This window comes from Mycobacterium decipiens (genome assembly GCF_963853665.1).
Lineage (GTDB): Bacteria > Actinomycetota > Actinomycetes > Mycobacteriales > Mycobacteriaceae > Mycobacterium > Mycobacterium decipiens.
The window spans coordinates 1,668,695-1,782,444 of the sequence record NZ_OY970459.1; the positions used below are offsets into that span (position 1 = coordinate 1,668,695).

The following is a 113,750-nucleotide window of genomic DNA, read 5'->3' on the forward strand; positions in this document are numbered from 1 at the left end:
CAGCTCAAACCGCTGGGCCGGCAAGCCGAGGTGGCCCGACGTGCGGCGACCATTCAAGCCGATCTGCGCGATGCCCGGCTGCGGCTGGTCGCCGACGACTTGGTTAGCCGGCGAGCGGAACGGGAAGCGATTTTCGAGACAGAGGCTGCGATGCGTCGCGAGCATGACGAGGCCGCCGCCCGGCTGACGGTGGCAGCTGAGGAGCTGGCCGCGCATGAGTCGGCGCTCGCCGAGCTGTCAACCCGCGCAGAGTCGGTGCAACACACCTGGTTTGGGCTGTCCGCGCTGGCCGAGCGGGTGGGCGCAACGGTGCGGATCGCCAGCGAACGCGCCCATCATCTTGATGTCGAGCCGGTCGCGGTGAGCGACACCGACCCGGACGCGCTTGAGGCCGAGGCCCAGCAGGTGGCCGTTGCCGAGCAACAACTGCTGGCGGAGCTGGACACGACGCGCGGCCGGCTCGATGCCGCCCGCACCGACCTAGCCGACCGGGAGCGCCGCGCCGCCGAGGCCGACCGGGCCCACCTGGCGGCGGTCCGCGCGGAGGCGGACCGGCGTGAGGGACTGGCGCGGCTGGCCGGCCAGGTGGAGACCATGCGTGCGCGCGTCGAATCGATCGATGAGAACGTGGCTCGGTTGTCCGAGCGGATCGAGGAAGCCGCTACCCGCGCCCAGCAGACCCGAGCCGAGTTTGAAACCGTGCAGGGTCGCGTCGGTGAATTGGACCAGGGCGAGGTCGGCCTCGATGAGCACCACGAGCGCACGGTGGCCGCGTTGCGGTTGGCCGATGAACGCGTCGCCGAACTGCAGTCGGCAGAACGCGCCGCCGAACGCCAGGTGGCCTCGCTGCGGGCCCGCATCGATGCCCTCTCGGTCGGGCTTGAGCGCAAGGACGGCGCGGCTTGGCTCGCACGCAATCACAGTGGCGCAGGGCTTTTCGGGTCGATCGCCCAATTGGTCAAGGTCCGTTCGGGTTATGAGGCGGCATTGGCGGCGGTGCTCGGGCCGGCGGCGGACGCACTGGGGGCGAACAGCTTGGCTGCCGCGCGCAGTGCAGTTGGCGCGCTCAAACAGGCCGACGGCGGCCGCGCGGTCCTGGTGCTGAGCGACTGGCCGACCCCGCAGGAACCCACCCCGGCGGCGACGTTGCCCGGCGGCGCCCGGTGGGCCCTGGACCTCGTCGAGGCACCGCCGAAGTTGCGTGGCGCGATGATCGCCATGCTTTCCGGCGTCGCAGTGGTCAACGACCTGACCGAGGCAATGGGCCTGGTCGCGATTCGTCCGGAGTTGCGCGTGGTCACGGTTGACGGTGATCTGGTGGGCGCCGGCTGGGTCAGCGGCGGATCTGACCGCAAGCTGTCCACATTGGAGCTCACCTCGGAGATCGACAAGGCCAGCGGCGAGCTGGCCGCCGCGGAGGCGCTGACGGCGCAATTGAGCGCGGCCTTGTCCGGAGCACTGACCGAGCAGGCCGCCCGCCAGGACGCGGCCGAGCAGGCATTGGCCGCGCTCAACGAATCCGACACGGCCATCTCGGCGATGTACGAGCAGCTGGGCCGCCTCGGGCACGAGGCGCGCGCCGCCGAGGAAGAGTGGAACCGGTTGCTGGCGCAGCGGGTGGAACAAGAAGCCGGGCGCACGCAGACCGTCGAAGAGGTCGTACAACTCGAGACCCGGCTGCGCAACGCCGAGGCGACCCAACAGGTCGACGTGGCCCCACCGATGGACCGGCAGGCGATCAGTGCCGCCGCCGAGCAAGCCCGCAGCGTCGAAGTGGAAGCCCGGCTAGCGGTGCGCACCGCCGAGGAACGCGCCAACGCGGTTCGTGGGCGGGCAGATTCGCTGCGCCGCGCGGCAGCGGCGGAACGTGAGGCACGGGTGCGGGCCGAGCAAGCTCGCGCCGCGCGGCTGCATGCGGCCGCGGTGGCCGCGGCGGTCGCCGACTCCGGACGGCTACTGGCTTGGCGGTTGAACCGGGCGGTGGATGCGGCGTCGCAGCTCCGTGACGCGTCGGCCGCCGAACGCCACCAGCGGTCGGCGGCGATGGCGGCGGTTCGCGATGAGGTGAACACGCTGAGCGCCCGAGTCGCCGAATTCACCGATTCGCTGCACCGCGACGAGGTGGCTAACGCCCAGGCGGCGCTGCGTATCGAGCAGCTTGAGCAGATGGTGCTAGAGCAGTTCGGAATGGCGCCGGCCGACCTGATCGCCGAATACGGTCCGCAGGTTGCGCTGCCGCCGACCGAGCTCGAGATGGCTGAGTTCGAGCAAGCCCGCGAACGCGGCGAGCAGGTGATCGCGCCGGCCCCCATGCCGTTCGACCGGGGTACTCAGGAGCGCCGCGCAAAACGTGCCGAGCGTGAGCTTGCTGAGCTGGGTAGGGTCAATCCGCTGGCTTTGGAGGAGTTTGCTGCGTTGGAGGAGCGCTACAACTTCCTGGCCACCCAACTCGAGGATGTCAAGGCGGCCCGCAAGGATCTGCAGGACGTCGTCGCCGATGTAGACGCCCGCATCCTGCAGGTGTTCAGTGATGCGTTCATCGACGTGGAACGCGAATTCCGGGGCGTGTTCGCCGCGTTGTTCCCTGGCGGGGAAGGGCGGCTGCAGCTGACCGAGCCCGACGACATGCTCACCACCGGTATCGAGGTCCAGGCACGTCCGCCGGGCAAGAAAGTCACCCGACTGTCCTTGCTCTCCGGTGGCGAGAAGGCGCTGACCGCGGTGGCGATGCTGGTCGCGATCTTCCGTGCCCGTCCGTCGCCGTTCTACATCATGGACGAGGTGGAGGCCGCTCTCGACGACGCGAACCTGCGCCGCCTGATTGGCCTGTTCGAACAGCTGCGAGACCAGTCGCAGATCATCATCATCACCCACCAAAAGCCAACGATGGAAGTCGCGGACGCGCTTTACGGCGTGACCATGCAGAACGACGGCATCACCGCGGTTATCTCGCAGCGAATCCGAGGTCAGCAGGTGGATCGGCTGGTCGCTAGCTCCTCTTAGAACGTGTTTGGGAAGGGCTTATGTGGCTTGGATCGGCTGCGAGGGACGCCGTCCCGGTGCTGGCGCGAGGTGGCGTACAGTGTCGGTGCCCTGCACCGATTGAGCATCAACGATCCCGGCGCCGGCCATCGGGTCGCGCTCGGCGGCATCGCGCACCGCGGCCCGCAACGCGTGGTGGATGCGGTCGGTGACACCGTCATCGGTCCACGTGTTGAAGTACCGCTACACCGTCTCACACGGCGGAAACTCATGCGGCAGTTGACGCCACGAGCAACCGGTGTGGTGCAGATACATTATCGCGTCCACGATCCGGCGGCGTGGATGCATCGCCGGGCGCCCACCGAAGCGGGTCTCAGAGTGGAAATTTGGCGCCCGTGAGCTGCTCAGACAGTTCCCAGAGGGCGGTGGCCGTCGCGGCCCGTTTAGCCATGAAGCTGCGGGGGACCGGCTGGGTGCGACCGAAAACACAGAAGCGAGGGCCGACGAACGTGTCGCCCGGTAAATCCTGCGACGCTGCATACAACGTTTGGCGAGCACCGTAATCGGCGCTGGTGGCCAGCCGAGCGCTGGCCAGCATCGCTGCGTCTGTGATCTTGCGGTCGGAACGGCCTTGCATGTTGGTCCGCGAGTAGCCAGGATGGGCGGCCAGCGCGCGCAGACGCGAACCGGCCGCCTCGAGGCGCCGCTGCAGCTCGGTGGTGAACAGCAGGTTGGCGACCTTCGACTGGATGTAGGCCAGCCATGCCGAGTACGGCCGAGACTTCCAGTTCAGGTCTTTGACGCTGATGTAGCCATACCAGTGCGCCAATGAGGACACCGTCACCACACGGTCGGTGAGCTTGGGAAGCAACAGGTTGGTCAGCGCGAAATGGCCCAGATGATTGGTACCGATCTGGCTTTCGAAGCCATCAACGGTCCACCTGCGCGGGGTGGCCATGATGCCAGCGTTGTTGATCAGCACGTCGCTGTTGGCTATGCCATCTGCGAACTCCCTGACCGACGACAGGTCCTGCAGATCGAGTTGACGCACCTCGACATCGCCACTCATCTCCCGGGCCGCGGCCGCACCCTTACTCGTGTCTCGCACCGCCAGGATGACCTTGGCGCCGCTGCGGGCCAACTCACGAGCTGTCACCGCGCCCAGCCCGCAGTTGGCACCGGTGACGATCGCGGTGCGCCCGGCGAACGACGGAAGATCTGCGGCGGTCCAGTTAGGCATAGCCGCCCCACCCTACCTGGTGTGGCGTGCCGTTGCAGGACTGCGCAACTCGGCGGGCCAATGGTTCCTGATCGTTCCTGACCGACGAAGTACCGCTGGTGTCATCTACCCCCGGCGCGATGGCGCAATGCCGCGGGCGCGATGGCACAATGCCGCGGGCGCGATGGCACAATGTCTGCGTGGCCCCAAAAAGTACAGGTGTTGGACAAGTCGTCGTGCGGTCCTACATGCGCTTGACACGGTTCAAGTTGGTTGCAAGCGGGTACGGCGTGTTGACCCTCCTGTCCCGCTCCCGTAAGCGCAAGCCCGACGACCTCGTGTTCCTCAACTGGGGCTACGAGGATGACCCTCCGATGAATATTCCGCTTGACGCGTCGGACGAACCCGATCGATACGGCATCCAGCTGTACCACCGGACCGCAACCCAAGTAGATCTGACCGGCAAACAGGTTCTAGAGGTCGGTTGTGGTCATGGCGGCGGGGCTTCGTACCTCATGCGCACGTTGCACCCGGCCACCTATACCGGGCTGGATCTCAACGGGGCGGCAATAAAGTTATGCCTCGGGCGACACAACGTGCCGGGTTTGACGTTCATGAAAGGCGATGCGGAAAATTTGCCGTTCCCGGACGAATCTTTCGATGCGGTGATCAATGTCGAATCGTCGCACTGCTACCCGCACCTTTCGCGTTTCTTCGCAGAAGTCGCGCGTGTGCTCCGGCCCGGGGGGCATTTTCTGTACTCCGACATGCGCCAGGCACCTGATATACCCGACTGGCAGGCGGCTATAGCTGATGCCCCGATGCGGCTGCTGTCTGAAAGGGTCATAAATGCCGAGGTTCTGCGCGGGCTGGAGAAGAATTCGCCACAGCAAACCAAGATGGTCGAGCGCAATATCCCTCCCATCCCGATCGCCCGCTGGTGGGCCCGCTCAGTATTTGGTGTGGAAGGTGGGGCATTCTATCGAAGCCTTCAAGCGGGCAAGATCTCATATAAGATGTTTTGTTTCGTGAAGCCGTGACGTGCCGCCACCTGTCAACTGAATGAGGCACTGGCATCACGCTATTTGAAACATGTAGTGGTGCAGGCGTACTGACTCCCTGCCCGAGGAAGCGGTATGGGGTTCCCCATATTTCAGGCGGCAGTATCGACAGCGGTGACCTCATGTCAAACAATGAAGCGTTGCGCCCCACACCCGGTTGGGAGCACCGGCGCTCACCGTCGGCGGTGCGGTGGACGTTGCCGCGACGTGTGCGGGCCGCCGCTGCGGTACCCGCAGCCCTGGGGCGTCGTGGATCCTGCGGCGTTGTCGAGGCTGGTTCGTGCCGGTGGGTGGCTCGATGTTGCCCCCTGACGTGGCAGGCTAACCCCAGCACCCGGTGCAGGTGGCGAACAGCCGCGCGCCGGCGTTGCGGGCTTTAGGGGTCACCGGAACTCGGGCAGTGCGCGCCCTCGCTGTCGGCATCGCGTCTCACCCTAGGATGTTTGCGTGTCGGAAGGTTTGTGGATCGCCATCGCGGTCATCGCCGCCCTGGTCGTCATTGCCGCGCTGACCCTGGGGCTGGTGCTCTACCGCCGGCGGCGGATCAGCCTCTCCACCCGGCCTCAATCCGACGCACTGGACCGTTCGGGCGGTTATACCGCCACGTCCGGCATCACGTTCAGCCAAACGGTGCCGACCGTCGGGGAGATCGACACCAGCGGACTGCCTGCCGTGGGCGACGATGCGACAGTTCCTCGCGACGCGCCCAAGCGCACCATCGCCGACGTACATCTTCCCGAAGTTGAGCCCGAACCCAAGACCATCACACCGCCGGTTGCCGAATTGCCGCCGGAAACCCCCGAGGCCGCCCCAGCCGCCCCCGAGTTCCCCGACGTAGCTGCCATCGCGCCGCCCGAAGGTCGACTGGAGCGACTGCGCGGACGGCTCGCCAAATCGCAGCATGCCCTCGGTCGCAGCATGCTGGGTTTGATCGGTGGCGGGGACCTGGACGAGGACTCCTGGCAGGACGTCGAGGACACCCTGCTGGTCGCCGACCTGGGACCAGTGGCGACCGCGTCGGTGGTGTCGCAGCTGCGCAGCCAGCTGGCCACCAGCAACGTGCGTACCGAGGCCGACGCCCGAGCGGTGTTGCGTGAGGTCCTGACCAAAGAGCTGCAGCCGGGCATGGACCGCTCGATCCGCGCGCTACCACACGCCGACCATCCCTCGGTGCTGCTGGTCGTTGGCGTCAACGGCACCGGCAAGACCACCACAGTCGGCAAGTTGGCAAGGGTGTTGGTGGCCGACGGCCGACGGGTCGTGCTCGGTGCGGCCGACACCTTCCGTGCGGCCGCCGCCGATCAGCTGCAGACCTGGGCGGCGCGAGTTGGCGCAGAGGTGGTGCGCGGGCCCGAAGGCGCCGACCCGGCATCGGTGGCGTTTGACGCCGTCGATAAGGGCATCGCCTCCGGTGCAGACGTGGTGCTCATCGACACAGCCGGGCGGTTGCACACCAAGGTCGGGCTGATGGACGAGCTCGACAAGGTCAAGCGCGTCGTGACCCGACGAGCGGCCGTCGACGAGGTGTTGTTGGTGCTCGACGCCACCATCGGACAGAACGGGTTGGCACAGGCCAGGGTGTTCGCCGAAGTCGTCGACATCAGCGGCGCCGTGCTCACCAAGCTGGACGGAACGGCCAAGGGCGGCATCGTTTTCCGCGTCCAACAGGAACTCGGGGTGCCGGTGAAGCTGGTCGGGCTCGGCGAAGGCCCCGACGACCTGGCGCCTTTTGAGCCCGCCGCCTTCGTCGATGCCCTGCTCGGCTGATAGCTCTCACACAGCAAGTTTTACGTTAATCCTGATGAAACATGGCCGCACCATCGCCGCAACAACTACTGCGCAAGGTTCTGGATCAGGTCGTCAGTCGTAAGTCTGGGGTCCTGCCAACGCGCTTGACTGGAGGTGATAGCGAGTGGACCAATTCCCCATAATGGGCGTTCCCAATAGCGGCGACACCGCCTGGATGCTGGCGAGTTCCGCGCTCGTGCTGCTAATGACGCCCGGCCTGGCGTTTTTCTACGGCGGCATGGTGCGCGCCAAGAGCGTGCTGAACATGATCATGATGAGCGTCAGCGCGATGGGCGTCGTGACGGTGCTCTGGGCGCTGTACGGCTACTCGATTGCGTTCGGCGACGACGTCGGCAACATCGCCGGCAACCCGACCCAATACTGGGGTCTCAAAGGTCTCATCGGCGTCAATGCCGTCGCCGCGGATCCGAGCACGCAGACCGCCGCGGTGGACATCCCGCTGGCGGGTACCCTGCCGGCGACCGTTTTTGTGGCGTTCCAGTTGATGTTCGCGATCATCACGGTCGCACTGATCTCGGGGGCCGTGGCCGACCGGTTGAAGTTCGGCGCCTGGCTGTTGTTTGCCGGACTGTGGGCGACGTTCGTCTACTTCCCGGTCGCGCACTGGGTCTTCGCGTTTGACGGGTTCGCCGCCGAGCACGGCGGCTGGATCGCCAACAAGCTGCACGCGATCGACTTCGCCGGCGGCACCGCGGTCCACATCAACGCCGGTATTGCCGCCCTGGTGTTGGCGATCGTGCTGGGCAAGCGCCGCGGCTGGCCAGCAACATTGATGCGACCGCACAATCTGCCGTTCGTGATGCTGGGCGCCGCACTGCTGTGGTTCGGCTGGTACGGATTCAACGCGGGATCGGCGACCACCGCCAACGGCGTTGCCGGCTCAACGTTCATTACCACCACGATCGCGACCGCCGCGGCCATGCTTGGCTGGCTGCTCACCGAGCGCATCCGCGATGGCAAGGCTACGACGCTGGGCGCGGCGTCGGGTATCGTCGCCGGACTGGTCGCCATCACACCGTCTTGCTCATCGGTCAACGTCTTGGGCGCGTTGGTGGTTGGCGTGTCGGCCGGGGTGCTGTGCGCGCTGGCGGTCGGGCTGAAATTCCGGCTCGGCTTCGATGACTCGCTCGACGTGGTCGGGGTGCACCTGGTCGGTGGTCTGGTAGGCACGCTGCTGGTGGGACTGCTTGCCGCCCCTGAGACCCCGGCGATCAATGGCGTGGCTGGGGTGTCGAAGGGGTTGTTCTACGGCGGCGGCTTTGCCCAGCTGGAACGGCAAGCGCTCGGCGCCTTCAGTGTTCTCCTCTACTCTGGAATCGTCACCCTTGTCTTGGCATTGATCCTGAAATTCACCATCGGGCTCAGGCTTGACGCCGAGAAAGAAAGCTCGGGCATCGACGAGGCTGAGCACGCAGAGAGCGGTTACGATTTCGCCGTCGTCAGCGGTTCGGTTCTCCCCCCGCGGGGCAACGTGGAGGATAGCCGCAACGGCTTGGAGGAGCGAGTGGGCGAGAGAGTGGAGGCGAAGCCGAAATGAAGCTGATCACCGCGATCGTGAAGCCGTTCACGCTCGATGACGTCAAGACGAGCCTCGAGGATGCGGGAGTCTTGGGGATGACGGTCAGCGAAATCCAGGGGTACGGACGGCAGAAGGGCCACACCGAGGTCTACCGGGGTGCGGAATACTCGGTGGATTTCGTGCCGAAGGTTCGGATCGAAGTCGTTGTCGATGACTCCATCGTCGACAAGGTGGTGGACAGCATCGTGCGGGCAGCCCGCACCGGCAAGATCGGCGACGGCAAAGTGTGGGTCAGTCCGGTGGACACCATCGTGCGGGTACGTACCGGTGAACGCGGACACGATGCGTTATGAGAATAGTCGCACTTTGCTGATCAAACCCGGACGGGCCTGCCGGTTGTGAGATCGGGTATGAAGCCGCAACCGCCGGACCCGTCCGGGGCACGGCTACCGGTGGCCCAAGCAGTAGAAGGGGCAGGATGTGCCTCTCCGCCAAGCGATTTGGCTGCGGAGCGGCGCAAGCTGCTGTCCGACGACCACCGCGAACTGGAGCCGGCGGGGTTGCGGCAGGCGTGGCTGGATCTGCATGAGTCCTGGCTGATCGCTAAGGCCGACGAGATCGGGATCACCGAAGCGAGTGGGTTTGCGATCGTCGGAGTCGGCGGGCTCGGGCGTCGTGAGCTGCTGCCGTATTCGGACCTGGATCTGCTGCTGTTGCACGACGGCAAGCCCGCCGATGTGCTGGGGCCGGTCGCCGACAAGTTGTGGTACCCGTTGTGGGACGCCAACATTCGACTTGACCACAGCGTGCGGACCCTCAGCGAGGCATTGGGCACGGCCAATTCCGACATGGCGGCCGTGCTGGGCATGTTGGAAGCACGCCACATCGCCGGCGATGAGCAGCTTTCGACGGGACTGGTCGACGGCGTGCGACGGCAGTGGCGCAGCGGAATTCGCTCCCGCATGGGCGAGCTCGTCGAGACGACGCATGCCCGGTGGCGGCGCTGTGGCCGGATCGCGCAGCGCGCCGAGCCCGATCTCAAATCGGGTCGCGGCGGCCTACGCGATGTCCAGTTGCTGGACGCACTGGCGATCGCCCAGCTCATCGACCGCCACGGCATCGGAAATCCGGACCTGCCGGCGGGTTCGCTGGACAATGCCTATCTCACTTTGCTGGACGTGCGCACCCAGCTGCACCGGGTCTCGGGCCGTGGGCGTGACCAGTTGCTGGCCCAGTTCGCCGACGAGATCAGCGCCGCCTTGGGGGTCGGTGACAGATTTGACTTGGCACGCACCCTGTCGAACGCTGGCCGCACCATCAGTTACCACGCCGAAGCCGGCCTGCGGACCGCGGAGAACGCCTTGCCGCGGCGCGGCATCACAGCCATGATGCGGCGGCCCAAGCGGCGACCTCTTGACGAGGGCGTCGTCGAGTATGCGGGCGAAATCGTGCTCGCCCGCGACGCCGAACCCGAACGCGACCCCGGCCTGGTACTCCGCGTAGCTGCCGCATCGGCTGACACCGGGTTGCCCATCGGCGCCGCCACCCTGAGCCGGTTGGTTGCCAGCGTCCCCGACTTGCCGATCCCTTGGCCCCAGGAGGCGTTGGACGACCTCTTGGTTGTGCTTTCCGCCGGCCCTACCACGGTGGCCACCATCGAAGCGCTCGACCGGACCGGGCTCTGGGGCCGGCTGTTGCCGGAATGGGAGTCGATCCGTGACCTTCCCCCGCGCGACGTCGCCCACAAGTGGACGGTGGACCGTCATGTGGTCGAGACGGCGGTGCATGCGGCGCCGCTGGCCACCCGGGTGGCGCGTCCCGACCTGCTTGCGCTTGGCGCGCTGCTGCATGACATCGGCAAGGGGCGAGGCACCGATCACAGTGTGCTCGGGGCCGAATTGGCGGTCCCGATCGGCACCAGGCTGGGGCTCTCGCCGCCGGACGTTGAGCTGCTCTGCAAGCTGGTTCGACACCACCTGCTGCTGCCCATTACGGCCACCCGAAGCGACTTGAACAACCCCAAAACCATCGAGGCGGTGTCCGAGGCGCTGGGCGGGGATCCGCAATTGCTCGAAGTTTTGCATGCGCTGTCGGAGGCGGACTCGAAGGCCACTGGTCCCGGGGTATGGAGCGACTGGAAGGCCTCACTGGTCGAGGACCTGGTGTGTCGCTGCCGGATGGTGATGGCGGGGGAGTCGCTGCCTCAGGCTGAACCGACTGCGCCCCACTATCTTTCGCTGGCAGCCGACCGCGGGGTGCATGTGGAGATCAGCCCACGCGACAGTGAACGCATCGACGCCGTGATGGTCGCCCCGGACGAGCGGGGTATGGTGTCCAAAGCCGCCGCGGTGCTGGCGTTGAACTCCCTGCGCGTCCATTCGGCGTCGGTCAATGTCCACCAGGGCATCGCGATCACCGAGTTTGTCGTGTCACCACTGTTTGGTTCCCCGCCCGCGGCGGACCTGGTGCGTCAGCAATTCATCGGTGCCCTCAACGGCGACGTCGACGTGCTCGGCGCGCTGGCGAAACGCGATAGTGACGCCGCCGACTTGGCGTCTGCGCGGGCCGGGGACGTGCAGGCAGGGGTGCCCGTCACGCGGTCAACCGCCCCGCCGCGCATTCTGTGGCTCGACACCACCGCGCCGGGTCAGCTGCTCTTCGAAGTTCGGGCCATGGATCGGGCGGGTTTGCTCGCGTTACTGGCCCGGGCTTTGGAGCGCGCCGGAGCCGACATCGTGTGGGCGAAGGTGAATACGTTCGGATCCACCGCCGCCGACGTGTTCTGTGTGACCGTCCCGACGGACTCCGACGCAAGAGCCGCGGTCAAGCAACACCTGTTGGCAGTGTTGGGCGCCCGCGTCGACGTGATGGTAGACGGGCCCGTCGGCGATTAGGTCGCGTGCTCAGGGCTGCTCGGAGTTGAGCTGGCGCAAGGCATCGATGCGTGCTTTGAGCTGGTCGCGGGTCGCAGCGGCGATTGGGGGCCCACCACAGCGGCGGCGCAGTTCGTTGTGGATCCACCCGTGTGGTTTGCCGGTGCGGTGGTGCGCGATCGACACAAGCGTGTGGAGTTCGCGGCGCAGGTCGCGCAGTTGGCCATGCACCGATGGTGGCGGCGTCGAGGTGGCGTTCTGCGCGGCCCCGTTCTGAAGCTGGGCTCGTTTGCGCAGCTGCTCGTCTTGGCGGCGGTGCAGCAGGGCGCGCATTTGTTCGGCGTCCAGTAGCCCGGGGATGCCGAGGTAGTCGGCCTCTTCGTCGCTTCCGGCCGGTGTGGCGGTGCCGAACGAGGAGCCGTCGAAGATGACCTGATCGAGTTCCGCGTCGGCCCCCAACGAGGTGAATCCCCGCTCCGCGTCGCGCTCGGTTTGCGTCCTGGTGGCGGGATCACCGTCGAGGGGATCGCCGGCGGATTCACGGTCCGGTCTGCCCAGCACGTGGTTGCGCTGGGCCTCCAACTCACTGGCCAGCTGCAGCAGGCTGGGCACCGACGGCACGAAGATGCTCGCGGTTTCGCCCAGGCGGCGGGACCGCACGAACCGACCGATGGCCTGTGCGAAGAACAGCGGTGTAGAGGCGTTGGTGGCGTAGATCCCCACCGAAAGCCGCGGCACGTCGACTCCTTCGGAGACCATCCGCACCGCGACTAACCAACGGCTGGTGCCCTGGGCGAATTCGGTGATGCGCGCCGACGACCCGGGGTCGTCGGAGAGTACGACGGTGGGAGCTTCCGCGGTCATCGTGGTCAGCAGGCGGGCGTATGCGCGGGCCGCGGTTCGATCCGAGGCGATGATCATGCCGCCCGCGTCGGGAACGTGGGTACGCAGCTGTCGGAGCCGTTGATCGGCTGCCGCGATGACGGCGGGCATCCACTCGCCGGCCGGGTCGAGCGCGGTGCGCCACGCCCGTGCGGTCTGTTCGGCGGACAGCGGCTCGCCCAGCCGCGCCTCGTGCTCCTCGCCAGCGCTATCCCGCCAGCGTGCCTGCCCGGAGTAGGCGAGGAACACCACCGGCCGGACCACGCCGTCAGCGAGAGCTTCCGCATAGCCGTAGGTGTGGTCAGCTTGCGAACGCAGCACACCGTCGCGGCCTTGCTCGTAGCTGACGAACGGGATTGGGCTGTCATCGCTACGAAATGGTGTGCCGGTCAGCGCAAGACGGCGCGTGGCGTCACCGAATGCTTCCCGAATGGCGTCGCCCCAGGTTCTGGCGTCGCCGCCGTGGTGGATCTCGTCGAAGACGACCAACGTCTTGCGGGCTTCGGTGCGCACCCGGTGCAGCGTCGGGTGCGAAGCGACCTGGGCGTAGGTGACCATCACGCCGTGATACTCCGGCGAGGTCTGGGGGTTGGCGTTGGAGAATCTCGGGTCCAGGGAAATGCCGTGGGCTGTCGCGGCATGCGCCCACTGGACCTTGAGGTGCTCGGTGGGCACGACGACGGTGATTTGCTCGACGGCGCGATGGCGCAGCAGTTCGGCCGCGATCCGCAGCGCGAACGTCGTCTTGCCCGACCCGGGGGTAGCCACGGCCAGGAAATCGCGCGGCTCACTGGCCAGGTACTTCACCATCGCTCGACGCTGCCAGCCGCGCAACGCATGGCTACCTTCGGCGGCGCCTTCGACGTCGCGGCCAGCGTGGTGAACCAGCTGCATCAAAACCGCTCCCCCCGTGAATGCTCGGCCGCGCGTGGCGGTTGCCGCCGCGCTGACGCGGCGACAGTTGCGTTGCAGTACGACGCACGATCGAGGCGTCGTCGACACCACCGATGGGCCGACACGTGACGCCCTCGACACGGCCAGCACGGTGAGGTGGCGGCTGTGAAATCTAGCATGGCAACGCATTTCGGCGCAGCTGCGACATGAATCGCAGCGTCGCCACCGGGCGCATTCGCCGAAACTTGACTCACGGCGACGCGTGCCCCGGCGCGTCGTCGCCGTGGTGTAGGTGTCGCGTCGGCTGCGCCCCGCTACGCGGGGCTGGCGATCACCACGGGGGCTGGACGGTGGTGACCCGCTGCGCCCCGCTACGCGGGGCTGGCGATCACTACTAGGCTGGCGAGCGTGTTTGAATCGTTGTCCGACCGGCTGACCGGCGCCCTACAGGGGCTACGCGGCAAGGGCCGACTGACCGAGGCCGATATCGACGCCACTACCCGCGAAATCCGGCTGGCGCTGTTGGAAGCCGACGTGTCGCTGCCCGTGGTGCGGGCCTTCGTCCACCGAATCAAAGAACGCGCCAGGGGGGCCGAGGTATCGGGTGCCCTTAACCCGGCGCAACAGGTCGTCAAGATCGTCAACGAAGAACTGATCGGCATCCTCGGCGGCGAGACCCGTCAGCTCGCGTTCGCGAAGGCACCGCCGACCGTGCTGATGCTCGCCGGCCTGCAGGGTTCCGGTAAGACGACGCTGGCCGGCAAGCTGGCCGCCTGGCTGCGTGGGCAAGGACACACACCTCTGCTGGTGGCCTGTGACCTGCAACGACCGGCGGCGGTGAACCAGCTGCAAGTCGTCGGCGAGCGCGCCGGGGTGCCGGTGTTCGCGCCGCATCCCGGAGCCTCGCCGGAAGCCGGCCCCGGTGACCCGGTCGCCGTTGCCTCGGCGGGGCTTGCCGAGGCTCGGGCCAAACACTTCGACGTCGTGATTGTCGACACCGCTGGCCGGCTGGGTATCGACGACGAGCTGATGGCCCAGGCGGCGGCGATACGGGCTGCCGTCGATCCCGACGAGGTGCTGTTCGTCCTGGACGCGATGATCGGCCAGGATGCCGTCACCACAGCCCAGGCGTTCGGCGAGGGTGTCGGTTTCACCGGAGTGGTGTTAACCAAGCTGGACGGTGACGCTCGCGGTGGCGCCGCGTTGTCGGTACGCGAAGTGACCGGCGTCCCAATCCTTTTTGCCTCCACCGGCGAAAAGCTGGAGGACTTCGACGTCTTCCACCCGGACCGGATGGCCAGCCGGATCTTGGGCATGGGTGATGTGCTGAGCCTGATCGAACAGGCCGAGCAGGTCTTCGACGCTCAACAGGCCGAGGAGGCCGCGGCCAAGATCGGCGCCGGCGAGCTGACGCTGGAGGATTTCCTGGAGCAGATGCTCGCCGTCCGCAAGATGGGCCCGATCGGCAATCTGTTGGGCATGCTGCCCGGCGCGGGACAGATGAAAGACGCGCTGGCTGAGGTCGACGACAGGCAACTCGACCGGGTGCAGGCCATCATCCGCGGGATGACGCCGCAGGAGCGGGCCGACCCGAAGATCATCAACGCCTCGCGGCGGCTGCGTATCGCCAACGGCTCGGGTGTGACGGTGTCCGAGGTCAACCAGCTGGTCGACCGCTTCTTCGAAGCCCGCAAGATGATGTCCTCAATGCTAGGGGGCATGGGCATCCCCGGTCTGGGCCGCAAGTCCGCGACCCGAAAGAGCAAAGGGGCCAAAGCCAAAGCCGGCAAGAAGGGCAAGAAGGGGGCACGGGGTCCGACGCCGCCGAAGGTCAAGAGCCCATTCGGGGCGGGCATGCCGGGCATGCCGGCCGGATTCCCCGATCTGTCGCAGATGCCCCAAGGTCTCGACGAGCTGCCGCCCGGGCTGGCCGACTTCGATCTGTCCAAGCTGAATTTCCCGGGCAAGAAGTAACCGCGCTGTGCGCATGCACGTGCGAGGGTTGGGGCTGCCCGACGAGACGGCAATCGAGTTGTGGGTCGTCGACGGCCGCATCAGCACCGAGCCCGTGTCGGGGGCCGACACCGTCTTTGACGGCGGGTGGATCCTGCCCGGGCTGGTGGACGCCCATTGCCACGTCGGGCTCGGCGATCACGGCGCCATCGAACTTGGCGAGGCAATCGCCCAGGCCGAGACCGAACGCGACGTGGGCACCCTGCTGTTGCGTGACTGTGGCTCACCGACCGACACCCGCAGTCTCGACGACCACGAGGATCTACCCCGCATCATCCGCGCCGGGCGGCATCTGGCCAGACCCAAGCGCTACATCGCCGGTCTCGCAGACGAGATGGAAGACGAATCGCAGCTGCCGGCCGCGGTGGCCGAGCAGGCTAGGCGCGGTGATGGGTGGGTCAAACTTGTCGGTGACTGGATCGACCGCCAGATCGGCGACCTCGCCCCGTTGTGGTCCGACTACGTCCTGAAGGAAGCGATCGATACCGCGCACGCACACGGGGCGCGGGTTACCGCGCACGTCTTCAGTGAGGATGCGCTGCCGGGCCTGATCAACGCCGGCATCGACTGCATCGAACACGGCACCGGGCTCACCGACGACACCATCGCCCTAATGCTCGAACAGGGCACCGCCCTGGTTCCCACGCTGATCAACCTCGAAAACTTCCCGGGTATCGCTGACGCCGCGGTGCGCTACCCAACCTACGCGGCGCACATGCGCGACCTGTATGCCCGCGGCTACCAGCGGATTGCCGCGGCGCGGGAGGCGGGTGTGCCGGTATTCGCCGGCAGCGACGCGGGCGTCACGATCAGACATGGGCGGATCGCCGACGAGGTCGAAGCCCTCAAGAAGATCGGAATGAGTCCGACCGAGGCGTTGGGGGCGGCGTGCTGGAATGCCCGACGTTGGCTGGGCCGGACCGGCCTGGACAACGGGGCGTCGGCCGATTTGTTGTGTTACGCCGAGGATCCGCGGCAAGGTCCAGCCGTGCTGATGCGTCCGGATCTGGTGATTTTGCGCGGCAGGACTTTTGGGACCCGGTACTGACACGACTTCTCGTCGCGCGGGGTATCCCGAACGCGGCTACTATCGGCCAATGGCGTTGGCCAGCGGCGCGACCTTTGCCGGCTACACCGTCGTGCGGATGCTGGGTTCTTCAGGGACGGGCGAGGTCTACCTCGTCCAGCAGCCGGGATTCCCCGGCTGGCAGGCACTGAAGGTTCTATCGCCGGCGATAGCGGCGGACGGCGAATTCCGGCGCCGATTTCAGCAGGAGACCGAGGTCGCCGCGCGGCTGTATCACCCGCACATCCTGGAGGTCCATGACCGCGGCGAGTTCGACGGACAGCTGTGGATCGCGATGGACTACGTTCACGGCATCGATGCCATCCAGCTGATGGCCGACCGGTTTCCGGCGGTGTTGCCGGTCGGTGAGGTGCTCGCCATCGTCACGGCCGTAGCCGCAGCTCTCGACTACGGCCACCAGCGTGGACTGCTTCATCGCGACGTCAGCCCCGCCAACATCGTGCTGACTACTGCGGGTGCGGGCCAACAACGGATCCTGTTGGCCGACTTCGGAATCGCTAGCCAACCGGGTAGCTCCCACGGCGCGATTGCCACCTATCCGGCGCCGGAACTGTTGGCTGGGGATCACATTGACGGGCGCGCCGACCAGTACGCGTTGGCGGTTACCGCCATGCACCTGCTCGCCGGTGCGCCGCCGGTGGATCATCCTCACACCGGGCTGGCGCAGCCACCCAAACTTTCCGTCCTTCGCCCGGACCTGGTACGCCTGGACGGTGTCTTCTCCCGGGCGCTCGCCGCAGAGCCCGGCGAGCGGTTCGGAAGCTGCCGAGAGTTTGCCGAGGCGGTAAACGAACAGGCCGGCGTCCCGGTGGGTGAGCACAGTCCCGAGGTCATCGAAGCGGCCGGGATCACCGCCGCGGCCGGCGGTGAGGCGTATGTCGTCGACTACCCGGCCTACGGTTGGCCCGAGGACATCGCCGGCGCACAACCGTCTGTCCCGAAGCCGGCGCCCGCGGCCCCGACCTCCCAACGGCGCGGCTCGTTGCTGCAGTCGGCGGCCGGGGTGTTGGCGCGGCGCCTGGACGACTTCTCCAGCGCGACGAGGGATCCTGGGGCGCCGCGGCGGCGCCGGCCACGCCGGATCTTGGTTGGTGCGGCGGCGGTGCTCCTGCTTGTTGGTCTCTTCGCGGTCGGGATCGCGGTCGGGCGCAAGACACACCCGACGTCCACCGAAGTCGCCGGCCCGCCGACGAGCGCATCGGCCGCGCCCAGCGCCCCGCCGGCCAGCGCCCCGGTCACCGCGCCGGCCCCGCTCGACGGCACCTACCGCATCGAGATCGAACGTTCAAAGCAGACATACGACTACACCCCGACTCCGCAACCGCCGGACGTGAACACCTGGTGGGCGTTCCGGACTTCGTGCACGCCGGCGGAATGCCTCGCGGCGGCAACGATGCTCGACGACACCGACCACACCACGGCGAAGAGTCCACCCGTTAAACCGTTCCTCATGCAGTTCGGCGACGGCCAGTGGAAGTCGCGGGCGGAGACGGTGCAGTTCCCGTGCGTCGGGCCCAACGGCTCGGCGAGCACGCAGACCACGACGCAGGTCCTCTCGCTGCGACCGCAACCCGAGGGCGACCTCCGCGGCGAAATGGTTGTCACCGTGCAAAGCAACGAGTGCGGCCAACAAGGCGCGGTCATCCGGATTCCCGCGGTGGCCAGCCGTAGCGGCGATCTTCCATCGGCAGTCACAGTGCCGGACCCGGCGACGATTCCCGATGTCCCCGCTGCAACCTCCACCGCCCCGTCACCGCCGACCACAACGGCGTCGGGGCCCGGTCGCTGACACCGCTTGACCAGCGCTTGGCCGGCGGAAATACGCGGGCCCAAAAAAGATTGCGAGTGATCACTATCTAATGTTAGCCTGGTGGCAACTCGACGACGTGGAGGAAAGCAGTGACCTACGACGTGATCATTCGCGACGGATTGTGGTTCGACGGCACCGGCAACCCACCACTGATCCGGACCCTGGGTATTCGCGACGGTGTGGTGGCCACGGTGGCCGAGCCCGCCGACGCGCCGTTGGACTCGACCGGTTGCCCGGAGGTAATCGATGCGGCGGGGAAGTGGGTCGTGCCCGGCTTCATCGACGTGCACACCCACTACGACGCCGAGGTGCTGTTGGATCCCGGATTGCGCGAGTCGGTGCGCCACGGGGTCACCACGGTGCTGCTGGGCAACTGCTCGCTGTCGACGGTCTACGCCGACTCTGCCGATGCCGCCGACCTGTTCAGCCGGGTCGAAGCGGTGCCCCGCGAATTCGTCCTGGGTGCGTTGGAAGACACCAAGACGTGGTCGACGGCAGCGGAGTACATCAAGGCAATCGACGCCCTGCCGCTCGGGCCGAATGTGGGCTCACTGCTTGGTCATTCGGATCTGCGCACCGCGGTGCTGGGACTTGAGCGCGCCACCGACGACACCATCCGGCCCACCGCCGCCGAACTGGAGAAGATGGCCAAGCTGCTCGACGATGCGCTCCAGGCCGGGATGCTAGGCATGTCCGGGATGGACGCGGCCATCGACAAGCTCGACGGCGACCGCTTCCGCTCGCGGGCGTTGCCGTCCACCTTCGCGACGTGGCGGGAGCGGCGCAGGCTGATCTCCGTGCTGCGCAAGCGCCGTCGGATTCTGCAGAGTGCACCCGACGTCGACAACCCGGCGTCGGTGCTGATGTTCTTCCTGACCAGCAGCCGGATGCTCAACCGGCGCAAGGGAGTCCGGATGAGCATGCTGGTGTCTGCCGATGCCAAGGCGATGCCTTTTGCGGTGCACGTTTTCGGGCTCGGCACCCGCGTGCTCAACAAGCTCCTGGGCGCTCAGGTGCGATTCCAGCATCTGCCGGTCCCGTTCGAGCTGTACTCCGACGGGATCGACCTCCCGGTCTTCGAAGAGTTCGGCGCCGGAACGGCGGCCCTGCATCTGCGCGAACAAATCGAACGCAATGAGTTGCTGGCCGACACGTCCTACCGCCGGCGGTTCCGGCGTGAGTTCGACCGCATCAAGCTCGGACCTTCGTTGTGGCATCGGGACTTCCACGACGCCGTGATCGTCGAATGCCCCGATACGTCGTTGATCGGCAAGAGTTTTGGGGCGATCGCCAACGAGCGCGGACTGCACCCGCTCGATGCGTTCCTGGACGTGCTCGTGGAAAGCGGTGAGCGCAACGTCCGGTGGACAACCACCGTCGCCAACCACCGGCCCAAACAGCTCAACAAGCTTGCTGCCGAACCGAGTGTCCACATGGGCTTCTCCGACGCCGGCGCGCACCTGCGCAACATGGCCTTCTACAACTTCGGCCTGCGGCTGCTCAAGCGCACCCGCGATGCCGACCGGGCCGGACAGCCATTCCTAACCGTGCAACGTGCGGTTCATCGCCTGACCGGCGAGCTTGCGGACTGGTTCGGCATCAACGCCGGCACGTTGCGCCGGGGTGACCGTGCGGACTTCGTGGTGATCGACCCGATCCACCTGGATGGATCGGTGGACGGTTATCACGAGGAAGAGGTTCCGTTCTACGGCGGCCTGCGGCGCATGGTCAATCGCAACGATGCGACCGTGGTCGCCACGGGCGTGGGCGGCACTGTCGTCTTCCGTAACGGCCGATTCCGGGACGGCTACGGGCAGACTGTGAAGTCGGGTCGGTACCTGCGGGCGGGCGAGCGGCAGGCCCGTCGGGAACAGGGTGCCCTGGGCGTTGGCGCCTGACATGGCCAGGACCCAGCAACAGCGCCGCGAAGAAACCGTTGGACGCCTCCTGCAGGCCAGCATCGAGACGATCATCGAGGTCGGATACGCGCGGGCATCAGCTGCCGTGATCACCAAGCGCGCTGGGGTGTCGGTGGGTGCGCTGTTCCGGCACTTCGAAACGATGGGCGATTTCATGGCGGCCACCGCGTACGAAGTGCTGCGTCGTCAGCTGGAAACGTTCACCAAGCAGGTCGCCGAAATCCCGGCCGACCGGCCCGCGCTTCAGGCGGCGCTGACGATTCTGCGAGACATCACCAGCACCTCGACCAACGCCGTGCTTTACGAGCTGATGATCGCCGCGCGCACCGACGAGAAGCTCAAGGAGACGCTGCAAAGCGTGCTCGGGCAGTACCGGGCCAAGATTTGCGATGCCGCGGGGGCTATGCCCGGGGCCGAGAGCTTTCCCGAGGAGACGTTTCCGGTCATCGTGGCTCTGTTGACGAACGTGTTCGACGGGGCCGCGATTGTGCGCGGGGTGCTGCCGCAACCGGAGATCGAGGAACAGCGGATTCCGGTGCTGACGGCCCTGCTTACCGCGACCTATTGAGCGCGAGCTTTACAGCGAGCCGATGCTGGCTTGCGGGTTGAGGGCAAAGCCCCAGTCGAACAGGCTCGCGGCCTGATCCCAATACGTCGGTCCGCCCTCCTTGATCAGCCCGTACATCATGGCGATCACCAGCCGGCGGCCCCCGCGTGCCGCGGCGCCGACGAACGTCTTGCGGGCGGCGTTGGTATAGCCGGTCTTGCCGCCGATGGCTCCCGGATACCGCTGCAGCAGCTCGTCCTGGTTGACGATCGGCTGCTCGCCCCCATCGCCTGGGCCGCCGGGGAACATCGCCGACGGTTCGGCGGTGATCTGCGCGAACACCGGATTGGCCATGGCCGCGCGGAAGATGACCGCCAAATCGTGTGCCGTCGACAATCCCGAACCGCCGGGGCCGTCCAGGCCTGACGGCGTCGCCGCGTGGGTGTTTGGCGCACCCAAGGCTGCGGCTTTGGCGTTCATCTTGGCCACGGTGGCATCTTGGCCGCCGAGCATGTGCGCCAGCGTGTTGGCGGCGTCGTTGCCCGAAACCAGCAGCAGGCCGTCGAGTAGTTGGCGCGTGGTGTAGGTGCGGCCCGGTTTGACACCTGCACAGTTGCATTCGACCTGGGTGTCGGCGACATCGGCGACGACGGTGGAGTCCAGGCTGAGTTCGTCCAGCGCCACCAATGCCAGGAGCACCTTGATGGTGCTCGCGGGCGGGTGGGCCACATGCTGATCCCGGCCGGCCAGCACCTGACCACTGTCCAGATCGGCCACTATCCAGGTTTGCGCCGGTCCGTCGGGGATCGGCACCGAGCCGGCCGGTTGCACGCTGGTGTCGGCCCCCGCGGTGCCCGTGCTGACGGTGACTGCGCAGGCACCGGCCGCCAGGAGCGCAGCCGCCGCGGCCATGAGCTTTCGCATGGGCGAGGAGTTTATCTTCCAGGGTTCCGGTACGCCTATTCTCCGGGCTTGAATCAATGCATGTTGAGCCTGGCCGAGATTTCCGACCGGTTGGAGATCCAGCAGCTGCTGGTGGACTACTCCACCGCCATTGACCTGCGCCGATTCGACGACCTGGACAAGGTGTTCACGCCGGACGCCTACATCGACTATCGGGCGCTGGGCGGCATCGATGGCCACTATCCCGAAGTGAAGCGATGGCTGTCGCAGGTGTTGTCGAACTTTCCGCTGTATGCGCACATGTTGGGAAACTTCGCGGTCCGCGTCGACGGAGACACCGCGTCGTCGCGGGTGATCTGCTTCAACCCGATGGTGCTGGCCGGCGATCCGCCCACCGGCCAAGAGCGGGTGCTGTTCTGTGGGCTGTGGTACGACGACGAGTTCGTGCGCACCCCCGAGGGCTGGCGGATGACCCGCCGGGTCGAAAGCAAGTGCTTCCAGAAAATGCTGTGAAACGGACACGTTTTCGGTAGTTGGACGGCGTTCTGGCACAATAGGCGGCTGTCCGCCGCGCGGCCAAGCATTGCTTGGGTGCCGTTCGGCGGTCATACACGCGAGGCAAAACCGGACCTGGGCATCCTGCCCAGATTGCTGAATTGCAGCGTGACACACACAGGAGAACCGCGTAACCATGGCTGTGAAGATCAAGCTCACGAGGCTTGGCAAGATCCGCAATCCCCAGTACCGCATCGCCGTCGCCGATGCTCGCACCCGCCGCGACGGTCGTTCAATCGAGGTGATAGGCCGGTACCACCCGAAGGAAGAACCGAGCCTCATCGAGATCAACTCCGAGCGCGCCCAGTACTGGCTCTCCGTGGGTGCCCAGCCCACCGAACCGGTCCTCAAGCTGCTGAAGATCACCGGCGACTGGCAAAAATTCAAAGGCCTGCCGGGCGCCGAAGGCCGGTTGAAGGTCGCCCCGGCCAAGCCCAGCAAGCTCGAGCTGTTCAACGCCGCGTTGGCCGCCGCCGACGGCGCGCCCACCACTGACGCCACGAAACCGAAGAAGAAGGCCCCGGCCAAGAAGGCCGCCAAGGCCGCCGAAACCGGCCCGGAAGCCGGCTCAGCAGAGGCAGCCACGGAAGCCCAGCAGGCGGACACGCCGGCCGAGGGCGGCCCGCAGGCCGAGACGGCGGAAAGCTGACGGGGCAATGAGCACCGTCGTCGTTGACGCTGTTGAGCATCTGGTCCGCGGGATCGTCGACAACCCTGACGATGTCCGGGTGGACCTGGTTACTAGTCGGCGTGGACGGACTGTCGAGGTCCATGTTCATCCCGACGACCTGGGCAAGGTGATCGGGCGCGGGGGACGAACCGCGACCGCATTGCGCACTCTGGTCGCCGGCATCGGTGGCCGCGGTATCCGCGTCGACGTGGTGGACACCGACCAATAGCGGGGCCACGCTCATGGAGCTGGTAATCGGGCGGGTGGTGAAGTCGCACGGCGTCACCGGCGAAGTGGTCGTCGAGATCCGCACCGACGATCCAGACACCCGGTTCACGCCGGGTACCCGGTTGCGGGCCAGCCGATCCCGCGACGGTGATCCCGAGCGCAGCGCTGCGGGCTATGTCATTGAGGGCGTGCGAGAGCACGGCGGACGGCTGCTGGTGCGATTGGCCGGAGTCACCGATCGAGACGCCGCCGACGCGTTGCGCGGCAGTCTGTTCGTCATCGACTCCGATGACCTGCCTCCGATCGAGGAGCCGGACACCTATTACGACCACCAGCTGGAAGGTCTTAGGGTCCAAACGATGGCGGGGCTGGGCGTTGGCGTCGTCACCGAAGTGGTGCACACCGCCGCCGGCGAGTTGTTGGCGGTCAAGGGTGACTCCGGTGAGGTGCTGGTGCCGTTTGTGCGCGCCATCGTCACGTCGGTGTCGCTGGACGACGGTCTGGGAAATGGCGTTATCAAGATCGACCCTCCCGACGGACTGCTGGACCTGGGGTAGCGGTGCGCATTGACGTCATAACGATCTTCCCGGCCTACCTGGACCCGTTGCGGCAATCGTTGCCAGGCAAGGCGATCGAGTCGGGCCTGGTCGACCTTCAGGTGCACGACCTGCGGCGATGGACCTACGACGTGCACCACTCGGTGGACGACTCGCCCTACGGCGGCGGCCCGGGGATGGTGATGAAGGCGCCGGTGTGGGGTGAAGCGCTCGACGAAATCTGTTCCGCCCCTACGCTGTTGGTTGTTCCTACTCCGGCTGGCGCACTCTTCACCCAGGCCACCGCCCAACGGTGGAGCGCAGAGACGCATCTCGTCTTCGCCTGCGGCCGCTACGAGGGCATCGACCAGCGGGTCATTGAGGATGCCGCTCGCCGGATCCGCGTCGAAGAGGTCTCGATCGGCGATTACGTGCTGCCCGGAGGGGAGTCGGCGGCCGTGGTGATGATCGAAGCAGTGCTGCGGCTACTGGCTGGAGTCCTCGGCAATCCCGCGTCACACCATGATGATTCGCATTCGCCGGGTATGGACCGGCTGCTGGAGGGGCCGAGCTATACCCGGCCGGCAAGCTGGCGTGGCCTCGACGTCCCCGAGGTCCTGCTGTCCGGTGACCATGCTCGAATTGCGGCCTGGCGCAGGGAGATCTCGCTGCAGCGCACCCGTGAACGCCGCCCCGAGCTGCTGGACTAAAGGACCGGCCGAGCAGACACAGAATCGCACGCGCAGGGCCGGATTCGTGCGATTCTGTGTCTGCTCGCTCACGTGAATGGGTCAGATCCGGCCGGTGGGAAATATCGTTCTGACAGCCTGGGTGATCGTCGCACGCGCGGTCGCGTCGTCCGACGGCTGCAGTGACTCGATCACCATGATGTAGCGGCGGTCCGGGCCTATCACCCCGGTCGACAGATGCATCCAGCTGCTGCCGATGCAGCACATCCAGCCCTGTTTGACCGCGACCGGTTCGGCGTACAAGCCGTCGGGGATGCCGAACCGCTGCGGGTAGCCGTCGATTCCCGTAGGGGTGGACTGGGCCAGGTCGTTGACGATGACGGCGGCCCGCTCCCGTGGTAGGCCGCCGGACCCGTCGAGCAGCATGTCGTAGTAGCGGATCAGGTCCGGCGCCGAGCTGATCGTGTTCCACCAGCGCCCGTCGCTGGGTGGCGCAGTCGACGTGAGCCCATACCGGCGCGCCACCTGGGTGACGATGGCATCTCCGCCGTCCTGACCCCAGAATCTTTCGGCGGCGCCATCGTCGGATGAGCGCAACATAACGTCCAGTGCCTGGTGGTCCTCCGGGGACAGCCCGATCTTCCCCTCGGACTCCCGCAGCAGCAGATCGTCGGCGATGAAGAGCTTGGCAACCGACGCGGTGGCGATGATCTGGGTGTTGCCGTTGGAGACCAGCTGGTGAGTTGCGCGATCGAGCACGGCCACCGAGAGGGCGGCGCCCTTGGCGGCGGCCTCGTCGGTTGCCTGCTGGATCCGTGCCTGCAGTCCGATAAATCCGACGTTCGGCTGCGCTTCCGGGCCCCCGGGCGGCGTGATAGCGCGCAGCAGCAGCTCAACCAGTTGCGGTTGCGGCTGCGGTTGCGCCTGCGGTCGAGACGAATTGCGATCGGCCGCGCTGTATACCTTTGCCTCGACCCGGGCCTCGCAGCCCGCGACCACCACCAACGTCACCGCCGCGGCGGCGGTGAGCAACGTCAGCGGCCGTGTTCGCATTCTTCTCCTTCGGCATCCTCCGACATCGCGAAGACGTGCGGGTGGGGCGGCCGCACCGCCCTCTCTGGGGCGTCACGCCTGGCCCCAGTCATATGTACCATTTGCAGGCGCTTTTGGACGGCGGCGAACCACCCGGGTTTCCTGTGATTTTCACTGCGTGCACACCGTCTGGCACAATTGACCAGTTGTCTTTCGCGGTGGTCGGCCGGCCGGGCTGCCTCCCGCCCGCTGCGAGATGCACCCAAAGCCCGAACCCATCGGCTTGGTGACTGCCGCACGCCTGCGTGTGGGCGGTAAACGAAGCCGCGACCCCCAAGGATGGTCCTTTCCAATGAATCGGCTGGACTTCGTCGACCAGGCGTCGCTGCGCGACGACATCCCGGCCTTCAACCCGGGTGACACCATCAATGTGCACGTCAAGGTGATCGAGGGCGCCAAGGAACGTATCCAGGTGTTCAAAGGCGTGGTGATCCGTCGGCAGGGTGGGGGCATCCGCGAGACGTTCACGGTGCGCAAGGAGAGCTACGGCGTCGGCGTCGAGCGGACCTTTCCGGTGCATTCGCCGAACATCGACCACATCGAGGTGGTGACCCGCGGCGACGTCCGCCGTGCCAAGCTGTACTACCTGCGTGAACTACGCGGAAAGAAAGCCAAGATCAAGGAGAAGCGCTGACCGGGACCGCCCCGGCGGCCATCCCGGACCGCCTCGGTCGTCGGCTCGGTGATCTACTCGCCCGTTGCCTCGCGGTTCTTCGACCACGACCTGAGCTGGCTACGCTGATCTCGTGACCGAAACCACCGACTCCCCATCTGAGCGTCAGCCGGACGCCGGTCAGTCGGAGCCGAAGCTCGCTGCCCGGGACACCGACATCCGCGACGAGGCCCCGGACGTGGATGCCGAAGGGGACGCCAAGGCGGCCGAAACGGACGACTCGAAGCCCGCGAAGCGATCAACGCTGCGGGAACTTGCGATTCTGGCCGTGATCGCCGTGGCGCTCTACTACGTGATGTTGACGTTCGTCGCGCGTCCCTACCTGATTCCGTCAGAATCGATGGAACCCACGCTGCATGGGTGTTCGACGTGCGTCGGCGATCGCATCATGGTGGACAAGCTCAGCTACCGCTTCGGCTCACCGCAACCAGGCGACGTCATCGTGTTCAAGGGTCCACCGTCGTGGAACGTCGGTTACAAGTCGATCCGCTCGCACAACACCGCCCTGCGCTGGGTGCAGAACGCGCTGTCGTTCATCGGTTTCGTACCCCCCGACGAGAACGACCTGGTCAAGCGTGTCATCGCGGTCGGCGGACAGACGGTTCAATGCCGGTCCGACACCGGCCTCACGGTCAACGGCAAGCCGCTGAAGGAACCGTATCTGGATCCGACCACCATGATGGCCGACCCGTCGGTATATCCGTGCCTGGGCAGCGAGTTCGGGCCGGTCACCGTCCCGCCCGGGCGACTTTGGGTGATGGGCGACAACCGGACCCACTCGGCGGATTCACGCGCCCACTGCGCCTTGCTATGCACCGGTGATGCGATGTCGGGAACCGTGCCGGTGGCCAACGTCATCGGCAAGGCCAGGTTTATCGTGTGGCCGCCGTCGCGTTGGGGTGTTGTGCGTTCGGTGAATCCCCAGCAGGGTTCGTAGCCATGGCCACGACCTGGCCACCGCGCACCGTGATCCGCAAGTCCGGGGGGGTGCGGGGGATGCGCACCCTGGAGTCAGCGCTGCACCGCGGCGGTCTAGGGCCAGTCGCCGGGGTGGACGAGGTGGGTCGCGGCGCCTGCGCCGGCCCGCTCGTGGTCGCGGCCTGTGTTCTCGGGCCGAATCGCCTGGAAAGCCTTGCTGCCCTTGATGACTCGAAGAAGCTCAGCGAGCAGGCGCGGGAGCAGCTGTTCCCGCTGATCCGCCGCTATGCGGTTGCCTATCACGTCGTGTTCATCCCGTCCGCCGAGGTCGACCGCCGCGGCGTGCACGTGGCCAATATCGAAGGCATGCGGCGTGCGGTGGCCGGCCTGCCGGTGCGGCCCGGTTATGTGCTCAGCGACGGATTTCGCGTGCCCGGGCTGCCGATGCCGTCGCTGCCGGTGATCGGCGGCGACGCGGCGGCCGCCTGTATCGCCGCGGCAAGCGTGCTGGCCAAAGTCAGCCGGGACCGGATGATGGTCGCGATGGATGCCGATCACCCGGGTTATGGCTTTGCGGAGCACAAGGGCTACAGCACCCCAGCGCACAGCCAGGCGCTGGCCCGACTGGGACCGTGCCCGCAGCACCGCTACTCGTTCATCAATGTCCGCCGGGTGGCGACCGGGTCGAACGGCAGGGAGATGGCCGATTGTCGACCCGACCCTCCGGGCGACGCGGCAAATGCGGGTGAGGGAAGATGGAGTAAGAGTTCCCACCCGGCGACAATGCGGGCCGTTGGTCGCGCTTAAGGCCCTCGGTGCCCACGGGTAGCGAGGGGAGGGCCGAGCAGATTGGCAGGGAGAAGGACGTCTGAGCAGATGAGTGGCAGATGAGCGCAGAGGATCTCGAAAAGTATGAAACCGAGATGGAGCTCTCGCTGTACCGCGAATACAAGGACATCGTCGGCCAGTTCAGCTACGTCGTAGAAACCGAGCGTCGTTTTTACCTGGCAAACAGCGTGGAGATGGTGCCGCGCAACGCCGACGGTGAGGTGTACTTCGAGCTGCGGCTGGCCGACGCCTGGGTATGGGACATGTACCGGCCGGCACGGTTTGTCAAACAGGTGCGGGTGGTCACGTTCAAGGACGTCAACATCGAAGAAGTCGAAAAACCCGAGCTGCGGCTGCCGGAATAGCCGCCGACTGGCGGGGCTACGCGTTCGATGGAAGCTGATCCTCGTCGTCGAAGAGAAGTTTTCCCCGATTCGCGATGACCGTCCGCGCCACCTCGGCGAGCTTGATGTTCAGGTCCTGGGAATAGCGCCGCAGCACGTCGAACGCCTCTTCCTCAGACACGCCGCTGAGGAGCATCAACATCCCAACGGCCTTGCCGATTTCGCGGTTGCTGAGCAGCCCGCGCCGCAAGGTGCTCGCGTCTTCGCCCTGGGCGATGGCGTTGATCGCCACGCTCGCGAACGACGCCAGCACGATTGCCTGACCCGCCGACTCGGCGTCGAAGGTGTTGGGGGTGTCGCTGAACAGGTTGAGCGCACCGGTGAGCTGGCGATCGACCAGCAACCGAAACCCCATTGCGCCGCGGACCGGCGTTTCGGCAACCAGGCGGGCAGCAAATTTGGGCCACAGCGACGGAGTGGTCAGGTCCGGGTCGATCTGCGGGGTTTCGTCCTCGATGGCGTCGATGCAGGGCCCGTCGCCGCTGGCCCGTTCCAGGTCGTCGATGTGTAGTGCTATGCGGTCGCTGGCGCCGACGGTGACATATCGACCGTCTTTGCGCACCAGCAGGCTGGCGTGATCGCAGCCTGAAACGACCAGGGTTGCCGCGATACAGATGGCGGCATAGACGTCCGAGGGGTCTGAGCCCTGGTAGATGATCTCGGCGAGCGCGGCGAAAACCGTCGCGGGATCCACCTTCGCCGGCTGGGTTGATGGGTCGCCGGAACCGGCGTTAGCCTCGTTCACTTCGTCCCTCGTTTCAGGCGCTCCCCGGGCTGAGGATCGACCCCACTTGCTGGAGGTGTCGACAGTGGCCTAGAGCAAGTCTGCCGCGGCCGGCTCTATGCGACGGCCGGTCAATAATCAATGTACGTTGGGGCCGTGAGGTTCCAGCGGCCAGCCGCGTCTCGCGATATCCGCGCCGACTATGACGAGCATGCGGCAACGGTGGCGCCGGCCAAACGCGAGGCGGCGGGCCTGCGCGCGGTGATGGTATCGCTGCAACGGGGGCTGCAGCAGATGGGCGCGCTGCGCACAGCGGCCGCCCTGGCTCGGCTGAATCAGCGCAACGGCTTCGACTGTCCAGGTTGCGCGTGGCCGGAGGAGCCCGGCGGCCGCAAATTGGCCGAGTTCTGCGAGAACGGTGCCAAGGCAGTCGCCGAGGAGGCCACCAAGCGCACCGTCACGCCGGAGTTTTTCGCCCGGCACTCGGTGGCAGAGCTGTCCGCAAAGCCCGAGTACTGGTTGTCCCAACAAGGCCGGCTCGCCCACCCGATGGTGCTGCGTCCCGGTGACGATCACTACCGGCCGATCGGCTGGGATGCCGCCTACCGGCTCATCGCCGAGCAGCTCAATGCGTTGGACAGTCCCGACCGGGCAGTGTTCTACACGTCCGGACGTACCAGCAACGAAGCCGCGTTCTGCTACCAGCTGCTCGTTCGGTCTTTCGGCACGAACAACCTGCCCGACTGCTCCAACATGTGCCACGAGTCCTCAGGTTCGGCGCTGACGGAGTCGATCGGGATCGGTAAGGGCTCGGTCACCGTCGAGGACGTCGTGCGTGCCGACCTGATTGTGATCGCCGGACAGAACCCGGGCACCAACCACCCGCGGATGCTGTCGGTACTGGAAAAGGCAAAGTCAAACGGCGCCAAGGTCATCGCGGTGAATCCCCTGCCCGAGGCGGGATTGATTCGATTCAAAGATCCGCAGAAGGTGAACGGGGTTGTGGGACGTGGCATCCCGATCGCCGACGAGTTCGTGCAGATCCGTCTCGGCGGGGACATGGCGTTATTCGCCGGGTTGGGCAGATTGCTACTGGAGGCTGACGACCGCGGACCGGGCAGCGTTATCGACCGGTCATTCGTCACCGATCACTGCGCCGGATTCGACGAGTATCGGCGCCGGACCTTGCAGGTCGACTTCGAGACTGTGCTGGCGGCCACCGGTATCGAACGCGTGCAACTCGAGCGGGTGGCCGCGATGTTGATGGCCTCGCAGCGCACCGTCGTCTGCTGGGCGATGGGCCTGACCCAGCACACCCACGCGGTCGCCACCATCGGCGAGGCCACCAATTTGCTGCTGCTGCGCGGCATGATCGGCAAACCCGGCGCCGGCGTGTGCCCGGTGCGCGGGCATTCCAACGTGCAAGGGGACCGCACGATGGGGATCTGGGAGAAGATGCCCGAGCAGTTCCTGGCGGCGCTGGATCACGAGTTCGGCATCGCCAGTCCACGCAAGCACGGCTATGACACCGTGGCCGCAATTCGCGCCATGCGAGATGGCCGGGCCACCGTCTTCATGGGCATGGGTGGAAACTTCGCCTCGGCCACCCCCGATACCGCCGTCACCGAGGCGGCCCTGCGCAGTTGCGCGTTGACGGTACAAGTCTCGACCAAACTCAACCGCAGCCACCTCGTCCACGGCACCACCGCGCTCATCCTGCCGACGCTGGGCCGCACCGACCGCGACATCCGCAATGGGCGCAAACAGCTGGTGTCGGTTGAGGATTCGATGTCGATGGTGCACCTGTCCCGCGGGAGCCTGCATCCGCCCAGCGACCAGGTGCGCAGCGAGGTGGAGATCATCTGCCAGCTGGCCCGCCGGCTGCTGGGCCGTGAGCATCCGGTGCCGTGGGAGCGGTTCGCCAGTGACTACGACACGATCCGCGACGCGATCGCGGCGGTGGTCGACGGCTGTGCCGACTACAACCGCAAGGTGCGTGCGCCCGACGGATTCCAGCTGCCGCACCCACCGCGCGATGCGCGCGAATTCCGCACCAGCACAGGCAAAGCCAACTTCGCGGTCAAACCGCTGCAGTGGGTGCCGGTGCCGCCCGGCCGGCTGGTGCTGCAGACCCTGCGCAGCCACGATCAGTACAACACCACGATCTACGGGCTCGATGACCGGTACCGCGGGGTGAAGGGCGGCCGCCGGGTGGTGTTCGTCAACCCTGCCGATATCGAATCGTTCGGCTTGCAGGCGGGCGACCGCGTCGACGTGGTCTCGGAGTGGACCGACGCCGAAGGCCATCTGCAAGAGCGGCGGGCGAAAGACTTTCTGGTGGTGGCGTATTCGACCCCGGTAGGTAATGCCGCTGCCTACTATCCGGAGACCAATTCACTGGTTCCGCTCGACCACACCGCAGCCGAATCGAACACTCCGGTGTCGAAGGCGATCGTGGTTCGTTTGGAGCCGGCGGCCTAGTGGCCCACGTCACGGCGCGTCGGCGGGTGCGGCATCTCACCGCCGATCAGGTGATTACCCGGCCGGAGACTCTGGCCGTCGAGGAGCCGCTGGAGATCCGTGTCAATGGGACGCCGGTCACGGTGACCATGCGCACGCCAGGTTCGGATTTCGAGCTTGCGCAGGGCTTTCTGCTCACCGAGGGGATCATCGCGGATCGTGAAGATGTGCTGGCCGTGCGCTACTGCGGCGGGCGCGGCGACGATGGCGCCAATACGTACAACGTCCTCGATGTCACCCTGGCCGAGGGCGTCAAGCCGCCTGGTCTGGACGTCACCCGCAATTTCTACACCACGTCGTCGTGCGGGGTCTGTGGCAAGACGTCGCTTCAGGCGGTGCTCCAGGTCAGCCGATTCGCACCGGGCCACGATGCCGCCACCGTCGGCGCGGACACCCTCAAGGCGATGCCGGACCAACTTCGCGGCGCGCAAAAGGTTTTCGCGAGCACCGGTGGGCTGCACGCCGCGGCGTTGTTCGGTGTGGACGGCGCCATGCTTGCCGTGCGCGAGGACATCGGTCGGCATAATGCGGTCGACAAGGTCATCGGCTGGGCTTTCGAGCGTGACCGGATACCGCTGGGCGCGTCGGTGCTTCTGGTCAGCGGGCGGGCGTCGTTCGAGTTGACCCAGAAGGCGCTGATGGCCGGTATTCCGGTGCTGGCCGCGGTATCCGCGCCGTCGTCGCTGGCGGTTTCGCTGGCCGAGGAGTCCGGGATCACGCTGGTGGCGTTCCTGCGGGAGGACTCGATGAACATCTACACCAGGGCGGACCGAGTCACCTAGCGGGAGCCTTCTCAGCGCCGAGAATGATGTTGTTGGGTGGACCTTCGGTCCCTGAATTCACTTGCGCGCCATTGGCGATCTCGAACTTGTTTAGCTTCGTTTGGGGCTGCCGTCTGCCAACCTCGGTTTGGACGCCGCCCTCACCGAGCGCACTCATGGGTTCTCACCACCCCGGTGGTGTTCGTAGCGCTACGGGCCACCGAGATGCTCAGTTTGGGCTCATCGGTCGACGGTGGCGATGCGACTCTCCCGATTCTCACCGCTCGAAGTCGCTGAGCGTATTTGTCCTACGGCCGGCGTAACTGGCTTGCTGCGCGTTCGACCTTGGCGTTGAGTCAGTGCGCTCAGGCTGGGACTCGATAACTTCGGCGTCCATAATTTCATCTGCACGCACGCACGCACGCACGCACGCTCGACGGCGCCCTAGATGCCGCGGCGATGGCCACCGCGGCCACCGGACGCCCGTATCGGCGCAAGGAAGCCATCCCACCCGGTCCGGCGGCCAAAGCCGCTGCCCAACACCATCGGTATTGGTGGTAGTCATGCCTCTGTTCAGTCACGCCGCAGACGCGAACCGAAGGGCTCGACAGACCCACCGGAGTCAACCCACAACGGGGCGACAGGAATTTCGCCAGTCAGGCCTTTCGGTCCGCTAGGCTGCGCTACGGGCAGCTAACCCGACCACGAACCGCTAACACCCATACAAGTCGGAATTTCGGCGAGCACACCTGAGGACTTTCGATGAGCGCGATCAGGAGAACGCGCAGCTGGTGATGCAGCGTGATGTTGTCCTCAAGCGCTCAGTCGCCCCTCTGGGTTCGAGAATCGTTGGGCCAGTACAGATGTCACGGTTCATCGACGCCCAGAGGGCACAGTACGCAATCCTCTGTGCGACAGCATGCCGGGCACCGGTGTCAAGGCCAAGCCCTACCGGTGGCCTACAGCCAGCTCTGACATCCGGCTGCGGGCACCCACCGCCCAACACCTATCGGAGGAGCGGCGGGAATCAAGATCACTACAAGTCAAGTCTCCACGGAGTCACGGGAACCCCGCCACCGCTAGAATCCGTACGTCTTCTTGAGCTGGAACAGTTCGACCAGGGCTTGGTCCCTGCGTCCGGTGAGTGTGGAGACGTCCTGCTTCTCGAGCTCGTTGTCGACGCCCGCGATGAGCTTCTCCTTGAGGTCTGGGGTCAGCGAAGGGGCGCTCAGCTCTTTCCACCGGGCTTCTTGCGTCGGGCCCAGGTGGTCGAGGTAGTGGCGATATCCACCGCTGCCGCCACCGAGGTGGTAGGTGAGGTGCGGCCCCATCAGGGCCCAGCGCATCCCGGGCCCGTAGGTGATCGCGGTATCCACGTCGCTGACGGAGCCGATGCCCTGCTCGACGATGCCAACGGCTTCGCGGTACAGCGCCGAGGTCAGCCGGTTCGCCAGATGACCGACGACCTCTTTCCGTACGCGGATCGGAATCCGCTTCATCGCGACGTAGAACTCCTCGGCATCACGCAGGGCCTGCTCGGAGGTCAGTCGCCCGCCCACCAGCTCGACCATCGGCACCATGTGCGGCGGGTTCATTGGATGGCCGACCAGCACACGCTCCGGATACTTTGCCGCGCTTTGGATGTCGGACGGCAACAGCGACGATGTGCTGGACGAGATGATGACGTCCGGGTCGATCACCGACTCCAGTTCACCGATCATCGCGTGCTTGACCTCGATTCGGTCCGGCCCGCACTCCGTCACGAAGTCGACGCCCGTCAGGCCGCCGATCTCCGTCCCGAACTGCGGTGTCTGGACGTCATCGGTCGTCGTCAGCTCGAGTGCCGTCAGCATCGGCCACGCTTCGCGCGCGAAGGTGTGCAGTTCGGATTCCACTTCGGCCCGGGGATCTATGACAACGACCTGCCGACCCCGTGCCAGGAATAAGCTCGCCCAGCTCATTCCGATGAGACCGCCGCCTATGACCGCTACCTTCTTGATCTCGCGCACAATCAACTACCCCTTCGTCGGATATTCGCGCTCGAATTGCTCTCGGGTGATGTCGGCGGGCAATTTCTCCTGTGTCGTTGCATCCAGTTCCGGGTCCCAGGTGTTGATCATGGTGCCCAAGATGAAGTAGGTGCCCAGGATCGCCATAAGGTCCATGACTTGTCGTGCGGTGTAGTGCTCGCGAAGCTGGGCGTGTGTCTGCTCGCTCAGCCCGTAGTTGTCGAAGAGCTCGTCGACGGCTCGCAGCAACAGCGCCTCGCTGACCTCCCATCCGGGCGCATCGCCGCCCTGCTTCGCCCGCTCGATCTCCTCCCTGGAGATCCCGACCTTCAGGGCGCGCTCCACGTGGGCACCCCACTCGTACCACGCGCGCACCCGGGTGGCGACGCGCAGGATGACCAGTTCGCCTTTCCGGCGGCCCAGATCACCGCCGTTGACCGCGTAGTTCCGAAAGCTCCACCACGCCTGGAGCAGCGCCGGATGGTTCGCCATGAGCCGATGCACGTTTATCGGTGACCCGTGCATGTCGTCGATGATGTTCTTCAGCGATGGATCCCACTCTGCGATGGGCAGCGGAACCACTCGCAAGTCGTCGTTCATCCGGTGGGCCTCCCTTCCGTTCGTAACGCCTTACAGCACATAGTCGTGGGGCACCGGTAGCTCTATTTCGAGCATGTAGCCGCTGAGTGATTTACCGTGTTTGTCACGCCGCAGGCCGGCAACCACGCCGCCGTCGAGCGCGGCGTGCAGTATGTAGATGAACTCGTACCGGGTCTCCTCGCGTTCGACGTGTCCACGAACAATGTCCTTGACGTGTGTCCCGGATGATCTGTTTGTGCTTCAGGTCGTAGGGGAGCACGGGCCGATCGGGAAGGCGGGTGTCGTCACCGGCATCGCGAAAGCTCGACTACGGACTTCGTCCTGATTCATCGCTAGCCTCCGATGTGGTGGGGCGATCGGGCGCCACACACACCACATGACAGTCACGGGCCCTTCCTGAAGGGCAAATGCTGGACGCGTATCCGCTTGGCTTGGCCGATCGTATCGTGGTGGCGTCTCAGGTGTGGTGCATCTGGCGTGGGTGCATGTTCTTGGTTGGTGATGTTACGCGGCGGTGGTGTCGGTCGTGGCGGTGCGGGGCCGTTCAAGTAGTTGGTGGTGTAGGTCTTGGACGTGGCGGCTCGTCGGCGCCGTCCTTGGCCGATATGCACGACGAATGGCAAGCCGGCGACCGGCCGCTACCTCTCCGAAGCATCTATGGCGCTGCTCTACCCGACAGCGATAATGTTCTGGTCGCCGCAATCAGCGGCGACCAGTAGACACCGCAAAACGGTCATGTCAAAGACCGCGGCTGCACGTTCCCCAACTGCGACGTCCCTGGCTACCTCACCGAGGTACAGCGACGCACCACCGAATGGATCCCACCGACCCACCTCGACCACGGCCAACCCCTACTTCCACCACGAAAAGCTCCTGTGCACCGGCGACGGCGAGGACGAGGACCCCCAAGGTGAACCCGGTGAAAATGGGCAGCCCGGGTACCGGAAAGCCAGGCGAACTCCAGCTGCCCGCCCGGGGCTGTGGATGGACCCGCGACTGGGGATGGTCGGTCGTTGTCGCGGCGGTGAGACGCGGTGCGTGGCAGGCGATGTCGGGGCCGGTGGGCAGGCTGGCCGCATGACAACGCTGAAGACAATGACTCGGGTTCAGCTGGGAGCGATGGGCGAGGCCCTCGCGGTCGATCACCTGGCGAGGATGGGGTTGCGGATCTTGAGCCGCAACTGGCGCTGCCGCTATGGCGAGCTCGACGTGATCGCCTGCGACGCGGTCACCCGCACGGTGGTGTTCGTCGAGGTTAAGACCCGCACCGGCGACGGATACGGGGGGCTCGCGCACGCGGTGACCGAGCGCAAGGTCCGCCGGCTGCGCCGGCTGGCCGGGCTTTGGCTTGCCGGCCAGGACGAGCGTTGGGCGGCGATCCGGATCGATGTGATCGGCGTGCGAATCGGCCGGTGCCCCGACCCAGAGCTCACCCACCTGCAAGGGATCGGCTGATGGCGCTGGGGCGCGCGTTCTCGGTCGCGGTTCGGGGGCTGGATGGCGAGATCGTGGAAATCGAGGCCGACATCACGTCGGGGCTGCCGGGTGTGCATCTGGTGGGGCTGCCCGACGCCGCGCTGCAGGAGTCCCGCGACCGAGTCCGCGCGGCGGTCACCAATTGCGGAAACAGCTGGCCGATGGCCCGGCTCACGCTCGCGCTGTCTCCGGCGACACTGCCGAAAATGGGGTCGGTCTATGACATTGCCCTGGCTGCGGCGGTGCTGTCGGCGCAACAAAAGAATCCGTGGGAACGTCTGGAGAAGACGGTCCTGTTGGGGGAGTTGTCGCTGGACGGGCGGGTCCGGCCGGTGCGTGGCGTGCTGCCCGCCGTGCTGGCGGCCAAACGTGACGGTTGGCCGGCCGTCGTCGTTCCGGCGGACAACCTGGCCGAGGCCAGTCTGGTCGACGGCATCGACGTCTGGGGTGTTCGCACGCTGGGGCAGTTGCAGAGCTGGTTGCGCGGGTCCGCCGGCTTGTCCGACAGGATCAGCGCGGTAGACACCACCCAGGAGCCCGCCGCGGACCTCGCCGATGTGGTGGGCCAGTCGCAAGCACGGTTCGCCGTCGAGGTGGCGGCCGCCGGGGCGCACCACCTCATGCTTACTGGTCCACCGGGAGTGGGAAAAACGATGTTGGCGCAACGCCTTCCGGGACTGCTGCCGTCGCTGTCGGGCGGCGAGTCACTGGAGGTCACCGCGATCCACTCGGTGGCCGGCCTGCTGTCGGGGGACACGCCGTTGATCACCAGGCCGCCGTTCGTGGCACCGCACCACAGTTCCAGCGTCGCCGCGCTCGTTGGTGGCGGATCGGGGATGGCGCGCCCGGGCGCGGTCAGCCGGGCGCACCGCGGCGTGCTGTTCCTCGACGAGTGCGCCGAGATCGGCCTGAGCGCGCTGGAGGCGTTGCGAACACCGTTGGAAGACGGCGAAATCCGCCTAGCCCGCCGCGACGGGGTGGCGTGCTACCCGGCTCGGTTCCAGCTGGTACTGGCCTCCAATCCATGCCCGTGCGCACCGGCTGATCCACGAGACTGCATCTGTGCGGCGGCTGCCAAACGCCGCTACCTGGGCAAATTGTCTGGGCCGCTGCTCGATCGGGTGGACCTACGGGTGCAGATGCACCCGCTTCGGGCCGGTGCGTTCTCGGCCGCCGACGGTGAGTCAACGTCACAGGTTCGGCACCGGGTGGCGCTGGCCCGGGAGGCGGCCGCGCGGCGGTGGCAGCCACACGGATTCCGCACCAACGCCGAAGTCAGCGGGCCGCTATTGCGACGGAAGTTCCGGCCCAGCAGCGCCGCAATGGTCCCGTTGCGCACCGCGCTGGACCGAGGGCTGCTCAGCATTCGTGGTGTCGATCGCACCTTACGGGTGGCCTGGAGTTTGGCCGATTTGGCCGGTCGGATATCGCCGGGCATCGAGGAAGTGGCCGCCGCGCTGAGCTTCCGGCAACCAGGAGCGCAGCGATGAGCGATCCGACGACACGGGCCTGGGCTTATCTGTCCCGGGTGGCGGAACCGCCCTGCGCGCAGCTCGCCGCACTGGTGCGCCGTGTTGGCCCGGTGGAGGCCGCCGAGCGGGTGCGGCGCGGGCTGGTCGGCGACGACCTGGCGCGGCATACCGATGCCAGACGCGAGATCGACCGGGCCGCAGACGATCTCGAGCTACTGATGCGCCGCGCCGGGCGACTGGTCACCCCGGACGACGACGAGTGGCCAGCGCTGGCCTTCGCCGCCTTCGGCGGCGCCGGAGCCCGGGCGAGGCCGCGCGGCGAACCGCCGCTGGTGTTGTGGGCCCTGGGGCCCGCGCGTCTTGACGAAGTGCCGCACCGTGCGGCCGCCATCGTCGGAACCCGGGCCGCGACGAGCTACGGTGAGCACGTCGCGGCCGACCTGGCCGCCGGATTGGCCGAGCGCGACGTCGCGGTCGTCTCCGGTGCGGCATACGGGATCGACGGCGCGGCTCACCGCGCGGCGCTGGACTCCGATGGCATCACCGTGGCCGTACTGGCCGGCGGATTCGACATCCCCTATCCGGCTGGGCATTCGGCGTTGCTGCATCGCATTGCCCAGCACGGGGTGCTGTTCAGCGAATACCCGCCCGGAGTCCGTCCGGCCCGGCACCGGTTCCTGACCCGCAACCGGCTGGTGGCCGCGGTTGCGGGAGCAGCGGTAGTGGTGGAAGCGGGCCTGCGCAGCGGTGCCGCGAACACCGCCGCCTGGGCGCGGGCATTGGGCCGGGTGGTTGCCGCGGTGCCCGGGCCGGTGACGTCCTCGGCATCGGCGGGATGTCATGCGCTGCTGCGCCACGGTGCGGAGTTGGTTACCCGGGCCGACGACATCGTCGAGTTCGTCGGGCACATCGGTGAGTTGGCCGGCGACGAAGCTCGGCCTACCACAGCGTTCGACGGGCTGAGCGAGGCCGAACGCCGGGTGTTCGAGGCGCTGCCGGGCCGCGGCGCCGCAACGATCGACGAGATCGCCGTCGGATCGGGGCTGCCGCCCGTGCAGGCGTTGGGGCCGCTGGCAATCCTCGAGGTGGCCGGGTTGGCCGAATGCCGCGACGGCCGGTGGCGAATAGTCCGCGCCGGTTCTGGTCAGCCCACGGCCGGAAGAGCGGCGGCACGGCTCGTATAGTCGACTGGGTTCGGGTCTGGACAGGAGGACACGTGGCGGGTCGACCACTGCAACCCTTTGAAGTCGTCACCACCCGACAACTCGCGCCACACATGGTCCGGGTTGTGCTCGGCGGCAGCGGCTTCGACACCTTCGTCCCCAGCCACTTCACCGACTCCTACGTCAAGGTGGTGTTCGTCGCCGACGATGTCGATGTGGCCGGGTTGCCGCGGCCGTTGACGCTGGACAGTTTTGCCGACCTGCCCGCCGCGAAGCGGCCCTCGGTGCGCACCATGACTGTTCGTCACGTCGACGTCGCGGCTCGCGAGATCGCCGTGGACATCGTGATCCACGGTGAACACGGGATAGCCGGGCCGTGGGCGGCCGCCGCCCAGCCCGGCCAGCCGCTATATCTGATGGGGCCGGGCGGCGCGTACACCCCCGACCCGGCCGCCGACTGGCATCTGCTGGCCGGTGACGAATCCGCGATACCCGCCATCGCGGCCGCGCTGGAAGCATTGCCCCCCAACGCAATCGGCAAGGTGTTCATCGAAGTTGCCGGCCCGGACGACGAGATCGGCTTGACCGCGCCGGAGTCCGTCGAGGTGAACTGGGTTTATCGGGGCGGCCGCGCCGATCTGGTTGCCGAGGACCGCGCCGGTGATCACTCGCCATTGATCGAGGCGGTCACCACCACGCAGTGGCTACCCGGACAGGTCCACGTCTTCATCCACGGCGAGGCGCAAGCCGTTATGCACAACTTGCGGCCGCACATCCGCAACGAGCGCGGTGTGGAAGCGAAGTGGGCGTCGTCGATCTCCGGCTACTGGCGGCGCGGCCGCACCGAGGAGACGTTTCGGCAATGGAAGAAAGAACTGGCTGAGACAGAGGCTGGGACTCCATAGCGGCTACCGGATGGCATTCTCGTCGGATGGCATTCTCACCCGCATTCGGGGACTACCAGAACGAGATATACCTGCAGGGGCTGGCCGGGGTGGTGCCGTCGCTGCCGATGGTCTTCAGCGAGTTGGAGGCCAAGGCCGCCACGGCGTTGCCTCCATCGGTGTGGTCGTACGTTGCCGGAGGAGCCGGCGACGAGCGCACCCAGCGGGCCAACTGCGAGGCCTTCCAGCGATGGGGCCTGATGCCGCGCATGTTCGTCGGCGCGGCCAGCCGCGACCTGTCCGTTGAGCTGTTCGGGCTGACCTTGCCGGTTCCGCTGTTGATGGCGCCGATCGGTGTCATCGGACTGTGTGCCCAAGACGGCCACGGCGACCTGGCCGCTGCGCGCGCGGCCGCACGGACCGGTGTCCCGATGATCGCCTCGACGCTGTCGGTCGACCCGATGGAAGATGTCGCCGCGGCGCTCGGCGATACTCCCGGGTTCTTTCAGCTGTACACCCCGACCGACCGGGAGCTGGCCGCCAGCCTGGTGCACCGCGCCGAAGCGGCCGGCTTCAAGGGCATCGTCGTCACGCTCGACACCTGGGTAACCGGTTGGCGGCCGCGGGACCTGAGTACGGCCAATTTCCCTCAGCTGCGTGGGCATTGCCTGAGCAACTACACCAGCGATCCGGTCTTTCGTGCCGGCCTGCAACGACCGCCCGAGGAGGACCCGCAGGGCGCCGTGCTGCGCTGGGTGCAAATCTTCGGGTCCGCGTTGACCTGGGACGACCTCGGCTGGTTGCGCTCGCTGACCGATCTGCCGCTGATCGTGAAGGGCGTTTGTCATCCCGACGACGCCCGACGCGCCAAAGACGGCGGCGTCGACGGCATCTACTGCTCCAACCACGGTGGCCGGCAAGCCAACGGTGGCCTGCCCGCGCTGGACTGCCTGCCGGGAGTCGTCGAGGCCGCCGACGGGTTGCCGGTGCTGTTCGACTCCGGGATCCGCAGCGGCGCGGACGTCGTCAAAGCACTGGCACTGGGTGCGACCGCGGCGGCCCTCGGCCGCCCGTATGCCTACGGTTTGGCGCTGGGCGGCGTCGACGGCGTCGTGCACGTGCTGCGCATGATGCTCGCCGAAGCGGACCTGATCATGGCCGTCGATGGCTACCCGACACTGAAAGATCTCACCCCGGAAACATTGCGGCGCGTCGACTGAGGCGGCCCAGGCTCTGTCTGCGAGCGTGGGGGAGTGCCGGATAGGAACGAGGCGATCCTCGACGAGTTCGACGACTACCTGGCCCTGCAATGCGGTCGTTCGGTACACACCCGTCGCGCCTACCTGGGCGATCTGCGATCGCTCTTCGCGTTTCTCGTCGACCGCGGATCGAGTCTGGACACGCTGACCCTGCCGGTACTGCGGTCTTGGCTGGCCGCGACGGCGGGTGCGGGCGCCGCCCGCACGACCTTGGCCCGTCGCACTTCGGCGGTCAAGGCGTTCACCGCCTGGGCGGTTCGGCGCGGGCTGCTGGCCGATGATCCCGCGGCCCGGCTGCAGGTGCCCAAGGCACGCCGCACCCTGCCGGCGGTGCTGCGTCAGGATCAGGCACTGCGGGCCATGGCTGCCGCCAAATCTGGTGCAGAGCAAGGTGATCCGCTGGCGCTGCGGGATCGGCTGCTCGTCGAGCTGTTGTACGCCACCGGTATCCGGGTCAGCGAGCTGTGCGGCCTGGACGTTGACGACGTCGACACCGGGCATCGGTTGGTTCGGGTTCTCGGCAAGGGCAACAAGCAGCGCACCGTCCCGTTCGGGCAGCCGGCCGCCGATGCGCTGAGCGACTGGTTAGCCGACGGGCGTCCCGCGCTGGTGACCGCGGCGTCCGGGCCGGCGCTGCTGCTGGGCGCGCGGGGCCGGCGCCTCGATGTGCGACAGGCCCGCACCGTGGTGCACCAGACCGTGGCCGCGGTGGACGGCGCGCCCGATATGGGGCCGCACGGGCTGCGGCACAGCGCAGCCACTCACCTGCTGGAAGGTGGGGCCGACCTGCGGGTGGTCCAGGAACTGCTCGGTCATTCCAGTTTGGCGACCACGCAGCTGTACACCCACGTCGCGGTCGCCCGGTTGCGGGCGGTGCACGAGCAGGCCCATCCGCGGGCCTAACCCCTCAGGTCAGTACACCTAGCGCAACAGCGCGATGACCTCGGCGAGGTCGCCCAGCGCCGAGGCGCGGCCGGCCAACTCGTCGAACACCGTCCAGTAACTGACGCCGAACCGCCGTTGCCGGGCGGTGAGGGTCTCGGCCATCTGCTCGTGCGTGCCGAGCAGCAGAAACGGCGAGTCCATGACCTGCTCGGGCGTGATCCCGCCGAAGGTGGTCGCCAGTTCGGCGGCGGCTGCGTGCCGGTCGTCGGTGCAGACCACCGCCTGGATCAGCACGTTGAGTTCGATTGCGTCGAAGCGGTCGCCCGCGGCATCCCGTACCAACCCGATTCGGTTGGCCAGGCCCGCCGCGTTGAAGTGGGACAACCGGACCTCGGTGGCGTCGCGGTTGTGGCTGATCCCGGCCAGGCCGACGATGTCGGCGACGCGTCCGCCCAGCCGCAGTACCTCCGTCCCGTTGCCGCCGACCAACAGCGGGACCCGGGTCTTTGGTGGTGCGACGAGTGCGCCCGGTTCGGCGTGCACCCGGTAGTAGGCCCCGTCGAAATCGACGGGCCCGGCATCCAGCAGGGCACGGATCAGGTTCGTCGATTCAATCAGCCGCGCCACCCGTGTTGCGCCGGGGTCGAATGCGATGCCGGCGGCGTCGTATTCGGACTTCATGTGGCCGGCGCCCAGTCCCAGCTCGAAGCGGCCATCAGAGACGGTGGCGACACTGGCCGCCTCCCGAGCGGTGTCCACGGGATGGCGAAAGTCGTTGTTGAGCACCAACGTGCCGGTATGCAGTCGCTGGGTGGCCATCGCCGCTGCGGTCGCTCCCGCGAACGGCGACATCGAGGGCACCAGGTGGTCCGGGAAGGTCAGTACGTCAAATCCGGCTGTCTCGACGGCCCGCGCGAAGGCGCGCATCTGGGGGCCGGTGCGTGGTAACGGGGCCGCCAACCCGAAACGCAGCGGACGTGATTGATGAGCGGTGCTGGCGACGGTCATGGAGTCGACCGTAGGCGCGCAGTCGATGCGGCCCGCCCGGCGGTGCACCGGTTCGAGTCGAATCGCCGTCGACAGCGGTAGGGCCAACGGCTCCGAGATGGCGCGGACCGCCCGGCCCAAAGATCGAACCGTGGGTAAATGGTTGACCCGCTGAAGATGAACGGTAACCGGCGGGGAATTGATTATTCGGCGCCTTTCACGGCAAGCGCATTTCGCTGGTATGCACCTACCTCGAAACGCCGGTGCGGCGGTTGCGGTCGCACCGGAATTCGGCTGTCGGCGGTGAGGGCACGCGATGGACTGGCTTGTTCAACGACCGGGATGGTTGCCGCTGGATGATGCGCGTCGAGGGCCGGCGGGTGGTGCACGCCGACGGCTGCTACCGGGCAGCGACCTGAAACTGGCAATCCATGACCGGTTCGTGACCGCAGCACCGGCCACCACCGATTTCGGTGGGGCGGGGAACTACGCCGCGATCCCGGCCGGCTGAGGAGGGATGGGCGTTGGACTTTGGGGTGTTGCCGCCCGAGATCAACTCCGGTCGCATTTATGCCGGACCGGGATCGGGGCCCATGCTGGCCGCGGCGGCGGCCTGGGATGGTTTGGCGGCCGAATTGGGCTTGGCCGCCGCCGGTTACGGTTCGGTCATCTCGGAGCTGACCGGTGCGCACTGGGCGGGGCCCGCATCGGCGTCGATGGTGGCCGCGGTCACGCCCTATTTGGCGTGGCTCGGCGCCACCGCCGGGCAGGCGGAGCAGGCGGGAATGCAGGCCAGAGCGGCCGCAGCAGCCTATGAGCTGGCGTTCGTGATGACGGTGCCGCCGCCGGCGATTGCGGCAAATCGGGCGTTGTTGATGGCACTGATCGCGACCAACTTTTTTGGGCAGAACACACCGGCGATCGCGGCCACCGAGGCCCTGTACGTCGAGATGTGGGCCCAAGACGCTGCCGCCATGTACACCTATGCCGGTTCCTCGGCAACCGCCACGGTGTTGAGCCCGTTCACCTCGGCGCCAGCAACCACCAACCCGGCCGCACTGGCCGGTCAGGCCGCGGCGGTCGGCGCAGCCGCCGCCACCCAGGCCGGCCTTTCCGCGCCCACGGCATCGTCGACGATCCCGCAGCTCGCCACCGCAGCCACAGTGCCCCAGCTGCTACAGCAATTCGCCTCGACGACGTTGTTCCCGCGGTACTCGGCATTTGCGCAATGGCTTCAAGAGCATTTGCCCGGTCTTACACCCGACAACAGAATGACCATCGTTCGGTTCCTGGGACTCACGTATTTCGACGAAGGGCTACTCCAATTCGACGCGTCGCTCGCACAGTCATTCATCCCGGGCACTCCGGGCGGTGCCGGCGACTCCGGGTCCTCGGTTCTTGACAGCTGGGGCCCGAGCATCTTTTCCGGCCCGCGGGCGAGCCCAAGCGTCGTAGGGGGCGGGGTGGTGGGCGGGGTTCATACGCCCCAGCCGTACTGGTACTGGGCGCTAGACCGGGAAACCGTTGGCGGGTCGATGTCGGCGGCGCTGGGCAAGGGCAGCTCGGTTGGGCCGTTGTCGGTGTCGCCCGATTGGGCCGTGCGCGCTCGATTGGCAGGCCCGGGGGCCTGGCGGTTGCCCGGCGAGGAGGTCGCGCCCCTGCGCTCGCCGGCGGAAGACGCGCTGCTCCGGGGAATTGCCCCGATGACCAGCGCCGGCCAAAGCACCGGTGGCGGTTTTGTGCACAAGTACGGGTTCCGCCTGGCGGTGATGCAGCGTCCGCCCTTTGCCGGATAGCGGCTTGAGTCGTATCGGTGTGGATCCCAGCAGGCCCAGCGGATCGACATATTTGGTGCCCGAAGCCGGTCCCCACATCGCTCCCCAGTGCAGGCATGCGGCGGCTGGACAGCCGCGGTGCCCGGCCGCCAGCTCGCCGATCACGGTCTGCGCCGACACCAGCTGACCGACCCGGACCCGGGCGAGCACCGGCTCGTAGCTGGTGCGCAGTCCGCCCGGGTGGGCCAGGGACACCACCGGCCGGCCGGCGAGCGGCCCGGCGAACACGACAGTCGCGCTGCCGGCGGCGTATACCGGCTGACCGGGCACCCCGGCCAGGTCAACACCCCGGTGCCCCGGATGCCAATCCGGCGACGGGGCGTCAAATCCCCGCAGCACCCTCGGCGGCGGCCGCAGCGGCCAGTTCAGCCGCACGTCGTCAGCAGCGGCGGGTGCCGCGCTGATCAGCGTGCACCACAGCAGCAGTACTACCCAGCGCATCTGGTCAGTTCAGTGCGTCCATGCTGGCGGGGCCACTCACCGCGGCCAGTTCTGTGGAGTACGACGCTCGGTGTAAACTTCTCGGCGCAGCTCGCAGTAGCGGGCTGACTTCGCGCGTCTGCACGTGATCTTTTGACGCCCAGTCGCCTCAGGATCCGCAACAGCATGCCGAGCGGTCCCGTTCCGGGTTTCCCAAACGGGTTCGGCATCGCAGCAGACGCCAGGGCCTGGCTTCACCCGAAGCCGGGCGAACAACCGACACAAAAGGACATCGGCTGACTATGGCTGTTGTGACCATGAAACAGCTGCTCGACAGCGGCACCCACTTCGGGCACCAAACCCGTCGCTGGAATCCCAAGATGAAGCGGTTCATCTTCACCGACCGCAACGGCATCTACATCATCGACCTGCAGCAGACGCTGACCTTCATCGACAAGGCGTACGAGTTCGTCAAAGAGACCGTCGCCCACGGTGGGTCGGTGCTGTTCGTTGGCACCAAGAAGCAGGCGCAGGAGTCGGTGGCCGCCGAAGCCATCCGCGTCGGCATGCCGTACGTGAACCAGCGCTGGCTGGGCGGCATGCTCACCAACTTCTCCACCGTGCACAAGCGGCTGCAGCGCCTCAAGGAGCTTGAGGCGATGGAGCAGACCGGCGGCTTCGAAGGCCGCACCAAGAAGGAAATCTTGGGCCTGACCCGCGAGAAGAACAAATTGGAGCGGTCCCTGGGTGGTATCCGGGACATGGCCAAGGTGCCCTCGGCGATCTGGGTCGTTGACACGAACAAGGAGCACATCGCCGTCGGCGAAGCCCGCAAGCTGGGCATTCCGGTCATCGCGATCCTTGACACGAACTGTGACCCCGACGAGGTCGACTACCCGATCCCCGGCAACGACGACGCGATCCGCTCGGCCGCGCTGCTGACCAGGGTGATCGCTTCCGCGGTCGCCGAGGGTCTGCAGGCCCGCGCCGGACTGGGCCGCGGTGACGGCAAGCCGGAGGCAGAAGCGGCCGAGCCGCTGGCCGAATGGGAACAGGAGCTGCTGGCCTCGGCTACGGCCACAGCAACGGCAACCGCGTCTACCGGTGCCCCGGCCGACGCGGCCGCAGACGGAACCGACTCAACCACAGATGCATCCTAGGAAAGGCTGACCATTGGCGAACTACACCGCTGCGGATATCAAGCGGCTGAGGGAGCTGACCGGCGCCGGCATGCTCGACTGTAAGAACGCGCTGGCCGAAACCGATGGCGACTTCGACAAGGCCGTCGAGGCGCTGCGGATCAAGGGCGCTAAAGATGTCGGCAAGCGCGCGGAGCGGGCGACGGCCGAGGGCCTGGTTGCGGCCAAGGACGGCGCGCTCATCGAGCTGAACTGCGAGACGGATTTCGTCGCCAAGAACGCGGAATTTCAAAAGCTGGCCGACGAGATCATTGCGGTGGCAGTCGCGGCCAAGCCCGCTGACGTCGACGCGCTCAAGGCAGCCAGCGCCGGCGGCAAGACTGTCGAGCAGGCGGTCGCCGAGCTATCGGCCAAGATCGGGGAGAAGCTCGAACTGCGCCGGGTCGCGATTTTCGACGGCACCGTCGAAACCTACCTGCACCGGCGGTCTGCCGACCTGCCGCCCGCGGTGGGGGTGCTGGTCGAGTACGGTCCGGGTGCCGACCGGGACAGTAGCGCAGCCGCTGCCCACGCGGTCGCGCTGCAGATCGCCGCGCTCAAGGCGCGCTATCTGTCCCGCGACGACGTGCCCGAGGATGTGGTGGCCAGCGAACGTCGCATCGCCGAGGAGACCGCAAAGGCCGAAGGCAAGCCGGAGCAGGCGCTGCCCAAGATCGTCGAAGGCCGGCTGAACGGCTTCTTCAAGGATGCGGTGCTGCTTGAGCAGCCGTCGGTTTCTGACAGCAAGAAGACCGTCAAGGCTCTGCTCGACGAGGCTGGCGTTAGGGTGACGCGGTTCGTTCGGTTCGAGGTCGGCCAGGCCTAGGGTTGGCTACCGCAGCAACGGGCTAGCGTCGGTGTCATGGCGCGCATCCACGCATTCGGAGACGATGCCCTCGGCGATCTCGACGCGGTCGGGCTCGCCGAGGCCATCCGGTCCGGTCTGCTAGCCCGGGCTGACATCGTGGAAGCCGCCATTGCGCGCGCCGAAGCCGTCAACCCCGCGCTCAACGGCCTGGCGTGCGACGCGTTCCAGCAGGCCCGGGAAGCGGCGTCGGGCGGGACGACCAATGGTTTCCGCAGCGGCTTTTTTGACGGCGTGCCGACGTTCATCAAGGACAACATTGACGTCGCCGGACAGCCGACGATGCGGGGCACCGACGCGTGGGTGCCGCGGCGGGCCGTCGCCGACAGCCAGGTAACCCGGGTGGTGCTGGGCACCGGGCTGATATCGCTGGGAAAAACGCAGATGTCGGAGTTCGGGTTCAGCGCGGTCGCCGAACATCCCCGGCTGGGGCCGGTCCGCAATCCGTGGAATACCGACTACACCGCGGGTGCCTCCTCGTCGGGATCGGGCGCCTTCGTCGCGGCCGGTGTGGTGCCGATCGCGCACGCCAACGACGGCGGCGGCTCGATCCGGATTCCGGCGGCCTGCACCGGGCTGGTCGGGCTCAAGCCGTCACGCGGCCGGTTGCCGCTGGACCCGGAGTATCGACGGCTGCCGGTGGGCATCGTCGTCAATGGCGTGCTGACCCGCTCGGTGCGCGACACCGCCGCCTTCTACCGCGAATCGGAGCGTCTTTGGCGCAACCCCAAGTTGCCACCTGTCGGGGACGTCAGGAGTCCCAGTAAGCAGCGGCTGAGGATCGCCGTGGTAACCCGCTCGGTGCTGCGCGAGGCCAGTCCCGAACTACGGCAGCTGACGCTGGCGTCGGCCCGGCTGCTCGAGGAACTGGGGCACCGCGTGGAACACGTCGACCACCCTCCGGTACCGGCCAGTTTCGTGGACGATTTCGTGCTCTATTGGGGATTTTTGGCCCTGGGACAGGTGCGCACCGGTCGGCGTGCATTCGGCCCCACGTTCGACCCCACCCGGCTGGATGAACTGACATTGGGGCTGGCCCGCCATACCGGCCGCAACCTGCACCGGCTGCCGCTGGCGATCATGCGTCTGCGCATGCTGCGCCGGCGCAACGCGCAGTTCTTCGGTACCTACGACGCCTCGCTCACGCCAACACTTGCCGACGCCACTCCGCAGGTCGGCTACCTCGCGCCCACTGACTATCAGACGGTCCTAGACCGGCTGACCAACTGGGTGGCGTTCACGCCGGTGCACAATGTCACCGGGGCCCCGGCGATATCGCTGCCGCTGGCTCAATCCGCGAACGGCATGCCCGTGGGCATGATGCTCTCGGCTGATACCGGGCGCGAGGCGCGGCTGCTGCAGCTGGCCTACGAACTCGAAGAGGCCCGGCCGTGGGCCCGGATTCACGCCCCGAGTGTCGCCGAGTAGCCCGCGCCGGGCATTCAGTCGGACCCGAGCTTCTCCAGCATTCGTTTGAACTCGCGTCGCTGAGGTGCGGTCAGTCTGGCGAGGATACGGGCATCGGCGGCGCGTACGACGGCCTCCGCGCGCTTCACCAGGGCACGGCCTTGACCGGTCAAGGTAGCCGGAAGCGAACGCCCGGAAGACACCGATCCGGGCCGAGCCACCGCGCCGATGTCTTCCAGCTTGCGCAGCACCGTGTTCATCGCCTGCGGTGTGACGCTTGCGTGCCGGGCTAATTCGGCGCTGGATAATCCGGGTGACAGCGAAAGCATTCGCAGACAGACGAATTCGGGCAGCGTCAGGCCGAGTGGACTTAGCGCAGCGGAAACCTCTGGTCGCAGTACAGCTCCCACCCGGTAGAGCAGATAGCCAAGCGGGGCGTCATCGGCAAGACCCATATCAAGGATCTTGACATATGTGCCAGGGAACCGGCCGTCGTTTGAGCAGGAAGCCGTAGCCATTGGCGCGCAGGCTGCATTGCAATGCCGCGGTGGGCGTGTTGTCGGTCAACCACGCGCCAATGGCCAGCCGCTGCCGGGTTACCGGCTCCTTGTCCACTTCCAACAGTCTCAGCAGCTTCGACGCCGTTGTCGGTTCAAGCGAGCCACCAGCGTTCCCTGACGATGCCGACACCGTATCCGTCATCATGACCTCTCGCTCAGCCGGAATGCCGTGGCTTGCCGATACCCGGATTCGGTCGCGGGCAAACGTCTCCGGCGCCGATACACCGGTGGGATGTTTAAGGGCGGTGCCGATCGGTTATGGCACATCGTGGGGGGCGGTCCTCGTCTTCACATGGAGTGTGGCGCTCCAGCGAGGAACGCTATTGACCCAACGGGAGGAATCTGCAATGAAATTCACGAAAATCGCTGTTAAATCGGCCATCGGGGCCGCTGGAATCGCGGCCGCTGCCGCTTTCGCCGCGGCACCCGCTGTCGCCGGTCCCAGCATCCAGGAGTTTGGTACCAGCGCGCCACTGGTAAGTGGGCCGCTTGTCACCGACTACACGGTCAGCAACTTGGAGCCGAGCGGTGTGACCATCCCCGGCTACACACCGCAGGGGCAGCTGTGGCAGGCCGAAGTCAAAGCCGTGGCCAATAGCGGCATGGTGACACCGCTGGTGTCCTCCTTCCATGCGCGCACGGCTGGCGGACAGAATTACCAGGTAGTCAACAACGTGCCCGTGCCTGCCGGATTCAACCCGGCGCCGATCCCCGAGGGCGGGCAGACCAGCGGGAAGATCTACTTCGATGTCACCGGCACGCCCCCGAATGGCGTGGTTTATAACGATGGCATCCAGGATGTTCTCATCTGGACGAACAACGCCTAGCCAGGCTTCGGACCTCCGGAAGGGATCTCCCCGCGTCGATCCTGACGCGGGGAGATCCGATTCGCGAGCTGTCCTGGCGCCGGTCGGGTATTCGCGCGGCTAGCGCGCTATGGAGTCCTCGGCTGGAGCCGCTGCTGCCCAGACGGGATTCAGCACCGGCTCGCTGACAATCCACCGCGGCTGCGGTGGCGTCACCGCCATATAGCCCACACCGCGAACGGTGTCGATCATCCATTCGTGCTCGGCTCCGAGCTTTGCGCGCAGCCGTCGCACATGAACATCGACGGTACGGATGCGACCGGTGCACTCATAACCCCATACCTCGTGCATGAGCCGAGTACGAGTGAACGCCCGACCGGCATGCTGCACAAGGAAATTCATGAGTTTGAATTCGGTGGGTGTCAGACCCAGATCTTGGCCGCCCAGCGTCGCGGTGTAGTTGGCCGGGCGCAGCACAATGTCGCCGAATTGCAGTGTGCCCGCCAGTGCGCTGCGTCGACGTGTGATCGCCAACCGCAACCGTGCCTGCAGCTCGGCCCCACCGGCGGCGGCCAACAGCACGTCATCGAATTTCCAATCGACATCGACTGCCACGAAGTCGGCCGGTGCGACGACGGCCACCACGGCAACGGCAGGTGCGCTAGCCGTCAGCCGCCGGCACACCCGGCGAGCTGCCGCCAGGTCGGCGCGCGCGTCGATGACCGCGACGTCGGCGCGCGCGTGCTTCGCTACGTCGGGATCGTCCAGGGGCGCGCGCTGTACCGACTGCGCGAATGACTCCACCGTCGGCAAAGCCGATTCAAAATCGGCTTCATCGGTAAGGAGTAGAACTTCCAAGAGATATCTCCCAACATCAGGTGCCATCTCCCCCTGAACCCCGTAGGCACCTGCTAGCACCGCTGAGTACCCGGTTCAGAACGGAACTATGCCAACTCTGTCACCCGAGCTTTGCTCGGGCCCGAGCATGTCGATGGGCCCGGCCCGTATTGCACGGGCCGGGCCCATCCTTCCGGCAAGCTACTGATGGGCCTTCTGACGCTGCTCGGCTACCTTCGCGCTGCCGCGGGCCGCCTCTGCTTCGGCTTCCCTCTTCGCCGCATCGCGCTGTGCTTGCGCCTTGTCCTGCTGGGCCTTGCCCTCGCGAGCGAGTTCGTCGCGACCGGTCACGCTCCCGATGGCTTCTTTGGCCTTACCCTTGGCGTCCTCGACGGCGCCCTTGACGGCTTCCGCAGGTCCCTTGTTGTCCGCCATGGAATTCCTCCCTTGTTGGCGTCGGTGATATACCCAGTGCCGATCGAAGAAACGATCGGTCCGGTGCAACGGCGTTGCGGTCCTTATCCTCAAGACCTTTGATTTCTCCGCCGTGTTGGAGCGGATTCCCGCGCCGCCGGACGCCCAAACATGCCGCGACCCACAGCGCGGACAGTTAATGCACCCCGCTCACGTCAGGGCCGGGCGATTGAGGCAGGATGTGAGATGCCGTCCTGGGTGGTCGCCGGGATGGCGCTGTCGTGCGAGGAGTCAGATGACAGAGCCCGATGTCGCCGGTCCGGCGGCTCCGAAGTCGGAGCCTACGAGCACCGACGCCGCGTCGGCAGCTCAATCGTCGCGGTACTCGCGAGTGTTGCTCAAGCTCGGCGGGGAGATGTTCGGCGGTGGCCAGGTCGGGCTGGATCCCGATGTGGTGGCGCAGGTGGCTCGCCAGATCGCCGATGTGGTGCGCGGCGGCGTCCAGATCGCTGTCGTGATTGGTGGTGGCAACTTCTTCCGTGGCGCACAGCTGCAGCAGCTCGGCATGGAGCGCACCCGGTCGGACTACATGGGAATGCTCGGTACTGTCATGAATAGCCTTGCGCTGCAAGACTTCCTGGAGAAAGAGGGCATCGCCACCCGAGTTCAGACCGCGATCACCATGGGCCAGGTGGCCGAACCCTATCTCCCGTTGCGAGCCGTCCGGCACCTGGAGAAGGGACGGGTGGTGATCTTCGGCGCCGGCATGGGGCTGCCGTACTTCTCGACGGATACCACCGCAGCGCAGCGTGCGCTGGAGATCGGCGCCGACGTGGTCTTGATGGCCAAAGCGGTGGACGGGGTGTTTGCCGACGATCCGCGGGTGAACCCCGAGGCCGAACTGCTCACCGCAATCAGTCATCGAGAGGTCCTGGACCGCGGGCTGCGCGTAGCCGACGCCACCGCGTTCAGTCTTTGCATGGACAATGGCATGCCGATCCTGGTGTTCAACCTGCTGACCGATGGCAATATCGCCCGTGCGGTCAGGGGTGAGAAGATCGGAACGCTGGTCACCGCCTGAGGAGGAGCGGCGCGAATGATTCGCGCCTGCGACGATGCAGAGCGTGGCGATGAGGAGGAGCGGCGCAAATGATTCGCGCCTGCGACGATGCAGAGCGTGGCGATGAGGAGGAGCGGCGCAAATGATCGATGAGACTCTCTTCGACGCGGAAGAGAAAATGGAGAAGGCTGTGGCGGTGGCCCGGGACGACCTGTCAACCATCCGTACCGGGAGGGCCAACCCTGGCATGTTCTCTCGGATCGTCATCGACTACTACGGTGCGACCACCCCGATCACTCAACTGGCCAGCATCAATGTCCCCGAGGCGCGGCTGGTCGTCATCAAGCCGTACGAAGCCAATCAACTGCACGCGATCGAGACCGCGATTCGCAACTCCGACCTCGGAGTGAACCCCACCAACGACGGCACCCTTATCCGCGTGGCCGTACCGCAGCTCACCGAGGAACGTCGGCGGGAGCTGGTCAAACAGGCAAAGCATAAGGGGGAGGAAGCCAGGGTCTCGGTGCGCAATGTCCGTCGCAAAGCGATGGAGGAGCTGCATCGCATCCGCAAGGAGGGCGAGGCCGGCGAGGATGAGGTCGGCCGCGCGGAAAAGGATCTCGACAAGACCACGCACCAGTACGTCACCCAAATTGATGAGCTGGTCAAACACAAAGAAGGCGAGCTGCTGGAGGTCTAGCGACCGATCAGCGACCAAATCTGTGGCAACCACCGACGCCGGCGCCGGCTATCCGCCGGAAAAGCCGCCGCGTGGGGCTAACCCGGATCCGGCCACCGGAACGTCGCGGGCCGGCCGCGATCTGCCCGCCGCGATCGGGGTGGGTCTTTCCATCGGCGTGGTCCTCATCGCGGTGATGGTGTTCGTTCCGCGCGTTTGGGTGGCCGTCGTGGCGGCCGCCGCATTCATCGCTACCCACGAGGTGGTGCGGCGATTGCGTGAAGCCGGCTATTTGATCCCGGTGATCCCGTTGCTGGTCGGTGGCCAGGCCACGGTGTGGTTGACCTGGCCGTTCGGCGCCGCGGGCGCAATGGCGGGCTTTGGTGGCATGGTCGTCGTCTGCATGATCTGGCGACTGTTCATGCGAGACCCCGGGTCGCGCACGACGACAGACGCTCCACCGTCGCCCGGAAACTACTTGCGCGATGCGTCGGCGACCATCTTCCTGGCCGCGTGGGTCCCCCTGTTCTGCTCGTTCGGCGCAATGCTGGTCTATCCGGAAAATGGCTCGGGGTGGGTTTTCTGCATGATGATCGCGGTCATCGCTTCCGACACCGGTGGCTACGCCGTGGGGGTGTTCTTCGGCAAGCATCCGATGGTTCCAGCGATCAGCCCGAAGAAGTCCTGGGAGGGCTTCGCCGGTTCGTTGGTCTGCGGGATTACCGCAACGGTCATTACCGCGACCTTCCTGGCCCACGAAACACCGTGGATGGGGGCTGTGCTGGGTCTACTTTTCGTACTCACCACCACGCTCGGCGACCTGGTGGAGTCTCAGGTCAAGCGCGACCTCGGTATCAAAGACATGGGCCGGCTGCTGCCCGGTCACGGTGGTCTGATGGACCGGCTCGACGGCATACTGCCATCCGCGGTTGCGGCGTGGATAGTCCTGACGCTGCTGCCCTGACAGGGCTGATACTAGACAGGTCATGGTTCAAGAGTTGATGTTCGATGAGCCGCGTCCGGGACGGCCGCCACGGCACCTGGCCGACCTTGACGCGGCGGGCCGAGCGTCCGCCGTCGCGGAATTGGGGTTGCCGGCGTTTCGGGCCAAGCAGCTTGCACACCAGTACTACGCCCGGTTAATTGCCGATCCGCGTCAGATGACCGACCTTCCAGCGGCCGTTCGGGACCGGATCGCCGAGGCCATGTTCCCGAACTTGCTCACCGCGTCCACCGAAATCACATGCGATGCCGGCCAGACCCGCAAGACGCTGTGGCGGGCCATTGACGGCACCACGTTCGAATCGGTGCTGATGCGCTATCCGCGGCGCAGCACGGTGTGCATCTCGTCGCAGGCCGGCTGCGGTATGGCCTGCCCGTTCTGCGCCACCGGACAAGGTGGGTTGACTCGTAACCTGTCGACCGCGGAGATCCTCGAACAGGTGCGGGCCGGCGCCGCTGCGATGCGCGACGACTTCGGCGATCGGTTGTCGAATGTGGTGTTCATGGGCATGGGGGAGCCGCTGGCCAACTACGCCAGAGTCTTGGCCGCGGTTGCGCGCATCACCGCGCCGCCGCCTTCCGGGTTCGGATTCTCGGCCCGCGCGGTGACGGTGTCAACGGTCGGCCTGGCCCCCGCGATCCGCAGGCTCGCCGACGAGCGACTCGGCGTGACTCTGGCGCTGTCGCTGCACGCCCCCGACGATGAGCTGCGCGACACGCTTGTTCCGGTGAACAATCGATGGAAGCTCAGCGAGGCACTGGATGCGGCCCGCTACTACGCTGACGTGACTGGGCGGCGGGTGTCTATCGAATACGCACTGATCCGTGACGTCAACGACCAACCGTGGCGGGCCGATCTGCTGGGCAAGCGGCTGCATCGTGTGCTCGGGCCGTTGGCGCATGTGAACCTGATCCCGCTCAACCCGACTCCGGGCAGTGATTGGGACGCCAGCCCGAAGCGGGTGGAGCGTGAATTCGTCAAGCGGGTCCGGGCGAAAGGAGTTTCCTGCACAGTACGAGACACTCGCGGCCGGGAGATCAGCGCCGCCTGCGGACAGCTGGCCGCCGAAGGCGGGTAGCTGGAGCGCAGGCGGTGCGGCCGGCGTACTGAACTGAACCGGCGGGTATTACGTCATTACGTCAAACCACGAGCAAAGAGGTCTGTCATGAGTCTTCGCCTTGCGTCCCCGATCAACGCGTTTGCTGCCGGCTTTTTGGCCGTCGGTGTGGCGGTTGTCCTGATGTTCGGCCTGGCCAGTGCGCCGCGCGCGGTAGCCGCCGACGACCGACTGCAGTTCACCGCAACCACTCTCAGTGGCGCCCCTTTCAATGGCGCCAGCCTGCAAGGCAAGCCCGCGGTGTTGTGGTTCTGGACGCCATGGTGCCCGTTCTGCAACGCGGAGGCTCCCAGCGTCAGCCACGTGGCGGCCGCCAATCCGGCGGTCACCTTCGTCGGAGTCGCGACTCGTGCCGACATCGGGGCGTTGCAGAGCTTTGTCTCGAAATACAACCTGAATTTCACCAACCTCAATGACTCCGACGGCGCGATCTGGGCCCGCTACAACGTGCCGTGGCAGCCGGCGTTTGTGTTCTATCGCGCGGACGGCACGTCGACGTTCGTCAACAACCCCACCGCGGCCATGTCCCAGGACGAGCTGTCCGGCCGGGTGGCTGCGCTGACCTCCTAACCCGGTGAACGAGGCGCTAATTGGTTTGGCCTTCGCCGCCGGATTGGTGGCGGCGCTGAACCCATGCGGGTTCGCCATGTTGCCCGCGTACCTGCTTTTGGTGGTGCATGGCGAGGATTCCGCCGACCGGCCGCGGCCAATCGACGCAATCGGCCGAGCCGTGGCGGCCACGGTCGGGATGGCGTTGGGCTTCTTGACGGTATTCGGCTTGTTCGGCGCCCTGACCATTTCGGCGGCCGCGACGGTGCAGCGATACCTGCCCTATGCGACGGTGCTGATCGGTCTGGCGCTCATTGCTCTCGGCGGGTGGCTGCTATCGGGTCGAGAGCTGACGGTGCTGACGCCCCGACCGCTCGGCGTGCGATGGGCTCCGACGGTACGGCTCGGTTCCATGTACGGGTACGGCGTCAGCTATGCGGTCGCTTCGCTGTCATGCACCATCGGGCCGTTCCTCGCGGTCACCGGGGCAGGTTTGCGGGGCGGTTCGGTCGTCGGCAGCGTAGCCATCTACCTGACTTATGTCGCGGGTCTGACCCTGGTTGTTGGCGCGCTGGCGATCGCGGCCGCGACCGCGGGCTCGGCGCTGGCCGACCGCCTGCGGCGAATCTTGCCGTTCGTCAACCGGATCAGCGGTGCGCTGCTGGTGTTGGTCGGGCTGTACGTGGGCTACTACGGTCTTTACGAGCTGCGACTGATTACCGGCGTCGGGGCGAATCCCCAGGATGGGGTGATTGCCGCGGCCGGCCGCTTGCAGGGTGTGCTAGCTGGCTGGGTGCACCAGCACGGTGCTTGGCCTTGGGCGGCGTTGTTGGTGGTGCTCGTAGTCGGTGTCCTCGCCAGCACCTGGTTTCGGAGGGTGCGGCGCTGACCGGGTCGGGCGGCACACCAACACGTTGTGGTGGCTACCTGATCCAGCCGCGCCGTCGGCCCCACAAGTCGCGCACCAGCACGAACAGCACGGCTGCGGCAAACGCGATCAGGAACCAGTCCTCGACATGGCCGACGTGGTTGCCGCGCAGCATCGCCAGCAAAAAGCCGAAGATGCACAGACCGGTGATGTGCCAGGTGCGGTGATTGATCCAGCTCCATCCCCACGCTGCGGACGGCACCTCGGTGGTGTCGACCTGCTCATGTGGTGAGCCGGCGAAGTGCTCCACCTCAGTACTGGCCACGGCGATTCCTCCGGTTGGACTGTCTTCAGACTCACGCTGCCCGAACATTCTGGCACATGCCCGATGGCCCTCGGGCGGGTCGGCGTTCGGTGTGGTTCTGCGGTGCGCGAGTCAGACGGTGCCAACCCGGACGATTACGCCGGGGGCATCAGCACGCTGTCAATCATGTACACCGTCGCATTGGCGGTGGACACGCCGCCACAGACGACGTCGGCGTTGCTGACCTGGAGGCTATTGCCCTGACCGGTCACCGTCACCCTGGCGCCCTGCAGGGTCTGATGGGTGCCGACAACATTGGCCGGGCTGGCCTGGCCAGACACTACGTGGTAGGTCAGGATGCTGGTCAGCATTGACGAGTTGGTCTTAAGCTCGTCGATCGTGCCTGCGGGCAGCTTGCTGAATGCCGCGTTGGTCGGCGCGAACACCGTGTACTGACCGCTGTTGAGGGTGTCGACCAGGTTCACTTGCGGGTTGAGCTGGCCCGACAGTGCCGCCGTCAGGGTTGTCAACTCCGGATTGTTCGAGGCCGCCACCGCGACCGGGACCTGCGACATCCCCTGCACCGAGGCGGGCCCGCTGGGATTCTTTGCCGCGTAGTCCGCGCACCCCGGGCCCACCAGATCACCCGCGACCGCGGTCGGGGAGACGGCGACCGCCAGGGCGGCGAGGCTGGCCGCCGCGAAACTGGTTGCAGCAATCGTGTGCTTTACCTTCATGACCTTCATGTTGTTACTCCTCTGGTTAGCCCGGAGACGGCTTGTGCCGTCTCGCTGACCCCGACATGAGTTCTTCGGAGCCGTCCGGGTCTTGGATGGGCACTCGGCCGCATTCAGCCGTAGGTGAAGGAAAACAGCTGTACCCCCTGGCTGGGCCGCACCTCAAGCGTTCCGGGCGCCAGCCGATCGCCGGCGACGATCTGATGGGCGTTCGGCGGCCCACTGATCGCCAGCGTGGCCGGCTTTCCGTCCCGCACAACCGTGACGGTCCCGGTCCCGCCGGCAACGATGTAGACATCCTTGGCGTGGTAATTCAGTTTGATGGCGGCGTCGTTGCCGCCGGAGGTCGCACCCTGATAGTCCAGCGACCATCGGCCGCTCAACGCGAAGCTGTCGGCCGCCAGGTTCGGTGGGTAGTCGAACGTTGCCAATCCTTCGTCGTAGACGCCGCCGCCGCCATAGTTGACCACCTTGCCGACCCCGAAGTATGTCTCGGGAGTGAGTGCGGCCCGCGGGGTAAGGTCGGGCGCCTCCACGGATTTGGGGAGTGTGACGCCGGGTTTGGCATCGTTGAGCAACTTCCTGATCAATGTCTCGGTGACGTTGTAATCGCCTTCTCCGAACTTGATGTGCCGCACCGTGCCGCTGGCGTCGATCAGGTACTCGGCGGGCCAATACCGATTCCGGTAGTTGGTCCATGTAGAGAAGTTGTCGTCCAGCGCAATCGGATATTTGATGCCCAGATCGGCCGCCCCTTTGGCGACGTTGCCGGGGACTTTCTCGAACGCGTACTCGGGGGTGTGCACGCCGATGACGGCCAAGCCGCTGTCTTTGTAGGCCTGATACCAACCGACGACGTGCGGGATGGCCCGTTGGCAGTTGATGCATGAGTAGGCCCAGAAGTCGATCAGCACCACCTTGCCACGTAGCGAATTCAGGGCGACCGGCTGGTTGTCGGGCGTGTTTAGCCAGCCGGCAATGCCTTTGAGATCTGGTGCAGTGCCGCAACTTTCGAGTTGTTGGGCGCCATCGCTGCAATTGGATAGCTGCGCGTTCTGGTCGTTGACGATGCCACCGAGGTTCAATTTTTCTCGTATCTGTTCCGATCCGCCGACCTTCTCCTGTAGCGGTGCGGTGTAGTCGGGAATCGCCCGCTGCAGTGCCGCGGGCAGATCGAACACCAGCGCGACGGCAAGCAGGATCGTCACCATTCCTGCGACTACCCGGATCTCCCGCTGGCGACGCCGAAACGCGTTCACCCGCTGGGCTATCCGTTGTCCGGCAAGCGCGAAGAACAGCAATGGCAATGCGGCGCCGAGGGCGAAGGCGGCGGTGAGTACGACGGTCCCCACGCCGATGGTCGCGGTGGCACCGGCCACGACGATCGCGGCCAGCACCGGACCGGCGCAGGGGACATACAGCACGCCTAGGGCCAGGCCCAGCCCGAAACCGTTTCCACGAGTGCCGATTTGCTTCTGCGGAATCCGGGAGAACGGCTTTTCCAGAAGCTGTTCAAACGTCGGGAAAATAAGACCGATGCCGATCGCCGCCAGGGCAACCAGTGCGAACCAGCGTATGGCGTCCTGCGGCAGATGCAGCGCAGACAGCAGTGCGGAGCCGAGCAGGGTGACCGCACTGAAACTGAGCACCAGACCGCCGATCACCCGGTAGGGGCGCAGCGTCTCCGACAGCGCCCGCTTCTGCTGGACTGCCACGGCGCCTTCGGTTTTCGGTGAGATCTCGGCAGCCGAGCTCTGTGCGCCGGAGAAAAAGATCACCGGCAGTACCGGCAGGATGCAGGGGGATATTCCGGTGATGAGGCCTCCGAGGAAGCCGACTAGGGCGAGGGTCAACATGCCTGCTATTCGTTGCTGGCGCGGTGCCGGATCGGCTAGGGCGGTCACGAATTTTCCCGGCGCCAATCCGAGGAATAGCAATGGCAGCCCGCGAAACACGGGCTGCCTTGCTTTGACGCGCTGAGCGTTACTGTGCCGGGGGCATCAGCACCGTGTCGATCATGTACACCGTGGCGTTGGCGGTATGCACCCCGCCGCAGACCAGGCCGGCGTTGTTGACCATCAGGTCGTTGCCCGCGCCCATAACCGTCACGTCAGCACCTTGCAGGGTCGTGCGGGTGCCGTCGACCTTGCTCGGGCTCGCCTGGCCACTCACCACGTGGTAGGTCAGGATGCTGCTCAGCAGCTTGGAGTCCGTCTTGAGTTGGTCGATGGTGGCGGCCGGGAGCTTTTCGAATGCGGCATTCGTGGGGGCGAAAACCGTGTACTCGCCGCTGTTGAGGGTGTCGACCAGGTTCACATTCGGATTCAGCTTGCCCGACAGCGCCGCGGTCAGGGTAGTAAGCATCGGATTGTTCGACGCCGCGGTCGCGACCGGATCCTGCGCCATTCCGGCCACCGACCCCGGACCGGTGGGATTCTGTGTCGCGTACTGCGAGCACCCCGGACCGATCAGGTCCGCCGCGGGGTCGGCCATTGCCGGTGTGGTGGCGGGCGCTGCCATGCTGGTCGCCGGCATTGGGTTGGTGGTGCCTTGCGAGGCGGGCTTGGTGCTCGAGCAACCCGCGAGGCCGGTGATCGCGATTGCCGCGAGGCTGGCTGCTGCGATTGCTTTGGCCTGAACGTTGATCATTGCGCTTTGATTCCTTTGCTCGTGACGGCGGCTGTGGACGCCGTCCTCCCGGTTTGAACAACGGTGATTCGGAGTGACGGCGGTCATAGATGGGACCCTCCGCAGACGCGGCAGGTCCGCTCACATATCCAGTGGATGACGCCAGCGCAGCCGGCGGAATCGCGCGAAGCCGCGATCGGCGCTCAGCCAGGTTGCGTTGTTCTCCACCGCGTAGGCGGCCAGGTAGGCGTCCGCAATGTCGTTGCCGTTCGCGTCGACATCGGACGCGAGTTGCCGAAACAACATCCAGTGCCGCTCGCCGGGGTCAATTCGCATGGCGGCGGGCGCGGCGAGCAGCGCGTCGACCGCCTGCCACGCGTCCTGCGGGCGCGTCGGTTCGGTGAAGACGCGACGGTTGGTTACGACCCGGACGAAGCTAGCGAGCACGCTGTCCGGTAACCCCAGCGGCTCGTCATCGTTGGCCAGCCACTCAAGCAAATCCCGATAGTCGCAGTGTTCCCGGAGATCCGCCCGATGTGCGTAGACGAGCACGTTGACATCAACGCAACGCATTGGCCGACGCGCCGTCGTCCATGGCCTCGGCGACCGCGGCGTTGGACGACAGATCCACACCGGGCCGAAGCCCGCCCCTGCCCGACGGCTGGACTCGATAGCGGCCGGCGGCCCGCTGCTGGGGCGGGTTCAAGCCACGCCGCACCGCATCCTCTAGAACCGCGGCCACGGTTCGCCCGGAACGAGCGGCCTTCGCTTTCACCTGGCGGTACAGCTCGTCATCGATACGGATCGTCGTCCGCATTGGGGCATCTTAGCATCAGAAGTAGGCATCGAGATGACGCGCTTGCCGCTCGGCGACAACGGCGGTGTTGGGCGGCACAATGATGAGGTGACCAACTCCACCGACCGGCGCGCCGACGGTCGGCTGCGGGTGCTGGTGCTGGGCAGTACCGGCTCGATCGGCACCCAGGCGCTCCAGGTCATCGCCGACAATCCGGACCGCTTCGAGGTGGTCGGGCTGGCGGCCGGGGGCACCAAACTGGACACGTTGCTGCGGCAGCGTGCCGAGACCGGGGTTACCAATATCGCCATCGCCGACGAGCACGCAGCGCATTTGGCCGGCGACATCCCCTACCGCGGGCCCGATGCCGCCACCCGGCTGGTCGAGGAGACGGAGGCCGACGTTGTCCTCAATGCGCTGGTTGGGGCGCTGGGCCTGCGACCGACGTTGGCTGCGCTGCAGGCAGGTGCCCGCCTGGCGCTGGCCAACAAGGAATCGTTGGTCGCCGGCGGTGCGCTGGTGCTGGGGGCCGCGCGGCCCGGTCAGATCGTGCCGGTCGACTCCGAGCACTCCGCGTTGGCCCAGTGCCTGCGTGGCGGTATGCCCGACGAGGTCGCCAAGCTGGTTCTGACCGCCTCGGGCGGGCCGTTCCGGGGCTGGTCGGCAGCCGCGCTCGAGCAGGTCACTCCCGAGCAGGCCGGCGCCCATCCGACCTGGTCAATGGGCCCGATGAACACTCTGAACTCGGCGTCGCTGGTCAACAAGGGGCTTGAGGTCATCGAAACCCATCTGCTGTTCGGCATCCCCTACGAACGCATCGAGGTGGTGGTACACCCCCAGTCGATCATCCATTCGATGGTCACCTTCGTCGACGGCTCGACGATCGCCCAGGCCAGCCCCCCGGACATGAAGCTGCCCATCTCGTTGGCGCTGGGCTGGCCGCGCCGGGTAAGCGGTGCCGCTCATGCCTGCGATTTCACTACCGCGTCGAGCTGGGAGTTCGAGCCGCTGGACACCGACGTATTCCCCGCGGTAGAGCTGGCCAGGCAGGCCGGCGTCGCCGGTGGCTGCATGACCGCGGTCTACAACGCCGCCAACGAAGAAGCCGCCGCAGCATTCCTTGACGGCCGGATCGGGTTCCCGGCCATCGTCGGCACCATCGCCGATGTGTTGCACGCCGCCGACGAATGGGCCTTTCCACCCGCTACCGTGGATGACGTACTCGACGCGCAGCGCTGGGCCCGCGAGCGAGCGCAGCGCGCGGTATCCGGAATGGCTTTAGAAAGGTCCTGACAGCTCGATGATGTTTGTTCTCGGCATAGTGCTGTTCGCGTTGGCGATCCTGGTTTCGGTGGCCCTGCACGAGTGCGGCCACATGTGGGTCGCGCGCGGCACCGGCATGAAGGTGCGTCGCTATTTCGTCGGCTTTGGCCCCACATTGTGGTCGACGCGCCGCGGCGAGACCGAATACGGGGTGAAAGCCGTTCCGCTGGGCGGCTTCTGCGACATCGCCGGCATGACCCCGGTCGAGGAACTCGACCCCGGCGAACGCGACCGCGCGATGTACAGGCAGGCCACCTGGAAGCGTGTTGCGGTGTTATTTGCCGGGCCCGGGATGAACTTCGCTATCTGCCTGGTGCTGATCTATGCCATCGCGCTGGTCTGGGGGCTGCCTAACCTGCATCCGCCAACCACGGCCGTAATCGGCGAAACTGGCTGTGTCGCACAGGAATTGAATCAGGGCACGCTCGAAGAGTGCACCGGCCCGGGTCCAGCGGCGCTGGCCGGCATACGCTCCGGCGACGTCGTCGTCAAGGTCGGTGACACCCCGGTGTCCACCTTCGACGAGATGGCCGCCGCGGTGCGCAAATCGCATGGCACCGTTGCGATCGTCGTCGAGCGGGACGGCACCGCGGTTACCACCCACGTCGACGTCGAATCCACCCGACGCTGGATCCCTACCGAGGCAGGTGGGCAACCCGAGCCGGCGACGGTCGGTGCGATCGGGGTCGGCGCCCCCCGGGTCGGGCCCACGCACTACGGCGTGTTCTCCGCGGTGCCCGCCACCTTCGCGTTCACCGGCGACCTGACCGTCGAGGTGGGCAAGGCGCTGGTCGCCATCCCGACCAAGGTGGGCGCGCTGGTGCACGCGATCGGCGGTGGCCAGCGTGACCCGCAGACGCCGATCAGCGTGGTCGGTGCCAGCATCATCGGCGGCGACACCGTCGATCATGGGCTATGGGTGGCGTTTTGGTTCTTCTTGGCCCAATTGAATCTCATCCTGGGTGCGATCAACCTGCTACCGTTGCTGCCTTTTGATGGCGGGCATATCGCCGTCGCGGTGTTCGAGAAGATCCGCAACGCGATCCGGTCGGCTCGTGGCAAGGTCGCGGCCGCGCCGGTGAACTACCTCAAACTCATGCCGGCGACGTATGTGGTTTTGGCTCTCGTCGTCGGGTACATGCTTTTGACCGTCACCGCTGATCTGGTCAACCCGATCAGGCTCTTCCAGTAGCCGAGAAAAGAAAGAAGGGTTCAAAGTGACCATTGGCCTGGGCATGCCGGAGCCGCCGGCGCCCACGCTCGCTCCCCGGCGCCCGACGCGTCAGCTGATGGTCGGCGACGTCGGGGTGGGCAGCGATTATCCGATCTCAGTGCAATCGATGTGCACCACCAAAACCCACGACGTCAACTCGACGTTGCAGCAGATCGCCGAGTTGACCGCGGCTGGCTGCGATATCGTGCGGGTGGCCTGCCCGCGTCAGGAGGACGCCGACGCGCTCGCCGAAATCGCCCGGCACAGCCAGATCCCAGTTATCGCTGACATCCATTTTCAGCCGCGCTACATCTTCGCCGCCATCGACGCCGGTTGTGCTGCGGTGCGGGTCAACCCGGGCAACATCAAAGAGTTCGACGGCCGGGTCGGGGAGGTCGCAAAAGCAGCCGGTGCCGCGGGCATCCCGATCCGGATCGGCGTCAACGCCGGTTCGCTGGACCGGCGGTTCATGGAGAAGTACGGCAAAGCCACGCCTGAGGCACTGGTCGAATCGGCGCTGTGGGAGGCTTCGCTGTTCGCGGAGCACGGCTTCGACGACATCAAGATCAGTGTCAAGCACAACGATCCGGTGGTGATGGTCGCCGCCTACGAGTCGCTGGCCGCGCAGTGCGATTATCCGCTGCACCTCGGCGTGACCGAGGCCGGTCCGGCCTTCCAGGGCACCATCAAGTCCGCCGTCGCCTTCGGCGCGCTGCTGTCGCGGGGCATCGGCGACACCATCCGCGTGTCGTTGTCGGCCCCGCCGGTCGAGGAAGTCAAGGTGGGCAATCAGATTCTCGAGTCGCTGAACCTGCGGCCGCGTTCGCTCGAGATCGTGTCCTGCCCGTCGTGTGGTCGCGCCCAAGTTGACGTCTACACCCTGGCCAACGAGGTGACCGCCGGTCTGGACGGTCTCGATGTGCCGCTGCGGGTGGCCGTGATGGGTTGTGTGGTCAATGGTCCGGGCGAAGCACGTGAGGCTGACCTGGGCGTGGCTTCCGGCAACGGCAAAGGCCAGATCTTTGTCCGGGGTGAAGTGATCAAGACCGTGCCCGAAGCACAGATCGTCGAGACGTTGATTGACGAAGCGATGCGGCTGGCCGCCGAAATGCAAATCGCAGCCGGCGATGAGCCCGATCCCCCCACGACACCGAGCGGTTCGCCTATTGTGACCGTAAGCTGATAGGGGCTAGCTTTTCGGTTGTCGGCCCTTAAATCCCATCAAAGAGAGTTCGCAGATGTCGGCTCCGCCCATCCTTCGCCTGGTCGGCGAGCGACGGGTGTCGGTGGTGCGTGATGCTGGCGCCGTGTGGCGGGTGCTCGACGACGACCCGATCGAATCGTGCATGGTCGCCGCGAGGGTCGCAGACCATGGCATCGACCCCAATGCGATTGGCGGGGAGCTGTGGACCCGACGCGGCGCGAACGAGTCGCTGTGCTTCGCTGGCGCCAACATCATCCCGCTGCGTGGCGGATTGATCGACCTGAATACGTTCGCCGACGAGGCGATGAGCACCTCGCGGCGGTGTTCGTCGCTGGTCGGCAGGGCCGATCTGGTGTTGCCCATGTGGCAGCGGCTCGAGCCGGCCTGGGGTCCGGCGCGCGACGTCCGCGACAACCAACCGCTGATGGCCCTCAACACCCATCCGAGCTGTGCCATCGACACCGGCGTGCGCCAGGTCCGGCCCGAGGAATTGGACGCCTACCTAGTGGCGGCCATCGACATGTTTATCGGCGAGGTCGGCGTCGACCCACGGCTCGGAGACGGCGGTCGCGGCTATCGTCGCCGGGTGGCCAGCCTCATCGCGGCCGGACGCGCCTGGGCCCGCTTCGAGCACGGTCAGGTGGTCTTCAAGGCCGAAGTGGGATCACAATCTCCGGCCGTCGGGCAGATCCAGGGCGTCTGGGTTCATCCGGAGTGGCGCGGCATGGGTCTGGGCACGGCCGGCACCGCAACGTTGGCGGCGGTGATCGTCGGAAGCGGCCGCATCGCCAGCCTGTATGTGAACAGCTTCAACGCGGTGGCACGCGCCGCATACCTGCGAGTCGGTTTCGCCGAAGTCGGCACCTTCGCGACGGTGCTGCTCGACTGAGCGCGGAGCTGTGTGTGGGGGCGGGTCTGACGCCGCGACACTTTCACCAAAGCGAAGACACGCCGAAAGGTGTCGCCGCAGATCAAGTTTCGGCGCAACCGCGACCTATGGCTAGCGTTGTCCACGGCAGCGCCGTAAACCGGGCACGAACACGCGTTGTTGAGATCGGGATCCCGCAACGCAGGCGCACCAGCGCCGGCGCCCTGTTCACGGCCGTGCAGGGTGGGAATCTCGGCGCTTTCGACGCTTGGCTACATGAGCTGCAGATAGACGTAGCCATCGGCATCTGCCGCACCTGCGGTGGGCGCTACCTCGACGCCGGGCACCTCCCGGTCAATACGTTCGTCCGCCACGATCGTGAGGATGTCTGCCAAGTCTTCCGTCGACATTGCGAACTCGCGTAGGCGTGCGACCTGCGCGGCTTTCCTTCCGAACCGGTCGGAAAGGTCTTTGCGCTCGGAAACGAAAGATCTTGCCGGCGTTCGAGCCTCAGATGCGCGTCAGTCGGGAAGCGGCCCAGTCTGCGCGTGAGCAACGCGAGTCGAAAGAGCAAGCCGTTGTCATCAAGCTGCGGGGTATTCATCGAGTTCGGCTCGAAGCCCGCCTCCGTGACAGTGTCGCTCCAAGTCACCCGGTACCGTCCACGCCACGCGCTCTCTGGAATTCCGGTCTCAGCGGCAAATCGCGCCCGTCCGGGCGGCCTGCCACCGTTCACCTCCGCCGCTTCCCGGATCTTGGCGAGGATTAGCTCCATTGTGATTGCCGCCATATCGGGATCATAGGTAACCGTTTGGTCTCGGTGTGCCTCCGCAGCTGCGATTGCCGGATTGCCTAACATCAGCCCCAATGGCAACTCTAACCTCATCGGTACCGCGGATCGCTGGTCTGGTCGCCGTGGTCGTCATCGCCGCCGCCACCACCCAGGCGTGCACGCCGCGGCCCGAGGGTCCCGGTCCGGCCGCCGAGAAGTTCTTTGCCGCGCTGGCGATCGGCGATACCGCCACGGCCGCCCTGCTCAGCGACAACCCCAACGAAGCGCGCGAAGCGCTGAACGCAGCTTGGGCCGGATTGCAGGCCACGCACCTGGATGCGCAGGTCCTCAGCGCGAAGTACGCCGAAGACACCGGCACGGTCGGGTATCGATTCACCTGGCATCTGCCCAAGGACCGGACCTGGACCTACGACGGCCAGCTGAAGATGGCCCGTGACGAGGGGCACTGGCATGTTCGCTGGGCAACCACCGGACTGCATCCCAAGCTGGGCGAACACCAGACGTTTGCGCTGCGGGCCGACCCGCCGCGACGCGCCTCGGTGAACGAACTCGGCGGCACCGATGTATTGGCGCCGGGCTACCTGTATCACTACACGCTGGACGCCGTCCGGGCGGGTCGCGGCCTGATCGGGACGGCACACGCGGTGGTGGACGCCCTACACCCGTTCAACGACGCGCTGAACGATCCACAGCTACTCGCCGAACAGGCCAGCTCGTCGACCCAGCCGCTGGATCTGGTCACGCTGCGCGCCGATGACAGCAACCGGGTCGCCGCGGCGATCGGCCAGCTACCCGGCGTCGTGATCACGCCGCAGGCCGAGCTTTTGCCGACCGACGAGCATTTCGCGCCGGCGGTGCTCAGTGCGGTCAAGAAGGCCGTGGTCGGCGAGCTCGACGGGGAGGCGGGCTGGCGGGTGGTCAGCGTCAACCAGAACGGTGTCGATGTCGCGGTGCTGCACGAGGTCGCGCCCTCGCCGGCATCATCGGTGTCGATCACCTTGGACCGGGCCGTGCAGAACGCCGCCCAACACGCGGTGGATGCTCGGGGTGGCAAGGCGATGATCGTCGTGATCAAACCGTCCACCGGTGAGATCCTGGCCATCGCACAGAACGCGGAGGCCGATGCGGACGGCCCGATCGCGACCACCGGTCTGTATCCACCCGGGTCGACGTTCAAGGTGATCACCGCCGGCGCTGCCGTCGAACGCGACATGGCTACCCCTAACACGATGCTGGGCTGCCCAGGCGAAATCGACATCGGGCATCGCACCATTCCCAACTACGGTGGCTTCGACCTGGGCGTGGTGCCGATGTCGCGCGCGTTCGCCAGCTCGTGCAACACCACGTTCGCCGAACTGAGCAGCAAGCTGCCCCCCCGTGGTCTGACGCAGGCGGCCCGCAGCTACGGGATCGGGCTCGACTACCAGGTGGAGGGCATCACCACGATTACCGGCTCGGTGCCGCCGACGGTGGACCTGGCCGAGCGCACCGAGGACGGCTTCGGCCAGGGCAAGGTGCTGGCCAGCCCGTTCGGCATGGCCCTGGTAGCGGCCACGGTAGCTGCCGGGAAGACCCCGGTTCCACGGCTGATCGCCGGCCGGCCGACGGCGGTCGAAGGCGATGCCACACCGATCAGCCCGAAGATGCTCGACGCGCTGCGGCCCATGATGCGGCTGGTGGTGACCAATGGCACCGCCAAGGAGATCGCCGGCTGCGGCGAGGTGTTCGGCAAGACCGGTGAAGCCGAGTTCCCGGGCGGATCGCATTCCTGGTTCGCCGGGTACCGCGGTGATCTGGCGTTCGCCGCGCTGATCGTCGGGGGTGGTAGCTCGGAATACGCGGTCCGGATGACCAAAGTGATGTTCGAATCGCTGCCGCCGGGCTATCTGAGCTAGTGCGCCTTGACGGCTGGGGCTCTGCTACGACCCGGACAACCCGCCCAAGCCGATCAGCACCCCACCGCTGCCGCCGTTGCCGGGGCTGCCGTTGGGAGAACCGATCCCGCCGTTGCCGCCATTGCCGCCATTGCCGATGAACCAGGCGTCGCCACCACTGGCGCCGTCTCCGCCCTTGCCCGGCGGGGGGGTACCCACGGACTCCCCGCCGGAGCCACCCGCGCCGCCATTGCCGATCAGCCCGGCTTTGCCGCCCGCCCCGCCAGCCCCGCCGATGGCAGTACCGATGCCGGCCGCTCCGCCGTTGCCACCGGCTCCGCCACTGCCGAAGAGCCAGGCGCCGGACCCGCCGGCCCCGCCGATACCTCCGGTGTTCTGGCCGGGACCGGCGGCACCGCCGGCGCCGCCATTGCCGAACAGCCCAATGGCGTTGCCGCCCGCGCCGCCATTTCCGCCGTTGGCGGTGCCGACTCCGGCGGGCCCGGCATCGCCGCCGGCCCCGCCGTCGCCGAAGATCAGGCCGCCGACTCCGCCGGCTCCGCCAGTGCCCCCGGCGTTGTGACCGGCCCCGCCGGCGCCGCCGGCACCGCCCGCGCCGAACAGCCCACCCGGTCCGCCCACTCCGCCGGTGCCGCCAGCTTCGGCCAACGAGGCTCCGCCGACGCCGCCGGCGCCACCCGGACCGAATAGCCCGCCGGCCCCGCCGGCCCCGCCGGGACCGGCGTTGGCCAGAGATCCCACCTCCTGTCCCAGCCCGCCGGCGCCACCGGTTCCAGCCGTACCAAACAACCCGGCGTTGCCGCCGGCTCCGCCGGCCCCGGCATTGACGCCGAACCCGCCAGTGCCGCCGGTCCCGCCGATGCCGAACAGCCCGCCGGGGCCCCCTGCCCCGCCACTGCCGGCGGGCACGACGGTGGAGCCGCCGCCGTCGCCACCGCTGCCGCCGTTGCCGAGCAGCAGCCCCGCGGCTCCGCCGCGACCGCCATTCTGGCCGGGCATGCCGGATCCGCCGTTCCCGCCGTTGCCGATCAATATCCCGCCCGGCGCGCCGTCGGCCCCGGTCCCTGGGGCGCCGTTGGCGCCGTTGCCGATCAGCGGGCGCCCCAACAACGCCAGGGCGGGCGCATTGATCGCGGTGAGCAGACTCTGCGCAACGTTGGCGGCCTCTGCGCTGGCATACGAGCCCGCCCCCGCGGTCAAGGCCTGGACAAACTGGGAATGGAAAGCCTCAGCTTGAGCGCTGAGTGCCTGATAGGACTGGGCGTGCGCGCCGAATAGTGCCGCGATGCCCACCGACACCTCATCGGCGCCCGCTGCGATCACCTCCGTCGTGGGCAGCGCCGCAGCGAAGTTGGCCGCGGTGATCGTCGAACCGATGCTCGCCAAGTCCGTTGCCGCCGCCGTGACCAGCTCGGGTGCGGCAATTACAAACGACATTTCACACCTCGCAATACGTCGTGGCCACCGCGCTATGCGAAGTTTCGTATTGCCGGGCCAGCAACGAATCATCGACAACGAACGGATCGTATCGCCGCCCGGCGAAACGCACCTGGTTTCGGATGATCTACTCTGCCTGTTCCCGACCCGGCTGCCGGTAACCTGGTGGAACATCGCCGGCGGCAGAGCAGCAGGAAAGGTCATGACGGATACCGGTGGGGACATGGTGGCGTTGCGGGTTTCGGACGCCGACCGCAACGGCACCATGCGTCGGCTGCACAACGCCGTGGCGCTTGGGCTGATCGACATCAACGAATTCGAGCAGCGCTCGTCACGAGTTTCTTTCGCGCGTACGCGAAGCGAGTTGGACGGGCTGGTCGGTGACCTGCCCGGGCCGGGCGCGATCGTCACCTCTGCGGCCGACCGGGTGGAACTGAGGGGCTGGGCCGGCTCGCTGAAGCGCCACGGCGAATGGATCGTGCCGACTCGGCTGGCGCTGGTGCGCCGGCTGGGGTCGATCGACCTCGACCTCACCAAGGCCCGTTTCGCGGGGCCGGTGGTGGTCATCGAGCTCGACATGAAGTTCGGCTCACTGCAGGTCCGGCTGCCCGATGGCGCCAGCGCCTCGATCGACGATGTCGAGGTCTATGTGGGCAGCGCGAGTGACCGCCGCAAGGACGCACCGGCCGAAGGCACCCCGCACGTCGTACTGACCGGTCGGGTGGTGTGCGGCTCCGTGGTCATCCGGGGTCCCCGTCGGGCTTTACTGCGCCGCCCCCGCACAGCTTGATTAAGCTAGCGGGCATGCCTACTCGAACCGCGCTTTCCCCCGGCGTGCTGTCACCGACGCTGCCGGTGCCCAAGTGGCTCGCGCGACCCGAATACGTCGGCAAACCGACGGCCCAGGAGGGCAGCGAGCCGTGGGTGCAGGCACCGGAAGTCATCGAGAAGATGCGCGTTGCCGGCCGAATCGCCGCCGCGGCCTTGGCCGAGGCGGGCAAGGCGGTCGCTCCCGGGGTTACGACCGACGAACTCGACCGGATTGCACACGACTACATGATCGACAACGGGGCCTACCCATCAACACTGGGCTACAAGGGATTCCCGAAGTCGTGCTGCACCTCGCTCAACGAGGTCATCTGTCACGGAATCCCTGACTCGACGGTGATCGCTGACGGCGACATCGTCAACATCGACGTCACCGCCTACATCGGTGGGGTGCACGGCGACACCAACGCGACGTTTCTGGCCGGCGATGTCGCGGAAGAACACCGCCTGCTCGTTGACCGGACTCGGGAGGCGACGATGCGTGCGATCAACGCCGTCAAACCCGGCCGCGCGTTGTCCGTAGTCGGTCGCGTCATCGAGTCGTATGCAAATCGGTTCGGGTACAACGTGGTTCGCGACTTCACCGGCCACGGCATCGGCACCACGTTCCACAACGGGCTGGTCGTCCTGCACTACGACCAGCCCGCCGTTGCAACGATCGTGCAGCCTGGCATGACGTTCACCATCGAACCGATGATCAACTTGGGCACCCTGGACTACGAGATCTGGGACGACGGCTGGACGGTGGTCACCAAGGACCGCAAATGGACCGCACAGTTCGAGCACACCTTGCTGGTCACCGACACCGGCGTCGAGATCCTCACGTTGCCCTGAGCGTCCCCGCCCGCCGGTCTGTTAACGCGGCAGCAATCGCGGCTTAACCGCGCGGAACTGCGGGGTGTCGGTGGACACCGAGTGCGTCTGGAAATCGATGCGTGCACAAGTGGTTTCCGGTAACTTGCGTGGGTGCCATCAATGATGAGGACGCTCGACGGGTTTGCGGTGCCGGTGGCAGTGTCCGGCCTGGAAAATGGCTCGCAAAATGGCACCGTCGTCGTACTGTGCGCCGAGCAACGACCGCCGGCCGCCTATGCGGCCTTGTGTGCCCGTTTGCATACGGCGTCACTTCGGACCGTCGTCATTGGCACCGACTCGCGCCTGACGCCGAAGTCTGTGGTCGGCATCCTCGATGCCCTGGAAATCGGGTGGGCGGTGCTGGTCGGCGACCATGCCGGCGCCGAGCTCGCCTGGGTATTGGCAGCGACCAGGGTGGGCCGCTTCGTTGGTCTGGTGGCCATCGACCGCGGCCATCCGCGAGCGGCCGATGTAGCCGACGACGTGATTGGCGATGAGCACTGCCCGCCGGTGGAGATCGGCACCACCGTCCTGGCGAGTTCCGCTGCGGCGCGGGCAGCGGCCCGCGACAGCCAGCGGCTCGTCTACGCCGACTACCGTGTGGTGGATCTCGTTGACCCGCGTAACGCGCAGGAGTCGACGGCGCAGCTGTCCACCGAGATCGTGTTGCGCGCCAGCGGCTGGTAGTGCCGAGGTCGACTACGGGCGTGTCGGCCGAGGACCCGAAGGTGGTTGACTAGCGGCCATGGTCGTGGGAGGAAGAGCGGTGACCGGTTCGGGTTCTCCGGCGTTGTCGTGGACCGAGCTGGAACGACTGGTCGCGGCGGGTGGTGTCGACACCGTCATCGTCGCATTCACCGACATGCAGGGCCGGCTGGCCGGTAAACGGATATCGGGCCGGCTGTTCGTCGACGAGCTGGCCACGCGCGGCGCCGAATGCTGCAGCTATCTGCTGGCCGTCGACGTCGACCTGAATACGGTGCCCGGTTATGCGATGTCGAGTTGGGACACCGGGTACGGCGACATGGTGATGACTCCGGACCTGACCACTCTTCGGTTGATTCCCTGGCTACCTGCAACGGCGCTGGTGATCGCCGACCTGGCCTGGGCCGACGGCAGCGAGGTCGCCGTCGCGCCGCGCAGCATTCTGCGCCGTCAGCTGGACCGGCTCAAGGAGCGTGGACTGGTCGCCGATGTGGCCACCGAGCTGGAGTTCATCGTCTTCGACCAGCCGTACCGCCAGGCGTGGGCCAGCGGGTACCGCGGGCTGACCCCGGCCAGCGACTACAACATCGACTACGCGATATTGGCGTCGTCGCGGATGGAGCCGTTGCTGCGCGACATCCGGTTGGGTATGGCGGGTGCGGGCCTGCGGTTCGAGGCCGTCAAGGGCGAATGCAACAAGGGCCAGCAGGAGATCGGGTTTCACTACGACGAAGCGCTGGTCACCTGCGACAATCACGCGATCTACAAGAACGGTGCCAAGGAGATCGCCGACCAGCACGGCAAGAGCCTGACGTTCATGGCGAAATATGATGAACGAGAAGGTAATAGCTGTCACATTCATTTGTCGCTGCGCGGCACGGACAATTCCGCAGTCTTCGCCGACAGCGGCGGGCCGCAGGGCATGTCGCCGATGTTTCGTAGCTTCGTGGCCGGCCAGTTGGCCACGTTGCGCGAATTCACCTTGTGCTATGCGCCGAATATCAATTCCTATAAGCGATTTGCCGATGGCAGTTTCGCTCCGACGGCTGTGGCGTGGGGGCTGGACAACCGCACCTGCGCACTGCGGGTGGTCGGCCACGGGCGAAACATCCGGGTCGAATGCCGGGTTCCCGGTGGCGATGTCAATCAGTACCTGGCGGTGGCGGCTCTCCTGGCGGGAGGGCTGTACGGTATTGAGCGGGGCCTGCAGCTACCCGAGCCCTGCGTCGGCAACGCCTACGACGTTGGTGATGTCGAACGACTGCCGGTCACGCTGGCTGACGCCGCAGCGTTGTTCGAGGCGTCTGCCCGGGTGCGGGAGGCGTTTGGCGAGAACGTTGTCGCGCACTACCTGAACAACGCGCGGGTGGAGTTGGCGGCGTTCAACGCGGCGGTCACCGATTGGGAGAGGATGCGTGGGTTTGAACGCCTCTAGAGCGAGTCGCCCGGTCGTCGGCCTGACGGCTTATCTGGAGCAGGTGCGGACCGGGGACTGGGATGTCCCCGCGGGCTATCTGCCTGCCGACTACTTCGAGGGCATCACCATGGCCGGTGGTATCGCGGTACTGCTGCCGCCGCAGCCGGTGGACCCCGAGATCGCCGGCTGCGTGCTGGACAGCCTGCACGCTCTGGTGATCACCGGGGGCTACGACCTGGATCCGGCGGCCTATGGCCAAAAGCCGCATCCGGCCACCGACCAGCCGCGCCCGGGCCGCGACACGTGGGAGTTCGCGCTGTTGCGGGGTGCGCTGGAGCGGGGGCTGCCGGTGCTGGGTATCTGTCGCGGCGCGCAGGTGCTCAACGTCGCGCTCGGCGGCACGCTGCACCAGCACCTGCCCGACCTGCTGGGCCACAGCGGGCATCGGGCGGGCAACGGGATCTTCACCAGATTGCCGGTCCGCACCGCGCCGGGCACCCGGCTGGCCGCTCTGATCGGGGAGTCCGCCGATGTGCCGTGTTACCACCACCAAGCCATCGACGAGGTCGGTGCGGGCCTGGTGGTAAGCGCGGGGGATATCGACGGCGTGGTCGAGGCGCTGGAGCTGCCCGGGGACAAGTTCGTGCTTGCGGTGCAGTGGCATCCGGAGAAGTCGCTTGATGATCTGCGGCTGTTCAAGGCGTTGGTGGACGCCGCAGGCTCGTATGCGGGCCGGCTCAGCCAAGTGGCGTCAAGGTGAGCACTGCGCAACTGATCAACCCCGCCACCGAGGAAGTGCTGGCCTCGGTGGACCACGCCGATGCCGCCGCCGTCGACGATGCGGTGCGACGGGCCCAGGCGGCGCAGCGGCGTTGGGCACGATCGGCGCCCGCCGAGCGGGCACTGGGCCTGCGCGCGTTCGCGGCTGCCGTCGAAGCCCACGTCGATGAGCTGGCGGCGCTCGAGGTGGCCAATTCGGGACACCCGATCGCGTCGGCCGAGTGGGAAGCCGGTCACGTGCGGGACGTGTTGGCGTTCTATGCGGGGAGCCCGGAGCGGTTGTCCGGCAAGCAGATTCCCGTTTCCGGCGGGCTGGATATCACCTTTAACGAACCGATGGGCGTGGTCGGGGTGATCACGCCGTGGAACTTCCCGATGGTGATCGCGTCGTGGGGCATCGCCCCGGCGCTAGCCGCTGGCAACGCGGTGCTGGTCAAGCCCGCCGAGTGGACGCCGTTGACCACGATGCGGCTCGGTGAGCTGGCGGTCGAGGCGGGGCTGGACGCAGACCTGCTGCAGGTGCTGCCGGGGAAGGGCGCGGTGGTTGGGGAGCGCTTCGTCACCCACCCCGACATTCGCAAGATCGTGTTCACCGGGTCCACCGAAACCGGCATGCGGGTGATGGCCGGTGCCGCGGCTCAAGTCAAGAGAGTGACGCTGGAACTGGGCGGCAAGAGCGCCAACATCGTCTTCGCTGACTGCGACCTGCAGCGCGCGGCGGCCACCGCGCCGGCCGGGGTCTTCGACAACGCCGGGCAGGATTGCTGTGCTCGAAGCCGAATTCTGGTGCAGCGCAGCGTTTACGACCGTTTCATGGAGCTTCTCGAGCCGGCGGTCAAGGGCGTCGTTGTCGGGGACCCCGGATCGCGCGACACCGAGATGGGTCCGCTGGTATCGTGCGTGCACCGCGACAAGGTCGCCGCGTATGTGCCCGACGACGCACCCGTCGCGTTTCGCGGCACCGCCCCGGCTGGGCGTGGATTCTGGTTCCCGCCAACCGTTCTCACGCCGCACCGTGGTGACCGCACCGTTACCGACGAAATCTTCGGGCCGGTGGTCGTGGTGCTGGCGTTCGACGACGAGGCCGACGCCGTCGCGTTGGCCAACGACACCGCGTACGGGCTGTCCGGATCGATCTGGACCGACGACCTGTCCCGCGGGCTGCGGGTGGCGCGGGCGGTCGAGTCCGGCAACCTGTCGGTGAATTCGCACTCGTCGGTGCGCTTCAACACCCCGTTCGGCGGCTTCAAGCAGTCTGGGTTGGGCCGTGAGCTGGGGTCGGACGCACCGCTGCATTTCACCGAGACCAAGAACGTGTTCATCGCCATCGGGGAGGAGGACTAGTGCGGCCGGTCGATCTTACCCAACGGCTGGCGGGCCGGGTGGCGGTGATTACCGGCGGTGGCAGCGGCATCGGCCTGGCGGCCGGCCGTCGGCTGCATGCCGAAGGCGCGACCATCGTTGTCGGCGACATCGATCCCGATGCGGGTGCGGCGGCCGCTGACGAACTATCCGGCTTATTTGTGCCGGTGGATGTTTCCGACCAGCACGCGGTCGACGGGCTGTTCGACACGGCAGCCAAAGCCTACGGTTCGGTGGACATCGCGTTCAACAACGCCGGCATATCGCCGCCCGAAGACGACCTGATCGAGAACACCGGGCTGGCGGCGTGGCAGCGGGTGCAGGACGTCAACCTGAAATCGGTGTACTTGTGCTGCCGGGCGGCTTTGCGGCACATGGTACCCGCGGGGAGGGGCTCCATCATCAACACGGCATCCTTTGTCGCGGTGATCGGTTCGGCGACGTCGCAGATCTCCTACACCGCGTCCAAGGGCGGCGTGCTGGCCATGTCACGCGAACTGGGTGTGCAGTTCGCCCGGCAGGGCGTCCGGGTCAATGCGTTGTGCCCGGGCCCGGTGAATACCCCGCTGCTGCAAGAGCTTTTCGCCAAGGATCCCGAGCGGGCCGCTCGCCGCCTGGTACACGTGCCGCTGGGCCGCTTTGCCGAGCCCGACGAAATCGCGGCTGCGGTGGCGTTTTTGGCCAGCGACGACGCGTCGTTCATTACCGCCTCGACATTCTTGGTCGACGGCGGAATCAGCTCGGCCTACGTCACCCCGCTGTAGTTCTTTGGCGAACGAGTATCAGCCCGAAAAGACGATCAACGGGATCGCCATTTCGGCTGCGGTGGCCCCGCCGTGAAAGCCGATGAGACGCGCCGTTTCCGGAGGCTCGTGGCCGGTCGCCAGCACCGCCGCCGGGTGGGTGCAAGTGATTACCACATCGCCGATCCGCGGCAAGTGTCGCGGGTTCATCGGCCCGAACATGCCGGTGGCCACGGCCTCTGCGCGGCTGCGGACCTCCGCCCAGCCGCCGAGCACCTCAGCCCAGGTAGCCAGCACGTCCGCAGTGGCGCCCGGCTCGGTGTGTAGGTAGCGCACCCGCGGCTCGCCGGCGACCACCCGTACTCCCGCCATCAGCCGCGGGTCGGTGTCGAGATCGACGCGAGCGTTCGCCGGGACGTTCAGGCCGCCGTGGTCGGCGGTGACCAACAGCGCCGCGCTCTGGGGCAGCGCCTGGACCAGCCGGGTCAGCAGCAGATCGACACCGGTCGCCGCGGCGTGCCACTGATCCGAACCGATGCCGAATACATGGGCCGCGGTGTCGAGGTCCGCGGCATAGCCGTAGACCAGCCCGGGCGCCGCGCGCAGCTCCTCGACGATCCGCTGAGCGTAGTCCTCGCCGCCGCGCGTCGGGACGAACTGCGCGCCTCGATACGCCGCTTCGGTCAGGCCGCTGCCGATGAACCACTCCGGCAGGACGGCGCGGGTGCTCACTCCGGCCCAGCTCAGCCGCTCGAACCAGGTTGGGAGTGGCTGCCATTGGGTGTGCGGTGGATCGTCGCGCCACCGGATGTGGTTGAGCACCCGGTCGGTGCCGGGAATGTTGAGCGTGAAGCCTAGGATGCCGTGCTCGCCGGGTGGTGCGCCGGTGCCCAGGGACACCAGACTGGTCGGTGTGGTGGACGGGAAGGTGCACACCAGCTGGTCCAGCCGCCCGGCGCCACCGGTCGCAACCGAGGCCAGCAGCGGCGCGTCGCCGGCCAACTCCGGTAGCAGGTGCCAGCCCATCCCGTCGACGAGCACGACCGCGACGCGATCGACCTGGTCGACCTGGCCAACCCAATCCGCCACCCCTAGACCGTCGCCCGCGCTCGCGACCCCGAGCAGCGCGGCCGCCGCGGGTAGCACGTCGCAGATCGAACCTGGCATGGCGGTCAGCTTGGCCTACAGCAGTTCAGTGTCAACCGGTTTCGCGAGATGGCTCCTCCAACTGTGGTGTGCGATCACCCGACCACTTCTCTTCAACGCGGCCGTAGCGCCAGAACAATAAGGCTATCGCCCAGGTGACCACGAACATCGCGACCACGATGAAGCCGACGGTGTTGAGATCCAGGCCGCCAAACCAGCCCCAGAACGGGCCCCGCCAGCCCAACTGGGCGGCGAAGAGGTTGAGTAGTTCGACGCTGCCGATTAGCAATGCGACCGCCACCGACAGTCCGGTGATGGTGATGTTGTAGTAGATCTTGCGCACCGGGTTGGCGAACGCCCAGCCGTAGGCAAAGTTCATGAAGGAGCCGTCGATGGTGTCCAGCAGGCACATGCCGGCGGCGAATAGCATCGGTAAGCACAGGATCGCGTACCAGGGCAGCCCGGCGGCCGCGCTGGTGCCCGCCAGCACCAACAGCGCGATCTCGGTGGCGGTGTCGAATCCGAGGCCGAACAGCAGCCCGATCGGGTACATGTGCCACGACTTGGTGATCGACTTCATGAAGCGGCCGAGAATTCGGTTGACCAGTCCGCGGTTGTCCAGCTGTCGTTCGAGTTCGGCCTCGTCGTAGTCGCCGTGGCGCATACGCGAGAACACCCGCAGGATGCCGACCAGGACGATGACGTTGAGAATCGCGATCAAATACAGGAAGGCGCCGGAGATGCTGGTACCGATCAGACCGGTGTAGTGGTGCAGCGTCGAGGAGTCATTCTCGACCGGTCCGACGATGGCCTTGAGCCCGGTCGCCAGCATTAAAGCCAGCCCGAAGACCACTGTGGAGTGGCCCAGCGAAAAGAAGAATCCAACCGCAAGGGGGCGTTGCCCGTCGTTCATCAGCTTGCGGGTGGTGTTGTCGATCGCGGCGATGTGGTCGGCGTCGAACGCGTGCCGCAGGCCCAGGGTGTACGCCGTCAGCCCGACGCCGATGCCAAATGCCTTGCCGCCCAGGCTGAGCCGGGCGGGTTCCACCAAGAGCACCAAGGTGAGCCAGCCGATCAGATGCAAAGCGACGATCATCGCCAGCATCAATCCCAGGCGCCACCACTCCGATGGCGACAGGACGCGGCGCATGCTGGTCCAGCGTGCGGACCGCCGGTCAAGTTCGGCACCACCTACGGTGCGTTGACGCCGAGTCAACGCAGACCCAGTAGCGCGTTCTCGACCACCTCGGGCAGCGCCGGATGAATCCAGTACTGGCCGCGCGCCATTTCGGGCGCGGTCAACCCGAAGCTCATCGCCTGGAGCAACGGCTGGACAATCGACGACGCCTGGTACCCCATGACGTGCGCGCCCAGCAGTCGTCCGGTGCCCCGCTCGGCGATCAGTTTGACGATTCCGGTGGTGTCCTCCATCGCCCAACCGTACGCGACATCACCGTAGTCCTGAATTGTGACCGAAATGTCGAGCCCCTTTGCCGCAGCTTGGTTTTCGGTGAGTCCAACAGCAGCGATCTGGGGATCGGTGAATACCGCAGCGGGTACGTAGCGGTGGTCGGTGACGACCATCGATTCGGTGTCATCCCAGTCGTGGAGCAGATTGTGCTGCACGACGCGGGCTTCGTGATTGGCGACGTGCTTGAGCTGGTACGGCGACGACACGTCCCCGAGCGCGAAAACCCCACGCGCGGAGGTCCGTTGGTATTCGTCAACCGCCACTCGGCCGTCTTCGACATCGACACCGGCTTGCTCGGCGTCCAGCAGGTCGGCGTTGGACAGCCGGCCGGTCGCTACCAACAGCAGGTCGGCGTTGATCGTGGAGCCATCGTCGAGCTCCAGCGCGACGCCGGACCCGCGGTTCTGCCCGTCGACCACGTTGCGATGGGTGCGCAGTTCCCATTTGGTGGATGCGATGCGGGTAAACCGCTCGCAGATGGTGTCGTCACAATGCCGCAGCAGGCAACTGCCCCGGATCACCAGGGTGACCCGCACACCCAGGGCGGAGAAAATGTGTGCGAATTCTGCTGCCACGAAGCCACTTCCAACGATGACGATGTGCTCGGGCAGTTCGGCAATCCGCATAACGGTGTCGCTGGTGTGGTAGTCGACGCCGGACGCGAGGATGGCCGGCGGAACAACTGGCCGGGATCCGGCCGCTATCACCACCTGGTCCGCGGTGAACTCTTCACCGACATCGGTGCGCAGCAGGTAGCGCCCATCAGCCTGGACCGGCCCGAAACGGGTGTGCGTGCGGTACACGTCGATATTGGGTGCAGAGCGCCGATAGTCCTCGCCGCTGAGTGCGATTGGATCGATGCGCCCGAAGACCCGCGAGACGATGTCGTCCCACCGCACCCGGTCGATGTGCGCGTCGACTCCGTAACGCGAGGCGCCCCGGATAGTCGTGGCCACCTCGGCGGCGTAGACGAACATTTTCGTCGGGATACACCCGACATTGAGGCAGGTGCCGCCGAAGGTACCCTGTTCGCAGATCGCCGCCCGCTTGCCGGCATAGCGCTCATCGAGAATGCTGTTGCCCGAACCGGTTCCGATGATCGCGATGTCGTATGTTTCCATTTTGTTTGGGCCGTCAGCCTTTCCCCGACGATGCCGAGGCGTCGGTGTCGTTCAGTGTGCCGAGGTAGTCGTCCAGCCAGGTGTCCAGGTGGCGGTAGGCGTTCTGGCGGGGCTGCGGTAGTGACAAGAACACATCGTGTTTGGCGTCCGGCACCGGGATGATGGTGGTGCGGTTGCCGATCCGGCCGGCCCAGCGGGTGATATGGGCGACGTCGAGAACCGCGTCACCGCGGTGCAGCGTCGCCGGGTCGGTGCTATTGCGCACCGTGTGATCCGAACACAGGATCAGGTTGGGCACGCCGACGTCGAGCCCGCGATGTAACCGTGCATGGCCGCGACGCATGGCATGAATCCAGCCGAAGGTGACCGGGAAGCCGCCGACCGGTTTCCATTGCAGGTTGTAGTCGAACTCTCCGCCGTACTCCCGGTGCAGGGTGGAGCCGTAACCGCCTTCTCGGGGCGATCGGGCTACCCACTTGGGCCGCATGCGCGACATCGCGGCGAATAGCGCCGCGGTCACCTGCAGTCGCAGGACCGCCGGGCCTTGCAGATCCAGGAACGGGCTATTGAGCACCAGGCCGGTGATACCTGCGCGCGTGGTCGCGCCGCGCTCGCGCACCCGGTCCAGCCACAGCGAGACGATGAGCCCACCGGCGGAGTGGCCGTATACCAGGACCTTCGCTGCGGGGTTCGGCTCGGTGATGACGGACACGGCGTGTTCAAGTTCGGTGTCGTAGCGGGCAAGGTCGGTGACGAAATGGGGTGTCTGGCCGTCCCGCCGGGACCGGCCGCACTTGTGGAGATCGACCGCATAGAAGGCGAAGCCGCGTTGGGCGAAGTGATCGGCCAGCTCGGTGTGAAAGAAGTAGTCGGTGTAGCCGTGTACCGCCAGGACCGCGTGCTCGGCCCGGCTAGCGTCCCCGCGGCGGATCAGGGTTGCGACGATCCCGCCCTCGCCGTCCGGATCGGGCCCGAGCGGAATCGTGCACTGCCAATAGCCGGGCAAGATATCGCGCACCCAGCCAGTCACCTTGCCAGCTTAAACGCGGCGCGCGCCATCGCCTCCCCAGCCGTAGCCGGCAGCCCACCGTGGGGGTCGGTCGATGGCTGGCGGAGACCCGCGGTGCTGGCGGCACCGACGACATCTTCGGTGATATAGATGGTGCCAGGGGTGCTAGTGGTGCCCGTAGTGCGGGTGGGTGGCTGTTCAGCGAAGCATCGAGTCATCCGGCGTACGTCGCTAACGTTGTCCGCCCGGCGGTCGGACCTGCTCGGGGTGCCGCCCGCACCCGTCGGGATAACCTGGGACCGGCACAGCCCAGGGAAGGAACGCGTTGTCAGAGCTAGCCAGAACTGCCCGGACCGACGTCGTGCTGGTGGGTGCGGGCATCATGAGCGCCACGCTGGGCGCGCTGCTACGTCGGCTCGAACCGGACTGCTCGATCACTGTGATCGAGCGGCTGGACGCCGTCGCCGCCGAAAGCAGCGGTCCCTGGAACAATGCCGGCACCGGGCATTCCGCCCTGTGCGAGATGAACTACACCCCAGAAATGCCGGACGGTTCGATTGACATCACCAAAGCGGTGCGGATCAACGAGCAATTCCAGGTCACCCGCCAGTTCTGGGCATACGCCGCCGAGAACGGCATCCTGACTGACCGCAGCTTCGTCAATTGCGTCCCGCACGTGAGTTTCGTGCACGGATCGCAGCGCGTCGCCTATCTACGGCGCCGCCAACAGGCATTGGCCGGCAACCCGCTGTTCGCCGGCACCGAGCTGATCGAAGGCCCCGACGAATTCGCCCGCCGGTTGCCGTTCATGGCCGCTAAGCGTGACTTCTCCGAGCCGGTGGCGCTCGGCTGGGCCCGCGACGGCACCGACGTCGACTTCGGTGCCCTGGCCAAACAACTCATCGGCTATTGCGTGCGCAACGGCACCACCGCGTTGTTCGGGCACGAAGTTCGCAACCTGTCCCGTCAGTCCGACGGCAGCTGGACGTTGACCCTCCGAAACCGCCGCACTGGCGAAAAGCGCAACCTGAACGCCAAGTTCGTCTTTGTCGGGGCCGGGGGCGACGCCTTGCCCCTGTTGCAGAAGTCTGGAATCAAGGAGGTCAACGGCTTCGCCGGCTTCCCGATTGGCGGCCGCTTCCTGCGCGCCGACAACCCGGCGCTCACCGGCGCGCATCGGGCGAAGGTGTATGGCTTTCCGGCGCCGGGAGCCCCGCCGCTGGGCGCATTGCACCTGGATCTGCGGTTCGTCAACGGCAAGTCGTGGTTGGTGTTCGGGCCGTATGCCGGCTGGTCGCCGAAGTTTTTGAAATACGGGCGGATCAGCGATCTACCCCGATCGATCAGAGGGGACAACCTGCTGCCCATGCTCGGTGTCGGCGTCACCCAACGGAAAATGCTCAACTACTTGATCGCTCAGTTGCGCCTCTCCGAACCCGACCGGGTCCGTGCGCTGCGTGAATTCGCTCCCAGTGCAGTGGATTCGGACTGGGAGCTGACGGTAGCCGGGCAGCGGGTGCAGGTGATCCGCCGGGACAAGCGCGGAGGCGGCGCGCTCGAGTTCGGCACCACGGTGATCGGCGATGCGGACGGCACCATCGCCGGCCTGCTAGGGGGTTCGCCGGGGGCGTCGACCGCCGTGCCGATCGCGCTCGACATCCTGCAGCGTTGCTTCGCCGACCGGTATCCGGCCTGGCTGCCCGCGCTGAAGGAGATGGTTCCGTCGCTGGGAGCCCAACTGTCCGACGAGCCAACGCTGTTCGACGAGGTGTGGTCCTGGGGCACCAGGGCGCTGCAGTTGGAGGCGTCCGCATGACCGAATCCCTGCACCGCGTCTGGGCCAAAGATCTTGACGCCCGGACCCTTTACGAGCTGCTCAAGTTGCGGGTGGAGGTGTTCGTCGTCGAACAGGCCTGCCCGTACCCGGAGCTGGACGGGCGCGACCTGCTCGCCGAGACCCGGCATTTCTGGCTGGAAACGCCCGACGGAGAGGTGGTCTGCACGCTGCGTTTGATGGAAGAGCACGCCGGGGGCGAGAAGGTGTTCCGGATCGGCCGGCTGTGCACCAAACGTGACGCCCGCGGACAAGGCCACACCACCCGGCTGCTGCGTGCGGCGCTGGCCGAGGTGGGCGACTACCCGTGCCGGATCGATGCGCAGGCCTATCTGGCGGAGATGTATGCCCAGCACGGCTTCGTCCGCGATGGTGACGAGTTCCTGGACGACGGTATCCCGCACGTGCCCATGCTGCGGCCCGGCTCGGGTCTGGCGAAGCAGCCGTGAAGCCCTATCCGTTCAGCGCGATCGTCGGTCATGATCGGCTGCGGCTCGCGCTGCTGTTGTGCGCCGTGCGCCCGCAGATCGGTGGGGCGCTGATCCGGGGCGAAAAGGGCACGGCGAAATCGACGGCCGTGCGCGGTCTGGCCGCGCTGCTGTCGGCCGTGACCGGGAGCGTCGACACCGGCCTGGTGGAGATGCCGCTGGGCGCCACCGAAGACCGGGTGGTCGGCTCACTGGATCTGCAGCGGGTGCTGCGCGACGGCGAACATGCGTTTTCACCGGGATTACTGGCCCGCGCTCACGGCGGCGTGCTCTACGTCGACGAGGTCAATCTGCTGCACGATCATCTGGTCGACATTCTGCTCGACGCCGCCGCCATGGGACGGGTACACATCGAACGCGACGGCATCTCCCATTCCCACGAGGCCCGGTTCGTGCTGATCGGCACCATGAATCCGGAGGAGGGCGAACTGCGTCCACAGCTGCTGGACCGGTTCGGTCTGACCGTCGACGTGCACGCGTCACGCGACATCGACGTACGTGCGCAGGTCATCCGCCAGCGGATGGCCTACGAGGCCGACCCGGACGGGTTCGCCGCACAGTACACCGACGCCGAGGCCGAACTGGCCCGTCGGATTGCCGCGGCCCGGGCAATAGTCGACGATGTGGTGTTGCCGGACAACGAGTTACGGCGCATCGCTGCGTTGTGCGCGGCGTTCGACGTCGACGGCATGCGGGCCGATCTGGTGGTGGCCCGAACCGCCGCCGCCCACGCCGCCTGGCGCGGCGCGCATACCGTCTCCGAGCAGGACATCCGGGTGGCAGCAGAACTGGCGCTGCCGCATCGTCGCCGCCGGGACCCGTTCGACGATCACGGCATTGACCGCGACCAGCTGGACCAGGCGCTCGCGCAGGCCGATACCGAACCGCAGGGTGAGCCTGAGCCTGATCCCGACCCGCCGGGCGGCGGTCAGGCCGCGAATGACGCTGCTTCGCAACCCAACTCAAGCCCACCGAAACCGCCGAAGCCCAGCGCGCCACCGTCGAAGATCTTCCGTACCCGCGCGCTGAGGGTCCCTGGGGTCGGCGAGGGCGCGCCGGGGCGACGGTCTCGGGCCCGCAACATTTCCGGCAGCGTGGTGGCGGCCGCCAGCGGCGACGACGTCGACTCCGGCGCGCACGGATTACACCTGTTCGCCACCCTGCTGTCGGCCGCCGAGCGCGCATCCGGCGCCGGGGCGCTGCGGCTGCAGCCCGACGATGTGCGCCGGGCCGTCCGCGAGGGGCGTGAAGGCAATCTGGTGATCTTCGTCGTCGACGCTTCCGGCTCCATGGCTGCCCGGGACCGCATGGCCGCGGTCAGCGGCGCCACCCTGTCGCTGCTGCGCGACGCTTACCAGCGCCGGGACAAGGTCGCGGTGATCACCTTCCGCCAGCATGAGGCGACCCTTTTGCTCTCGCCGACTTCGTCGGCGCACATCGCCGGCCGGCGACTGGCCCGATTCGACACCGGTGGCAAGACCCCGCTGGCGGAGGGACTGCTGGCCGCGCGTGAGCTGGTCATCCGCGAGAAGGTGCGTGACCGGGCCCGACGCCCACTGGTGGTGGTTTTGACCGATGGGCGGGCCACCGCCGGGCCAGACCCGTTGGGCCGCAGCCGAACTGCGGCTGCCCGGTTGGTCGCCGAAGGCACGGCCGCGGTGGTTGTGGACTGCGAAACGTCGTATGTGCGGCTGGGGCTGGCCGGGCAGCTGGCCCGCCAGCTCGGCGCGCCGGCCGTTCGGCTGGAGCAGTTGCACGCCGACCATCTGATGCAGGCCGTCCGAAGCGTGGCCTGAGCCGCGAACAGGAGGAGTTAGGTAACCGCCGATGCCGCAGGGCAATCCGCTCGCAGTGCCCAACGATGGCCTGACCACCAGGGCCCGGCGCAACACGCCGGTACTGGCGGTACACACCGGTGCGGGTAAGGGGAAATCGACGGCGGCCTTCGGAATGGCGTTGCGGGCTTGGAATGTTGGCCTCGATATCGCGATATTCCAGTTTGTCAAGAGTGCCAAGTGGAAGGTGGGCGAGGAGGCGGCGTTCCACCACCTCGGCCGGCTGCATGATCAGCACGGGGTGGGTGGGCCGGTGGAATGGCACAAGATGGGTGCTGGCTGGTCCTGGTCACGCAAGTCCGGCAGCGATGTCGACCATGCCGAGGCAGCGGCGGACGGTTGGGCCGAGATCGCGCGCCGGCTGGCGGTACAACGCCACGACTTCTATCTGCTCGACGAGTTCACCTACCCACTGAAGTGGGGCTGGCTCGACGTCGACGATGTGGTCGATGTCTTGTTGGCCCGCCCTGGCCACCAGCACGTGGTGATCACCGGGCGCGACGCTCCGCCACGGCTGATCGAGGCCGCCGATCTGGTTACCGAGATGACCAAGGTGAAACACCCGATGGATGCGGGGCGCAAGGGACAGAAGGGCATTGAGTGGTGAACGTGGCCGCGTCACTCCGCGAGGGCGCGTGTCCGTACACGGACACGCCGTGCGCCGCGGCATTCTGCGGACGCTCGCGGCTTGGGGTCACCCGGTGACCCGGGTACCGGCGGTGGTCGTCGCCGCCCCCTGGTCGGGCAGCGGTAAGACCACGGTCGCGACGGGTTTGATCGGAGCCCTCCGGCAGGCGGGCCACGCTGTCGCGCCATTCAAGATAGGTCCGGATTTTATCGACCCCGGTTACCACGCGATGGCCGCGGGAAAGCCCGGCCGCAATCTCGACCCGGTACTGGTGGGGGAGCGGCTCATCGGCCCGCTGTACGCGCATGGCGCCCGTGGCGCGGACATCGCGGTGATCGAAGGGGTGATGGGTCTGTTCGACGGGCGCATCGCGCCGGATGCGACCACCCCGGCATCAGGGTCCACCGCGCACGTCGCCTCGCTGCTGGGCGCCCCGGTGATCCTGGTGGTCGACGCCCGCGGCCAGAGCCACAGCATTGCCGCACTGTTGCACGGCTTTTCCACTTTCGACACCGCGACTCGGGTCGGCGGCGTCATCCTCAACCGGGTCGGGTCGGCCAGGCACGAGCAGGTGCTGCGACAAGCCTGCGAACAGGCCGGTGTCCCGGTGCTGGGCGCCATACCGCGTACCGCTGAATTGGAGCTGCCGGCACGGTATCTGGGCCTCGTCACCGCCGTCGAGTACGGCCGTCGGGCACGGCTGGCGGTCGAGGCGATGACGGCAGTGATCCGCCGCCACGTCGACCTTGCCGCGGTGCTTGCGCACGCGCGAAGCCGCGCCGTCGCCGATCCGTGGGATCCGCCCACGGCCGTGGGTGGGACGGCCGCCCACGCCACCGTGGCTCTGGCCGCGGGCAGGGCCTTCACCTTCGGCTATACCGAACATGCCGAGCTACTGCGGGCTGCCGGCGCACATGTGGTCGACTTCGACCCGCTCGTCGACCCACTACCGGAAGCTACCGAGGCGGTGCTGTTGCCCGGCGGGTTCCCCGAGCAGTTCACCGCGGAACTGTCCGCCAACGATCTCGTGCGCCGGCAGATCAACGAACTGGCCGCGGCCGGCGCTCCGGTGCATGCCGAATGTGGGGGCCTGCTCTTTCTGGTTTCTGAACTCGACGGACACCCGATGTGCGGAGTGCTGTCCGGGTCGGCACGGTTCACCGATCGCCTCACCTTGGGCTATCGCGACGCCGTCGCCGTCGCCGATTCGGCGCTCTATTCGGCCGGCCAGCGGGTGGTTGGACATGAATTCCACCGGACCGCAGTCACATTCACCGATAGCTATCACCCGGCGTGGGTGTTCCGAGGCCAGGACGAGGATGCCGTGCGAGATGGCGTCGTGCGGGCCGGAGTGCACGCGTCGTATCTGCACACCCATCCGGCCGCGACACCCGGAGCGGTGGTGCGTTTCGTCGCACACGCCGCCGCTCGTCGAACGAAACGGCACTGCAAAAGAAGTGGGGTGAAGCGCAATTGATTACTGCTCTGGTCCTCACAGCAGCTCGGTTGGGCGAGAGGCAGGCACGCGAAAGCGGATCGGTAGTTTTGGCGGTCTAGTGTTTTGGGGATAGCGGGGTGGGATTGGCCGGAAGGGGCGTCGGCAAAGCGCAGTAGATGGCGAGCACGTTGTGCACGCCACTAACCGCTAAGGGGGGTAAGGAACTTGGCCGCATCTGAGGTCGGCGATGGTGATTCGGTTGGCAATTGCGCGGTTCGTGATAGTGGTGCGGTAGCGCAGATTGTGTCGGGCAGTCTGCGATGACCGCTCCTGGCTGGTTTGCTTCGCCGCCGGAAGTTCATTTCAGCGGCACTGACCGGCGGGTCGGGGCCGGCTTCGCTGGTGGCGGCAGCGGCGGCGTGGAATTCGCTCAGTACCGAATATGCTTCGGCAGCAGAAGAACTCAATACGGTGCTGGCTGGGGTGCAAGGTGAAGCTTGGCAGGGTCACAGCGCTGAAAGTTATGTCGCGGCGCATCTGCCGTATCAAGCGCAGCTGACTCAAGCCAGCGTGGCTAGCGCGGCGGCGGCGGCCCAGCATGAGGTCGCGGCGACGGCCTATGTGAGTGCGGTGGCGACGATGCCGACATTGAGTGAGTTGGCGACCAATCACGCCGCACACGCGATGTTGGTCGGGACGAACTTTTTTGGGAGCAATACGATTCCGATTGCGGCGAATGAGGCCGACTATGCGCGGATGTGGGCCCAGGCCGCCACCACGATGGGCGTCTACGAGACGACCGCCACTGCGGCGTTGGCCGCAATGCCGACCGTCCCATTTCCGCCAGCGATCGTTAAGCCTGGTATGGGTGCGGTTGGCGATATAGGAACCATCGGAGTCCATGGCGGCGCTGTGGAAATCGGCCGCAGCTGCGAACTGTTCCTAGTAGCGCTGACCACGATTTGGGGACTGATCGCGCAAATCGTGCACATAATCATGCTAATCGGGCGTGGCCTGCTTAATGTGTTGGTCTACACGCTCATATCGTCGGGTGGGGAGCTAGTCTACTTGCTGGTCAGCGGTTTCGAAGCACTAGCGGCGCAGACTGATTTCATTATTGCGGGTTTGACCGTAGCGGCTGACGCGGTTGGCGGGGTTGCCGCTACGAGTGGGGTGCCTACTGGGTTGCCGCTGCCACTAGCGCTGGGGTTAGCCGCCGGCGTCAATTACGCGTCGCAGTTGGACGAATATGCTGAGGTATTGGATCAAGGTGCTGGGATCGTGGGGTTTGCTGGTACCGCTTCGTCGCCGATCGCTGCTGGTGCTTCGGGGTTGGTCACGTTGGGCGGTGAGTTCGGTGCTGGTCCGCCGCTGCCGATGCTGCCGGCGACGTGGCACTAGGCTTGCTGGGTGACCGAGAACCCCTATCTGGTCGGGTTGCGGCTGGCCGGCAAGAAGGTCGTCGTGGTTGGCGGGGGCACGGTCGCCCAGCGCCGGCTGCCCCTGCTTATCGCCAGCGGTGCCGACGTCCACGTGATCGCCCCGACGGCCACCCGCGCCGTCGAGGCGATGGATCAGATCACCTTGTCGGCGCGTGACTACCGCGACGGCGACCTCGACGGAGCCTGGTATGCGATCGCGGCAACCGATGATGCGCAGGTGAACGCGGCGGTCGTCGCCGAGGCGGATCGCCGCCGGATCTTTTGCGTCCGGGCCGACATTGCGGTCGAGGGGACCGCGGTCACCCCGGCGTCATTCAGCTATGCGGGGCTGTCGGTGGGCGTGCTGGCCGGCGGTGAGCACCGCCGGTCGGCGGCGATCAGGTCCGCGATTCGCGAGGCTCTGCAGCAGGGCCTCATCACCGCAGAGAGCTCCGACGTTGTCCGCGGCGGGGTGGCGCTGGTCGGCGGCGGCCCCGGCGATCCCGAGCTGATCACCGTCCGCGGTCGACGGCTGCTCGCCCAGGCCGATGTCGTGGTCGCCGACCGGCTCGCGCCCCCCGAACTGCTCGCCGAGCTCCCCCCACACGTCGAAGTCATCGACGCCGCCAAGATCCCTTACGGCCGCGCCATGGCCCAGGATGCGATCAACGCGATCATGATCGATCGGGCCAGAGCCGGCAGGTTCGTGGTCCGCCTCAAAGGCGGCGACCCGTTCGTGTTCGCCCGGGGTTATGAAGAAGTACTGGCATGCGCCGACGCCGGAATTCCGGTGACCGTGGTGCCGGGTGTGACGAGTGCCATAGCCGTGCCCGCGTTGGCGGGTGTTCCGGTGACTCACCGGGCCACAAATCATGAATTTGTGGTGGTCAGTGGTCATTTCGCGCCCGATCATCCCGAATCGTTAGTGAATTGGGACGCTTTGGCCGCAATGTCGGGCACCATTGTTTTGCTGATGGCGGTCGAACGCATCGAACTTTTCGTCCACGTCCTACTCAAGGGCGGCCGACCTGCGGATACGCCGGTGCTGGTGGTTCAGCACGGAACGACCGCCGCTCAACAGACGTTGCGGGCTACCCTTGCCGACACGCCGGAAAAGGTCCGTGCAGAGGGGATCCGACCTCCCGCGATCGTCGTCATCGGCGCCGTCGCGGCATTCGGGGTTTAAACAATTCTTAAGATTACTGTAGGGTAACCCGCTATGACGGCTCTCAACGACACTGAGCGGGCGGTCCGTAACTGGACGGCTGGACGCCCAGAACGTCCGGCCCCGTCGCGTTCATCGCGCTCGGAGGAGACCGCCTCAGAGCGCCCCAACAGGTATTACCCGACGTGGTTACCGTCTCGCCGCTTTATTGCCGCGGTCATCGCGATCGGTGGAATGCAGCTGCTGGCGACCATGGACAGCACCGTCGCCATCGTCGCGCTTCCTAAGATTCAGAACGAGCTGAGCCTGTCCGATGCCGGCCGCAGCTGGGTGATCACCGCCTACGTGTTGACCTTCGGCGGGTTGATGCTGCTCGGTGGCCGCCTCGGCGACACCATCGGACGCAAACGCACGTTTATCGTCGGCGTCGCGCTGTTCACGATCTCGTCGGTGCTATGCGCGGTTGCCTGGGATGAGGCGACGCTGGTCGTTGCGCGGTTGTCACAGGGTGTGGGCTCGGCGATCGCATCGCCGACCGGTCTGGCGCTGGTGGCGACCACGTTCCCCAAGGGGCCGGCCCGCAACGCCGCAACGGCGGTGTTCGCCGCGATGACCGCGATCGGGTCGGTGATGGGCCTGGTGGTTGGCGGAGCGCTGACCGAGGTGTCATGGCGGTGGGCGTTTATGGTGAACGTGCCGATCGGGCTGGTGATGATCTACCTGGCCCGCACCGCGCTGCGGGAAACCAACAGGGAGCGGATGAAGCTCGACGCTACCGGAGCCATACTGGCCACGCTGGCCTGCACAGCCGCCGTATTCGCCTTCTCGATCGGCCCGGAAAAGGGCTGGCTATCAGGCATCACCATCGGTTCGGGCCTGGTGGCCCTGGCGGCCGCCGTGGCGTTCGTCATCGTGGAGCGCACCGCCGAGAACCCTGTCGTGCCGTTCAAACTGTTCCGCGACCGCAACCGGCTGGTCACCTTCGCCGCGATCTTCCTGGCCGGTGGCGTTATGTTCAGCCTGACGGTGTGCATCGGCCTGTACGTCCAGGACGTCCTGGGCTACAGCGCGCTGCGCGCGGGTGTCGGCTTCATCCCGTTCGTCATCGCGATGGGAATCGGCCTGGGTGTCTCCTCACAGCTGGTGTCGCGGTTCTCGCCGCGGGTGTTGACGATCGGCGGCGGATACCTGCTATTCGGCGCCATGCTGTACGGCTCGTTCTTCATGCACCGTGGCGTGCCCTACTTCCCGAACCTGGTCATGCCCATCGTCGTCGGCGGGATCGGCATCGGCATGGCCGTCGTCCCGCTGACCCTGTCGGCGATCGCCGGCGTCGGCTTCGACCAGATCGGCCCGGTATCGGCGATGACACTGATGCTGCAGAGCCTGGGCGGGCCGCTGGTGCTGGCCGTCATCCAGGCCGTGATCACCTCGCGGACGTTGTACCTGGGCGGTAGCACCGGCCCGGTGAAGTTCATGAACGACGCCCAGCTGACCGCGCTCGACCACGGCTATACCTATGGCCTGCTGTGGGTGGCCGGCGCGGCCGTCATCGTCGGCTGTGCGGCGTTGTTCATCGGGTACACCCCGGAACAGGTCGCCCACGCGCAGGAAGTCAAGGAAGCCATCGACGCCGGAGAGCTGTAGTCCGCGATTCTGCTCCATTCCCGTCTAGCGTCACGTCAGAGTGGCGGTCGGGCGCGGGCGTGGCACCAGTGTGACGCTCGTCGCGACCCGCGGCGCCCAGCAGGGACACTAAACAGCCGCGCCCGCGGCCACGGCTAGGCTTGCCCGCTGTGATCACCCGGATGTCCGAGCTGTTCCTGCGCACCTTGCGCGATGATCCCGCCGACGCCGAAGTGGCCAGCCACAAGCTGCTGATCCGAGCCGGCTACATTCGGCCCGTCGCGCCCGGGCTGTACAGCTGGTTGCCGCTGGGGCTGCGGGTACTGCGCAACATCGAACGTGTCGTCCGCGAAGAGATGAACGCGATCGGCGGACAGGAGATCCTTTTCCCGGCCTTACTGCCGCGAGCGCCGTACGACACAACCAACCGGTGGACCGAATACGGCGAAGGGGTGTTTCGGCTCAAGGACCGCCGCGGCAACGACTACCTGTTGGGCCCCACCCACGAAGAGCTGTTCACTCTGACGGTGAAGGGTGAGTACAGCTCCTACAAGGACTTTCCGCTCACGCTGTATCAAATCCAGACCAAATACCGGGACGAGGCGCGGCCGCGGGCCGGCATCCTGCGCGCCAGGGAGTTCGTCATGAAGGACTCCTACTCCTTCGACATCGACAGCGCTGGACTCAAGGCGGCCTACCACGCGCACCGGGAGGCCTACCAGCGCATATTCGATCGGCTTGAGGTGCGCTACGTCATCGTGTCCGCGGTCTCGGGCGCGATGGGCGGTAGCGCCTCAGAAGAGTTCCTGGCTGAGAGTTCGATCGGCGAGGACACCTTCGTGCGGTGTCTGGAGTCGGGTTATGCGGCCAACGTCGAAGCGGTTATCACCGCGCGCCCGGAGACACTGCCCATCAACGGGCTGCCCGAACCGGTGGTCCACGACACCGGCGACACCCCAACCATCACCAGCCTGGTGGCCTGGGCAAACGAGGCTGATCTGGGCCGCACCGTCACAGCCGCGGACACCCTGAAGAACGTCCTGGTCAAGGTTCGCCAGCCGGGCGGGGACTGGGAGCTGCTGGCCATCGGCGTGCCCGGCGATCGTGAGGTCGACGACAAGAGGCTTTGCGCTGCGCTCGAACCTGCCGACTACGTATTGCTCGACGACGACGACTTCGCCAAGTATCCGTTCCTGGTCAAAGGCTATATTGGACCGAAAGCATTGCGGGACAACGACGTTCGCTATCTCGTCGACCCGCGCATAGTCGACGGCACCAGCTGGATCACTGGGGCGGACGAGCCCGGCCGGCATGTCGTCGGATTGGTGGCCGGCCGCGACTTCACCGCCGACGGCACCATCGAGGCCGCCGAGGTGCGGGCGGGCGACCCGTCTCCGGACGGCGCCGGTCCGCTGGTCCTGGCGCGCGGCATCGAGATCGGGCACATCTTCCAGCTCGGTCGCAAATACACCGATGCTTTCACCGCCGACGTGCTCGGCGAGGACGGCAAGCCGGTGCGGCTGACCATGGGCTCCTACGGCATCGGGGTTTCCCGCCTGGTCGCGGTCGTTGCCGAGCAGCAGCACGACGAGCTGGGTTTGCGCTGGCCGTCGGCGGTCGCGCCGTTCGATGTCCACCTGGTGATCGCCAACAAGGACGTCGAGGCTCGAGCCGGGGCCACCGCGCTGGCCGGCGATTTGGATCGGCTGGGTGTTGCGGTGCTGCTGGACGACCGACCGGCATCGCCCGGCGTCAAGTTCAAAGACGCCGAGCTGTTGGGTATGCCCTGGATCGTCGTGGTGGGGCGCGGCTGGGCAGACGGCGTGGTCGAGCTGCGCGACCGCTTCAGCGGTCAGACACGTCAGCTGGTCGCCGGCGCCTCGCTGGCCACCGATCTCGCAGCGGCTATTTCCGGGTGAGGCATCGGGTAGCTATTCGTTGCCGCCGGGGAACGCCGCGGTGATGGGCCAGGCGCCCAGCACCCGGTTCCAGCGGGTGGCCAGCACCGCGCTCTCGGTCAGAGCCGTCGAGGCGAACGCCCGGTCGTCGGCAGTCCCGGCGTGCTCGACGACCGCCCGCCAGGCTGTTGCCCCGTCGTTCTCCATCCGCACTGCCAGCCGTGCCGCATCGGCCGCGCTGCCGACCTGCATGGGCAACTGGTACCCGGCGGCGGCGACCGGGGCGGTGACCCCGCGGGCGGCGAGCATCGCGATCACGTCGTCCCGACGGTGGCGGTGTTGGTTCAAGGCTTCCACCACCAAGGAGTTGACGCTTAGGGGCGACAGCGCGGACACGATGCCGTAGCCGTAAATGGTCGCGTGTTCGACGGCAAGGGCATCGCACAGCGCCTCGGTGTCGGCACTGGTGGCGGTGGGGGACCGCTTCGGTGTGGCAACCGGGGTGGGCTCGGAGGTGGTCATATCGACGGGCCTCCAGGCACCAGCGCGACCGTGTAGGACGCGGTGCAGGACGCGGCTATCGAGGCGAGCAACCCTGCCCGGTAGCCCGATGACTTGGTCACCAGGCGACTGGCTTCCTCGGCTGATGTGCGCAGCGAATCGATCACGTCGGATACCGGCGGCGGTGGTGGTGGCGGCGAGGCTGGGTCGGTTGGGCTGGGGCTGGAGCTGCTCGTTTCGCTCGTCGCGGACGCCAGCTTGCCGGCGGCCCGGGCGATCTCGGTTGCCAGCGCGCGCGCATGAGCGGTGCGCTGGGTGGCGACCACGGTCAGCGCGGCGGCGACCTGTGGCGGGATCCCGATGGCTCCGGCGGCGGCAGCGGCCAGCGCACCGTCGTGCCGTGCCTGGTCCAACGGCGTAATTAGCTCTTCCACCGCGGGTGTCTTGGGTGCGGACTCGCCGCAGGCGGACCCGACCACTCCCAGGGCAGCGAGAACGGCGCCACTGGCAAGCACACGTCGTCGGTTCGTGAGCCAGTTGGTGACGGGTACTGCTCTAGGCACAGCAATATCCTGCCATCAGAAAGACACCGCTACGAAGGTAGGCACGACGCGGTGACACGATGACGGCACGATCACGACGTCATTGGTGATTCCTGGCGTATCGTTGGTAGCTGGTCCTCCCGGATACTTTCCGGACGCTGGCTGCTGCGTGCCGGTGGGACGCCGGGGGGCGCCGTGGTGGTGACATCCGCCAGTGTCCGGACAACTCAAGATGAGGAGCTCGCCGTGACCACCGGGCTACCTTCGCAGACGCAGGTGATCGAGCTACTCGGTGCAGATTTCGCGCGCGCCGGCTACGAGATCGAAGACGTGGTCATCGACACCCGGTCTCGCCCGCCGCGGATTGCGGTGATTGCCGACGGTGACACCCCCCTCGACCTGGACACGATAGCCACATTGTCCCGCCTGGCATCGGCTTTGCTGGACGGCTTGGACAGCGCGAACGGCATTCGGGGCCGCTACCTACTCGAGGTCAGTTCTCCTGGCGTAGAACGTCCGCTGACCAGCGAAAAGCACTTCCGCCGCGCCCGTGGTCGCAAGGTGGAACTGACGTTGTCGGACGGATCGCAACTGACCGGCCGGGTCGGCGCGACGGGCGGTGACACGGTGGCGTTGGTGGTCCGGCAAGAGCGGGACTGGGTTGTCCGCGAAATCCCGCTTCCTGAAATCGTGAAAGCTATTGTCCAGGTTGAGTTTTCGCCGCCAGCCCCGGCGGAGTTAGAACTGACCCAGTCTTCCGAGATGGGGCTGGCCCGCGGGACGGAGGCCGGAGCATGAACATCGACATGGCTGCGCTGCATGCAATCGAGGTAGACCGGGGCATCTCGGTCAATGAGCTGCTCGAAACGATCAAGTCCGCGCTGCTCACCGCCTACCGGCATACCCAAGGTCACCAAACCGACGCTCGGATCGAGATCGACCGCAAAAGCGGTGTCGTTCGGGTGATCGCCCGCGAAACCGATGAAGACGGCAATCTCATCAGCGAGTGGGACGACACGCCTGAGGGCTTCGGCCGCATCGCCGCCACCACGGCACGTCAGGTGATGCTGCAGCGATTCCGCGACGCCGAGAACGAGCGGACCTACGGCGAGTTCTCCACCCGTGAGGGTGAGATCGTCGCGGGAGTGATCCAGCGCGACAGCCGGGCCAACGCCCGCGGTCTGGTCGTCGTCCGGATGGGTAGCGAGACCAAGGCGTCCGAGGGCGTGATCCCGGCCGCTGAACAGGTCCCCGGCGAGAGCTACGAACATGGCAACCGGCTGCGCTGCTACGTCGTCGGTGTGACCCGAGGTTCCCGAGAGCCGCTGATCACGCTGTCGCGCACGCACCCCAATCTGGTGCGCAAGCTGTTCTCGCTGGAAGTCCCCGAGATCGCCGACGGATCGGTGGAGATCGTGGCGGTGGCCCGCGAAGCCGGCCATCGTTCCAAGATCGCGGTGGTGTCCCGCGTGCCGGGCCTCAACGCAAAGGGGGCTTGCATCGGCCCGATGGGGCAGCGGGTGCGCAACGTGATGAGCGAACTTTCCGGGGAGAAGATCGACATCATCGACTACGACGACGATCCGGCCCGCTTCGTCGCCAACGCGTTGTCGCCCGCCAAGGTGGTGTCGGTATCGGTAATCGACCAGACCGCCCGGGCCGCCCGCGTGGTGGTGCCCGACTTCCAGTTGTCGCTGGCCATCGGCAAAGAGGGGCAGAATGCGCGGCTCGCGGCCCGGCTCACCGGGTGGCGGATCGACATCCGCGGCGATTCGCCGCAGTCGGGGCAGCCCGAACAGGGTGCCAGCCGCGGGATGGCACGCGACCGCTAGCCCGGCGACGATGCGGACGGCGGAGTCGTCTGAGGAGGAGCTGGGCGGTTGGGCTCTAGCCCGGCGACGATGCGGACGGCGGAGTCGTCTGAGGAGGAGCTGGGCGGTTGGGCTCTAGCCCGGCGACGATGCGGACGGCGGAGTCGTCTGAGGAGGAGCTGGGCGGTTGGGCTCTAGCCCGGCGACGATGCGGACGGGGGGAGTCGTCTGAGGAACCGCCGGGCGGTTCTGACCATTTGTGGGGTGACGCTAGACTTAGCCGTGATCCAGCGCGAGCCTTCGGCCTCGGTGCATCGACGCCCGGATAATCCCCGTGGACCGGTGCGGACGTGTGTCGGGTGTCGGAAGCGAGAGCTGGCCGCCGGACTGCTTCGAGTGGTGGCTGTGACGACCGGGAACGGCAGCTACGCCGTTATCGTTGATACAGCGACCAGCCTGCCGGGGCGGGGTGCATGGCTGCATCCCCTGCGGCAGTGCGCGCAACAAGCGATTCGGCGGCGGGCTTTCACCAGAGCGCTGCGCATCGCCGGTTCACCGGACACATCCGCGGTGGTCGAGCACATCGGTTCTTTGGATGCGCTCGACCCAGCGGGCAACAGAACAGGTAGCAACGAACATGAGCACACCGTGAAGTCCCGATGACAATGCGTCATAGCTAAACCCGAGGCGCGGCCCACGACTGTCGCCTCATGGACAGGAGATGTAGTGGCAGGTAAGGCCCGCGTACACGAGTTGGCTAAGGAACTCGGTGTTACCAGCAAGGAAGTGCTCGCCCGGCTAAGTGAACAGGGCGAATTCGTCAAATCGGCGTCCTCGACGGTGGAGGCACCCGTGGCGCGCCGGCTGCGCGAATCGTTTGGCGGCGGCAAGCCGGCCCCCGGGAAAGGCCCGGAGAAGGGCCTCGAAACCGGCCCTGCGAAGGCCCCCGCGAAGGCGCCCGGCAGCACCGTCGGTAGGGGCCCCGACAAGTCCCTTGACCAGGCCCTCGACGCCGCGATCGACAGGGCCGCAGGCAACGGCAAAGCGACCGGCACGCCCACTAAGGCCGTCGAATCCGGCGCGACTGCAACCGCCGCCCCGATTGCCCCCGCGGCGCCCGAACCTCCGGCCGCGCCGCCGCCCAGTCCTCCGGGGCCGACGCCGGGACAGCCGCCCAGCCCGCAGGCCCCCCATCCCGGCATGGCTGCCGGGGCGCGTCCGGGCCCCGCGCCGAAGCCCGGGATTCGTACCCCGCGCGTCGGCAACAACCCATTCTCGTCGGCGCAACCCGCCGACCGGCCCATTCCGCGTCCGCCGGCTGCGCGCCCCGGAGCGGCCCGGCCCGGGGGGCCACGGCCGGGTGCCTCGCCCGGCAGCATGCCACCGCGTCCCGGTGGAGCTGCTGGCGGGCCGCGCCCGCCACGTACTGGCGCTCCGCGGCCCGGCGGCCGGTCCGGGGGGCCCGGTGCCGGCCGCTCCGACGCGGGTGGCGGTAACTACCGAGGTGGAGGCGTGGGTGCCGCACCCGGAACCGGATTCCGGGGCCGTCCCGGTGGCGGTGGTGGCGGCGGTGGCCGTCCCGGGCAGCGTGGCGGTGCCGCCGGCGCGTTCGGCCGTCCTGGCGGTGCGCCCCGGCGCGGTCGCAAATCCAAGCGGCAGAAGCGCCAGGAGTACGACTCGATGCAGGCTCCGGTCGTCGGCGGCGTGCGGTTGCCGCACGGTAACGGCGAGACGATCCGGCTGGCCCGCGGTGCGTCCCTGTCGGACTTCGCGGACAAGATCGATGCAAACCCGGCGGCGTTGGTGCAGGCGCTGTTCAATCTCGGCGAGATGGTGACGGCTACCCAGTCGGTCGGCGACGAGACGCTGGAACTGCTGGGTAGCGAGATGAACTACAACGTTCAGGTCGTCAGCCCCGAGGACGAAGACCGCGAGTTGCTGGAGTCGTTCGACCTGACCTACGGCGAGGACCACGGCGACGAGGAAGACCTGCAGACGCGTCCGCCGGTGGTTACCGTGATGGGCCACGTCGACCACGGCAAGACCCGACTGCTGGACACGATCCGTAAGGCCAACGTCCGCGAGGAAGAAGCCGGCGGCATCACCCAGCACATCGGTGCCTATCAGGTGGGGGTTGACCTCGAGGGCGACGAGCGGCTGATCACCTTCATCGACACCCCCGGTCACGAGGCGTTCACCGCCATGCGTGCCCGCGGTGCCAAGGCCACCGACATCGCCATCCTGGTGGTCGCGGCCGATGACGGGGTGATGCCCCAGACAGTGGAGGCCATCAACCACGCGCAGGCCGCTGACGTACCGATTGTGGTGGCGGTCAACAAGATCGACAAGGAGGGTGCCGACCCGGCGAAGATTCGCGGCCAGCTCACCGAATACGGTTTGGTGGCCGAAGAATTCGGCGGCGACGCGATGTTCGTCGATATCTCGGCCAAGCAGGGGACCAACATCGAGGCGCTGCTGGAGGCGGTTGTGCTGACCGCCGACGCGGCGCTGGACCTGCGGGCCAACCCCGACATGGAAGCCCAGGGTGTGGCCATCGAGGCGCACCTGGACCGCGGCCGCGGACCAGTAGCCACCGTGTTGATCCAGCGCGGCACGCTGCGCGTCGGCGACTCGGTGGTTGCCGGCGATGCCTATGGACGCGTTCGCCGGATGGTCGACGAACACGGCGAGGACATCGATGCGGCACTGCCGTCGCGTCCCGTTCAGGTCATCGGCTTCACGTCGGTGCCCGGCGCCGGTGACAACTTCCTGGTGGTCGACGAGGACCGCATCGCCCGGCAAATCGCCGACCGGCGCAGTGCCCGCAAGCGCAACGCCCTGGCGGCGCGCTCTCGCAAGCGGATCAGCCTGGAGGACCTGGATTCGGCACTGAAAGAAACCAGCCAGCTGAACCTGATCCTCAAGGGCGACAACGCCGGTACCGTCGAGGCGCTGGAAGAGGCCCTGATGGGTATCCAGGTCGACGACGAGGTGGTGCTGCGCGTCATCGACCGCGGTGTCGGTGGCATTACCGAAACCAACGTCAACCTGGCGTCGGCGTCGGATGCGGTGATCATCGGCTTCAATGTGCGCGCGGAAGGCAAGGCGACCGAGCTGGCCAGCCGGGAAGGCGTGGACATCCGCTACTACTCGGTTATCTACCAGGCGATCGACGAGATCGAGAAGGCGTTGCGCGGGCTGCTCAAGCCGATCTACGAGGAGGTCCAGCTGGGTCGTGCCGAGATCCGCGCGTTGTTCCGGTCCTCGAAGGTCGGTCTCATCGCCGGCTGCCTGATCACCTCGGGTGTGGTGCGCCGCAACGCAAAGGCTCGGCTGTTGCGCGACAACATCGTCGTCTCCGAGAACCTGTCGGTGGTCTCGCTACGGCGCGAAAAGGACGACGTGACCGAGGTCCGCGAGGGCTTCGAATGCGGTCTGACACTGGGTTACTCCGACATCAAGGAGGGCGACGTCATCGAGTCCTACGAGCTGGTCCAGAAAGAGCGCTCCTGATGAGCCTCGGGCATGGCTGACCCCGCCCGAGCACGTCGGCTGGCCAAGCGCATCTGCACGATCGTGGCTTCGGCGATCGAGTACGAGATCAAGGATCCGGGGTTGGCCGGAGTGACCATCACTGACGCGAAGGTGACCGCCGACCTGCATGATGCAACGGTCTACTACACGGTGATGGGACGCACGCTGGACGACGAGCCGGATTACGCCGGCGCGGCCGCGGCGCTGGAACGGGCCAAGGGTGTGCTGCGCACCAAGGTCGGGGCGGGCACCGGTGTTCGTTTCACTCCCACCTTGACGTTCGCCAGGGACACCACGTTCGACACCGTTCATCGCATGGAGGAGTTGTTGGCTCGCGCTCGCGCCGCCGATGAGGATCTGGCACGGGTTCGGGTGGGGGCAAAGCCGGCAGGGGAGGCCGATCCTTACCGGGCGGGGGCATCAGAAGGAACGTCAGCTGACCGTGAGGAAACCGGTGACGACGACCGATCCGAAGACTGAGGTGGTCGTGGGGTCCCGCGTCGACGCCGTCGGCGCGGTCGAGCTGCTTTCGGGCGCGGCGACGGTCGGGGTGATCTGCCACGTCCATCCCGACGCCGACACCATCGGCGCCGGCCTGGCGCTGGCCTTGGTGTTGGACAAGTCCGGCAGGCAGGTCGAGGTGAGTTTCGCGGCACCGGAGACACTGCCCGAGTCGCTGGCGTCGCTGCCCGGCTGCTACTTGCTGGTCGACCCGGATGCGATGCGCCGCGATGTCGATTTGGTTGTGACTGTTGACGTTCCGAGTGTCAATCGGCTTGGCGATCTGAGTGATCTGGCCGGTCCGGGCCAGGAGCTGTTGGTTATCGACCATCACGCCTCGAACGACATGTTCGGCACCGCGAACTTTGTCGACCCGTCCGCGGACTCCACCACGATGATGGTCGCCGAACTTCTCGACGCGTGGGGGAAACCGATCGACACCGACGTCGCGCACTGCATCTACGCCGGGCTGACCACCGACACCGGGTCGTTCCGCTGGGCAAGCGCGCGCGCCCTTCGGCTGGCGGCCCGGCTGGTCGACATCGGCGTGGACAACTCGGCGATCAGCCGGTCCCTGATGGACAGCCATCCGTTCGGGTGGTTGCCGATGCTGTCGCGGGTGCTGGGCACGGCGCAACTGGTCCCCGACGCGGTCGGTGGACGCGGGCTAGTCTATGCGGTCGTCGACAACCGGGACTGGATCGATTCGCGCCCCGAGGAAGTTGAAAGCATCGTCGACATCGTCCGCACCACCCAACAAGCCGTGGTCGCGGCGGTGTTCAAGGAGGTCGATCCGCATCGGTGGTCGGTGTCGATGCGGGCCAAGGCGGACATGGATTTGACGGCGGTCGCCGCCCGGTTCGGCGGCGGTGGTCACCGGCTGGCCGCGGGATACACCACCACTGGCTCGATCGACGATGCCGTGGCGTCGTTGTGTGCAGCGCTTGGCTAACCGCCGTTGAGCGAAGTGGGGCAGCGCGCGGGAGGCCGCCAGATCGCGCAGCTGGCGTTGCCCGCGCTGGGTGTGCTGGCCGCCGAGCCGTTGTACTTGTTGTTCGACACCGCCGTGGTCGGGCGGCTTGGGGCGGTATCGCTGGCCGGTCTGGCCATCGGCAGTCTGGTGCTCGGCCTGGTTGGTTCGCAGGCGACGTTTCTGTCCTACGGCACCACCGCGCGCTCGGCGCGCCGCTTCGGCGCCGGCGACCGGGCGGCGGCGGTCACCGAGGGGGTGCAGGCGACCTGGCTGGCGCTGGGTCTGGGCGGCTTGACGATCGTCGTGGTGGAGGCTATGGCGGTCCCGCTGGTGTCGGCGATCGCTGGGGCCGGAACGGAAGGATCGGGCGGCCGAGGCGGTACAGCCATCGCCGCGGCGGCCTTGCCGTGGCTGCGGATCGCGATTCTGGGCACCCCCGCGATCCTGGTCTCGCTTGCCGGTAACGGCTGGATGCGGGGCGTGCAGGACACCGTGCGGCCGCTGCGCTATGTGGTCGCCGGCTTCGGGTTGTCGGCTGTGCTGTGCCCGCTGCTGGTCTACGGCTGGTTGGGGTTGCCCCGCTGGGGGCTACCGGGCTCGGCGGTAGCCAATCTGGTCGGTCAGTGGCTGGCGGCGCTGCTGTTCGGGGGTGCGCTGCTCGCCGAGCGGGTGCCGCTGCGGCCGGACCGCGCCGTGCTGGGCGCCCAACTGACGATGGCGCGCGACCTGATCGTGCGGACCATGGCGTTCCAGGCGTGCTTTGTCTCGGCTGCGGCGGTGGCCGCAAGGTTCGGTGCTGCCGCGCTCGCGGCGCACCAGGTCGTATTGCAGCTGTGGGGGTTTTTCGCCCTGGTTCTTGATTCGCTGGCCATCGCGGCGCAGTCGCTGGTCGGTGCCGCGCTGGGTGCTGGTGACGCCGGGCACGCCAGGTCGGTGGCGTGGCGGGTGACGGCGTTTTCGTTGCTGGCCGCGGGGATACTGGCAGCGGCATTGGGGATCGGCGCCTCGGTGCTGCCCGGGCTGTTCACCGACGATCGATCCGTACTCGCCGCGATCGGGGTGCCGTGGTGGTTCATGGTGGCCCAATTACCCATCGCGGGAATCGTTTTCGCGCTGGACGGGGTGCTGCTGGGCGCCGGCGATGCCGCCTTCATGCGGACCGCGACCGTGGCGAGCGCATTGGTCGGCTTTTTGCCGCTGATCTGGCTGTCGCTGGCGTACGGCTGGGGGCTGGCGGGCATCTGGTCGGGACTGAGCACGTTCGTAGCGCTGCGGCTGATCTTTGTCGGATGGCGGGCGCTGGGTGGCCGGTGGGCGGTGACGGGAACGGCGTAAGCGGTGACCCGCTGCGCCCGGCTGCGCCGCGCTTGCGATCGCCGCTCGCTTTATGGCGGTGACCCGCTGCGCCCGGCTGCGCCGCGCTTGCGATCGCCGCTCGCTTTATGGCGGTGACCCGCTGCGCCCGGCTGCGCCGCGCTTGCGATCGCCGCTCGCTTTATGGCGGTGACCCGCTGCGCCCGGCTGCGCCGCGCTTGCGATCGCCGCTCGCTTTATGGCGGTGACCCGCTGCGCCCGGCTGCGCCGCGCTTGCGATCGCCGCTAATGCACCTGGGAGCGGCCGCGTTGCAGCACGGCGTCGCGGTTGGCGGCGATGTCATCGCCGCTAGTCCGGAACTGTTTGGCCGCCGTCGCTTCCAGCCACAGGCCGTGGGCGGTCTGGGACTCGTCGATGCGATGGTAGGACGCCAGGAGCGCCCGCACGGCGTTCTGGTTGTTGCCGACGATGGACGCGGCCACCTGCCGGGCGGTGGTCAGCAACCGGCCGTGCGGCACCACCTCGGTGACCAGGCCGGCGTGCAGGGCGTCGGTGGCCGAGAGGTAGTCCCCGGTAAGGCTCATCCGCCGGGCCAGGCCCACACCCACCCGCTGCGGCAGCCGCACGCTGAGTCCCCAGGTGGGCAACAGCCCCACTCGCGCATGGGTGTCGGCAAAGCGCGCCTGCTCCGAGGCGATCAGGATGTCGCAGTACAGCGTCAGCTCGAGCCCGCCGGTGACCGCGGCGCCGTTGATCGCGCCGATCACCGGTTTGGTCATCGCCGGCCACCGCGGTGAGATGTCGGGCAGCGCCGACCGCCCGCTCAGCTCTTTGAGGTCGAGTCCGGCGCAGAACACGGGATCGGTACCGGTGAGGATGACGACGTCGACGTCGTCATCGGTCTCGGCCTCGGTCAGGGCCGCGAAAAACCGATCCCGCAGCGCTTCGGACAGCGCATTGCGGGACTCGGGCCGGTTCAGGGTCAGGGTGCGCACGCGCTCGCTGGTGTCGATCAGCAGGATGTCGTCGGCCATAGCGCAACCGTAGTCAGCCGCTACAGCTGGCCACCATCCGCACCGCGCTGACCAGTCATCTGACAAGATGACCAGAAATATGACCGCTACCGAGGTGAAGGCCAAGATCCTTGCGTTGCTTGACGAAGTGGCGGCAGGCGAGGAAATCGAGATCACCAAACACGGCCGTGCGATCGCCCGTCTGGTAGCGGCGACCGGGTCGCATGCTCTGAAGGGTCGGATGTCGGGGATGGCGATGACGGCCGTCGACGAGGACCATCTCTTCACCACCGGGGCGTCCTGGAACGCTTCACGACGACGGTGTTGCTCGACTCGCACGTGGTGCACTGGTGGTCGGCCGAACCCCAGCGTCTAAGCAAGGTAGCGAGCCGAGCCGTCGAACAGGCCGACCAGCTCGCGGTTGCCGCGGTCACCTGGTTCGAGCTGGCTTGGCTTGCGGAGCAGGAACGCATCCAACTGACGATTCCCATGCGCTCTTGGCTTCAGCAACTCGCCGAACACGTCCGTACCGTTGGCATCACGCCGTCCGTGGCTGCCACCGCGGTGTCACTGCCGTCGTCGTTCCCGGGTGATCGCGCCGACCGGTTGATCTACGCCACCGCTGTCGAGTATGGCTGGCGGCTGGTGACCAAAGACCGTCGCCTCCGGAGTCATCGGCATCCGCGCCCCGTCACGGTCTGGTAGCACCGCCAGCCAGTAGGGCCGCGCCTATTGTGGAAGGCATGTGCCGGAACATCACCGAACTGCGCGGTTTGCAGCCGGCGGCCACGGCTGAGGAGATCGCGGCGGCGGCGCGCCAATATGTGCGCAAGGTCAGCGGAATCACCCACCCGTCAGCGGCCAACGCTGACGCGTTCGAGGCGGCGGTCGCTGAGGTCACCGCGACCACCACGCGGTTGCTGGACGGCTTGCCGCCGCGGCGTCAGCCGCCGAAGACCGTCCCGCCGTTGCGCCGGCCGGAAGTGGTGGCCAGACTCGGCGCGCGATGACCCAGACGGTGACCGCACCCGCGCTGAAGGAATGGAGCGCGGTCGTGCATGCGCTGCTGGGCGGTCGCCAGTGTGTGTTGCTGCGCAAAGGCGGCATCGGGGAGAAGCGGTTCGAGGTGGCGGCCCGGGAGTTCTTGCTGTTCCCGACGGTGGCGCACAGCCACGCGGAGCGGGTTCGGTTCGAGCACCGCGACCTGCTTGCCGCCGCGGCGGCCGACAGCACCGACGAACATGTGCTGGTGCGGGCGGCGGCGAAAGTCGTTGCCGCACTGCCGGTTAACCGGCCAGAGGGCCTCGCGGAAATTGAGGATCTGCATATCTGGACCGCCGAGTCCGTCCGCGCCGACCGACTTGACTTCCGGCCCAAACATAAACTCGCCGTTCTGGTGGTGTCCGCGATTCCGCTGATGGAGCCGGTGCGGCTGAGCCGCACCCCCGAGTACTCGGGCTGCACCAGCTGGGTGCGGGTTCCGGTGGCGCCGGACCTGGCGGCCCCGGTGCACGACGACGCGGTGCTAGCCCGGGTTGCCGCCCGAGTCCGCGACGCCGTCGGCTGACAGGTCCGGCGGGCCGACCGGTAGCAGCAGTCGGGAGCTGCCAATGTGCACCGTATGGGTGGCCGGCTTCACCTGCCGGCCGGTTAGTGTCGGTTCGGCGGTGCCGAGGTTGCGCGCGTAGCGGGGAAACCAACTGCCGGCGAGCAGAACGCGGATACGTGAGCCGGCCGCAAATCGGTGCGCGATGGCGTCGAGTTCGAGGCAAACCCGCCCCGACGCGTCGCCACCGAGTCGCCGGTAGCCGTCGCTGACATTGCGTGACCGGCCCCTAGCGTCGACCTCGCTGACCCGGACGAACACGTCGACGTTGGGATTGTCCGACGAGTGCGCCAGCTCGATGACCGGGTTTCCATAGACGCACAGATCGTGGGTGAGCGTGGCGCCGGTGAAGGCGAGCACGTCGTCGCGCGCCGCCAGCCGGCTGTCGTCGCGGTAGCCGCCGTTCGGTGAAAGCAGGGGACCACCGGTGGTGGGTGTCGGGTTGGCCGGGTCATAGCGAAATGTCGCCGGAGTCGCCCCGGTCGCCGGTGCGGTCTCGCCCAGCCGGCCGCCGGGCTGCAGATACAGGGCACGCTCGGTGGTTGGCGGCGGCCAGTCGGGCAGCTGACGCCAGCCCCGCCCGGTGACGAAGACATGGACCGGGGCTTGACGACGCAGAGCCGATGCGCCGCCCAGGTGGGCGTCCAGCCAGTCCAGGGATTCCCGGACGCTGGTGGCCAGCCCCTTGCTGAGCAGCTGGGTATGCGTCCAGGGCCCAACCGTCAGTGCGACGTCCACGCCGCGGCCACGCAGCTGCCGGTATTGCTGCAGGGTCTGCTGAAGAAAAATGTCTTGCCAGCCGCCCACGAGCAGCACCGGAACTCCCACGCGGTCCAGCGCGGCGCCGACCCGCAGCGGTTCCCAGAACGGATCGGCCTGATCGGAGTGTTCGACCCAGGATTCGAACCATGGCGCGCCGGTGCCGAGCAGTGTCCGGGCCGCCCCACCCATCGGCAACGTCCTGGCTGCGCGCGTCACCCTGCGCCGGGCGGTCAGCTGTCGGATCCCGAGGCGGACGCGGGACGGGTCCTCCTGGCGGGAAACCAGATCACTCCAGCCCAGAAAGTCGTTGACCGAGAACGCTCCGGTGCCCCACACGGAGGCCATGAGATCGTGCGGACCGGCCGTGATGACGGCCGCGGCCAGTTCCGGCGGTGGATCCGACAGCAACGCCCACTGGGTGAAACCCAGATACGACACCCCGACGGTGGCGAACTTGCCGGTGAACCATGGCTGCTCACGCAGCCAGGCCACGGTGTCGGCGCCGTCGGCGGCCTCGTTGACCATCGGCTCGAACGCGCCGCCGGAACCGAACGTCCCGCGCACGCTCTGCAGCACGACGTGGTAGCCGCGGGCGGCATACAGCCTGGCGAAAATCAACGAGAACGGAAAACCGCGGCCATAGGGCCCGCGGATCAGCAGGGTGCCGGTCGGCTTCGATGTTGCGGGTGCGTAGTGGTCGGCTACCAGGTGGATCCCGTCACGCATCGGGATTCGGACGCGACTCACCGCATAGCGGCTGGTTGCTCGTGGCAAACCCAGCAGTCTGCCCAGTGCGGTCCCGCCGACGTGTCCGGTCAGGGTACGCAGCCGGGGCTGCTCGGGTCGGGTGGTTGTGACGGTCACGTCCTAGAACTTGTAGTAGGGGGACAGTTCGTTGGCCCGTTGCAGGTTGGTGGACGGGCAGTCGACGTCGGGCTCGGAGTAGACGGTCGAGTAGAACAGCGACTGCTGGATCACCCCGTAGCTGGTCTTGAACGTCACCATGCAGGAGATGTACCAGTAGCTGTTGTGATAGGTCGGCTTCATGACCCAGTACTGCGCGGCCCGGTGACCGTTGATCGTGGTTTCGATGGCGTCGCGGGGCAGTGTCTCGGCGTAGGTACGCCAGATGATGGCTTCGACGGCCAACTGGTAGTTACCCGCGTCGTAGTGGCAGCGCAGCCCGTCCTCGTGTTCGGGCGGCGTGAACGCCAGTCCGAGTCGTTGCACGGCGTCGAACGGGATGTCTTCGCACGGGTCGAACGGGCGGGGGTCGGTGGTCGCCACGATCGGGCTCTTCATGGTGGTCGACATCGGCTCGGCGGTCGAGCGCAGTTGGACGGTTCCGCCCCCGGTTCGCCCGGCCGGGACACACTGCCAGCTCGCTGTGCCCGCGATGATGGCTGTGATCAGGGCTCCAATCGCACCAACCAGACGCACCTTGGCGAACACGACGCCCCCTGCCCTCGGTGGTCCCTTTGGCCGGAGTGTACAAGCCGTCTCGGCGCCAGCACAGTGGAACGAGAACTTGTTCTAACCCGCCCGCCATTGAGGCGGTGAATTCACGTTAGCCGTCGGGTGCCGCTGAATGCTTGGATGCCGGCGAGACGGGGCGTCGCCGACCCCGCAGCGGTTGCCCACGCCGAGCCAGTGTCGCGGCAATGCCAGGCGCCCGAATTTCGTCGGCGCCTTGCCGGGTCGTTAGTCTGGTTAATTGTGGCAAGTATGGAGTCGACCGGTGGGGGACAGCCGACGCTGTGGGCGATCTCCGACTTGCACACCGGACACACCGGTAACAAGCCCGTGGCCGAGTCGTTGCACCCTTCCTCTTCGGAGGACTGGCTGATCGTGGCCGGCGATATCGCCGAACGCACCGACGAGATTCGCTGGACACTCGACCTACTGCGGCGACGGTTCGCCAAGGTGATCTGGGTGCCGGGCAACCACGAGCTGTGGACCACCAACCGGGATCCGGTGCAGATCTTCGGCCGCGACCGCTACGACTACCTGGTCAACATGTGCGACGAGATGGGCGTCGTCTCACCCGAGCACCCGTTCCCAGTCTGGACCGAGCGGGGCGGCCCGGCCACCATCGTGCCGATGTTTCTGCTGTACGACTACACCTTTTTGCCGCCGGGGGCGAACAGCAAGGCCGAGGGTCTGGCCATCGCCCGGGAACGCAGCATCGTGGCCACCGACGAATACCTGCTCTCGCCCGAGCCATACCCCACCCGGGAAGCCTGGTGCCACGAGCGGGTCGTGGCCACCCGCGCCCGTCTCGAACAGCTGGACTGGATGCAGCCGACCGTGCTGGTGAACCATTTTCCACTGGTCCGAGAGCCCTGCAACACGCTGTACTACCCGGAGTTCTCGCTTTGGTGCGGAACCACCAAGACCGCCGACTGGCACACCCGTTACAACGCGATCTGTTCGGTGTACGGCCACCTACACATTCCGCGAACCACCTGGTACGACGGCGTCCGCTTCGAAGAGGTGTCGGTGGGTTACCCGCGGGAATGGCGGCGCCGCAAGCCGTACACCTGGTTGCGTCAGGTGCTGCCGGATCCCCAGTACGCGCCCGGCTACCTCAACGACTTCGGCGGTCATTTCGTGATCACGGCCGAGATGCGGGCGCAGGCGACTGCGTTCCGGGAACGATTGCGGCAGCGGCAGTCCCGATGACGGCAAGCACGCTGGTGTCGTCGGTGTTGCCGGCGGCCGTGTTCGAGGATCTGGCGTACGCGGAGTTGTACTCCGACCCATCTGGTCTCACCCCGCTGCCCGAAGAGGAGTCGTTGATCGCCAGGTCGGTTGCCAAGCGGCGCAACGAGTTCATCACCGTCCGTCACTGCGCGCGGATCGCGCTGGATCAACTCGGCGTGCCGCCGGCGCCGATCCTCAAGGGCGACAAGGGAGAACCGTGCTGGCCCGACGGTGTGGTGGGCAGCCTCACCCACTGCACCGGCTACCGGGGCGCGGTGGTAGGGCGCAGCGCCGCCGTGCGTTCCGTGGGTATCGACGCGGAACCGCACGACGTGCTGCCGGGCGGCGTGCTGGACGCGATCAGCCTGCCGGCCGAGCGCAGTGAAATGCCCCGGACAATGCCGGCGGGGCTGCATTGGGACCGAATCCTGTTCTGCGCCAAGGAGGCAACGTACAAGGCCTGGTTTCCGCTGACCAAGAGATGGCTCGGCTTCGAGGACGCCCACATCACCTTCGACGCGGAAGATTCCGGTTCGACCGGCCGTTTCGTCTCCCGCATCTTGATCGATCCATCGTCTCAGTCGGGTCCGCCGCTGACGACCCTGACCGGCCGGTGGTCGGTGCAGCGTGGTCTGGTGCTGACTGCGATTGTGCTATGAGCGAAAGCCCCACCGGTGCGGGTTCTGTACCAGGGCTGGTCGTTGTCGACAAGCCCCCCGGGATGACCAGTCACGACGTCGTGGGCCGCTGCCGGCGGATCTTTTCCACGCGCCGGGTGGGACATGCGGGGACACTGGACCCGATGGCCACCGGCGTGCTGGTGATCGGAGTCGGCCGCGCCACCAAGATCCTCGGCCTGCTGACCGCGTCCTCGAAGTCGTATGCGGCCACTGTCCGCCTGGGTCAGTCCACCTCTACCGAGGACGCCGAAGGCGAACTGCTGCGGACGGTTTCGGCCGAGCACGTCACAGATGAGGCGATCGCCGCCGCGATCACCGGGCTGCGCGGTGACATCAGGCAGGTGCCATCTTCGGTCAGCGCGATCAAGGTCGGCGGCCGTCGCGCCTACCAGCTGGCTCGCGAGGGCCGCGCCGTCGAGCTCGAGGCCCGGCCGGTGCGCATCGACCGCTTCGAGCTGGTGACAACGCGTCGGGTGGCCGGGTTGGCGGGCGTTGTCGATCTCGAGGTCGAGGTCGACTGCTCGTCGGGAACCTACATCCGCGCGCTGGCCCGTGATCTCGGCGATGCGCTCGGGGTCGGCGGCCATTTGACGTCGTTGCGACGCACCCGCGTTGGTCGCTTCGCCTCGGACCAGGCGCGCACCCTCGACGACCTGGCAGAACGACCGCGGCTGAGCCTGACCCTCGACGAGGCGTGCCTGCTGATGTTTCCGCGCCGCGACCTCACCGCCGAGGAGGCGGTGGCCACCGCGAACGGCCGGTCTCTGAGCCCGGCGGGTATCGACGGCGTGTATGCCGCCGCCGGCGCCGACGGCCGGGTGATCGCGTTGCTGCGTGACAACGGTTCGGGGACCAAGCCGGTGGTGGTGGTTCGCCCGGCGACGATGCAGTCCGGGACGGACTGCTGAGGAGCCGGGCGATTGGGTTGGGCCCGGCCTCGATATTGGGGGGTGCAGTCCGGGACGGACTGCTGAGGAGCCGGGCGATTGGGTTGGGCCCGGCCTCGATATTGGGGGGTGCAGTCCGGGACGGACTGCTGAGGAGCCGGGCGATTGGGTTGGGCCCGGCCCAAATCTAGCGGGACTTGGTGGTGAGGCTGACCAGCCCGACCGCTGCCGCGTAGAGCAACGCGGCCAACGGTGAAAAGTGTCCGTCCGGCGCGAATCCGTAGCCGGCGAAGTAGAACAGCACCGGCGCCGCCAACCCTACGCCGGCGATCAGCGCAGGCGCGGCGCCGCACGCGGGCAGCGGGGCGGTGATCGTCGGCAGCGCCTGGTCAAACACCGGCCGTGCCAGCCACAGCAGCGCCAGTTCCGCCGCGGTCACCACCGACAGGATCGCTAGCCACCCCAACCGGAACAGGTACCAGGCCGCAGTTCCGGGCTCCGGCTGCGGCAGCAGGCCGCTCGGGTAGCCGGCCGCCGCGACGACCACGACGGGGACCATCTGCCACAGATAGAGCGCCAGCACGTTGTTGTTCGCTGCCGCCAGCACTCCACGCCAGCGTGATCGCCGCAGCCGGCGTGTCACCGCAGGCGCCACGGCGAGCAGGAGCCCGGCCTGAGCAGTGCCGAACGCGAGCAGTGCGAAGGTCGGCGGAAAGTTGTTCTGCGCAGGCGCACCGGGAGCCCCGACCATGCTGATCGGGTAGCACCGCAGCGCCAGCAGCACGGCCAGCACGGTGGCGGCCGTCGCGGCGAGCAGTACCGGCCGATGCCCGCGCAAAGCTCCCCCGCGCCAACAAATGCCGATCTGATAGATGGCTCCCCAGCACAGCAGGTAGTTCGCCCAGGCCACCGAGGGTGCGCTGCGCGCGACGACGTCCGCTCCGGCCACGGCAAGCGCCAGAACGGCCGGCACCGCCAGGGCCCAGCGCCGGTGAGCCGCCATCGCCACCGGCGTCAGCGCCAGTACGACGAGATAGACGGGCACAAACCACAGATGCAAGGCCATCACCCAACCGCCGAAGGCCACGGTTGGGCGCCCAACGCCGACCCTGCCCAGCACGACGACCGTTGCCAGCGCCAGCACAACGTACGCCGTGGTCGGACCCAGGATTGCGCCCACCCGGTGCCGAACCCAGTCCAGCCAGTCGCGCCCACCCCCGGCACGCCAGCGCGTCCACGATGCCGCGCTGGCATAGCCGCCGACCAGAAAGAACACCGGCACGACCTGGAACACCAACGTCAGCCACTGCGTCCATGGCAGCACAATCGGGGGATAGTCGTTGCCAAACCTGCCGTCGCGGAAGGTCACCGAAGAGACCAGCCAGTGGCCGATCACGACGATCAGCACGGCAATCACCCGGTACAGGTCGGCGGCCAGCTCGCGGTGCGGCGCTCCCAGCGGTGTACGCAACTGCCCGCAACCCGAAGCTATCGGCTGACGTCGAGCGACGTGAGGTTGTCCCGGTGTTTGGCGGGACCTTGTGGCACAGGCACTGTATGTTTTTAGCAAGATCGGCTGGCCGCTTCTCAGGCGGAAGGGGCGTGTATGTCTCACACATTGCCTAATGGGTCACACAAGGTCTACGTCGTCGGTGTCGGCATGACGAAGTTCGAGAAGCCCGGCCGTCGCGAAGGCTGGGACTACCCGGAGATGGCCAGGGAGTCGGGGACCAACGCGCTACAGGACGCTGGTATCGGCTACCGCGAAATCGAGCAGGGCTATGTGGGCTATGTCTACGGCGAGTCGACGTCGGGCCAGCGGGCGCTCTACGAACTGGGCATGACCGGCATTCCGATCGTCAACGTTAACAACAACTGTTCGACCGGCTCCGCCGCGCTGTTCCTGGCGGCGCAGGCGATCCGCGGCGGATTGGCCGATTGCACTATCGCGCTGGGTTTCGAGAAGATGAAGCCGGGATCGCTGTCGTCCGCCTACGACGACCGCACCCAGCCGATGGACAAGCACGTGCGGGCGCTCGCCGAGATCGCCGAGTTGGCCTTTCCGGTTGCGCCTTGGATGTTTGGTGCCGCCGGGCGCGAACACATGCGGCAGTACGGCACCACCGCAGAGCATTTCGCCAAGATCGGCTACAAGAATCACAAGCATTCGGTGAACAATCCGTATGCGCAGTTTCAGGAGGCCTACACCCTCGACGACATCCTGACGTCGCGGATGATCTACGACCCGCTGACCAAGCTGCAGTGTTCGCCGACGTCGGACGGTTCGGGCGCGGCAATCCTGGCCTCGGAAGCGTTTGTCGATAGCCATGGGCTGGCCGGCCAGGCGGTGGAGATCGTCGGCCAGGCCATGACGACCGATTTCACGTCGACCTTCGGCGGCACCGCCAAAGATCTCATCGGCTATGACATGAATGTGCAAGCGGCGCAACGTGTTTACCGACAATCCGGGCTGGGGCCCGAAGATTTTCAGGTGATCGAGTTGCATGACTGCTTCTCGGCCAATGAGCTGCTGCTCTACGAGGCCCTTGGCCTGTGTGGGCCGGGCGAGGCGCCCAAGCTGATCGACAGCGGTGACACCACCTACGGCGGACGCTGGGTGGTGAACCCGTCCGGTGGCCTGATCTCCAAGGGGCACCCGTTGGGCGCGACCGGGTTGGCGCAGTGCGCCGAACTGACCTGGCAGCTGCGTGGCACCGCCGACAGGCGCCAGGTCGACAACGTGACCGCGGCACTGCAGCACAACATCGGGCTGGGCGGCGCCGCCGTCGTCACCGCCTATCAGCGCGCCGAACGCTGAGCGCACGCGACCCAAGGGGGCACGCCGTGTTCGAGTGGTCTGACACCGATCTGATGATGCGGGACGCCGTTCGTCAATTCATCGACAAGGAGGTCCGCCCGCATCTGGACGAATTGGAAACCGGTGCGCTGTCCCCGTATCCGATCGCGCGCAAGCTGTTCAGCCAGTTCGGTCTGGACGCGCTGGCCGCCGAATCGGTCAAATCGATGCTCGACCGGGAGCGTGCCGCGATCGACGTGGGTGCGCCCGCGGAGGAAAAGCAAAGCAACGCAATAGGTTCAGCAGGGATCGGCGCCCAGGCGTCGATGGTCGCGGTGCTGGTGTCCGAACTCGCCGGGGTTAGCATCGGATTGCTGAGCACGGTCGCGGTGAGCATCGGTCTGGGCGCGACGACCATCATGGGCCGCGGCACGCTGGCCCAGAAAGAGCGTTGGTTGCCCGGGCTGATGACGCTGGACAAGATCGCGGCCTGGGCCATCACCGAGCCCGACTCCGGCTCGGATGCGTTCGGCGGCATGAAGACTCACGTCAAACGTGACGGTGCTGACTACATCCTCAACGGGCAGAAGACATTCATCACCAACGGCCCCTACGCCGACCTCCTGGTGGTCTACGCCAAACTCGCTGACGACACCGACGGCCAGCCGTCCGTTCCGTGGCGGGATCGCCCGGTGCTGGTTTTCGTGC

General features: G+C 66.8%; 106 protein-coding genes and 8 pseudogenes (2 of these 114 running past the window's edge). 81 read left to right on the plus strand and 33 right to left on the minus strand.

Annotated elements, in window-relative coordinates; all coding sequences use genetic code 11:
- Positions 1-3,003 carry the 3' portion of a chromosome segregation protein SMC gene (gene smc / locus AADZ55_RS07625; RefSeq protein WP_085323956.1) on the plus strand. It extends 600 nt beyond the left edge of the window, so only the last 3,003 of its 3,603 coding nucleotides appear in the window; its start codon lies beyond the left edge, outside the window; the stop codon is at positions 3,001-3,003.
- A 222-nt stretch (positions 3,004-3,225) separates the two neighbouring features.
- On the opposite strand, the gene AADZ55_RS23490 is transcribed toward smc, so the two are convergent.
- Both AADZ55_RS23490 and AADZ55_RS07630 read right to left on the minus strand, forming a co-directional pair.
- Positions 3,226-3,471 (minus strand): transposase, encoded by a 246-nt coding sequence (locus tag AADZ55_RS23490; RefSeq protein ID WP_423202359.1) that lies wholly within the window; start codon positions 3,469-3,471, stop codon positions 3,226-3,228.
- Positions 3,356-4,222, minus strand: coding sequence for an oxidoreductase (locus tag AADZ55_RS07630; protein ID WP_085323954.1), 867 nt, complete (start codon positions 4,220-4,222; stop codon positions 3,356-3,358). Before AADZ55_RS07630 ends, AADZ55_RS23490 begins: the two co-directional genes overlap by 116 nt.
- Before the next feature lie 227 nt (positions 4,223-4,449).
- On the opposite strand from AADZ55_RS07630, the gene AADZ55_RS07635 reads away from it, so the two are divergent.
- The 5 genes from AADZ55_RS07635 to AADZ55_RS07660 all read left to right on the plus strand — a co-directional run bounded on the left by AADZ55_RS07635 (position 4,450) and on the right by AADZ55_RS07660 (position 11,484).
- Positions 4,450-5,241, plus strand: coding sequence for a phthiotriol/phenolphthiotriol dimycocerosates methyltransferase (locus tag AADZ55_RS07635; protein ID WP_085323953.1), 792 nt, complete (start codon positions 4,450-4,452; stop codon positions 5,239-5,241).
- A gap of 468 nt (positions 5,242-5,709) precedes the next feature.
- Entirely contained in the window at positions 5,710-7,029 is a 1,320-nt protein-coding gene (gene ftsY / locus AADZ55_RS07645) for a signal recognition particle-docking protein FtsY (RefSeq protein ID WP_085323952.1), read from the plus strand.
- A 145-nt stretch (positions 7,030-7,174) separates the two neighbouring features.
- Positions 7,175-8,608 (plus strand): ammonium transporter, encoded by a 1,434-nt coding sequence (locus AADZ55_RS07650; protein WP_085323951.1) that lies wholly within the window; start codon positions 7,175-7,177, stop codon positions 8,606-8,608.
- On the plus strand, positions 8,605-8,943 hold the full coding sequence (glnB, locus tag AADZ55_RS07655; RefSeq protein WP_003414756.1) for a nitrogen regulatory protein P-II: 339 nt from the start codon (positions 8,605-8,607) through the stop codon (positions 8,941-8,943). The genes AADZ55_RS07650 and glnB overlap by 4 nt, the downstream gene beginning before the upstream one ends.
- A 57-nt stretch (positions 8,944-9,000) precedes the next feature.
- A complete protein-coding gene (locus AADZ55_RS07660) occupies positions 9,001-11,484 on the plus strand; it encodes a [protein-PII] uridylyltransferase (protein WP_085323950.1) in 2,484 nt (827 codons plus the stop codon).
- Positions 11,485-11,493: 9 nt separating this feature from the next.
- On the opposite strand, the gene AADZ55_RS07665 is transcribed toward AADZ55_RS07660, so the two are convergent.
- Positions 11,494-13,239 (minus strand): DEAD/DEAH box helicase, encoded by a 1,746-nt coding sequence (locus AADZ55_RS07665; RefSeq protein ID WP_085323992.1) that lies wholly within the window; start codon positions 13,237-13,239, stop codon positions 11,494-11,496.
- Between the two features lie 408 nt (positions 13,240-13,647).
- Here AADZ55_RS07665 and ffh point away from each other — a divergent pair, with 408 nt between their 5' ends.
- The 5 genes and pseudogenes from ffh (at position 13,648) to AADZ55_RS07690 (ending at position 20,636) form a co-directional block, all read left to right on the plus strand.
- Complete coding sequence (gene ffh, locus AADZ55_RS07670) at positions 13,648-15,213, plus strand: signal recognition particle protein (RefSeq protein ID WP_085323949.1); 1,566 nt, start codon at positions 13,648-13,650, stop codon at positions 15,211-15,213.
- A 13-nt stretch (positions 15,214-15,226) separates the two neighbouring features.
- Positions 15,227-16,300: a metal-dependent hydrolase family protein gene (locus AADZ55_RS07675; RefSeq protein WP_085323948.1), complete on the plus strand. Its 1,074-nt coding sequence runs from the start codon at positions 15,227-15,229 to the stop codon at positions 16,298-16,300.
- A 49-nt stretch (positions 16,301-16,349) separates the two neighbouring features.
- Positions 16,350-18,128 carry a serine/threonine-protein kinase gene (locus AADZ55_RS07680; protein WP_085323947.1) on the plus strand — a complete coding sequence of 593 codons (1,779 nt, stop codon included), beginning with the start codon at positions 16,350-16,352 and terminating at the stop codon, positions 18,126-18,128.
- A gap of 70 nt (positions 18,129-18,198) precedes the next feature.
- A pseudogene (locus AADZ55_RS07685) lies at positions 18,199-20,047 on the plus strand (N-acyl-D-amino-acid deacylase family protein).
- Between the two features lies 1 nt (position 20,048).
- Positions 20,049-20,636 (plus strand): TetR/AcrR family transcriptional regulator, encoded by a 588-nt coding sequence (locus AADZ55_RS07690; protein ID WP_085323945.1) that lies wholly within the window; start codon positions 20,049-20,051, stop codon positions 20,634-20,636.
- A gap of 9 nt (positions 20,637-20,645) precedes the next feature.
- Here AADZ55_RS07690 and AADZ55_RS07695 read toward each other — a convergent pair whose 3' ends face one another.
- Positions 20,646-21,539: a D-alanyl-D-alanine carboxypeptidase family protein gene (locus AADZ55_RS07695; RefSeq protein WP_085323944.1), complete on the minus strand. Its 894-nt coding sequence runs from the start codon at positions 21,537-21,539 to the stop codon at positions 20,646-20,648.
- A gap of 60 nt (positions 21,540-21,599) precedes the next feature.
- On the opposite strand from AADZ55_RS07695, the gene AADZ55_RS07700 reads away from it, so the two are divergent.
- The 5 genes from AADZ55_RS07700 to trmD all read left to right on the plus strand — a co-directional run bounded on the left by AADZ55_RS07700 (position 21,600) and on the right by trmD (position 24,217).
- Positions 21,600-22,031 (plus strand): nuclear transport factor 2 family protein, encoded by a 432-nt coding sequence (locus AADZ55_RS07700; RefSeq protein ID WP_085323943.1) that lies wholly within the window; start codon positions 21,600-21,602, stop codon positions 22,029-22,031.
- A gap of 178 nt (positions 22,032-22,209) precedes the next feature.
- Positions 22,210-22,722 (plus strand): 30S ribosomal protein S16, encoded by a 513-nt coding sequence (gene rpsP / locus AADZ55_RS07705; RefSeq protein ID WP_085323942.1) that lies wholly within the window; start codon positions 22,210-22,212, stop codon positions 22,720-22,722.
- A 7-nt stretch (positions 22,723-22,729) separates the two neighbouring features.
- Positions 22,730-22,972, plus strand: a complete 243-nt coding sequence (locus tag AADZ55_RS07710; protein WP_036354608.1) for an RNA-binding protein — start codon at positions 22,730-22,732, stop codon at positions 22,970-22,972.
- A gap of 13 nt (positions 22,973-22,985) precedes the next feature.
- Positions 22,986-23,528 (plus strand): ribosome maturation factor RimM, encoded by a 543-nt coding sequence (gene rimM / locus AADZ55_RS07715; RefSeq protein ID WP_085323941.1) that lies wholly within the window; start codon positions 22,986-22,988, stop codon positions 23,526-23,528.
- A 2-nt stretch (positions 23,529-23,530) separates the two neighbouring features.
- Complete coding sequence (gene trmD / locus AADZ55_RS07720) at positions 23,531-24,217, plus strand: tRNA (guanosine(37)-N1)-methyltransferase TrmD (protein ID WP_085323940.1); 687 nt, start codon at positions 23,531-23,533, stop codon at positions 24,215-24,217.
- Positions 24,218-24,298: 81 nt separating this feature from the next.
- On the opposite strand, the gene AADZ55_RS07725 is transcribed toward trmD, so the two are convergent.
- Positions 24,299-25,249, minus strand: a complete 951-nt coding sequence (locus AADZ55_RS07725) for a hypothetical protein (RefSeq protein WP_085323939.1) — start codon at positions 25,247-25,249, stop codon at positions 24,299-24,301.
- A 331-nt stretch (positions 25,250-25,580) separates the two neighbouring features.
- Between AADZ55_RS07725 and rplS the strand changes: the two genes are divergently transcribed.
- From rplS to AADZ55_RS07745, 4 genes are all read left to right on the plus strand, one after another.
- The gene (gene rplS, locus AADZ55_RS07730; RefSeq protein WP_044510756.1) at positions 25,581-25,922 is read left to right on the plus strand and encodes a 50S ribosomal protein L19; all 342 of its coding nucleotides are present in this window, start codon (positions 25,581-25,583) and stop codon (positions 25,920-25,922) included.
- Between the two features lie 112 nt (positions 25,923-26,034).
- Positions 26,035-26,898: a signal peptidase I gene (gene lepB, locus AADZ55_RS07735; protein ID WP_085323938.1), complete on the plus strand. Its 864-nt coding sequence runs from the start codon at positions 26,035-26,037 to the stop codon at positions 26,896-26,898.
- Positions 26,899-26,900: 2 nt separating this feature from the next.
- On the plus strand, positions 26,901-27,686 hold the full coding sequence (locus AADZ55_RS07740; RefSeq protein WP_085323937.1) for a ribonuclease HII: 786 nt from the start codon (positions 26,901-26,903) through the stop codon (positions 27,684-27,686).
- Between the two features lie 80 nt (positions 27,687-27,766).
- Positions 27,767-28,072, plus strand: a complete 306-nt coding sequence (locus AADZ55_RS07745; RefSeq protein WP_012393608.1) for a DUF2469 domain-containing protein — start codon at positions 27,767-27,769, stop codon at positions 28,070-28,072.
- A gap of 16 nt (positions 28,073-28,088) precedes the next feature.
- On the opposite strand, the gene AADZ55_RS07750 is transcribed toward AADZ55_RS07745, so the two are convergent.
- Complete coding sequence (locus AADZ55_RS07750) at positions 28,089-28,856, minus strand: GAF and ANTAR domain-containing protein (RefSeq protein WP_085323936.1); 768 nt, start codon at positions 28,854-28,856, stop codon at positions 28,089-28,091.
- 120 nt (positions 28,857-28,976) lie between these two features.
- Here AADZ55_RS07750 and AADZ55_RS07755 point away from each other — a divergent pair, with 120 nt between their 5' ends.
- The 3 genes and pseudogenes from AADZ55_RS07755 to AADZ55_RS07765 all read left to right on the plus strand — a co-directional run.
- Positions 28,977-31,316, plus strand: coding sequence for an FdhF/YdeP family oxidoreductase (locus AADZ55_RS07755; RefSeq protein ID WP_085323935.1), 2,340 nt, complete (start codon positions 28,977-28,979; stop codon positions 31,314-31,316).
- Positions 31,316-32,137, plus strand: a complete 822-nt coding sequence (gene fdhD / locus AADZ55_RS07760; protein WP_085323934.1) for a formate dehydrogenase accessory sulfurtransferase FdhD — start codon at positions 31,316-31,318, stop codon at positions 32,135-32,137. Before AADZ55_RS07755 ends, fdhD begins: the two co-directional genes overlap by 1 nt.
- Positions 32,138-32,557: 420 nt before the next feature.
- Positions 32,558-32,653, plus strand: a pseudogene (locus tag AADZ55_RS07765) (transposase); the annotation flags it as partial.
- A gap of 542 nt (positions 32,654-33,195) precedes the next feature.
- On the opposite strand, the gene AADZ55_RS07770 reads toward AADZ55_RS07765, so the two are convergent.
- From AADZ55_RS07770 to AADZ55_RS23495, 3 genes are read right to left on the minus strand one after another with little or no spacing between them, the layout of a single operon-like run.
- Positions 33,196-34,125 carry a 3-hydroxyacyl-CoA dehydrogenase NAD-binding domain-containing protein gene (locus AADZ55_RS07770; protein ID WP_085323991.1) on the minus strand — a complete coding sequence of 310 codons (930 nt, stop codon included), beginning with the start codon at positions 34,123-34,125 and terminating at the stop codon, positions 33,196-33,198.
- A 6-nt stretch (positions 34,126-34,131) separates the two neighbouring features.
- A complete protein-coding gene (locus tag AADZ55_RS07775; RefSeq protein ID WP_085323933.1) occupies positions 34,132-34,725 on the minus strand; it encodes a carboxymuconolactone decarboxylase family protein in 594 nt (197 codons plus the stop codon).
- Between the two features lie 30 nt (positions 34,726-34,755).
- Positions 34,756-34,929, minus strand: a complete 174-nt coding sequence (locus tag AADZ55_RS23495; protein WP_423202392.1) for an AtuA-related protein — start codon at positions 34,927-34,929, stop codon at positions 34,756-34,758.
- 373 nt (positions 34,930-35,302) lie between these two features.
- Between AADZ55_RS23495 and AADZ55_RS07780 the strand changes: the two are divergent.
- The 9 genes and pseudogenes from AADZ55_RS07780 to AADZ55_RS07820 all read left to right on the plus strand — a co-directional run.
- Positions 35,303-35,444 (plus strand): annotated as a pseudogene (locus tag AADZ55_RS07780) (IS256 family transposase); the annotation flags it as partial.
- Between the two features lie 84 nt (positions 35,445-35,528).
- A pseudogene (locus tag AADZ55_RS23500) lies at positions 35,529-35,631 on the plus strand (hypothetical protein); the annotation flags it as partial.
- A 4-nt stretch (positions 35,632-35,635) separates the two neighbouring features.
- Positions 35,636-35,806 (plus strand): hypothetical protein, encoded by a 171-nt coding sequence (locus AADZ55_RS07790; RefSeq protein WP_165759341.1) that lies wholly within the window; start codon positions 35,636-35,638, stop codon positions 35,804-35,806.
- On the plus strand, positions 35,803-36,180 hold the full coding sequence (locus AADZ55_RS07795) for a YraN family protein (RefSeq protein WP_085323990.1): 378 nt from the start codon (positions 35,803-35,805) through the stop codon (positions 36,178-36,180). The genes AADZ55_RS07790 and AADZ55_RS07795 overlap by 4 nt, the downstream gene beginning before the upstream one ends.
- On the plus strand, positions 36,180-37,691 hold the full coding sequence (locus AADZ55_RS07800) for a YifB family Mg chelatase-like AAA ATPase (protein ID WP_085323932.1): 1,512 nt from the start codon (positions 36,180-36,182) through the stop codon (positions 37,689-37,691). Before AADZ55_RS07795 ends, AADZ55_RS07800 begins: the two co-directional genes overlap by 1 nt.
- Entirely contained in the window at positions 37,688-38,857 is a 1,170-nt protein-coding gene (gene dprA / locus AADZ55_RS07805; protein ID WP_085323931.1) for a DNA-processing protein DprA, read from the plus strand. Before AADZ55_RS07800 ends, dprA begins: the two co-directional genes overlap by 4 nt.
- Positions 38,858-38,889: 32 nt before the next feature.
- On the plus strand, positions 38,890-39,741 hold the full coding sequence (locus AADZ55_RS07810; protein WP_085323930.1) for a siderophore-interacting protein: 852 nt from the start codon (positions 38,890-38,892) through the stop codon (positions 39,739-39,741).
- 26 nt (positions 39,742-39,767) lie between these two features.
- Complete coding sequence (locus AADZ55_RS07815; RefSeq protein WP_085323929.1) at positions 39,768-40,940, plus strand: alpha-hydroxy-acid oxidizing protein; 1,173 nt, start codon at positions 39,768-39,770, stop codon at positions 40,938-40,940.
- Positions 40,941-40,973: 33 nt separating this feature from the next.
- Entirely contained in the window at positions 40,974-41,882 is a 909-nt protein-coding gene (locus tag AADZ55_RS07820) for a tyrosine recombinase XerC (RefSeq protein WP_085323928.1), read from the plus strand.
- 18 nt (positions 41,883-41,900) lie between these two features.
- Here AADZ55_RS07820 and AADZ55_RS07825 read toward each other — a convergent pair whose 3' ends face one another.
- A complete protein-coding gene (locus AADZ55_RS07825; RefSeq protein WP_085323989.1) occupies positions 41,901-42,872 on the minus strand; it encodes an LLM class F420-dependent oxidoreductase in 972 nt (323 codons plus the stop codon).
- 295 nt (positions 42,873-43,167) lie between these two features.
- Between AADZ55_RS07825 and AADZ55_RS07830 the strand changes: the two genes are divergently transcribed.
- Positions 43,168-43,362 (plus strand): hypothetical protein, encoded by a 195-nt coding sequence (locus tag AADZ55_RS07830; protein ID WP_085323927.1) that lies wholly within the window; start codon positions 43,168-43,170, stop codon positions 43,360-43,362.
- 13 nt (positions 43,363-43,375) lie between these two features.
- Positions 43,376-44,647 (plus strand): PPE family protein, encoded by a 1,272-nt coding sequence (locus AADZ55_RS07835; RefSeq protein ID WP_085323926.1) that lies wholly within the window; start codon positions 43,376-43,378, stop codon positions 44,645-44,647.
- Here the strand turns inward: AADZ55_RS07835 and AADZ55_RS07840 are convergent.
- A pseudogene (locus AADZ55_RS07840) lies at positions 44,639-45,127 on the minus strand (M23 family metallopeptidase); the annotation flags it as partial. The gene AADZ55_RS07835 and the pseudogene AADZ55_RS07840 sit on opposite strands and share 9 nt — an antisense overlap.
- 281 nt (positions 45,128-45,408) lie before the next feature.
- On the opposite strand from AADZ55_RS07840, the gene rpsB reads away from it, so the two are divergent.
- From rpsB to AADZ55_RS07855, 3 genes are read left to right on the plus strand one after another with little or no spacing between them, the layout of a single operon-like run.
- Positions 45,409-46,266, plus strand: a complete 858-nt coding sequence (gene rpsB, locus AADZ55_RS07845) for a 30S ribosomal protein S2 (RefSeq protein ID WP_085323925.1) — start codon at positions 45,409-45,411, stop codon at positions 46,264-46,266.
- A gap of 13 nt (positions 46,267-46,279) precedes the next feature.
- Positions 46,280-47,110, plus strand: a complete 831-nt coding sequence (tsf, locus tag AADZ55_RS07850) for a translation elongation factor Ts (RefSeq protein WP_085323924.1) — start codon at positions 46,280-46,282, stop codon at positions 47,108-47,110.
- 36 nt (positions 47,111-47,146) lie between these two features.
- Entirely contained in the window at positions 47,147-48,577 is a 1,431-nt protein-coding gene (locus AADZ55_RS07855; RefSeq protein WP_085323923.1) for an amidase, read from the plus strand.
- 14 nt (positions 48,578-48,591) lie between these two features.
- Here AADZ55_RS07855 and AADZ55_RS07860 read toward each other — a convergent pair whose 3' ends face one another.
- Together AADZ55_RS07860 and AADZ55_RS07865 are read right to left on the minus strand one after the other, a co-directional pair.
- The gene (locus AADZ55_RS07860) at positions 48,592-49,011 is read right to left on the minus strand and encodes a MarR family winged helix-turn-helix transcriptional regulator (protein WP_085323922.1); all 420 of its coding nucleotides are present in this window, start codon (positions 49,009-49,011) and stop codon (positions 48,592-48,594) included.
- Between the two features lies 1 nt (position 49,012).
- Entirely contained in the window at positions 49,013-49,171 is a 159-nt protein-coding gene (locus AADZ55_RS07865) for a hypothetical protein (RefSeq protein ID WP_165759340.1), read from the minus strand.
- 292 nt (positions 49,172-49,463) lie between these two features.
- Here AADZ55_RS07865 and AADZ55_RS07870 point away from each other — a divergent pair, with 292 nt between their 5' ends.
- Positions 49,464-49,943, plus strand: a complete 480-nt coding sequence (locus AADZ55_RS07870) for an MPT63 family protein (protein ID WP_085323920.1) — start codon at positions 49,464-49,466, stop codon at positions 49,941-49,943.
- Between the two features lie 99 nt (positions 49,944-50,042).
- On the opposite strand, the gene AADZ55_RS07875 is transcribed toward AADZ55_RS07870, so the two are convergent.
- Complete coding sequence (locus tag AADZ55_RS07875) at positions 50,043-50,780, minus strand: winged helix-turn-helix domain-containing protein (RefSeq protein ID WP_085323919.1); 738 nt, start codon at positions 50,778-50,780, stop codon at positions 50,043-50,045.
- A 180-nt stretch (positions 50,781-50,960) separates the two neighbouring features.
- Positions 50,961-51,194 (minus strand): CsbD family protein, encoded by a 234-nt coding sequence (locus AADZ55_RS07880; RefSeq protein WP_085323918.1) that lies wholly within the window; start codon positions 51,192-51,194, stop codon positions 50,961-50,963.
- A gap of 274 nt (positions 51,195-51,468) precedes the next feature.
- Here AADZ55_RS07880 and pyrH point away from each other — a divergent pair, with 274 nt between their 5' ends.
- The 6 genes from pyrH (at position 51,469) to AADZ55_RS07910 (ending at position 56,470) form a co-directional block, all read left to right on the plus strand.
- Positions 51,469-52,254: a UMP kinase gene (gene pyrH / locus AADZ55_RS07885; protein WP_085323917.1), complete on the plus strand. Its 786-nt coding sequence runs from the start codon at positions 51,469-51,471 to the stop codon at positions 52,252-52,254.
- Between the two features lie 121 nt (positions 52,255-52,375).
- On the plus strand, positions 52,376-52,933 hold the full coding sequence (gene frr, locus AADZ55_RS07890; protein ID WP_085323916.1) for a ribosome recycling factor: 558 nt from the start codon (positions 52,376-52,378) through the stop codon (positions 52,931-52,933).
- Between the two features lie 22 nt (positions 52,934-52,955).
- Complete coding sequence (locus tag AADZ55_RS07895; RefSeq protein WP_085323915.1) at positions 52,956-53,876, plus strand: phosphatidate cytidylyltransferase; 921 nt, start codon at positions 52,956-52,958, stop codon at positions 53,874-53,876.
- A gap of 22 nt (positions 53,877-53,898) precedes the next feature.
- Entirely contained in the window at positions 53,899-54,993 is a 1,095-nt protein-coding gene (gene rlmN, locus AADZ55_RS07900; RefSeq protein ID WP_085323914.1) for a 23S rRNA (adenine(2503)-C(2))-methyltransferase RlmN, read from the plus strand.
- Between the two features lie 87 nt (positions 54,994-55,080).
- Positions 55,081-55,602, plus strand: coding sequence for a protein disulfide oxidoreductase (locus AADZ55_RS07905; RefSeq protein ID WP_085323913.1), 522 nt, complete (start codon positions 55,081-55,083; stop codon positions 55,600-55,602).
- A 4-nt stretch (positions 55,603-55,606) separates the two neighbouring features.
- Positions 55,607-56,470 (plus strand): cytochrome c biogenesis CcdA family protein, encoded by an 864-nt coding sequence (locus AADZ55_RS07910; RefSeq protein WP_085323912.1) that lies wholly within the window; start codon positions 55,607-55,609, stop codon positions 56,468-56,470.
- Positions 56,471-56,504: 34 nt separating this feature from the next.
- On the opposite strand, the gene AADZ55_RS07915 is transcribed toward AADZ55_RS07910, so the two are convergent.
- The 6 genes from AADZ55_RS07915 to AADZ55_RS07940 form a co-directional block, all read right to left on the minus strand.
- Entirely contained in the window at positions 56,505-56,774 is a 270-nt protein-coding gene (locus AADZ55_RS07915; protein ID WP_207569028.1) for a DUF2631 domain-containing protein, read from the minus strand.
- 134 nt (positions 56,775-56,908) lie between these two features.
- A complete protein-coding gene (locus AADZ55_RS07920; RefSeq protein ID WP_085323988.1) occupies positions 56,909-57,490 on the minus strand; it encodes a fasciclin domain-containing protein in 582 nt (193 codons plus the stop codon).
- A 113-nt stretch (positions 57,491-57,603) separates the two neighbouring features.
- Entirely contained in the window at positions 57,604-59,346 is a 1,743-nt protein-coding gene (locus AADZ55_RS07925; protein ID WP_085323987.1) for a cytochrome c biogenesis protein DipZ, read from the minus strand.
- A gap of 127 nt (positions 59,347-59,473) precedes the next feature.
- Positions 59,474-60,139: a fasciclin domain-containing protein gene (locus AADZ55_RS07930; RefSeq protein ID WP_085323910.1), complete on the minus strand. Its 666-nt coding sequence runs from the start codon at positions 60,137-60,139 to the stop codon at positions 59,474-59,476.
- Positions 60,140-60,259: 120 nt separating this feature from the next.
- On the minus strand, positions 60,260-60,691 hold the full coding sequence (locus AADZ55_RS07935; protein ID WP_085323909.1) for a type II toxin-antitoxin system VapC family toxin: 432 nt from the start codon (positions 60,689-60,691) through the stop codon (positions 60,260-60,262).
- On the minus strand, positions 60,678-60,935 hold the full coding sequence (locus tag AADZ55_RS07940; RefSeq protein WP_085323908.1) for a ribbon-helix-helix domain-containing protein: 258 nt from the start codon (positions 60,933-60,935) through the stop codon (positions 60,678-60,680). The genes AADZ55_RS07935 and AADZ55_RS07940 overlap by 14 nt, the downstream gene beginning before the upstream one ends.
- Positions 60,936-61,022: 87 nt before the next feature.
- Between AADZ55_RS07940 and dxr the strand changes: the two genes are divergently transcribed.
- The 4 genes from dxr to AADZ55_RS07960 are packed head-to-tail and all read left to right on the plus strand — an operon-like array spanning position 61,023 to position 65,543.
- Positions 61,023-62,207 carry a 1-deoxy-D-xylulose-5-phosphate reductoisomerase gene (gene dxr / locus AADZ55_RS07945; RefSeq protein ID WP_085323986.1) on the plus strand — a complete coding sequence of 395 codons (1,185 nt, stop codon included), beginning with the start codon at positions 61,023-61,025 and terminating at the stop codon, positions 62,205-62,207.
- Positions 62,208-62,214: 7 nt separating this feature from the next.
- The gene (locus tag AADZ55_RS07950; protein WP_085323907.1) at positions 62,215-63,429 is read left to right on the plus strand and encodes a M50 family metallopeptidase; all 1,215 of its coding nucleotides are present in this window, start codon (positions 62,215-62,217) and stop codon (positions 63,427-63,429) included.
- Positions 63,430-63,454: 25 nt separating this feature from the next.
- Positions 63,455-64,633: a flavodoxin-dependent (E)-4-hydroxy-3-methylbut-2-enyl-diphosphate synthase gene (ispG, locus tag AADZ55_RS07955; RefSeq protein WP_085323906.1), complete on the plus strand. Its 1,179-nt coding sequence runs from the start codon at positions 63,455-63,457 to the stop codon at positions 64,631-64,633.
- Positions 64,634-64,688: 55 nt separating this feature from the next.
- Complete coding sequence (locus AADZ55_RS07960) at positions 64,689-65,543, plus strand: GNAT family N-acetyltransferase (RefSeq protein ID WP_085323905.1); 855 nt, start codon at positions 64,689-64,691, stop codon at positions 65,541-65,543.
- Positions 65,544-65,794: 251 nt separating this feature from the next.
- Here the strand turns inward: AADZ55_RS07960 and AADZ55_RS07965 are convergent, their stop codons facing one another.
- Positions 65,795-65,932 (minus strand): hypothetical protein, encoded by a 138-nt coding sequence (locus AADZ55_RS07965; protein WP_165759339.1) that lies wholly within the window; start codon positions 65,930-65,932, stop codon positions 65,795-65,797.
- 457 nt (positions 65,933-66,389) lie between these two features.
- Here AADZ55_RS07965 and AADZ55_RS07970 point away from each other — a divergent pair, with 457 nt between their 5' ends.
- Positions 66,390-68,210, plus strand: a complete 1,821-nt coding sequence (locus AADZ55_RS07970; protein WP_085323904.1) for a penicillin-binding transpeptidase domain-containing protein — start codon at positions 66,390-66,392, stop codon at positions 68,208-68,210.
- An 879-nt stretch (positions 68,211-69,089) separates the two neighbouring features.
- Here AADZ55_RS07970 and AADZ55_RS07975 read toward each other — a convergent pair.
- A pseudogene (locus AADZ55_RS07975) lies at positions 69,090-69,647 on the minus strand (PE family protein); the annotation flags it as partial.
- 202 nt (positions 69,648-69,849) lie between these two features.
- On the opposite strand from AADZ55_RS07975, the gene AADZ55_RS07980 reads away from it, so the two are divergent.
- The 7 genes from AADZ55_RS07980 to AADZ55_RS08010 all read left to right on the plus strand — a co-directional run bounded on the left by AADZ55_RS07980 (position 69,850) and on the right by AADZ55_RS08010 (position 76,358).
- On the plus strand, positions 69,850-70,437 hold the full coding sequence (locus AADZ55_RS07980) for a DUF1707 SHOCT-like domain-containing protein (RefSeq protein ID WP_085323985.1): 588 nt from the start codon (positions 69,850-69,852) through the stop codon (positions 70,435-70,437).
- Between the two features lie 14 nt (positions 70,438-70,451).
- The gene (gene map / locus AADZ55_RS07985; protein ID WP_085323902.1) at positions 70,452-71,309 is read left to right on the plus strand and encodes a type I methionyl aminopeptidase; all 858 of its coding nucleotides are present in this window, start codon (positions 70,452-70,454) and stop codon (positions 71,307-71,309) included.
- Positions 71,310-71,450: 141 nt separating this feature from the next.
- A complete protein-coding gene (locus AADZ55_RS07990) occupies positions 71,451-72,017 on the plus strand; it encodes an alpha/beta hydrolase (protein WP_085323984.1) in 567 nt (188 codons plus the stop codon).
- Between the two features lie 79 nt (positions 72,018-72,096).
- Positions 72,097-73,470, plus strand: coding sequence for a glutamine synthetase family protein (locus AADZ55_RS07995; RefSeq protein ID WP_085323901.1), 1,374 nt, complete (start codon positions 72,097-72,099; stop codon positions 73,468-73,470).
- Positions 73,436-74,212: a gamma-glutamyl-gamma-aminobutyrate hydrolase family protein gene (locus AADZ55_RS08000; protein ID WP_085323900.1), complete on the plus strand. Its 777-nt coding sequence runs from the start codon at positions 73,436-73,438 to the stop codon at positions 74,210-74,212. Before AADZ55_RS07995 ends, AADZ55_RS08000 begins: the two co-directional genes overlap by 35 nt.
- Entirely contained in the window at positions 74,209-75,576 is a 1,368-nt protein-coding gene (locus tag AADZ55_RS08005) for an aldehyde dehydrogenase family protein (RefSeq protein WP_085323899.1), read from the plus strand. The genes AADZ55_RS08000 and AADZ55_RS08005 overlap by 4 nt, the downstream gene beginning before the upstream one ends.
- Positions 75,576-76,358, plus strand: a complete 783-nt coding sequence (locus AADZ55_RS08010; protein WP_085323898.1) for a 3-oxoacyl-ACP reductase — start codon at positions 75,576-75,578, stop codon at positions 76,356-76,358. The genes AADZ55_RS08005 and AADZ55_RS08010 overlap by 1 nt, the downstream gene beginning before the upstream one ends.
- 18 nt (positions 76,359-76,376) lie before the next feature.
- Here AADZ55_RS08010 and AADZ55_RS08015 read toward each other — a convergent pair whose 3' ends face one another.
- From AADZ55_RS08015 to AADZ55_RS08030, 4 genes are all read right to left on the minus strand, one after another.
- Positions 76,377-77,504 carry an alkaline phosphatase family protein gene (locus tag AADZ55_RS08015; RefSeq protein ID WP_085323897.1) on the minus strand — a complete coding sequence of 376 codons (1,128 nt, stop codon included), beginning with the start codon at positions 77,502-77,504 and terminating at the stop codon, positions 76,377-76,379.
- 31 nt (positions 77,505-77,535) lie between these two features.
- Complete coding sequence (locus AADZ55_RS08020) at positions 77,536-78,633, minus strand: HoxN/HupN/NixA family nickel/cobalt transporter (RefSeq protein ID WP_085323896.1); 1,098 nt, start codon at positions 78,631-78,633, stop codon at positions 77,536-77,538.
- 62 nt (positions 78,634-78,695) lie between these two features.
- A complete protein-coding gene (mtr, locus tag AADZ55_RS08025; RefSeq protein WP_085323895.1) occupies positions 78,696-80,075 on the minus strand; it encodes a mycothione reductase in 1,380 nt (459 codons plus the stop codon).
- A gap of 13 nt (positions 80,076-80,088) precedes the next feature.
- Entirely contained in the window at positions 80,089-81,105 is a 1,017-nt protein-coding gene (locus AADZ55_RS08030; RefSeq protein WP_085323894.1) for an alpha/beta hydrolase, read from the minus strand.
- A 304-nt stretch (positions 81,106-81,409) separates the two neighbouring features.
- On the opposite strand from AADZ55_RS08030, the gene mqo reads away from it, so the two are divergent.
- The 9 genes and pseudogenes from mqo (at position 81,410) to AADZ55_RS08075 (ending at position 93,438) form a co-directional block, all read left to right on the plus strand.
- The gene (gene mqo, locus AADZ55_RS08035) at positions 81,410-82,900 is read left to right on the plus strand and encodes a malate dehydrogenase (quinone) (protein WP_085323893.1); all 1,491 of its coding nucleotides are present in this window, start codon (positions 81,410-81,412) and stop codon (positions 82,898-82,900) included.
- Positions 82,897-83,367, plus strand: a complete 471-nt coding sequence (locus AADZ55_RS08040; protein ID WP_085323892.1) for a GNAT family N-acetyltransferase — start codon at positions 82,897-82,899, stop codon at positions 83,365-83,367. Before mqo ends, AADZ55_RS08040 begins: the two co-directional genes overlap by 4 nt.
- Positions 83,364-85,202, plus strand: coding sequence for a magnesium chelatase subunit D family protein (locus AADZ55_RS08045; RefSeq protein ID WP_085323891.1), 1,839 nt, complete (start codon positions 83,364-83,366; stop codon positions 85,200-85,202). Before AADZ55_RS08040 ends, AADZ55_RS08045 begins: the two co-directional genes overlap by 4 nt.
- Positions 85,203-85,233: 31 nt before the next feature.
- Positions 85,234-85,848 carry a cob(I)yrinic acid a,c-diamide adenosyltransferase gene (gene cobO / locus AADZ55_RS08050; RefSeq protein ID WP_085323890.1) on the plus strand — a complete coding sequence of 205 codons (615 nt, stop codon included), beginning with the start codon at positions 85,234-85,236 and terminating at the stop codon, positions 85,846-85,848.
- Between the two features lie 94 nt (positions 85,849-85,942).
- A complete protein-coding gene (locus AADZ55_RS08055; protein ID WP_242670013.1) occupies positions 85,943-87,346 on the plus strand; it encodes a cobyrinate a,c-diamide synthase in 1,404 nt (467 codons plus the stop codon).
- Positions 87,347-87,646: 300 nt separating this feature from the next.
- Positions 87,647-88,708 carry a PPE family protein gene (locus AADZ55_RS08060; RefSeq protein ID WP_278248569.1) on the plus strand — a complete coding sequence of 354 codons (1,062 nt, stop codon included), beginning with the start codon at positions 87,647-87,649 and terminating at the stop codon, positions 88,706-88,708.
- Between the two features lie 9 nt (positions 88,709-88,717).
- A pseudogene (gene cobA, locus AADZ55_RS08065) lies at positions 88,718-89,925 on the plus strand (uroporphyrinogen-III C-methyltransferase).
- Between the two features lie 22 nt (positions 89,926-89,947).
- Entirely contained in the window at positions 89,948-91,540 is a 1,593-nt protein-coding gene (gene efpA, locus AADZ55_RS08070; protein WP_085323888.1) for a multidrug efflux MFS transporter EfpA, read from the plus strand.
- Positions 91,541-91,689: 149 nt separating this feature from the next.
- A complete protein-coding gene (locus tag AADZ55_RS08075; RefSeq protein WP_085323887.1) occupies positions 91,690-93,438 on the plus strand; it encodes a proline--tRNA ligase in 1,749 nt (582 codons plus the stop codon).
- A gap of 12 nt (positions 93,439-93,450) precedes the next feature.
- Here AADZ55_RS08075 and AADZ55_RS08080 read toward each other — a convergent pair whose 3' ends face one another.
- Positions 93,451-93,939: a ferritin-like domain-containing protein gene (locus AADZ55_RS08080; protein WP_085323886.1), complete on the minus strand. Its 489-nt coding sequence runs from the start codon at positions 93,937-93,939 to the stop codon at positions 93,451-93,453.
- Entirely contained in the window at positions 93,936-94,481 is a 546-nt protein-coding gene (locus AADZ55_RS08085) for a hypothetical protein (protein ID WP_085323885.1), read from the minus strand. Before AADZ55_RS08085 ends, AADZ55_RS08080 begins: the two co-directional genes overlap by 4 nt.
- 225 nt (positions 94,482-94,706) lie before the next feature.
- On the opposite strand from AADZ55_RS08085, the gene rimP reads away from it, so the two are divergent.
- From rimP to AADZ55_RS08120, 7 genes are all read left to right on the plus strand, one after another.
- The gene (gene rimP, locus AADZ55_RS08090) at positions 94,707-95,258 is read left to right on the plus strand and encodes a ribosome maturation factor RimP (protein ID WP_085323983.1); all 552 of its coding nucleotides are present in this window, start codon (positions 94,707-94,709) and stop codon (positions 95,256-95,258) included.
- On the plus strand, positions 95,255-96,292 hold the full coding sequence (gene nusA, locus AADZ55_RS08095) for a transcription termination factor NusA (RefSeq protein ID WP_085323884.1): 1,038 nt from the start codon (positions 95,255-95,257) through the stop codon (positions 96,290-96,292). Before rimP ends, nusA begins: the two co-directional genes overlap by 4 nt.
- A gap of 261 nt (positions 96,293-96,553) precedes the next feature.
- Complete coding sequence (locus tag AADZ55_RS08100; protein WP_207569033.1) at positions 96,554-96,934, plus strand: YlxR family protein; 381 nt, start codon at positions 96,554-96,556, stop codon at positions 96,932-96,934.
- Positions 96,935-96,997: 63 nt separating this feature from the next.
- Positions 96,998-99,784 carry a translation initiation factor IF-2 gene (infB, locus tag AADZ55_RS08105; RefSeq protein WP_085323882.1) on the plus strand — a complete coding sequence of 929 codons (2,787 nt, stop codon included), beginning with the start codon at positions 96,998-97,000 and terminating at the stop codon, positions 99,782-99,784.
- Between the two features lie 12 nt (positions 99,785-99,796).
- On the plus strand, positions 99,797-100,285 hold the full coding sequence (rbfA, locus tag AADZ55_RS08110) for a 30S ribosome-binding factor RbfA (RefSeq protein ID WP_085323881.1): 489 nt from the start codon (positions 99,797-99,799) through the stop codon (positions 100,283-100,285).
- A complete protein-coding gene (locus tag AADZ55_RS08115) occupies positions 100,260-101,258 on the plus strand; it encodes a DHH family phosphoesterase (protein WP_085323880.1) in 999 nt (332 codons plus the stop codon). The genes rbfA and AADZ55_RS08115 overlap by 26 nt, the downstream gene beginning before the upstream one ends.
- A 6-nt stretch (positions 101,259-101,264) precedes the next feature.
- Entirely contained in the window at positions 101,265-102,614 is a 1,350-nt protein-coding gene (locus tag AADZ55_RS08120) for an MATE family efflux transporter (RefSeq protein WP_085323879.1), read from the plus strand.
- A gap of 264 nt (positions 102,615-102,878) precedes the next feature.
- Here the strand turns inward: AADZ55_RS08120 and AADZ55_RS08125 are convergent, their stop codons facing one another.
- Complete coding sequence (locus AADZ55_RS08125; RefSeq protein ID WP_085323878.1) at positions 102,879-103,628, minus strand: enoyl-CoA hydratase; 750 nt, start codon at positions 103,626-103,628, stop codon at positions 102,879-102,881.
- Between the two features lie 79 nt (positions 103,629-103,707).
- Here AADZ55_RS08125 and AADZ55_RS08130 point away from each other — a divergent pair.
- The 4 genes and pseudogenes from AADZ55_RS08130 to AADZ55_RS08145 form a co-directional block, all read left to right on the plus strand.
- Positions 103,708-103,920 (plus strand): annotated as a pseudogene (locus AADZ55_RS08130) (type II toxin-antitoxin system Phd/YefM family antitoxin); the annotation flags it as partial.
- Positions 103,908-104,312 (plus strand): type II toxin-antitoxin system VapC family toxin, encoded by a 405-nt coding sequence (locus tag AADZ55_RS08135; protein ID WP_085323876.1) that lies wholly within the window; start codon positions 103,908-103,910, stop codon positions 104,310-104,312. The pseudogene AADZ55_RS08130 and the gene AADZ55_RS08135, both read left to right, overlap by 13 nt.
- 38 nt (positions 104,313-104,350) lie before the next feature.
- A complete protein-coding gene (locus AADZ55_RS08140; RefSeq protein ID WP_085323875.1) occupies positions 104,351-104,617 on the plus strand; it encodes a DUF2277 domain-containing protein in 267 nt (88 codons plus the stop codon).
- The gene (locus AADZ55_RS08145) at positions 104,614-105,174 is read left to right on the plus strand and encodes a DUF1802 family protein (protein WP_085323874.1); all 561 of its coding nucleotides are present in this window, start codon (positions 104,614-104,616) and stop codon (positions 105,172-105,174) included. Before AADZ55_RS08140 ends, AADZ55_RS08145 begins: the two co-directional genes overlap by 4 nt.
- Here AADZ55_RS08145 and AADZ55_RS08150 read toward each other — a convergent pair.
- Positions 105,133-106,839 (minus strand): CocE/NonD family hydrolase, encoded by a 1,707-nt coding sequence (locus tag AADZ55_RS08150; RefSeq protein ID WP_085323873.1) that lies wholly within the window; start codon positions 106,837-106,839, stop codon positions 105,133-105,135. The two genes, AADZ55_RS08145 and AADZ55_RS08150, sit on opposite strands and share 42 nt — an antisense overlap.
- Positions 106,840-106,842: 3 nt before the next feature.
- A complete protein-coding gene (locus tag AADZ55_RS08155; RefSeq protein ID WP_085323872.1) occupies positions 106,843-107,427 on the minus strand; it encodes a DUF3558 family protein in 585 nt (194 codons plus the stop codon).
- Positions 107,428-107,700: 273 nt separating this feature from the next.
- On the opposite strand from AADZ55_RS08155, the gene AADZ55_RS08160 reads away from it, so the two are divergent.
- Genes AADZ55_RS08160 through truB form a run of 3 tightly spaced genes read left to right on the plus strand, consistent with a single transcriptional unit; the run spans position 107,701 to position 110,266 of the window.
- Positions 107,701-108,657: a metallophosphoesterase family protein gene (locus AADZ55_RS08160; RefSeq protein ID WP_085323871.1), complete on the plus strand. Its 957-nt coding sequence runs from the start codon at positions 107,701-107,703 to the stop codon at positions 108,655-108,657.
- A complete protein-coding gene (locus AADZ55_RS08165) occupies positions 108,654-109,337 on the plus strand; it encodes a 4'-phosphopantetheinyl transferase family protein (RefSeq protein ID WP_085323870.1) in 684 nt (227 codons plus the stop codon). The genes AADZ55_RS08160 and AADZ55_RS08165 overlap by 4 nt, the downstream gene beginning before the upstream one ends.
- Complete coding sequence (gene truB, locus AADZ55_RS08170) at positions 109,334-110,266, plus strand: tRNA pseudouridine(55) synthase TruB (protein ID WP_085323869.1); 933 nt, start codon at positions 109,334-109,336, stop codon at positions 110,264-110,266. The genes AADZ55_RS08165 and truB overlap by 4 nt, the downstream gene beginning before the upstream one ends.
- A 166-nt stretch (positions 110,267-110,432) precedes the next feature.
- Here the strand turns inward: truB and AADZ55_RS08175 are convergent, their stop codons facing one another.
- Positions 110,433-111,716, minus strand: coding sequence for an acyltransferase family protein (locus AADZ55_RS08175; RefSeq protein ID WP_085323867.1), 1,284 nt, complete (start codon positions 111,714-111,716; stop codon positions 110,433-110,435).
- A 147-nt stretch (positions 111,717-111,863) separates the two neighbouring features.
- Here AADZ55_RS08175 and AADZ55_RS08180 point away from each other — a divergent pair, with 147 nt between their 5' ends.
- Together AADZ55_RS08180 and AADZ55_RS08185 are read left to right on the plus strand one after the other, a co-directional pair.
- Positions 111,864-113,063, plus strand: coding sequence for a lipid-transfer protein (locus tag AADZ55_RS08180; RefSeq protein ID WP_085323982.1), 1,200 nt, complete (start codon positions 111,864-111,866; stop codon positions 113,061-113,063).
- Positions 113,064-113,089: 26 nt separating this feature from the next.
- Positions 113,090-113,750, plus strand: partial view of an acyl-CoA dehydrogenase family protein gene (locus AADZ55_RS08185; protein ID WP_085323866.1) — the 5' portion only. The gene runs 605 nt beyond the window's last position; 661 of the gene's 1,266 nt are visible here — the first part of the coding sequence; it begins with the start codon at positions 113,090-113,092; its stop codon lies off the right edge, out of view.

Bases quoted from the DNA above. Each gene is read 5' to 3' on its own strand.
- AADZ55_RS07700 (WP_085323943.1), top strand. From the start codon at position 21,600: ATGTTGAGCCTGGCCGAGATTTCCGACCGGTTGGAGATCCAGCAGCTG.
- AADZ55_RS07725 (WP_085323939.1), bottom strand. From the start codon at position 25,249: ATGCGAACACGGCCGCTGACGTTGCTCACCGCCGCCGCGGCGGTGACG.
- AADZ55_RS08015 (WP_085323897.1), bottom strand. From the start codon at position 77,504: ATGCCAGGTTCGATCTGCGACGTGCTACCCGCGGCGGCCGCGCTGCTC.
- rpsP (WP_085323942.1), top strand. From the start codon at position 22,210: ATGGCTGTGAAGATCAAGCTCACGAGGCTTGGCAAGATCCGCAATCCC.
- rbfA (WP_085323881.1), top strand. From the start codon at position 99,797: ATGGCTGACCCCGCCCGAGCACGTCGGCTGGCCAAGCGCATCTGCACG.
- AADZ55_RS07755 (WP_085323935.1), top strand. From the start codon at position 28,977: ATGTACGTTGGGGCCGTGAGGTTCCAGCGGCCAGCCGCGTCTCGCGAT.
- pyrH (WP_085323917.1), top strand. From the start codon at position 51,469: ATGACAGAGCCCGATGTCGCCGGTCCGGCGGCTCCGAAGTCGGAGCCT.
- AADZ55_RS07745 (WP_012393608.1), top strand. From the start codon at position 27,767: ATGAGCGCAGAGGATCTCGAAAAGTATGAAACCGAGATGGAGCTCTCG.
- AADZ55_RS08020 (WP_085323896.1), bottom strand. From the start codon at position 78,633: ATGCGCCGCGTCCTGTCGCCATCGGAGTGGTGGCGCCTGGGATTGATG.
- AADZ55_RS08165 (WP_085323870.1), top strand. From the start codon at position 108,654: ATGACGGCAAGCACGCTGGTGTCGTCGGTGTTGCCGGCGGCCGTGTTC.
- rpsB (WP_085323925.1), top strand. From the start codon at position 45,409: ATGGCTGTTGTGACCATGAAACAGCTGCTCGACAGCGGCACCCACTTC.
- AADZ55_RS07965 (WP_165759339.1), bottom strand. From the start codon at position 65,932: ATGTCGACGGAAGACTTGGCAGACATCCTCACGATCGTGGCGGACGAA.
- AADZ55_RS07680 (WP_085323947.1), top strand. From the start codon at position 16,350: ATGGCGTTGGCCAGCGGCGCGACCTTTGCCGGCTACACCGTCGTGCGG.
- AADZ55_RS07905 (WP_085323913.1), top strand. From the start codon at position 55,081: ATGAGTCTTCGCCTTGCGTCCCCGATCAACGCGTTTGCTGCCGGCTTT.
- mtr (WP_085323895.1), bottom strand. From the start codon at position 80,075: ATGGAAACATACGACATCGCGATCATCGGAACCGGTTCGGGCAACAGC.
- AADZ55_RS07830 (WP_085323927.1), top strand. From the start codon at position 43,168: ATGGACTGGCTTGTTCAACGACCGGGATGGTTGCCGCTGGATGATGCG.
- AADZ55_RS08125 (WP_085323878.1), bottom strand. From the start codon at position 103,628: ATGGCCGACGACATCCTGCTGATCGACACCAGCGAGCGCGTGCGCACC.
- AADZ55_RS07920 (WP_085323988.1), bottom strand. From the start codon at position 57,490: ATGAAGGTAAAGCACACGATTGCTGCAACCAGTTTCGCGGCGGCCAGC.
- AADZ55_RS07990 (WP_085323984.1), top strand. From the start codon at position 71,451: ATGATGAGGACGCTCGACGGGTTTGCGGTGCCGGTGGCAGTGTCCGGC.
- AADZ55_RS07690 (WP_085323945.1), top strand. From the start codon at position 20,049: ATGGCCAGGACCCAGCAACAGCGCCGCGAAGAAACCGTTGGACGCCTC.
- frr (WP_085323916.1), top strand. From the start codon at position 52,376: ATGATCGATGAGACTCTCTTCGACGCGGAAGAGAAAATGGAGAAGGCT.
- truB (WP_085323869.1), top strand. From the start codon at position 109,334: ATGAGCGAAAGCCCCACCGGTGCGGGTTCTGTACCAGGGCTGGTCGTT.
- AADZ55_RS07675 (WP_085323948.1), top strand. From the start codon at position 15,227: ATGCACGTGCGAGGGTTGGGGCTGCCCGACGAGACGGCAATCGAGTTG.
- AADZ55_RS07860 (WP_085323922.1), bottom strand. From the start codon at position 49,011: ATGGGTCTTGCCGATGACGCCCCGCTTGGCTATCTGCTCTACCGGGTG.
- AADZ55_RS07960 (WP_085323905.1), top strand. From the start codon at position 64,689: ATGTCGGCTCCGCCCATCCTTCGCCTGGTCGGCGAGCGACGGGTGTCG.
- AADZ55_RS07980 (WP_085323985.1), top strand. From the start codon at position 69,850: ATGACGGATACCGGTGGGGACATGGTGGCGTTGCGGGTTTCGGACGCC.
- AADZ55_RS07880 (WP_085323918.1), bottom strand. From the start codon at position 51,194: ATGGCGGACAACAAGGGACCTGCGGAAGCCGTCAAGGGCGCCGTCGAG.
- AADZ55_RS08145 (WP_085323874.1), top strand. From the start codon at position 104,614: ATGACCCAGACGGTGACCGCACCCGCGCTGAAGGAATGGAGCGCGGTC.
- AADZ55_RS07665 (WP_085323992.1), bottom strand. From the start codon at position 13,239: ATGCAGCTGGTTCACCACGCTGGCCGCGACGTCGAAGGCGCCGCCGAA.
- AADZ55_RS07925 (WP_085323987.1), bottom strand. From the start codon at position 59,346: ATGTTGACCCTCGCCCTAGTCGGCTTCCTCGGAGGCCTCATCACCGGA.
- AADZ55_RS07940 (WP_085323908.1), bottom strand. From the start codon at position 60,935: ATGCGGACGACGATCCGTATCGATGACGAGCTGTACCGCCAGGTGAAA.
- AADZ55_RS07710 (WP_036354608.1), top strand. From the start codon at position 22,730: ATGAGCACCGTCGTCGTTGACGCTGTTGAGCATCTGGTCCGCGGGATC.
- AADZ55_RS07635 (WP_085323953.1), top strand. From the start codon at position 4,450: ATGCGCTTGACACGGTTCAAGTTGGTTGCAAGCGGGTACGGCGTGTTG.
- AADZ55_RS07825 (WP_085323989.1), bottom strand. From the start codon at position 42,872: ATGACCGTCGCCAGCACCGCTCATCAATCACGTCCGCTGCGTTTCGGG.
- rlmN (WP_085323914.1), top strand. From the start codon at position 53,899: ATGGTTCAAGAGTTGATGTTCGATGAGCCGCGTCCGGGACGGCCGCCA.
- AADZ55_RS07795 (WP_085323990.1), top strand. From the start codon at position 35,803: ATGACAACGCTGAAGACAATGACTCGGGTTCAGCTGGGAGCGATGGGC.
- map (WP_085323902.1), top strand. From the start codon at position 70,452: ATGCCTACTCGAACCGCGCTTTCCCCCGGCGTGCTGTCACCGACGCTG.
- AADZ55_RS07660 (WP_085323950.1), top strand. From the start codon at position 9,001: ATGAAGCCGCAACCGCCGGACCCGTCCGGGGCACGGCTACCGGTGGCC.
- rimM (WP_085323941.1), top strand. From the start codon at position 22,986: ATGGAGCTGGTAATCGGGCGGGTGGTGAAGTCGCACGGCGTCACCGGC.
- glnB (WP_003414756.1), top strand. From the start codon at position 8,605: ATGAAGCTGATCACCGCGATCGTGAAGCCGTTCACGCTCGATGACGTC.
- dprA (WP_085323931.1), top strand. From the start codon at position 37,688: ATGAGCGATCCGACGACACGGGCCTGGGCTTATCTGTCCCGGGTGGCG.
- AADZ55_RS07950 (WP_085323907.1), top strand. From the start codon at position 62,215: ATGATGTTTGTTCTCGGCATAGTGCTGTTCGCGTTGGCGATCCTGGTT.
- efpA (WP_085323888.1), top strand. From the start codon at position 89,948: ATGACGGCTCTCAACGACACTGAGCGGGCGGTCCGTAACTGGACGGCT.
- AADZ55_RS08080 (WP_085323886.1), bottom strand. From the start codon at position 93,939: ATGACCACCTCCGAGCCCACCCCGGTTGCCACACCGAAGCGGTCCCCC.
- AADZ55_RS07935 (WP_085323909.1), bottom strand. From the start codon at position 60,691: ATGCGTTGCGTTGATGTCAACGTGCTCGTCTACGCACATCGGGCGGAT.
- rplS (WP_044510756.1), top strand. From the start codon at position 25,581: ATGAATCGGCTGGACTTCGTCGACCAGGCGTCGCTGCGCGACGACATC.
- AADZ55_RS07930 (WP_085323910.1), bottom strand. From the start codon at position 60,139: ATGATCAACGTTCAGGCCAAAGCAATCGCAGCAGCCAGCCTCGCGGCA.
- AADZ55_RS07855 (WP_085323923.1), top strand. From the start codon at position 47,147: ATGGCGCGCATCCACGCATTCGGAGACGATGCCCTCGGCGATCTCGAC.
- AADZ55_RS07870 (WP_085323920.1), top strand. From the start codon at position 49,464: ATGAAATTCACGAAAATCGCTGTTAAATCGGCCATCGGGGCCGCTGGA.
- AADZ55_RS07775 (WP_085323933.1), bottom strand. From the start codon at position 34,725: ATGAACGACGACTTGCGAGTGGTTCCGCTGCCCATCGCAGAGTGGGAT.
- AADZ55_RS07630 (WP_085323954.1), bottom strand. From the start codon at position 4,222: ATGCCTAACTGGACCGCCGCAGATCTTCCGTCGTTCGCCGGGCGCACC.
- AADZ55_RS07970 (WP_085323904.1), top strand. From the start codon at position 66,390: ATGGCAACTCTAACCTCATCGGTACCGCGGATCGCTGGTCTGGTCGCC.
- AADZ55_RS07800 (WP_085323932.1), top strand. From the start codon at position 36,180: ATGGCGCTGGGGCGCGCGTTCTCGGTCGCGGTTCGGGGGCTGGATGGC.
- AADZ55_RS07695 (WP_085323944.1), bottom strand. From the start codon at position 21,539: ATGCGAAAGCTCATGGCCGCGGCGGCTGCGCTCCTGGCGGCCGGTGCC.
- cobO (WP_085323890.1), top strand. From the start codon at position 85,234: ATGCCGCAGGGCAATCCGCTCGCAGTGCCCAACGATGGCCTGACCACC.
- AADZ55_RS07740 (WP_085323937.1), top strand. From the start codon at position 26,901: ATGGCCACGACCTGGCCACCGCGCACCGTGATCCGCAAGTCCGGGGGG.
- AADZ55_RS08140 (WP_085323875.1), top strand. From the start codon at position 104,351: ATGTGCCGGAACATCACCGAACTGCGCGGTTTGCAGCCGGCGGCCACG.
- AADZ55_RS08160 (WP_085323871.1), top strand. From the start codon at position 107,701: ATGGAGTCGACCGGTGGGGGACAGCCGACGCTGTGGGCGATCTCCGAC.
- nusA (WP_085323884.1), top strand. From the start codon at position 95,255: ATGAACATCGACATGGCTGCGCTGCATGCAATCGAGGTAGACCGGGGC.
- AADZ55_RS07815 (WP_085323929.1), top strand. From the start codon at position 39,768: ATGGCATTCTCACCCGCATTCGGGGACTACCAGAACGAGATATACCTG.
- AADZ55_RS08040 (WP_085323892.1), top strand. From the start codon at position 82,897: ATGACCGAATCCCTGCACCGCGTCTGGGCCAAAGATCTTGACGCCCGG.